Below are 98,382 nucleotides of genomic sequence, written 5' to 3' on the forward strand. Positions count from 1 at the left end.
CCGACTCCACGCCCTTGGTCACGTACAGCGCGCGGCCCAGGTCGTCGATCAGATCGGCCAAGGGCTTGAGCGTGGCCATGGGCTCCTGCTGGCCCTTCAGGCTGCTGGTATTCAGGCGCCAGACCTGATCATAGGGACGCTCGTCCCACAGGTAACGCTTGGGGCTGGACAGGCCGGTCGAGCCTTCGGTGCCCTCGCGCAGCGCGGCCAGCTTGGCGGCCTCGCTGCCCACCCGCGTCATGCTGCCCCAGGCGAAGGCATCATGGCGACCGCTCTGCATCGACCACTGATCCATGCCCAGATTGATCTTGGCGAACTCCACGCGCGACTCGAACGGATGGTCGTAGACCTGTTCGGGCGCGCTCATGTCGCGCAACACCAGATGGGTATTGCCGTGCAGGCCCCGATTGTTCTGCTCCGGATCCTCGACCAGGATGCCGCAGCAACGTGAATTGCCCACGTCCAGCACCAGGTCCACCGCGATGGGCTTGCCCGCGCCGATGGCGTTGCGCAACTTGACCTTGACGGTCGGCACCGCCACGCGCGGCTCCAGGTTCGGATGGGTGGTCGGCGCCGGGCCGCGCAGCAGGCTCAGCAGGTTGAGGTAGTGCGCGAAATGACGCTTCTGATTCAGATCCTGCTGAATGTCCTCGCGTTCGCGCTTGTCGGCCTGGCAGCGGTCGACGAACACTTCCGTCAGCCACTCCTTGACCCACACCTGATCGAGAAACCACTGCATCTCATTCAGATGCACCGCCAGGCGGAAGGCCTGGCCATTGCGCAGGTCCTCGTCGTTGGGCGCCAGATAAGCCACGCCATCGCGCTTGGGCATGATGCGCGTGTCGAAGGCCAACGTCAGGCGATGGGTGTGGCCGTGCTCGTCGGGCGTGTCCAGCTTGACGATGCGCAGGCGCGCCCAGTTGTTCGGGCCCTGGTCATAGCGCGTGGGCGACAGATAGCGGAAAAAGGGCACCGGCAGCCACTGGCCATCCAGATACGTCAGGCTTTCCTTCATGCTGACGTCATCCAGGCCCGGCCCCGGATGTCCCGGACTCTGTTTCTCGGGCTCCGACTCGAAGTAGAGCTTGCCGTCGCGGTCCTCGAACAGACGCGCCAGCATGCCATTACCCAGCAGGGCGAACTGGCCGGCCGGCTCGCGGCGCAGGTCCAGGGTGACGGCCAGATCCAGGAACTGGATGCCGGTGTCGCCAAACAGATCGACAGTCTGGGATTCGGTATAGGTATCGACTTTGGGCAGCATGATCGGTACGCCTTATCAGGGCTGGGGCTGGCGCATGGTCAGCGGAAACTGCTCGGCGCCGTAGTTGCCGGTGCAGGCAGCGACCTGCGCACCGTTGGGCTGGCATCGGATCGCCGGCATGTCATAGGTGGAGCCATCACTGCAGGCGGCGGCCGCGCCATTGCTGATCATCAGCGCCCCGCCGTTCATGGCCGCGCTGACCGGCGCGCGGCATTGCACGCCGTTGTGGCGGTCTAGGGTCACGTGGCCTTCGCCCTGCTTGAATTGATACTGCAGGCGCAACGGCTCGCCCGTATTGCGATCCTGGATGCCGGCGCGCACGCGCCAGTCGCCATTGAGAAAATCGGCTTTGCCATCGGGCAGTTGAGGCGGAATCGCCAGACCCGGCGCCTCGCCCGCGGGCAAAGCCGGAGGATGCGCGCCGGCGGGCTGGGCCGGGATGGCCGGCGCCGGCCCGGACGGCAAGCCAGGCGTGACCGGGTTGCCGGCCACGGGCGCCGCTGCAGCAGGCATCGCAGCGGCCTGCGACACCGACGGCGCCACCGCCGCGCTGCCGGCCGGGGCCGCCGGAACGACCGTCGCCGCGCCCGGCGCCGTGGCGCCCGGCACGCCAGCCACCGGCGCAGTCACTGCCGGCAACCCGACCTCGGGCAGCTTCACCGACGGCACATCGACCGACGGCAGACTGACCGCAGGCAGCGCCGGCGTCGTTGGCGTGCAGGCACGCAGGCCAAAGAACAGCAAGGCCAGCAGCAACAGCAATGGCAGCAGCCACAGCCACCAGCGCCGCCACCAGGGCTGGCGCACGACCTCGGCGGCCAGCGGCGCGGCGGCAACGGGAGCTGCTGCGGCCGCCACCGGGCGCGCTGCAGCCAGAGGCGCGGCGCCCAAGGCGTGCAGGGGGGCCAGGTTGCGATCGGCGCCGGCGTTCAGAAACCCCCAGAAGGTGACCACCGGCGTGCCGTCGACCAGATAGACATGGCTGCTGTCGGGATGGTGCAGCACCCAGCGCAGCAACTGGGCAAACAGCGAGTCGCTGCCCTCGCCCAGGCTGGCCCGCAAGGCCTCGACCTCCTGGCGCACCTGGTCCAGCCGCGCCGTGGCGGCCGCGCGCTCGCCTTCGGTGGCCGCCGCCCAGGGCACCACCGCGCCGTTCTGCGGCGCGTACCAATCGATGACACGGCCATCGGCGCTGGGCTGGGGGATGGCGAAATGCTGCGCCAGGTCGGCGCGCCGCCGCTTGAGGGTAGAGAGGATCTGCGGCGCCGCCAGGTAGACCGCCTGGCCGCGTTCGCCCAGGGCGTCGTATTGATCTATTTTTTCACTACGAAGCTTGACGCCCGACATCTACGCTTACCCGAAAAAAGATTACGGCCCCTGTAAAAGGGGCCTCACCAAGAATCCGGGCAAATTTACCATGTTTTATTCACACAATTACAAATCATCGATAATGCTTACGAACTCACACAAACTGGCCGGAAGCCCCAGGGGCAGCCCGGCGCGGATAATCCCGCGCCGGGCTGCCCCTGCCCATTACCGATAATTGCGCCGATTAACCCAGATACTCGACGTTGCCGCAAACCGAAATACACTGACCGCTGATGATCGCGCCCTCGGCGGAACACAGATAAGCCACCTGGTTGGCAATATCCTCGGGCTGGGTCATGCGGCGCAGCGAGACTTTCTCGACCAGGCTGGCGCGCACCTGCTCGGGCGGCAAACCGCCGGCCGAAGCCCGCGCCGAGATGACGCGCTCGGCCCGATCGCCGGCCACCAGCCCGGGCAGCACGGCATTGACACGGATATCGGCGGGGCCCAGTTCCATCGCCCAGGTCTGGGTCAGCCCGGTCAGGCCGAATTTGCTGGCGCTGTAAGGAGAGCGCAGCGAAAACCCCAGCCGCCCGGCCACCGAGGAAATATTGACGATGGCCCCGCCGCCAGCGGCGCGCAGCAAAGGCACCGCGCTGCGCGCGCACAGGAAAACACCCGTCAGGTTGACATCCAGAGTGGCCTGCCAGGCCTGCAGCGTCATGTCTTCCAGGCGGCAAGTCGGCCCGGCCACCCCGGCGTTGTTGACCAGCGCGTCCAGCGCCCCCCAGCGTGCCGCCACCTGCTCGAACATCGCCAGCACCTGGGCCTCGTCGGCCACATCGGTGACGCTGGCGCTGGCCTGCGGATGGGCCCGGCGCACGGCCTGGACCGCCTCGGCGTCAATATCGCAGAAATGCACCTCGGCGCCCGCCTGCAGGAAGCGGCGCACCGTGGCCAGGCCGATGCCGCTGGCGCCGGCCGTGATCAGCACCCGCTGACCTCGCAAGGAATCACTCATGATCATGCTCTCCAGTGCGCGGCGCGGCGGATCAGACCGCGAACTCGGGCCGGATGCCGCTCTTGAGCGGCAACCCCAGAATCTCGCGCGCCTCGGCGGGAGTGGCCGGCTCCATGTCCATTTCGCGGATGATGCGCACGATGCGCTCGGTCAGCTGCACGTTGGTGGCCAGTTCGCCCTGACGGTAATAAAGGTTGTCCTCCAGCCCGACGCGGGCATGCCCGCCCAGCAGCAGCGCCCCGATATTGGCCTCCAGCTGCGACGGGCCGATGCCGCTGACGCAGAACACGCTGTTCTTGGGCAGCATATCGACCATCATCTGCAGATTGCGCTGCGAGAACGGCATGGCATTCTGGAAATTGCGATGCACGTTGAGCACCAGGTTGATGAAGTGCGGCCCCTCGTCCAGGCCCTCGTTGATGAGGGTGGTGGTGTCCTGCAGGATATGGGTGGGGCTGAAGACCTCCCACTCGGGCTTGATGCCGCGCGCCTTCATGCCCTCGGCCAGCTGGCGGGCCTTGCTCAGCGGCGTATTCATCAGGTAGTCGCGCCCATCGAACGCCAGGTTCAGGGTGGTGGCGTCCAGGGTGCACATCTCGGCGCCGGCATCCATGCCCTTGATGCGCTCTTCCCAGAGGATTTCCCAGGTGCCGGGCGAGGTTTCCCTGATCATGTCGCCATGCACGCCGCCGCCGGTGGAGTTGTTGAGCACGATGTCGCAGCGGTCGCGGATCAGGCGATTCATTTCGCGATAGACCGAGGCGTCGCAGGTCGCGCCATCGTCGGGGCGGCGCGCATGCAGGGCCGCCACGCTGGCGCCCGCATTGAAGCAACGATAGACATCCTCGGCAATCTCCGCCGGCTGCGTCGGCAGATGCGGGCTTTGGGACTTGAAGGCCACCCCACCGGTCGGGGCAATGGTCACGATCACTTTACGCTTGGCCATGAGCATCCTCGTAATGGCATTCGAACAGTGGGCCCGGCCTGCGGCCGGGCCCTGCACAAACCTCGGCAGGCGCCGCCGGTTTACTTCCAGAGGGCGCAGCGGCTCTCTTCCTTGGTGGTGAAGGCCTCGTTGCCGTCGATCACCTGGACCACGTCGAAATAATCCCAGGGCTCCTTGGACTCTTCCGGCGACTTGACCTTCAGCAGGTACATATCGTGCACCACGCGGCCATCCGGGCGCACGACGCCATCCTTGATATAGGCGTCGTTGAGCTTGTTGCTGCGCAGATAGTTCAGCACGGTATCGGCGTCATCGGTGCCGGTGGCCTTGACCGCGCGCAGGTACTGCAGGGCAGCCGAATAGTCGGCCGCCTGCACCGACGACGGCATGGCGCCGCGGCGCTCATAGAACTTGCGCGCCCAGGCGCGGCTCTCGTCGTTGGTGTTCCAGTACCAGCTGTCGGTCAGGTACATGCCCTTGGCTGCCGGCAACCCGATGGCGTGGATGTCGTTGATGAACATGATCATCCCGGCCAGCTGCATGCCGGGCGTCACGCCGAACTCGTTGGCGGCCTTGATGGCGTTGATGGTGTCGGCGCTGGCATTGGCCAGGGCCAGGATGTCGGCCTTGCTGGCCTGGGCCTGCAGCATGAAGGACGAGAAGTCATTGGCCGACAGCGGATGCTTCACCGACCCCAGCACCTTGCCGCCGCCTTCGGTGACGACCTTGGTGGTGTCAGCCTGCAGGGCGTGCCCGAAGGCATAGTCGGCGGTCAGGAAATACCAGTTCTTGCCGCCGGCCTTGAGCACGGCCGACCCCGTGCCGCGCGCCTGGGCGACGGTGTCATAGGCATAGTTCAGGGTATAGGGCGTGCACTGCTCGTTGGTGAGCGCCGGCGCGCCGGCCCCGACCACGATGATGGGCTTTTTCTTTTCGGCCGCGATCTTGGACATGGCCAGCGCGGTGCTGGAGTTGGTGCCGCCGATCAGCAGGTCCAGGTTCTGCTGGTCGAACCATTCGCGCGCCTTGGCCGAGGCGACGTCGGCCTTGTTCTGGTGGTCGGCCGTCAGCAGCTCGATTTTCTTGCCGTTGATCTCGCCGCCCATTTCATCGATGGCCATTTTGATGGCCTCGATTCCACCGGGGCCGTCCGGGCCGGAATACACGCCCGACATATCCGTGATGAATCCGATCCGGATAACATCATTGGAAATCTGCGCCTGGGCGCTGGCGCCCAGCATGGACATAATCGCGGCGCAGGCGACAGCGGCGCCCGATGCGGCGCGTGACATTGACAACATCCCAGTCTCCTCTTATGGTTTTTTCGCCCCGCGAGGGGCTGCTTTATTCTGGGACGCGCCGGCGGTCAGTTCAGTCATCATGGTGACAATGCCGCCTAGGGTTTACCTGGGCGCATGCAACCCAGTCAGTCGGTCTAAAGGGGGGTATATGCAAGCAGGTCCAGGTCATCAGGGCTCGGGCAACGGCCATGGGCCCGACTCCGGCCGGATGCGGCGCCGCCCTGCGCCCTGCCCGATAGACACGATGCTCAATGTCGTGCCGTGGTACCAGAGCCTGCCCGAGCACGAACGCCGCGTCGTGCGCGGCGAACTGCGCACCGTCAATCTGGCAACCGGGGAATATCTGTTCCGGGTGGGCGTACGCTCCCCCGGCTGGTACGGCGTGGTCGATGGCCTGGTGAAATGGTCGTGCCGGGGCGCCGATGGCAAAACCCTGTCGCTGGCGGGTTTCAGCACCGGCAGCTGGTTTGGCGAAGCCACCATGATCCGGGGCGCGCGCTACGAATATGAAGTCATCGCCCTGCGCCCCAGCCGGCTCGTCATGCTGCCGCGGGAAACCTGCGAGCGGCTCTGGAATCACAATATCGCCTTCACCAAGGCGCTCATGACCCACCTGGCCGAGCGCGTGAACTGGCTGATGGGTTCCTACACCGGCAACGTCCTGCTCGACGTGGACACCACGGTGGCGCGCGCGGTGCTGGCGCAGGCCAATGCGACCCGGCACTCGGTCACGCCGGGCCGCCTCAAGCTCACCCAGGAGGAAATCGCCAGCCTGTGCGGCGTCTCGCGCCAGCGCTGCAACGCGGCACTGGCGCGCCTGGCGCGGGCCGGCGTGCTGCGCACCCATTATGGCGGCATGACCATCCTGGACATGGATACGCTCTATGCCTGCGCCAAGATCAACGGCGAAACCGGCCCGCTCTTTCTGCCCTGACGCGCCTGCCCGCATCTGAGCGGGTTTTCCCGGTCTGCCTGAGGGGATGGGTCCCTGTTATCATTGTATACAAGACTCGTTTCTGTATATAAAGCAGTGCCCAAATCCCAGAATCCGCCAGCAGCGCCCCAGGGCGTCTTCGAAGCCGTCAACGCCCATCTCCAACAATTGCGTGAAGGCCTGACCGAACCCTTGCGGGTGCGCGAAGAAGCGCTGGCCGAACAATTGGGCGTCAGCCGCACGCCGGTGCGCGAGGCCCTGATCCGCCTGCAGGGGGTCGGCATGGTGCAATTGCGCCCGGGACGCGGCGCCCTGCTCATGCCCGTGACCGACGCCGAGTACCTCGAATGGGTGCAGATCCGCGAACAACTGGAAGGCCTGGCCACCTACGAGGCCGCCCTCAACGCCACCAAGCGCGACGTCGAGGAACTGCGCGCCCTGTTCGCGCCCTTTCAGACGGCATCCGAGCCGGCTGACTCCCACGCTGCCTACGCCCAGGCCAATGTGCGATTTCACAGCGCGATCATGCGCCTGAGCGCCAACGGCATGCTGGCCCGGATCTGGGAGTCCTTCGGCCACCTGCAAACCAGCCGCCAGCGCCAGACCATCGCGCGCCTGCACCGCCGCGAGGACTCATTGCGCGAACACCTGGCCATCATCGACGCCATCGACCGGCGCGACGCCGAGCAGGCCGGCGAGCTGGCCCGCGCGCATGTCCGTTCGCTGGCCCGGGCGCTGCGCCAGTCCATGGCGTGCCCGCCGCCTGCTGCCTGAAACCGCCCATCCATGACCGCCCCGCCCTGTTTCAAAGGCCGCCAGCGCGACCCCCTTCCTCCGGGCAGCCGGCAACGCAACACGTATTCTCCGACCCCGTCGCCGGCCTGCCCTGTCCGCCTGCCGCGCAGCGGCGTCGGCTGATTTCCCGGGCCGGGCGGGCAACGTCCGGCCCTGTTCTTTTCCTTCCACTCACAACGACAAGGGAACGACGGTCCGCCCGTCAGTATCCCGCTGGAGACAAGCAGCATGAAACCCCTCATCCGCGTCATCCTGGCCGCCACGGCCAGCACGTTCACCGCCGCCGCCCTGGCCAACGCCCCGGTCGAACTGGTCGTCCCCTTCGCCCCGGGCGGCGCCACCGACAACTATGCCCGCCTGCTGGCCCAGGAGCTGGGTGAGGAACTCAAGACGCCGGTCATCATCGCAAACCGTCCGGGCGCCGGCGGCGGCATCGGCGCAGCCAGCGTGGCCAAGGCCGCGCCCGACGGCAACACGGTGCTGCTGGGCACCATCAGCACCCACGCCATCAATCCGGCCCTGTATCAATCGCTGGGCTATGACCCGGCCAAGGACTTCACCCCCATCGCCCGGGTCGTGGCCCTGCCCAACCTGCTGGTGGTCAGCGCCACTTCCGACATCAAGACGGTCGATGACCTGCGCGCCAAGGCCGGCAAGCAGGATCTGAGCTTCGGTTCGCCCGGCAGCGGCACGACCGCCCATCTCTCCGGCGAACTGATGAAGCAGATCCATCCCGACATGCGCCTGTCGCACGTGCCGTATCGCGGCACCGCCCCGGCCATCACCGATCTGATCGGCGGGCACATCGACTTCCAGTTCGACAACATTTCCACCCTGCTGCCCCAGGTGCAGGCCGGCAAGCTGCGCGCCCTGGCCGTGTCCTCCAAGACCCCCAGCACGCAGCTGCCCGAGACCCCGGCCCTGGCCTCGCAAGGCTTCCCCGACTATGAAGTGCTGTCGTGGTTCGGCCTGTGGCTGCCCAAGGGCGCCTCACCCGCCACGGTGGAGCGCTACACCCAGGCCCTCTCCAAGGTCTACGCCAAGCCGGAATTCCTGAAGAAGCTCCAGGACGTGGGAATCACTCCGTCGTATCTGCCGGGCGAGGCTTTCGAACAGTTTGTGGTGGCCGAGCAGAACAAATGGCGTGACGTGGTGCAGAAAGCCAACCTGAAGCTCTGATCCCCCTGCCGCCTCACAGGAAGCCCTCATGCGCCTCTCCCGTATCCACAATCTGCACGACTTCGAGGCCGGCGCCCGCCGCAAACTGCCCCGGGCCATGTTCAGCTACATCCAGAACGGCGCCGAAGACGAGGTCACGCTGCGGCGCAACCGCAGCGCCTTTGACCGCTACGCCTTCGTGCCGCAGATGCTCAATGACGTGTCGGCCCGTCACCAGCGCATCGAGCTGTTCGGCCACGAGTACGACAGTCCCTTCGGCATCTCGCCGGTGGGGCTGGGCGCCATGTACGCCTATCGCGGCGACGTGGCGCTGGCCCGCAGCGCCACGCAGATGAATGTCCCCTATGTGCTGAGCGGCGCCTCGCTCACGCGCCTGGAGACCGTCGCCCAGGCTGCGCCGCGCGCCTGGTTCCAGGCCTACCTGCCCGGCTCGCGCGAAGAAATCCAGCGCCTGCTGGCGCGCGCCGCGCAGGCCGGCTATCGCCAGCTGGTGCTGACCGTCGACATTCCCGTCTCGGTCAGCCCCGACCGCTATATCCGCAACGGCTTCTCCTCGCCCCTGCGGCCCAGCCTGGACCTGGCCGTCCAGGGCCTGACCCACCCGCGCTGGCTGTTCGGCACGTTTCTGCGCACCCTCGTCGCCCAGGGCATGCCGCATCTGGAGAACTGGCGCGCCGACCGGGGCAACCCGGTACTGTCGAAATCCCTGCAGAAGGACGTCAAGAACCGCGACAACTTCACCTGGGACCACATCCGGCAGGCGCGCGACGCCTGGCAAGGCGACCTGATCATCAAGGGCATCCTGAGCGGAGCGGACGCCGAACGCTGCGCCCAGGTCGGCGCCAACGGCATCATCGTCTCCAACCACGGCGGACGGCAGGTCGATTGCGCCATCTCGCCAATGACCGCCCTGCCCGAGGTGGTGGCCGCCGCGCCGGGCCTGGTGGTCATGATGGACAGCGGCATCCGGCGGGGTTCGGACGTGCTCAAGGCCATCGCCCTGGGCGCGCGCTGCGTGTTCGCAGGCCGGCCGTTCAACTACGCCGTGGCCTGCGCCGGCGCCGATGGCGTGATGCACGCGCTCCATCTGCTGCGCGAGGAAGTCCATCGCAACATGGCCTTGCTGGGCATCGACCACCCCTACGCCATGAATCCCGGCCGCCTGAAGGACCTTTGCGCCGAGATCTGCGAAGGCCGGCTCCCGGGTCTCTAGGCCGGCACACCGGGAGCAGGCCGCCAGGCCTGCCCCCGGTGTCCGCGCCCGCGAGTTGGCACAGGGGGCTGGCAGGAGGTCCATGGCCGGCCCAGCCACAGCGGGGCCTGGGGTCTGTTCTTCGGCTGCAAAACCACTGCCGAGCGGCTCCAGCGCATCGATGACCAGCGTGCGGCGTACGACCCCAAGCACTTCGCCCGTTTCGTCTCGGTTTTCCGGCCGGTCAGGCCGAGCCCGGGCGCTTCGCCGCCCTGATCTTTGGCACGCTGCGCGGCCTGGCGGTGATGCGTTTGGTCCAGGTCGACGAAGCCGCCAGGCGCTGACTCAACCGTCGCGGGCTGCCGCCGCCCGTATGTTCTGCGGCAGGTCCGCCTTGACCCGCCGGGCGAACTCACGCGCCGCCGCCGAGCGGTAGCGCTCGCGCGGCCACAGCAACGCCGCGCTGCGGATCACGCGAGGCGAACCGATGGGAATCGCCCGCAGGCCCGGCTGCGCGATCACGGCCCCCTCGAACAGCATGCAGGCCAGATGGCTGTTGGCCACGATGCTCTGCATGGCCTGCAGGGAATCCAGCTCGATGCGCACCCTGCCGGCGATATCGCGCGCCAGATGGCGCTCGATCAGCTGGCGCGAAATGTACTGGCGCGACTGCAGCACGATATCCAGCGACGGCAGATCCTTGCGGCCGATCACACGGCGCGCGGCCAGCGGATGGTCCTCACGGACCAGCAGCATCAGCCGCTCGGAGAACAGCGGCTCGCTCTCAAGCAGGGATTCGGCGTCGGGATTGATGAAACCCATCCCCAGATCCAGCATGCCGTCCTGCAGCCCGCGCTCGATCTGCGCCATGGGCAGATCCTGGATCGACAGGTGCACGCCCGGATAGTGGGTCGCGAACGCCGCGATCGCGCGCGACAACAAGGAGTTGGTATACGTGGTGATGACCCCCACCCGAAGCTCGCCGCTCTCCAGACTGTTGAGCGACTGCAGCGCCAGACGGCCTTCATCCAGGTCGCGCAGCGCGCGCTGCGCAAAGCGCACCAGCAGACGGCCGGCCTCGGTCAGGCGCACCTGCCGCCCGACCCGGTCGAACAGCGGCGTGCCCAGCTCGGCCTCCAGCTGGCGCAACTGGTGCGACAAGGTCGATTGGGTGATATGCAGCGACTGCGCCGCCTGGGTGATGTGCTCCAGGCGCGCGGCCTCCAGAAAGTATTTGAGCTGACGGATTTCCACGGTCGGTAACTGATCGCTGAAAACGAACGATTTCAGAGATTTATATCATTATTCAGATCGATCTCCTGTCAATAGAATTTCCCTGCCCCTACAACTATCAGGAGACCAACCATGAAATCCCTCCTTCCCGGCCTGGCGCTGCTGTGCGCCGGCCTGACGGCCGCGCTGCCGGCGCAGGCCGCCTTTCCCGACAAGCCGATCACGCTGGTGGTGCATTTCCCGGCGGGCTCCTCGACTGACCTGATCGCCCGCACGCTGGCCAAGGAAGCCGGCCAGACGCTGGGCCAGCCCATCATCATCCAGAACAAACCCGGCGCCGATGGCGCGATCGCAGCCGCCGAGGTCAAGCATGCCGCGCCCGACGGCTACACCCTGCTGATCGCGACCAACAGCCCCATGTCGGGCGTGCCGGTGATGCGCAAGCAATCGCCCTACGATCCGCTGAAGGACTTCACGCCCATCACCGACATCGGCCGCTACGCTTTCTTTCTCTACACCCGCGCCGACGTGCCCGGCGACACCCTGCAAGGCTTCATCGACCACGTCAAACGCCACCCCGGCAAGCTGAGCTATGGCTCGGGCAACGTCACCGGTCTGCTGTCCTTCGCCTATGTGGCGCAGGCCGCCGGCCTGGACATCCTGAACGTGCCCTACAAGGGCGAGCCCCCTGTCATCAACGACATCATGGGCGGGCACCTGGATGCCGCGGTCGCCACCGCCGGCACCGGCATGCCGCAGGTCAAGGCCGGCAAGTTCAAGGCGCTCGCCACCGTGCTGCCGCAACGCAGCCCCAACGCGCCCGATGTCCCCACGATGGCCGAGGCCGGCGTGGGCAACTTCCCCATCGCGCCCTGGCTGGGCCTGTTCGGCCCGGCAGGCATGCCGGCCGACACCGTCGAACGCCTGAACCAGGCCTTCCACACCGCAATGGAAAACCCCCAGGTCCGGCAGACCATGCAGATGCAGGACTTCATGCTGACCCCCTCCACGCCCCAGGCCCTGGGTCAGCTGGTGGACGAACAACTCTCCAGCCACCGCACGCTGCTGCGCGCCACCGGCCTGGAAGGCAGCCTCAACTGAGCGGAACCCTGATGCCCTACTTCATCGAGACCTTCGACAAACCCGATCACCAGGCCTTGCGCCAGCAACTGCGCCCGGCCCACCTGGCCTTCCTGCAGGCCCATGCCGCCGAGTTGCTGGCCTGCGGCGCCAAGCTGCATGACGACGGCAGCGACGCCGGCGGCGGCCTCTACATCATCCGCGCCGACACGCGCGCGCAGGCCCAGGCCTTCATCGACGCCGACCCCTTCAGCCAGGGTGCGCTGTTCGCCGAGGTGCGCATCTCGCGCTGGCGCCAGGCCTATGTCGACGGCGTGTGCTATCTCCCGGAGGCATGATGAAACTACAGACTATCGAAAGCTTCATCGTCGACCTTCCCATCGCCCGGCCGCATAAGCTCGCCATGGCGGTGATCGACCGCCACAGCCAGGTCATCGTGCGCGTGCGCACCGCCTGCGGCGCCGAAGGCCTGGGTGAGATCGCCATCATCCCGCACTATGGCGAAGAAGCGCCGGGCGCCATCAAGGCCATGATCGACGAATGCCTGGCTCCCCACCTGATCGGCTGCGACATCCGCCAGCTGGGTGCGCTGCACCTGCACATGGACAAGATCATCAAGGGCAACGCCTACGCCAAGGGCGGCATCGAAATGGCCTGCGTCGACGCCCTGGGCCGGGCGCTGGGCGTGCCGGCGCACCAGTTGTTCGGCGGCAAGGTGCACGACCGCCTGCCGCTGCTCTGGGTACTGGGCAACGGCGAAATCGGCAAAGACATCGACGAAGCCCTCGCCCGCCTGGACGAAGGCCGCTACCGTCTCTTTCTGGTCAAGATCGGCAAGGGCGACCCGCAAGAGAACGTCGACCGCGCGCTGGCCATCCGCGAGGCGCTGGGCGAACGCGCACGGGTGCGCGTGGACATCAACCAGGGATGGGACGAGGCGACCGCCACCTGGGGCATCGCCCAGCTGGAGGCCGGCGGCATCGAGATCATCGAACAACCCCTGCCGGCCCACAACATCGACGGCATGCGCCGCCTGACCGAGCGCTTTACCGTGCCCATCATGGCCGACGAAGGCGTCATGACGCCGCATGATGCCCTGCGCATCGCCGCCTGCGGCGCGGCTGACGCCTTCTCGATCAAGATCACCAAGCATGGCGGCATGCTGCGCACCCAACAGGTCGGCAACATTGCGCAGGCAGCCGGCATCCAGCTGTTCGGCGGCACCATGATCGAAGGGCAGATCGGCACCTCCGCCTATGCGCAGATCTTCTCCACGCTGCCCAATCTCACCCTGGGCGCGCAGCTTTTCGGCCCCCACCTGCTGACCGACGACATTGCCGCGCCCGCCCTTGCCTTCAGCGACTACGCCCTGGAGGTGCCTGATGCGCCCGGGCTGGGCGTCACCCTGGACGTCGACAAACTGAAGTTCTACCAACGGCGCTGAACCCGCCGGGGCGGCAGGCCGGCGCGTGCCGGCCTGCCCGGCCTAGTTCAGCTTCTGCAGGCCGCCCTTCTCGGCGACTTCGCCCCATCGATCGCGCTCAGAACGATTCCAGGCGGTGAAGTCGGCCGTATCCCTCAGCCGCCGCTCAAAGCCGGCGGAGATGAACTTGCTTTCATAGTCCGGCGTGTCAAAACCCTTGAGCAAGGCCGCCGCCAGCTTGCGCACGATCGGTTCGGGGATGCCGGCGGGCCCATAGAGCCCGAGCCAGCTGGTCACCTCGAAGTCTTCCATGCCTTGCTCCTGCATGGTCGGCACCTGCGGCAACTGCCTTGCCCGATAGGCGCTGGTGACCGCCAGCGGCTTCAGGCGCCCGGACTGGATCATGGGCAGACTGGGCGGCAGGTTCATGAACAGCAGGTCCAGATCCCCCTGCGACACGCCGACCAGGGCATCGCTGGCCGCCTTGTAGGGCACGTGCTGCACCTTCAGGCCCGTGCGCTGCCCGAAAAGCTCGCTGGTCAGGTGCGAGGAACTGCCGACCCCATTGCTGCCATAAAGCAGCACCTTGTCCGCCTTCTTCTGGTAGTCGATGAATTCCTGCAGCGTGTTGGCGGGGTGATCCTGCCCGACCAGCAGCACATTGAGGAACTCGGCCGCCTGCGCGATGGGCATCAGGCTGGTGGAGACATCCAGCGGCATGTCGGCGCGCGTGACGGCGGGAATCACGTTGTGCCCCAGACCACCCAGCTGCAAGGTATAGCCATCCGGCGCGCGGGCGGCCACGGCCTGCATGCAGATCACCCCTCCGGCGCCGGCCTTGTTCTCGACCACCACGCTTTGCCCGAAGGCATCGCGCAGCACCTCGGCAGCCAACCGCGCGGCCAGATCCGTTGCGCTGCCGGGCGTGGAACCCACCATGATGGTGATGGGCCGCGAGGGATAGTCGCCCTGCGCCCGTGCCGGCAACACGCCGCCGACTGCTCCCACCCCCAGCCACTTCAATACATTACGTCGGTCCATGAGTTTTCTCCTGGTCTCGGCGGCGGTGCATCAAGCCTGTCCAAACTGCAAGGAAATGCCGGCCCGCTGGGCGATATCGCGCCAACGGATGAACTCCTGGCGGTTGCGCTCGGCAAAGCCGGCCGCATCGGCCGGCTTGGGTTCAAAACCGGCCACCTCCAGTTTTTCGCGATAGACCGGTTGCGCCAGCCCCTGCGCCAGCACCGTGCCCAGCTCCTGCACCAGGGCGGCGGGCATGGCCGCCGGGCCGTAGATGCCCAGCCAGCTGGCGACGTCGAAATCGGCCACACCCTGCTCCTGCATCGTGGGGACATCCGGCAGGTGGGCTGTGCGATAACTGCTGGTCACGGCTACCGGGCGCACCTTGCCGCTGCGGATCAGGGGCAGGACGGCCGGCAGATTGTTGAAACAGAGCTGCAACCCGCCGTTGACGAGGTCGACCATCATTTCCGAGCCGCCCCGATACGGCACGTGGGTCAGCTTGACCTGCTGGGTCTGGGCGAAGAACTCGGAGGCCAGATGCACCGAGGAGCCCACCCCGGTGGACCCATAGGTGAAATGCCCGGGCGGGGCGGCGCGAATGGCCTGCACCAGCTCGGGCACGCTGGCATAGGGAGCATCCCGGGTCACCACCAGCACGTTCACAAACTCGGCGGCCTGGGCTATCGGCACGAAGGCCTTGACGATATCCAGCGGCAGACCGCGCGTGACCGCCGGGGGAATCACGTTGCTGCCCAGCCCCCCGATCACCAGGGCGTGGCCGTCGGGCTTGGCCGCGGCCACGGCCTGCAGGCCGATCAGGCCGCTGGCGCCGGGCCGGTTCTCGACCACGACCGTATGGTCGTAATGCTTGTTGAGGATTTCGGCCATGACCCGGCCGGCGATGTCGGTCACGCCGCCCGGCGCGTAAGGCACGATGATGGAGACGGGCCGGGGCCCGAAAGTGGTCGGCGCCGCACGCCCCGGCCCTGGCAGGCCCAGGCACGCGAAGGCGCCCAACGTCTTCAATACGGTACGTCGTTTCACAGCTTTCCCCTTGATGGCAGGTCGCCGGTTCTGGCCCGGCGTGGTGCTGCCTTGCTTGCGAATGGACGGTGCGCAGAAGGGGCGCTGCCCCTGGTGGCGCCGCAGTATCGGCCCGTCCCGCTCAGCTTTCGGGCATCAGGCCGGCCCAGTCCGCGCCGCCCATGAAGTGGGCCCAGCGCCGGTAATAGGCCCGCGCGTTCTCCTCGGTGTACTCATTGCTGAGCACCGCGCCGCGCAGCTCGGGAATCGGCGTGCTGTGGCCGAGCCCCATCTGATAGTTGAAGAACATGTCCTGAGCCACCGCGCCCTTGCTGGCCTCGGTCGCCTGGCTCCAGTTCTCGAGGTCATCCGACTCGGTCATGCCGCCAGGGCCGGAATACCTCAGGTAGTAGTGCCGCGCCATCTCCTTGACGGCTTCGGGCGCATCCTCGTCGACCAGATACATGCGCCACATCTCCATCTCCGTGGCGCTGATGGGATGAAACACCGTCAGCGTGCGCGGCTGGATGCCGTGGAAAGACATATTGGGAAAGATGGTGCCCACCCGGTGGCGCACCCGCATGCCATCACCCAGGTTGAGAATCCTGCGCTCATGGATCTGGCGGTAGTACTCGGCGATCTCCGGGTCGCTCTGGTACATCGCGGTGAATTCGGGTTCCTCGAAGTGCGGCAGGTTGCCCAGCAGGCCATGCCCCAGCTGCGGAAAGGCAATCGCCACCCTGCCTTTCATGGGATCGCGGCGCCCTTTCCCGCCGCTGGGCCCGATGCCCACGATATCGACCGAACGATGGCTGATGTCGTGATACAGGTCGCCGATGAAATTCTCGGCGGGCAGTTTCCAGTTGGCCGGGATGCGCCACTTCTGGACCCCGCCAATCACCACCGAGCCGCCCTCGCGGCCATCCCGATGGTCCAGCGCGGCATCCAGGTAAAGGCGCATGTCGCCCAGGTAGGCTTCAAACGGCGGTGCGTTCTCATCCCAGGTGGCCCAGATGGTGCCCTTGTAGTTGCAGACCTGGGCGACCGACTTCAGGCCCCACTGTTTCTTGTCCAGCTCCGACAGATAGTGCGTGGCGAAGCCCGGCACCCCGACCAGTTCGCCGGGCCGCTCCACCAGGTTGCCATCGGTGGAGAAACTCCAGCCGTGATACGGACAGGTGAAAGTGCGGTTGTTGCCATGGTCGTAGCGACAGAGCTTCATGCCCCGATGCGTGCAACTGTTGAGCAACACCTGGATCTGCCCCTGCCGGTCGCGCGTCAGGATGACCGAGTCGGTCCCCATGCGAGACACGAAATAGTCGTCCGGTTTGGGCACCAGGCTTTCATGGCCGACGAACAGCCATGCGCGCGCAAAGATACGCTTGATTTCCTGCTGGAAAATTTCTTCATCGGCAAAGATTGCACGGCTGACCAACCCCTCGTCAGCGCGCACCAACTCATCAATGGCTTTCATTTCTTCCCCTTGGTTCATGCCTCAGGGAACGCTCACGAACTGCCACGCCCCCCATAAACTCCGATAATCATACAAACTAATACTACGATCTAAACTCGCCTGATTTCAATAGTTTGCCTCGTAATCGAATACCCTTACCCAGAAAATATTGATGATGACGAAAGTTTGTCGTATAAACATACAAGCCTTCGACGCAGCCCTTTCCGGTGCTGCAAGGGAACACACATGGCCTTTTTGAAACGACAACGCAATCTGCCCTCCGCCGCCGAACCCAACCTGACAGACCGGGTCGCGGAAATGCTGGTCCGCGAGATCACCAGCGGGCAGTACAAGCTGGGCGAGATCCTGCCGCCCGAACAGATCATTGCCGAACGCCTGGGGGTGTCGCGCACCGTGCTGCGCGAGGCGGTGTCCCGCCTGAAAGCCGACGGCATGGTCAGCAGCAAGCAGGGCCGCGGCCTGACCATCACGGCCACCGAACGCCCTTTCGTGCTGCGCATGCAGGGTGCTGGCCTGGACGATGTCGAGCAGATCCTGGCGATCGTGGAGTTGCGGCGCGGCTTCGAGATCGAGGCCGCCTCCCTGGCCGCGACCCGCCGCACGCTCAATGACCTCGCCGCCATGCGCGCGGCGCTGCGCGGCATGGCCCTGGCCATCGACTCCGATGACATCGTGGCCGGCGTTGAGGCCGACATGCACTTTCACCGCACCATCGCCGAAGCCACCCACAACACCTACTACGTCGAGTTCTTCAACTTTCTGAGTTCGCTGCTGGATCGCAACCTGCGTGTTTCGCGCACCCGGTCCGCGCAGGCGAAACGCGGCATCGACGCCCAGCACGAGCACGAGACGCTCTACCAGGCCATCGCCGACGGCGACGCCGAACTGGCGCGGCGCCACGCGCGCACCCATATCGAGAACACCGAGACCCGCCTGCGCGCGCACAGCCTGCTGCATGGGGCGCAAGGCATGAGCGAGGCCGGCACCATGTCCTGAAGGGGCCGGCTGCCGGGTCCGCCGCCGGCCATGTAGACCAGAACAACCGCATCAGACGGGGGAGACAACCATGCAAAACGAAGGGCCGCCTGTGCTGCAGGCCGACGTCCTCATCATCGGCGCCAGCCACGCCGGCGCCGAATGCGCGCAGGCGCTGCGTGCGGCGGGCTACGCCGGCCGCATCCTGCTGCTGGACGCGCAGGACCGCCATCCCTATCAACGCCCGCCGCTATCCAAGGGCGTGCTGGCCGGGCACACCGATGCCGAGCGCATGACGCTGCTCTCGCCCCAGGCCTGCGCACAGCGGGACATCACCTTCCTGCCCGGCGTGACGGTCAGCGCCCTGCTGCCTCAGGCGCATCGCGCACAAACGCAGGATGGCCGCGACATCCACTATCGGCATTGCGTCATCGCCACTGGCGCGCGCGCCCGCCTGCTGGAGCTGCCCGAGGGCTTGCCCTGCCACGTCATCCGCCAGTTCGACGACGCCCTGGCCTTGCGACAGGCCATGCTGCCCGGCCACCGGCTGATCATCATCGGCGGCGGCTACCTGGGTCTGGAGGCTGCCTCCAGCGCCGCCAAGCTGGGCCTGCAGGTCACCGTGCTGGAGCAATCGACCGGTCTGATGGCCGGAAAGGTCTCGCCCGAAACCGCCGCGCGCCTGCAAGCGCTGCATGAGCAGGCCGGCATCCGGATCCTGCGTCAGGCACGCATCCGGCAATGGCGGCGCGATAGCCAGGGCTGGCAGGTTGTGCTGGACGATGGCGGCGTGTTGCCGACCGACCTGGTGCTGCAGAGCGTGGGCGCCCAAGCCAACGATGCGCTGGCGCGCGCGGCGGGCCTGCGCTGCGACAACGGCATCGTCATTGATGCCGCCTGCCGCAGCAGCGCGCCGGACATCTACGCCATCGGCGACTGCGCCAGCCAGCCGCGCGGCGCCAGCGCTGCGGCGATACGCATCGAAAGCGTGCAGAACGCGCTCGAACAGGCCCGCTCTGCGGCCGCCCACATCGCCGGTGGCGCGCCACCCCCGGCCCGCCCCCCCACCTTCTGGTCCGAACAGCAGGGCTGCCGCCTGCAGATGGCCGGCCTGATCGATCCCGGCCTTGCGGTGCACGACCGCGTGTTCGACACGGCCAAGGGCTGGCTGGTCGAACGTCGCCAGGGCGGCCAGCTGGCCGTGGTCGAGGCCGTGGACAGCCCGGTCGAATTCATGCGCGCCGTCAAGCGCATCGGCACCGCCAGCGACGAGCCGGCCCCCGCACTGCTTCATTGAAAGGAGCCGCAACACCATGCCTCATGTGATTTTTGAACACCCCGACGGCAGCGAACAGACGCTGGAGATCCCCAATGGCTGGTCGCTGATGGAGGCCGCAAGACAACAAGGGCTGCCCGGCATCGTGGCCGAGTGTGGCGGCGGGGCCATCTGCGGCACCTGCCATGTCCTGCTCGATCCCGAGGTCCACGCCCGCCTGCCGCCGGCCGACTTCACCGAGCAGGCCCTGCTGGAAATCGTGCCGCAGGCCGGACCGACCAGCCGCCTGTCCTGTCAGATCATCATCGGCGAAGAGCTCGACGGCATGCGTGTGCGCATCCCCGCCGAACAACTCTGCCTCTGAACCGCAAAGCCCTGCCATGTCCGAATTCAAGAACGTCAACCTTGCCACGCTGACCCCGGGCGCCCGGGTGCGCACCGCCGATGGCGCCATCGCCGAAGTGGCCGACAACCCGCTGGACGGCACCTGGATCATCTGCCGTTACCTCGAACACCCCACCTCGCCCGGGCTGCTCGATGGCAAGGAACACGCCATCTTCGCCACCGACATTGAAAGTGTCCTCTGAAGCCCGGTTTCCGCATCCCGCCTTTCTTGCTGTCCCCAATCTCTTACTGAAGGAGCATTTCCCATGGCCAAGCCCTTAGTCGTCGTCTCCGCGCCGCTGCCCCAGGATCTGCGCGAGCAGCTCGCCGCCCAGACCGAAATCATCGACGTGCCGACCGGCCAGGCGATTGTCCAGACCCTGGGCGCCGAACAGGCCCGGCAGGTGCAAGGCATCCTCTGCACGGTGCGCAGCAAGATCGACCGCGATCTGCTGGCAGCCATGCCCGCGCTGCGCGTGGTTTCCAACTTCGCGGTCGGTTTCGACAACGTCGACATCCCCGCAATGAACGAACACGGCGTGCTGATGTGCAATACCCCCAAGGTGCTCGACGGCGCCGTGGCCGACCTGACCTTCGGCCTGATCCTCTGTCTGGCGCGCAACCTGGTGGCCGGCGATGCCTTTGTGCGCAGCGGCGCCTGGACCAAGGGCGCCTTCCCGCTGGCGCACGACATCCGCGGCAAGACCCTCGGCCTGCTGGGCATGGGCCGGATCGGACGCGAAGTGGCCCGCATCGCGCACGCCTTCGACATGCCGGTCATCTACCACAACCGCCGGCAGGACAGCGAAGCCGAGGCCAGCGGCCTGGCGAGCTACCGCGAACGGGATGCGCTGTTTGCCGAATCCGACGTGCTCAGCATCCACATCCCGCTCGACCCGCAGACGCGCCACAGCATCGGCGCGCGCGAACTGGGGCTGATGAAACCCACCGCCTACCTGATCAACACTGCGCGCGGCGCGGTGGTCGACGAGGCGGCGCTGATCGCCGCGCTGCAGGCGGGCCGTCTGGCCGGCGCCGGCCTGGACGTCATGGAAACCGAACCACTGCCGCCTGAAAGCCTCTTGTGCGCCATGCCCAACGTCGTGTTGCAGGCCCACATCGGCAGCGCCACGGTGGAAACCCGGCGCGCCATGATCGACCTCGCGGCCCACAACCTGATGGACGCGCTGGCGGGGAAAAAACCCGTGGCGATGGTCAACCCGGACATCTGGGAACGCCGCCAGGCCTGAGTGCGGCGCGTGCATCGCTGCCCCGGCGGCGATGCACGCGCCCGCCCGCCGCCCACCCTTTCACCGAGCCTCGCCATGACCGACACCACCACGACCGATACCGTCACGACCGATACCGAATATGTCGCCGCCGGACGCGATCTCTGGTGGGAAATCCAGGACTTCTTCTTCATGGAAGCCGATCTTCTGGACACCCGCCAATTCGACGCCTGGCTGGCGCTGCTTCATCCGCAGATCGAGTACCGCATGCCCCTGGCGCGCAACGTGCGCCGCGACCAGCGCGACCACGAATACACCCGGCCTGGAGAGAGCGCCTGGTTCGACGAGGGCATCGAAACACTCAGTCAACGCGTGGCCCAGATCAATACCGGCATTCACTGGGCCGAAGAGCCTGCCTCGCGCATCTCGCATCTGATCACGAATGTGCGCGTGTTCGTGCCTCGCGGCGCTTGCGCCGAGCCCGAGCGCGTCCAGGCGCACTCGCGGTTTCTGGTCTACCAGAACCGCCTGCAGACCGAAACCAACTTGCTGGTCGGCCGGCGCGAAGATCTGCTGCTGCGCGTCGACGGCCAATGGCGCATCCGCCGCCGCCTGATCCTGTTGAACCAGAACGTGCTCACCGCCAAGGCCCTGACCACCTTCTTCTGAACCGCACCGCCTGCCATGACACAAAGAGACAGCCGCAGCATGCACGAGAACTTTATCGCCGGCCGGTGGACGGCCGGCGAGAGCGCCAGCCCCAACATCAACCCCTCCGACCTGCAGGACATCGTCGGTCTGTACGCCCAGGGCAACGCTGCCCAGGTCGACCTGGCGGTGTGTGCCGCGCAGCAAGCCCAGCCCGCCTGGGCCGCCGCCACCGCGCAGCAACGCGCCGACGCCCTGGACGCCATCGGCATCGAAATCCAGGCGCGCCAGCAGGCGCTGGCCGAACTGCTGGCCCGTGAAGAGGGCAAGACCCTGCCCGAAGCCCGCGGCGAGGTCGAGCGCGCGGCGCGCATCTTCCGCTTCTTCGCCGGAGAAGCCCTGCGCGTGCCAGGCGAGCGGCTGCCCATGGGACGCCCGGGTATCGACGTGGAAGTCACCCGGGAACCGGTGGGCGTGATCGGCATCATCACGCCCTGGAACTTCCCCATCGCCATCCCCGCCTGGAAGATCGCGCCCGCACTGGCCTACGGCAACAGCGTGGTGTTCAAGCCGGCCGACCTGGTGCCGGCCAGCGCCTGGGCCCTGAGCGAGATCATCAGCCGCGCCGGCCTGCCGGCCGGCACGTTCAACCTGGTGATGGGACGCGGGAGCATAGTGGGACAAGCCATGCTGGAGCACCCCGGCATCCAGGCCCTCTCCTTCACCGGCTCGGCGGCCACCGGCCAGCGCGTTGCGCAGGCCGCCGCTGCCCGGCTGGCGAAAGTGCAGCTGGAAATGGGCGGGAAGAACCCGCTCGTCATCCTGGATGACGCCGACCTGGACACGGCCGTGGAGTGCGCCATCAACGGGGCCTTCTACGCCACCGGGCAACGCTGTACCGCCTCCAGCCGGCTGATCGTGCAGCGAGGCATCTATCCCCGCTTCATCGCCGCCATGCAGCAACGCATGCAATCGCTCAGGGTCGACCACGCCCTGGCGCCGGACGCGCAGATCGGGCCGGTCGTCGATGAACGCCAGCTGGAACAGAATCTTCGCTACCTGCAGATCGGCCGAGACGAAGGCGCGCGGCTGCTGTGCGGCGGCGAACGCCTGACGCGCGCCACTCCCGGCCACTACCTGAGCCCGGCGCTGTTCGTCGATTGCGACAACCGCCAGCGCATCTGCCAGGAAGAAATCTTCGGCCCCATCGCCGCGGCCATTCCGGTGGCCGATTACGAGCAGGCCCTGGCCGTCGCCAACGACACCGAGTATGGGCTGTCGGCCGGCATCTGCACTACCTCGCTCAAGCATGCCAGCCACTTCAAGCGCGCCGCCCAGGCAGGCATGGTCATGGTGAACTGCCCGACGGCGGGCGTGGACTTCCACGCCCCCTTCGGCGGACGCAAGGCTTCCAGCTACGGCCCGCGCGAACAAGGCCGCTACGCCGCCGAGTTCTACACCACCGTCAAGACCGCGTACACCTCCTGCTGAGCCCAGCAGCGCCTTTCCGCCACAAGGACCACGCCACATGTCATCCAAGCCGATCTCCCAGCCCGTTCATGCCGGCATGAGCAAAGGGCTCACCAGTTATGGAGACGCGGGTTTTTCGCTGTTTCTGCGCAAGGCGTTCATCAAGGGAGCCGGCCTGAGCGACGACGCGCTGGACCGCCCCATCATCGGCATTTCCAATACTGGCAGCGGCTTCAATCCCTGCCACGGCAACATGCCGCAGCTGATGGAGGCGGTCAAGCGCGGCGTGATGCTGGCCGGCGGCCTGCCGGTGGAGTTTCCGACGATCTCCATCCACGAGAGCTTCGCCGCCCCCACCAGCATGTATCTGCGCAATCTCATGGCGCTGGATACCGAAGAAATGCTCAAGGCCCTGCCCATGGATGCGGTAGTCCTGATCGGTGGCTGCGACAAGACCGTGCCGGCTCAGCTGATGGCGGCTGCCAGCGTCGGCCTGCCGGCCATTCAACTGGTCACCGGCTCGATGCTGACCGGCTCGCACCGGGGCGAGCGCGTCGGCGCCTGCACCGACTGCCGCCGCTTCTGGGGGCGTTATCGCGCCGAGGAGATCGACGCGGCCGAGATCGCCGATGTCAACGACCAGCTGGTGGCCAGCGTCGGCACCTGTTCCGTCATGGGCACGGCCAGCACCATGGCCTGCGTGGTCGAGGCCCTGGGCATCGCGCTGCCCGGCTCCGCCTCGCCGCCGGCCGTCACGGCCGATCGCATGCGCATCGCCGAGCAGACCGGCCGCCAGGCGGTCAACCTGGCAGGCAGCGCACTCACGCCGCAACACATCCTGACGCCCAAGGCATTCGAGAACGCCTTGCGCGTGCTGCTGGCCATCGGCGGCTCGACCAACGGCATCGTTCACCTGACCGCCATCGCCGGGCGCCTGGGCATCGAGGTCGACCTGGACGCCTTCGACCGCATCGGCAAGGAAACCCCGGTGCTGGTCGACCTGAAACCCTCCGGCCAGCATTACATGGAAGACTTCCACAAGGCCGGCGGCATGCGCGCCCTGCTGCGCGAACTGCGCCCCCTGCTGCACCTGGACGTCATGACCATCACCGGCCGCACGCTCGGCCAGGAGCTGGACGCCGCCCCGGCCGCCTTCGGGCAGGACGTCATCCGGCCGCTGGCCCGCCCCATCTATGCACAGGGCGGCATTGCCGTGCTGCGCGGCAACCTCGCCCCCGGCGGGGCCATCATCAAGCAATCCGCCGCCTCGCCGGCCCTGATGGAGCATGAGGGGCGTGCCGTGGTGTTCGAAAACCTGGAGGACATGACGCGCCGTGTCGATGACGAGGCGCTCGATATCGGCCCGGATGACATCATGGTGCTCAAACAGATCGGCCCCAAAGGCGCGCCGGGCATGCCCGAGGCCGGCTACATGCCCATCCCGCGCAAGCTGGCGCGCGCCGGCGTCAAAGACATCCTGCGCATTTCCGATGGCAGGATGAGCGGCACGGCCTGGGGCACCATCGTGCTGCATGTCACCCCCGAAGCCGCGATCGGCGGCCCCCTCGCCCTGGTGCGCACCGGCGACCGCATCCGCCTGAGCGTGGCGCGGCGCGAACTGTCGCTGCTGGTCGATGAGGCCGAACTCCAGCGCCGGGCCGCGGACTGGCGCGCACCCGCCCCCCAGCCTGGCCACGAGCGCGGTTATCGGAAGCTGTATCTGTCCACGGTCACACAGGCCGACCAGGGTTGCGATTTCGATTTTCTGCGCCACCCCGAAAACACCGGCAAAACCCCGCTCTGAGCCGGCAGGCCGGGCGGCGCTAGACGCCCAGCTTCTCGCACAGCCGCACCAGGTCGGCCAGGGACTGGGCCTGCATTTTGCGCATGACGTTGCCGCGCCGCACCTTGACGGTGACCTCGCTGAGGTCCAGCTGTGCGGCGACCTGTTTGTTCAACAGGCCCTGCGCCACCAGCCGCGCCACGTCGCGCTCGCCCTCGCTGAGCGATTGCCAGCGCGATTGCAGCGCGGCGGCGGCGGCCTCCTGGCTGCGACGCTGGCGATCCTGCTCGATGCCCTGCTGAATGGCGTCCAGCAGTTCCTGGTCGCGAAACGGCTTGGTGAGAAACTCGATTGCCCCGCGCTTGATGGCCTTCACGCCCATGGCGATGTCACCATGGCCGGTGATGAAAACCACCGGCAGGCGCAGCCCCAGCTGCGCCATGCGCTGATGGAAATCCATGCCGCTTTGCTCGGGCATGCGCACATCGAGCAACAGACAGCCTGGCGCGTCAGCGCGTTCGTGCTCCAGGAACTCGCGCACCGACGCGAAGGTATGCACCGCCAGGCCGACCGAGGCCAGCAGATCCTCCAGCGCTGCGCGCATGGAGGTGTCGTCGTCGATGACATAGACCACGGCTTCCGTGGCCCCGCACTGAGATGCCGTCATGCCGGCTCCTTGACGTTGGCCGGCAGGCTGAAGCGGAACACCGCGCCGCCGGGCGAATTGGCTTGCGCCCAGATCTGGCCGCCGTTGGCCTCGACAATGCTGCGGCTGATGCTCAGGCCCACGCCGATCCCCTCTTCCTTGGTGGTCCAGAAGGCCTCGAACAGCTGCGGACTGAGCCCTTGCGGCCAGCCCACCCCGGTGTCCGCCACCTCCAGCTCCAGCATGCCGTCGCGCCAGCGCGAGGCGACATGCAGGCTGCGACGCGCCGGCGCCACGTCGAGATTGGCCTCGATCGCGTTGAGCACCAGGTTGCCGATCACCTGCTGGATCTGCACGCGGTCGGCCAGCGCCGCAGGCAGGCCGGCGGCAAGCTCCGCGCTCAGGGCGATACCGGCGCGCGTCATATCCTCCAGCGAGAGCGTCACGATCTCCCGGACGGCCTCATTGAAATCGAACACGGTGCGCTGCAACGGCTCGCCCTTGGTGAGACTGCGCACCCGCGCGATGATGTGGCTGGCGCGCTCGGCATCGTCCTGGATGCGTTGCAGCGCCTGACGCGCCTTCTCCATGTTGGGCGGCTGCTGCGCCATCCAGCGCTGGCAGGCGCTGCCGCTGGTGACGATGGCCGCCAGCGGCTGGTTGACCTCATGGGCGATCGAGGTGGTCAGGCTCTCCAGACTCTTGGCGCGCGCAACCCGCAGCAGCCGGGCCTGGGCCTCGTGGGCGGCAGCCCGGGCAGCTTCCATCTTCAGCACCAGCCCGCAGGTGATGACAATGGAAACGATGCTGATGCCCATGTTCACCAGGCCCACATGGAACTCCCCGTGCGGAGTCATGGCGAAGCTCAGCAGCGTGATGCCGATGCACACGCCGGTCAGGATCACCAGGCCGCGCCGGCTCAGCACCCGCGCCACCATCAGGATCACCACGATATAAAACACCGACACCGCCACCTCATAGCTGGTGGTGGTGTCGCAGATGAAGATGGCCGCCATCGCGGCGACCATGATCGTCAGGCGCATCGCCCGCAAGGAGCGCGAAGGCGTGGGCGGGTTTTCCAGTTTCATACCTATCCGGGGCACAGAACTCGGGGCGCACCGCGCCGCAGAGCCTGCCTGCCAAGACTACCATGGGCAGGCAGGCCCTCCTTGCGGCTAACGCCACAGCAGCGTCAGCAGGGAAAAACCGCCGCCGCCCAGGTCGGCCGGGTGCGACTGATGCAGGCGCTGGCGCGCGGCTTGCGGCAACCAGCGCCGCACGGCGCGTTGCTCGCGCAGCGCCAGCGCAGACAGCGCAGCCCCGATCGCCGGCCCCGGGAGATCTCCCAGGGCGCGGGCAAAGACGCGCGGCCCCTGCTTCAGGTACAGGCGGCGCAACTCCGGCGCGCGTTGCCGGCCGGCCGCCTCGTAAAGTTCGCGGGGCAAGGTGTCATGGACAGAAGACTTGTGCAACCACATGGCAGGCTCCTTGGAAAGCGTGGCCTCAGAAATGATGCGTCAGGCCCAGCGCCACGCGGCTGACGCGCGGCTCATCGGCGCCGACTGCCGTCTCCATCGCGTAATGCCGGCCGTGGGCGGCAAAGGCATACAGACTGGTGCGGGCCGACAACGGGTGCACATAGCCCAGGGACATCACCTGGATGCGCCGCGCCCGTGCGCCGCTGTCCTGCCAGCGCCAGTCCGGCCGCCCCAGCGACCACTGCACCTGCAATTCGCCCGCGCCCAATGGCATCCCGGCCCCCACGTACCAGGCGTCCAGCTTGCCGCCATCGATGAACTCGGCCGGCCCCAGGCCTTCCAGACCACGCGCCTGCAGGCTGGCGGGCCCCTCGTCACCATCGCGCCCGACAAAGCCATTGCGCTGGCGGCTCCACCCCAGGGCCAGGCGCAGCACCTCCAGGTCATAGCTCAGGCCCAGCTGCCAGGCCTGCGGATGACGCCCCTCACTCTGGCCAGCCAGACCGACCCGTCCCATCCTCTCGAAGCTGGCCGCCAGCAGCCAGGGGCCGCTTTCATAGCGCGCCGCCAGGCTGTAGAGGCCGGTGCGCCCCTGACCGGCCGCGCTCTCGCCCGCATTGGGGCTGTAGCTGCCGCCCAGTTGCAGACCTGCCCACAGCGGGCTGCGCCAGCTGATCATGTCGGAGACCTGATAATTGTCGGCCGCCCGCAGCAAGGCGCCCATGCCGAAGTCCTTCCACGATCCGACCTCGATCTCCGATACGAAGGCCTGACCCACGGTGTACTGACGCCCCAGCCTCAACTCGCCCAGCGTCGCATTGCCCAGCCCCAGCCAGGACTGGTAGTTGAACAGCCGTCCGCTGTCCTCGGCCTGCCCGCTCACCAAGTCCAGGCCGCCCTCCAGCGCAAAGCTCGCGTAAGCGCCGCCGCCCAGGTCCTCCTGCCCGCGCAGCCCCCACAGCGAATCGGTCTGCCCGCCGCTGAGCAAGCCGTTGCGCGTGCCCTGGCCGGACACATGGGTCCAGGCCAGCCCGCTATCCAGCGTGCCGTACAGAGACAGCGAGGTTTCGCCCAGGCTGTCGGCCGGAATCGCCCCGGCGGTCAGAATGGCCGCCACGCCGCCGGCCGACAACGTACGCAACCGCCCGACGCCCGCCGCCAGGGCCTCATACAAGCGGGTTCGCCAGGACGGGCCTCGCGCCCGGCCGCGCAGCAGCATGCCCAGTACCGTGGCTTGGCCGGTGGCGACCACCAGCGCCACGGCCGAGCCGGCCGCCACCCGATCGCCCATGGCGCTGGCATCCGGCCAGGGTTGCAGAATGGCGCGCTCCAGCACCAGGCCATCGCTGGACAGCAGACGGACATCGGCCGGCACCCGTTCACCGGCAGACAGACAGATCACGTCGCCGCGCACCAGCTGGTGCGCGGGCACCCGCCGCAAGCCGTCCGGCAGGTCATAGAGCGCGAACCGGCGTCGCACCGTGCACATGGCATCGCCCAGCCGCAGCGCCAGCCCGCGCAGATCGGCCGCGCTGGCCGGCGGCACGCACAGGCGGTTGGGACCATGACGCATCAGGCGGCGCAGCACCTCGTCGAACGCCAGTCCTTGCGGCGTGCTGCCCAGCACGGCGAGGCTGTCGGCCGCAGTGCGGCTGGAAAACTGGCGCAAGGCGCATTGCGCGCGCCGCAGCACCCGCAAAGTGGCTTGCCGGGATACCGGGGCGGAAAACCGCGAGGGGGAGAAAATCGCTTGCATGGGTCTCTCTGCGATGGGCGCGAGAAGGCCTCCCATGCCTGCAGTCAGGATCGGGGAAGGCGGCGTCGTCGCGCCGGGATAAGGAAAGGATCGGAGAATCGATACCTGGCGGGGTCGCCTGCTGACCCGATGGCGGGGCCAGCAGGCGCTATCTCGCTGTCTTCTTCCATGTGGGCTCCTGAAAACGCGGCCGGCCTTAACGCAGGGCGCCGGATTGCTTGACCATCCAGACTGGCACGGCAGTCAGCACCAGCACCGCCACCAGCTGCACCCAGAGCGAACCATCCCAGGACAGCTCGGGCATGACGCGGAAGTTCTGGCCGTACCAGTTGATCAGGGCCGTGCCGGGAATGAAAGCCGCCCACAGCACGCTGAACACCTTGGTCACGTTCAGATCGCTCATGGCCACGGTCTCGCCGGCCGCCCGCCAGTGAAAGCGCTGCCGTTCCAGCATGAAGCGCGCACGGCGCTGGACGCCTTCGATCTCGGTCATCAGCTCCTGCACCCGGGCCAGCGCCGAACGGCGCAGGCGCTGCGTGGCCTGCTCGATATCGTCGAGCGACTGCAGCACATATGACAGCGGGGCGTTCAGGCTGTTCAGATGCCTGTCGACGCTGGACAGATCCTCCACCCCGCGCGTGTTGTTGGTGCCCACGTTGAGCTGGAAGGCGCGGATCGCCTGCAGGGGCGACGACAGGTCCTGGTTGATGCGCTCCAGCACCCGCACCGTCTGAGACAGCAGCTGATGCAGCAGCACCAGGGCGATGGATTGCGGGCAGTCCGCCGCCATGCCCTGCGCCTGCAGCCGCTCCAGGGCCTCGCCCGGACGCAGCAGGGGGTGGCCCGTCTCGACCGTGAACAGCGAGCCGCCCTCGTCGGCCTCGCGCCACAGCAGGTCCGACACCACCAGCTTGCCTGCCTTGAGCCGGGTGCAGCGGATGCGCAGGGTCGCCGCGCCGCCCGCGGCCGCGCGCGGCACCAGGTCGACGTCGTGCAGACGCCCCAGGTCTTCCAGCGCCTGGAGATCGCCGGCGTGCAGGCGCTGCCAGGCGGGCAGTTCCTTGATGGCGTTCATCGCATCCACCCCTTGCGCTTGATGTAGAACAGCGGCATGAGCGAGAAGAATCCCGTCAGCCCCATGACCAGCCACTCGCCCCACACCAGCTCCAGCTCGGGCATGTAGGCAAAGTTCTGCCCGTAGAAAGCCGCCAGCAGCGTGGGCGGCGTAAACACGGCCGTCACCACCGTGAACACCTTGATGACCTGGTTCTGCTTGAGATCCAGCGTGGTCATCAGCGACTGCTGCAGATTGCGGATCTTGTCGTGCTGGAAGCGGGCATAACGGCGCAGGCTATGGATGTCCGACAGCAGCATGTTCAGACTCTGCGACAGCGTAGCGCTGCGCGCAAAGCGCCGCAGCCAGCGTCCGGCGCGCGCCAGCATCAACTGCCCTTCCACCATGCGCGCGACCAGTTCCTCGGCCTCGCCCAGGGCGATCGCGGTGCCGGCGATGTCGGCCACGCCGGCCTGGCGCTTGGACATCTCGAAGCCCCCGCTGGCCACCGCCACGGTTTCGCTGCGCGTGTCGAGCTGCTCGGACAGCTCGCTGACCGCCGCGCGCGCCGAATCATTGAGCACCTCGATGAGGGTGAACAATATCGTGGCCGGATCCAGCCTGCGCCCGGCGCGCTGCGCCTGCAGCAACTGCTCGCCGGCCACGTCCAGGGCCTCCAGGCGCACATCCTGCTCCACGCTGATCAACTGATCCTCGCCCAGCATGAACAGCACGCAGGTTTCCTGGTACTTCTGATGCTGGCGTATGACCATCTCGACCGGCACCAGTACGAAGCCCGCCTCTTCGATGGCGGCGCGCCCGCGCATCAGCGACAGGTCGATGCCATGACGGCGCTGCACTGCCGCCAGCGCATCGGTCTGGCTGGCCGACAGGCGCAACCAGCCTGCCTGCTGCAGCCGCGTATCGCCCTGGCCCTGCGCCAGGGGCAAGGCATTCTGAACTTGCGTCACGGCCTAGTCCCCCTGCGCGCCGCCGGCGGCGCCTTCTTCGACCACCACGACCTCCTCGCCCTGCTCCGGCATCAGATAGACGCCGTACAGGTGCAAGGCCGCGAAACTCCCCAGGATCAGGGCATACAGCACGATCACGGCCATCATGATCTCGCGTTCGATCTGAGCGGTGCGCGGCCGCTCGGCGCGGGCGCGGTCAATGGCCTGGCGGCGCTGCAACGCCGCCGCGTTCTCATCCTGCTGCAGCGTGAGATCGGCATTCCATACCAGACCATGCAGGCCGCCCACGGCCAGGGGCGAGACGGCGCTCGATGAGTTCAGCTTGTTCGACATCGGAATTCCTCGTATCGGTATAACTTGCTCAGGCGTTCGGTCCAGGCGCCTGAGCCGGATGAATGGGCCTAGCGCAGCCAGCCGCGCCGCTTCACGTACAGCAAGGGCAGCAAAGCCAGAACGGCCGTCAGGACAATGATCATGGGCTCGCCGTACTGCCATTCCAGGATCGGCATATTGGCCACGTTCATGCTGTAGTAGGTGGAAATCAGCATCGCCGGCAGGAACACCGCCGTGATCACCGAAAACACCTTGACGATCTGGTTCTGCTTGACGTTGAGCGCCATGTTGTTGGTGGTCTGCAGCAGCCGCACGCGGTCATGCACGAAGCTGACGTGCTCCTCGACCGCCTCGATGTCGTCGATCAGCGTATGGAACAGGGGTTTGAGCTGCGCCTGGGCGGCAGGCAGGCGCGCCAGGGCGTGACGCGCGGCCAGAGCCAGCTGCAACTGGCTCTCGATACAGTCGGACAGCAGTTTTTCCACCTCGCCCAGATCCAGCTGGGCCGCCACCACATCACTCACGCCGAAATCGCGATCGCGCGACTCCAGGCTGTTGAGCACCGAGTTGGTCTGCACCAGGACCTTGCCCAGATCATGGTTGAGCGAATCAAGCAACTCGTCGGTCGCATCGTTGATGGCCTGCAGAATCACGGCAAAGCACTCGAAGGCATCGTTGTCGCGACCGTCCTGAGCGATGCGCAGTTCGGCGGTCTGCAGCGGAGCCGGCGCGGGCGCAGGCTCCAGCGACACCACCGCCTGGCGCCCGACCGCAAAAACCACCCGGCTGATTTTCTTCTGGCCCTGCTCCACGCTCAGGAAAGTGATCGGGAAATAGCTGAATTCGCCGTCCTGGCTGACGTTGCCCTGCACTGCCCGGACAATATCGATACCCAGCGAACGCTGAATCTCATCGAGCCGCTGCGTCTGGGTCGCGTCAACGCGCAACCAGGGGCGGCCCGCATCTCGTTTGTCTATCGTGTTCATGGTTCATCCTGCTCGGACTCTGAAGAAGAATCGGCCTTGATCGCACGCGCGCTTTCATAGAAACCAGCGTGCGAACCGGACGTGGAAGACGTCTTGGTTTCCAGGTCGTAATTGAAGAAATGCAGGGCAGTCACCGCCAGCACCAGGATTCCCCAGGTGTAGCCCAGCATGGAAAACGACAGGCGCTCATAGCGCGACCAGCGCCACGGCCCCCTGGGCGCGGCACCCGAGGGGCGCCTCGTCGGGCGGCTCCAGACACCCGCCTGCACGGCGGCGCACACGCCGGACGGCGCAGCGCGTTGGGGATGCGACATATCGCGACCTCATCAAATAACGCCGACCCGCGAACGCGGTGCGCACGCAGGCGCAGCCGCCACCGCAGCGGCAGACACAAAACAGAAAGGAAAAAACTAGTGGCCCGGCCCGCGCTGATGCGTAGCGGGGCGCGCCGGGCGGCCATGCGCGGCGCAGGCGACAAGCAGGGCGGTGCCTGCGCACAGCGTGCTCAGGCCAGGGCGGCGGCAACAGGCAAACAGAAAAGACAGCATGGCTCGTCCTCGGGGCGCACACGGCCCCGGGCGGCCCGGCGCAATCAACGCGTCGGCTGCTTCAGGGTCCGGGCCCGACAGATGGCTTTCGGAAAGGATGCGGAAACGGGATCAGGCGCGCTGCGGCGCCTCGGCGGCTCGGGATCCATCGCTTGCTCCTGATGACCGGCCCGCAAGGCCGGTGAGAACGGTCGCTGACCTCGCGCTGGCGCAAGGCCCCCCTCCTCGCCCTGGCGCCTTGTCCTCGGACAGGCTGGGGCGGGATCAGGCGATGCCGCAGACAGGCATCGCTGACAGTTCGAAATTCTCACATGGTCGCGCCACGGCGGCCAGCAAGCATTGGGATGTCGGCCCCCGCCACCGGGTCACTCCGGCTATACCTTGGTATATCAGCGCCCCGTTTCGCGGCGCGGCAACGATGCGCTGATCCAGGGCGTCGCCTCGAACAACGAGAACAGTTTCTCGATGGCCCCCACGATGCGGGTCAGCGAATCGAGATCCTCCTGCCCGGCCAGCAGGCCGCGCCAGACGCGGCCCTCGTGCGTGATCACCTGCAGGTGACTATAGATTTCGGCCACCACCACCAGATCCGGATGGTCCAGCGCCGTCGCCTTCTCCACATGGCCGTCGAGCGCGTCAAAGGAGAAACCCGCGCGCGGACCGCGCAGATAGGTCTTCAGGCCGTCCAGGTCCGAACGCGCACAGGCCATGCGCAAAGTCTGCAGATCGCTCCAGGCCGCCAGGATATTGCCCACCAGCATGCGCCGGAACAACTCGGCCACGGCGGCCTGCTTGAGCCTGTCCTTGCGGTCCTGCACGGACGACAGCCACAAGGCCACCACCACTGCGCCCACGGTGCCGCTGGCGGTCATCACTTCCAGCAGCTTGATCTCCTGCAGCAGCCCATCGCGGCTGCCAGCCACCCAGGCCACCAGCATGCCGCCCAGGACAACGGCGAGCACCAACAGCACGACCCAGCTCCGGCCGAGGCCTTCCCGTCGGGGTGTATTCGGTTCTGATTTTTTTTGACTCACCGGCGGCCACCTTGAATATGCGCTAGGTGAATCATACCTAAGCGCGGTGGCGCCGCCCGCAGCGGCGCACAGACCGTCAGCGGATGCTCGCCCGGCGCAAACGGGCCAGTTCGGCCTGGTTCAGGCGACGCGCCTCATCTTCGGCGTACTGCCGCTCGCCGGGCTCATAGGCCCCCTCATACAGGCAAGCCTTGCGATTGCTGACGCAATCATTCTTGGGTGGGGAACTGAACCAACTGCTCACCACATCAGCGGCCTTCGTGGAACACCCCGCCATGACGACAGTGGCAAACAACACTGCGGTGCAACGCAGCAGAGTTTTGGCGGACATGAATCTCCCTGACAATAGCGCTTACGACAACAAGGCAATTTATAGCAGGCTATTCCGGCCTGTCGGGACAGAAGCGCCGACATTGCCGGCAATAGCGTTTCCAATTGCGACAGGCCGCCGGCAAAACCGAAGCCGCTCTCAGTGGCGATACCAGCGCTGCACCGGCGCCAGCAGAATCACCAACGCCGTGCCGACCCACATGGCCCAGGAAAACGCCAGCAGCGCCCCGGCCGCGGCCGCGCCGACAAAATACGCACCCCAGGCCAGCAACAAGGCCGCGCCCGGCCCGCGCTTGCCCGGCGCCGCGCCAAAAAAAGGCACCAGCACCAAGGCCTGCGCGCACAGCTGGGCAAGTTTGGACAGCGTACTGGTCACCACGACCGTGCTGACCGTGGAGCCCCCCACCCCGACGATGACGCTGGCCTGCACCCCCATGGCCGCCGTGGTCACCGCCAGCCACGCGCTGCCGGCCGGATCCAGACAGGCCGCCACCACCAGCAGCGCGCACTCCAGAAACAGGGGAACCTGATACAACCACCTCCTGTCCGGCGGAAAACATCCGCCCACCAGCGCCCCCAGGAAGAACGTCAGCAAGGTAGAAAGCCGGTCGAGCGCCGTGCCCCACTCCTGTTGCGCCAGGGCCATGCCGGCCAGCACCGTATTGCCGGTCATATTGGCCGCGAACACGCCATGGTGGGCATAGCCCAGCGCATCGATATAACCGCAGGCCAGGCACAACAACACCAGAGGCAACGCCGCCGGCGACGCGCCACGCAAATGAATATCCATCACGCCAGCATAACTGAGGCCATGCCCTCATTTGGCACAACCCTGCGCATGCGTTATATCTGAGCGTTGAGGTTAGTGAAACTCAATGTCTCTATTGCCCCCCGTGGTCCGCAAGATCAGATCGTGACAAGGAGAAAGAACAGATGGAAGAACGCAATCTCACCGGGGTGCGCCCCTATCACATGCCTGCGGGCGGCTGGGGGGCCCTGAAGGCCACGGCCATCGCCATCGCCGAACAGATGCACGTTGCCGAAGCGCCCGAGCTGCTGTTGCGCACCAACAAGCCTGACGGCTTCGACTGCCCGGGCTGTGCCTGGCCCGACAAGAAACACACCTCGACCTTCCAGTTCTGTGAGAACGGCGCCAAGGCCGTGACCTGGGAGGCGACCGAGCGCCGTGTGGGCCCGGAGTTCTTCGCCCGCCACACCGTGACCGAACTGCTGGGCTGGAGCGACCATGCCCTGGAAGATGCCGGCCGGCTGACCCACCCCATGGCCTACGACGCGGCCACCGACAAGTACCAGCCCATTGGTTGGGATGACGCCTACGCGCGCATCGCCCAGGCGCTGCAGGCCCAGGCCGATCCCAACGCGGTCGACTTCTATACTTCGGGCCGCGCCTCCAACGAAGCCGCCTTCCTGTTCAATATCTTTGCGCGTGAATACGGCACCAACAACTTCCCCGACTGTTCCAACATGTGCCACGAGCCCACCAGCGTGGGGCTGCCCAAGGCCATCGGCATGGGCAAGGGCTCGGTTTCGCTTGACGACTTCGACCAATGCGAACTGATCATCAGCATCGGCCACAATCCGGGCACCAACCACCCGCGCATGATGGGCACACTGCACGACTGCGCCGAGCGCGGCGTCCCTATCATCGTGTTGAACCCGTTGCGCGAACGCTCACTGGAACGCTTCGCCAATCCGCAAAGCCCCACCGAGATGCTCTCGCTGACGTCGGAGCGGATCGCCTCCAATTACTACCAGGTCAAGGTGGGCGGCGATGCGTCCGCCCTCAAGGGCATCATGAAAGCGCTGCTGGAGCGCGACGCCCGGATCCCCGGCACCCTCGACCATGATTTCATCGCCGAACATACGGGTGGTTTCGAGGCCTTCTGCGACGATCTGCGCGCCACCCCCTGGGAAGATCTCGAACGGCATAGCGGCCTGACGCGCGCCGACATGGAAACCGTGGCCGCCGCCTACGCCAAATCCAAGGCCACCATCGTGACCTACGGCATGGGCATCACCCAGCACAGCACCGGTGCGCACAACGTGCAGCAATGCGCGGCGCTGCTGCTCATGCGTGGCAACATCGGCAAACCTGGCGCCGGGATCTGCCCGCTGCGCGGACACTCGAACGTGCAGGGCAACCGCTCGGTCGGCATCACCGAACTGATCGACCCCGTGATGTTCGACAATATCGAGAAGACCTTCGGCTTCCGCCCGCCCGCCAAACCCGGCCACAATGCCGTCAACACCATGCGCGCCATCAGCGCCGGCGAGACCAAGGTGCTGGTCTGTCTGGGCGGCAACTTTGCCATCGCCATGCCGGATGCCGAACGCTGCGAGGCAGGTATGCGCGGGCTGACCCTGGCGGTGCACCTGAACACCAAACTCAACCGATCGCATCTGCTGATCGGCAAGGACGCTATCGTGCTGCCGGTGCTGGGCCGTACCGAGCGCGACATGCAGGCCACGGGCCCGCAGTCCATCACCGTGGAAGACTCCATGTCCATGGTGCACGCCTCGCGCGGCAAGCTCGAGCCCGCCTCCGAGCACCTGCGCTCCGAGCCGGCCATCATCGCCGGCATCGCCCACGCCACCCTGCCGGCCAGCCGCGTTCCCTGGCTGCACCTGATCGAAGACTACGATCGCATCCGCGACCTGATCGAGAAAATCTACCCCGATTTCCACGACTACAACGCCCGCATCCGCGTGCCGGGAGGCTTTCGCCTCAGCCTGCCCGCCACCGAACGCATCTGGAAGACCGCATCGGGCAAGGCAGAATTCCTGATCTTCCCTGGCCTGGACGAGGACCCCGAGTTTCCTCAGGCCCTCAAGCTCACCACGGTACGCAGCCACGATCAGTACAACACCACCATCTACGGCATGGATGACCGCTATCGCGGCGTCTTCGGCCGCCGCGATGTACTGTTCATGAACGCCGACGACATGCAGCGCCTGGGCCTGGAGCATGGCGACAAAGTGGAGATCAACACGGCCCTCAAGGACCAGACGCACCGGCGCCTGACTCTGACGGCCATCCGCCACGACATCGCGGCAGGCTCGGTGGCGGCCTACTTCCCGGAAGCCAACAACCTCTGCCCGCTGGACTACCAGGACCCCGAAAGCGGCATCCCCTGCTACAAGTCCGTGCCGGTCGAGTTGCGCAAACTTCCCCTGGCGGCATGAAGGGATCGGCCCGGCATGCCGCCAGCGCCGGGCCGATCAACGACGATGCGTGAAAATGAACCGCCCCCGAAGGTTGGATAAACATCCAACTCACGGGGGCAGTTCAAAACGGGCCGTTTTGACAGGCACGGCCGGCTTCAGCTATAAAAAGGCGCGCAGGCGGAAACCGCGGCTCTGCAGGCGAACACCCTTCGCCAACGATCCTGTCACCCGGGGCGGACCGGAGTTAACCCGGCCGCACACATGCAGGCTCAATGGAAGTCACGTTGATCACGCTAAGCCCCCTCAAACGACGCATCGTCTACGTCTCGCTGTTCGAACTCTTCGCCATCCTGCTGTCCACGCTCATCCTCATGGCCCTGAGCGACGGCAGCGCCCAGAATTCCCTGCCGGTCGCCGTCATCGTATCGGCCACCGCCGTCCTCTGGAACTATCTCTACAACCTCGGCTTTGAAGCCTGGGAGCGCCGCAACCACGTCATGCAGCGCACCCTGCGCGTGCGCTGCATCCACGCCGTCGGCTTCGAAGGCGGGCTGCTGCTCTTCTGCCTGCCCGTCTACATGCTGTGGTACGGCGTCGGCCCCCTCGTTGCCCTGGGCATGGAACTGACACTGATGGTGTTCTTCCTGTTCTACACCTTCGTGTTCACGCTGGTCTTCGACAAAATCTTCACCCTGCCGCAGCACTACGCCAAGCTGACCCCTGCCGAGCAGGGCTGAACCGCTGCAATGAACAAGGCGCCGGATTGCGGCGCCTTGCAGTCAAAGGGCTGCCCTCCGGCGCCCGCCTCAAAAACACCTCAGTTCACCGTCACCCCCGCATCGCGCACCACGTCGCGCCAGAGATCGATCTCTTTGATGATCTGTTGCCGAAAGTCATCGGGAGTGCCCGGTGCAGCCTGCTCACCCGTGGCCTGCAAGCGCTTGCTCATGTCGGGCTGCATCACGGCGGCGTTGATCGCCTTGTTGAGCTTGGCCTGGATGGCCGGCTCCACGCCTTTGGGTGCGATGATGCCGTACCACACGGTGACGTCGTAGGGCACGCCCGCCTCGCGCACGGTGGGAATATCCGAGGCGGATGCCACGCGTTGCGGCAACGTGACGGCCAGCACGTTCAGACGCTTGTCTTCCCGGTAGGGCAGCGTGGAGCCCGCCGTCGTCAGCATCGCATCGACCTGCCCGGACACGGTGTCGGTCAGGGCCGGCGCCGACCCTTTGTAGGGCACGTGGGTCATCGAGACGCCGGCTTCCTTCAGCAGGGCCTCCATGGCCAGATGGGAGATCCCCCCGTGCCCGAGGAGGCATAGGTGAGTTCACCGGGTTTCTGCCTGGCCAGCGCGATCAGTTCCTTCAGGTCCTTGACCGGCACTTTCGGATTCACCGACACAAAGAATGGCGCGCTGGCGACCATGGCGATGGGGGTCATGTCGCCCACCGGATCGAAGGGTAGCGCGTACAGGCTGGGGTTGACCGAGTAGCTGTTGGAGACCAGGGTCAGCGTGTAGCCATCCGGTTCGGCGCGCAGACCCTGCTCCACGCCAAGCTTGCCGCCCGCGCCGGGCCGGTTCTCGACCACCACCGGCTGCTTCAGGTTCTCGGACAGCAATTGGCCAAGCAGGCGCGCAATACCGTCATTGCCGCCGCCGGCCGCGAAGGGCACGATCAGCTTGATCGGCCTGGAGGGATAGTCCTGGGCCTGCGCTGCCGACAGGAAACCGACCGCACAGGCCAGGCCGAGCGCAGCGAACAGCAGTTTGCCGATCTGCGCGCGCCGGCCGGCGCGAATGTTCGAAGGAGTGTTCATGCTTGTCTCTTCCTTGGGGATATCTGAACGATATTCTGTCCGCCCGATGCGGGCGGCCTTGCGCAGTATGCATCAGCCGCCTGCCGTCAAACCAGCGCAAGAACGCCCGCAGCGCCTAGCAAGGCGTGGCCGGCGACACCGGGGCCGGCCACGCCCCGGCCAGCGCCAGCATGACGGCCACCAGCGCATAGGGAGCTCCAGGGTCCAGGGCATACACCAGGGTGCCGGCCAGCGGCCCGAGGATCATGCCCAGCCCCTGAGCGGCGGCCACCGTGCCGGCCGTGGCGCCCTGCTCATCGGCCTGGACCGCATTCGCCGCCAAGGCCGTGACGGCCGGAAATACCCAGCCCATGCCGGCAGCGGCCACGAAATACCCGAACCACAACGCCCACTCTCCGGTGGCGAACAGCAGGGAGCCAAAGCCCAGCGCCGACAGGGCGCAACCGGCACGGATCAGGCGCACTGGCGCCCAGCCCAGACGACGCACCAGCAATTGCGCCAGGATCAGGGCGGCGCCAACCACGGTCAGGGCAATGCCGGCAGCCCGCGCAGCCGCAGGCGCATCCAGGTGCAGGCGGTCCAGCGCGAAGAAACCCACCACGACTTGCGCTACCATTACGCTGAACATGGCGACAAAAGCCACCCGCAATGCAGGCCGCAGCCGAGGATCGCCGATCTTCAACATGGCAGGCCGCGCGCCCCGCTGCAGCGCCACGCGCGGCAACCCGCGCCAAAGCACCAGCAGCGCTGCCAGCGGTAGCGCTGCCGTGATGAACAAGGGCAACTCCAGGCTGTACGCCGCCAGCAGGCCGACCAGGCCCGGCCCGGCCACCATGCCCAGCCCGCTGGCGGCGCCCAGCATGGCCAAGGCGCCGGCCCGCTGATGCGGCGGCACATGATCCGCGATCAAGGCTGCTCCGGTAGCGGGCACGGCGGCATAGAAGCCGCCCGCGACCCCGCGCAATACCACCATTCCTGCAAATGCCAGCCAGACTGGCGGCCCCTGGCGCAGCGCCACGGCAATGAATACGCACAGTGCCGCATACGACAGCACGAACCCGCCCAGCCCCTGCAGGATGACGCGGCGACGCCCGCGACGATCGCTGGCTGCGCCCCAGCGGCGTGCCAGCAGCATCCAGGCAACGCCGCCCACGGTTACGGCCACTCCAGCCTGCCAGGCCTCCAGACCCAGTACGCGCGCGATCGGGCCGATCAGGGCAACGAACGACATCATCGCCAGGGTGCAGACGAAAGTCTCGAACATCAAGGGCTTGAGATTCAGGCTTGCGACCACAGGCCGGGGCATGCCGGCCTGACCGGCGCTCGGAGCAGGAGGAGTCATGAGCATCCTTGGGGTTTGCATTTCACGGCGGGCGGCAAGCTTGCCGCAACGCCATGCAATCGATAATAACTCTCATTTAATAAGCCAGGACAGACACGTTTCTCCTTTGCCCCGGGGCGCACGCCCCGGCCTTGCATTCCATCCCCCAACCCGAAACATGCTCTCTACTTTGACCGGATCGCCCATGCACACGCCCGCCTTTGTCATCATTTCCGGTTGTTCCGGCGGCGGGAAATCCACCTTGCTGGCCGAACTCCAGCGCCGTGGCCATCGCGTCATCGAAGAACCCGGACGACGCGTTGTCCAGGAACAGATGGCAAGCGGCGGACAGGCGCTTCCCTGGCGGGACATGCGCGCTTTTCTGGAACGCGTCATCGAGGTGGCGCAGGCCGATCACGCCCAGGCGCGACGCCACGAAGGCTCATGGATTTTCTTCGACCGCAGCCTGATCGACGCGGCCGCCGCCCTGCAGGCACTGACCGGCGAGGAGGTGCTGCAACGCCTGGGGCGCTCGCATCGCTACCATCCCCAGGTCTTCCTCACACCGCCCTGGCCGGATATCTATGTGCAGGACGCCGAGCGCCGCCACGATATCGAAGCCGCCATCGCCGAGTACGAACGCCTGTTGCACAGCTATCCCGCCCAGGGATATCAGGTCTGCGTACTGGAGCGTTGCAGCGTCGCCCAGCGGGCCGACTTCGTGCTGGACACCCTGGCGGGCGGCCCGATGCCGCAGTCGGCCCCGTCCGGGCTACCCTATGCCTCATGACTCCCACCATTCCTTGCGCCATCGCCCCCCAGGTCGCCCAGGCCCGGGCCGTCCTGCAGCACCACCTGGGCGAGTCCCTCGTGGCCCTTTACCTGTACGGCTCGGCCGTCGACGGCGGCCTGCATCCCTACAGTGACATCGATCTGCTGGCCATCACCGATAGCGTCCCCAGCGCCGCCGTGCGCCAGGCGCTGATGACGGCGCTGCTGTCGGTCTCCGCGCCCCCGGGCGCGTCGGCCATGCTGCGGGCCCTGGAGGTCACGGTGCTGGCCCAGGAACACATCGTGCCCTGGCGTCATCCGGCCCGCCGGGAGGCGCAATTCGGAGAGTGGCTGCGCGAAGCGCTGCAGGCCGGCATTGTCGAGGCGCCCATGTCCGACCCGGATCTGGCCATCCTGCTCACCCAGGCCAGAAGCCGCAGCCTGACGATCCTGGGCCGGGACGCGGCCGCTCTGCTTGCCCCGGTGCCGCCTGCCGATCTGAGCACTGCGCTGCAACAGACCGTGGCCCAATGGCGGGACGCGGCAGACTGGGCCGGCGACGAAAGAAACATCATCCTCGCCCTGGCCCGCATCTGGTATACCGCGACCCAAGGCGGGATCGCCTCGAAGGCGAGCGCCGCCGACTGGCTGCTCGCGCGCATCGACGCGCCCTACCGCGCAGTACTGGCTCAGGCCCGCGCGGAATATCTGGGGCTGGCTCCCGAGGAACTCGCCAACCGGCAGGACGCGGTGGCGGCGTTCATCGCCCATGCCCGGGAGCGCATCCAGGCCCTGGATGCCACGTCGGCCTGAGCCGCGCGCCCGGCCGGTTCAGAAGCGCCAGTTCACCGACAGATCCGCCCCGACATCGCGCTGGCCGGCGCTGAAGAGGCGGGTGCTCACACTGGCGCGCACCGCCACGTTGTCCTGCGGATGAAAACTCATGCCTGCCTTGAGGCTCATGGCGTCGCGCTCGCCGATGGCCTGGCGCTGATCGAAGGCAATCTGCGGAGAGGCGCGCAAACGCACGCCTTGCGTCGCATAGCGGTCCAGCCATTCGTGGTCCCAGGTGACCGACAGGTAAGCCTGCAGTTGCTGTTCGGCACGCAACGCCCAGCGCCCCTGGGCCATGACGCCCAGACGGCTTTGCAGGCTGTCCGCGCTCAGCGAGGACAGCGCAAGATTGCTGGCTGGCGCACCCGATTCCTTGACGCCCGGCCGGTGGGCATAGACATAGTCCAGCCCGGCCACGGGGCCGAGTGAGACACTCGGGGCGACGGGCAGCAGATAGGCGCCCATCAGGCCGGCATTGACGCTGCTGCCGCGCCAGTGGCTGTCCTGTTCGCCCTGATAGTCGGCAAACGCCACCGAGCGCTTCATCTTGCCCTCGTCGCGGCCCACGCGGGCATGCGCCGAGAAGAACCAGCGCGGATCCTCAAGCGCCTGATAGCGGGTGTGCAGGCCCAGCTGCAGCGCCGTGCTGCTGCCTTTGCCGCTATGCGGGGAGCGGCTGGTGACGTCCAGATCCGAAACGGCCAGGTTCAGGCCATAGGTCCAGGCGCTGCCGGCCGCGCTGTGCTCCAGGCCCGCCAGCACCCCTGTCTCGCGGCTGCGATGGCTGGCCAGTCCGCGCTGCCCATCCTGGGTGCCGTGATAGCCGAAGGGTTGGACGAAGGTACGCCAACCCGGCGCGCGCAGGCCCGGCGTGCCGGCGTACAACCCTTGCGCGGCCAGCAATGCCCCCACGCGATGGTCACGCTGGATGACACCGGCCATCAAGGCGCCGTATGCCCCCGGACCAAGCTGATCCAGCGCCAGGGCGACATCGCTGCCGTCGACGCGGGAGAAATCCAACGACTGGTACAGCGTCTGAACGGCTTGCTGTTGCGCAGCCGATGCCCGTCCCAGCGCCTGCCCCAGGGCGCGCGCATTGGCCGAGCCGGCATATTGCGCATAGGCATCGGCCTTGCGCGTCACCGACCAGCTGTGCGCCTGCCCCGGGCCCGGCTGCGTGCTGACGGCCAGGGTCGGCGACACCAGCGTCGCGCCCACTTCCCGAAAATCACCCTGCTGCTGCCCGGCCTGGATCAGGGTGCCGGAATGCAGCGTCCAGCCATCGGCGTACCAGTCCGGCTGCAAGGCCAGCTGCAAGCTGCCGTCCCACGAAGCCAGGCCGCTGATCGTCAGGCGATCATGCCCACCGCTTGCATCGGCCTGCATATGCAGGCTGCCCTGGGCACCCTGGACATAATCACCGTCGATCGCAATGGTGCCAAAGGAATTGCCGGGGCTGAGCGTGCCGTCATTGCGAAACACCCCCTCGGCGTTCAGGGTGTAGCGACTGTTGCCGGCCAGCGTGGCGCCGGAAGCCACCTCCACCCCATGCACCTCATGTTCGCCATTGAGCGAGCTGTAGCCGCCGGCCAGCTTGAGATCGAGGTTGTTCAGCCCACGGATATCGCCGTCATGCCGCAAGGCGAACTGCCCATCGGCGCCCGCGATGGCCTGCCCCTGGGCGTCGGCCAGCCGCCCCAGGCTGAGTGTGGTCAGGCGCAGACGGCCGTGCTCGTCGCGCTGGTCATAGTGCGACACGATGTCGCCATAGACTCTGGCGCCGCGCAGCAGATTGATCTCGCCGACCAGCGCGTTGTCCGCCATGTAGAGAGCCGCCTGGCGGCCGGCGACCGAACCGCTGATATCCACCCGCCGCAGCAGCGCGCCTTCCAATTCCGGCAACAGCGGCAATGCCCCCTCATCCTCCGATTGCCGGATATAGGAGCCGCGATACTCGTCGGCCGAGCCCATGCTGTTATTGCCGAAGTCAAAAGCCAGGGCGATCCCGTCCTGTCCCAGCGCCTGGACATCGCCGCGCACGTTCAGGGTATGGTCCTTGCCATAGCTGAACATCACCCCGCGCCCATTCCAGCCGTTGGCATGCACGCGCGTGCCCGACGCAATCGTCAGGGCGTTGCCGCTGCCATCGACCCTCACGCCGGCCGCGCCCCCGCCGACGGTCAGAAGATCGGCCTGCTGGTTGATACGGTTGCGCTCGCCATAGACATGCAATCCCAGGCCCAGCGTAGCGGTGTTGTAGGTGCCTGCGATATAGGCGGTGCCGTCCGCGTTGCGTCCCGCGTAGGGGTTGCGGTTATCCAGCACCTGATCATCGCCATAGACCGAATAGCCGTAGAAATTGCGACGATCTATCTGCAGGCCCATGTCCTGCAGCGCCGCCAGCTCGGCCTCCATGAAGTTGACGTAGTTGCGATAGGCCTGATGGCTCATCAGGCTGTTGCGCAACTCGATGTGACTCATGTAGTCATCGTCCAGCTCGCCATCGGACAGCATCCGCACCGGCAAGCCCGGCATGGCCCCGGCCAACACCTCCTGCACGTGGGCCCCGGTGAAGTAACCCTTGTCCTGGCGCACGTCGAAGGCGTCACCGCTATCGGCATTCTGGCAGCCCTGGCACAGCACGGCCTGACCCGGACGGGCCGGATTACCGTTGTCATCGCGCAGATGGGCAGACCATTGGTTGAGGGTGGCGCCGAAATGCGGCGTGGGCACGCCTTCGGTCTTGTCTTCCACATTGTTGGCAATGCCCAGGGCATGACCCAGTTCATGGAAGATCACGGCCGAGAAATCCACTTTCCCGGGATCTCTCGCCAATTGCGACGGGACATAATCCAGCATGTCGAAATCCAGCCGGCCCACGGAGATGAAGGCATGCGCAAAAGCCCCATCGCGCGCGCCGCCGTTCATGGCCGCCTGCAACAAGGTGCTCTCGACCTCTTGCCCGGCCACTTTATAAGGCGGACTGTAGGCGCCCGCGTTCAGGTCTTCGAAGGTGCCCACGTTGATGATCGCCGGGACGTGGTCAGGCGGCAGAGCCAGGATGTCGGCCCACAGCTCCAGCCCGGCCATGATCTTCTGCTGTTGCGCAGCATCCAGCGTGAACGTCGATGTCTCGGGCGTCTCGCCATCCAGCACGAAATAAGGACCATCCCCCGGGCCGAAGAACCGCACCTCGAACGCGGTTCTCCCTTCCTTGTTCCGGGCTTCCCGGACATCCAAGGCCTGGGCCGCCAGGGGCAGCATCGCCAGGGCGGCTGCCGCGGGCGCCAGGAATCGGTGTTTTCGTTTTATTTTCATCGGTATTCCAGAGTCTTGGAAAATGGCGACGCCCGGCCGGAAAGACGGCATCCTCCGCCTGGCCGAAGCCGGCTCCCCCGGCGGCAAATCCAGCCCTGCGCTGGACGTCATAATCCGGGAAAGCACCGGCGCCGACAATCTTTAAAATGACTCCGGCAGTCTAGGCGTGGCGCAAAAGCAGCGGTTAGCACGCCCGTCCCAGGCAAGGGCCATTTTCTTGCCTGGGCGTCCCAAACCGACGCCCATTTTCCGACCCGTCGGATCGCCCGAACATTCGGCGCCGACACCCCCCAGCAAGGTGCCCCGTGGTCATTCCTCATCGACACTTCCAATCCTGCGCCCTGCCCCGGGATGCGCGATTCGATATCTGGCGGGACCGCATGGGCGCCATGTTCGACATCGACACGCTCGACGGCAACCGCGAGCTCCGGATCGATGTGCGCAGCTTCCATCTCGGCAGCATGATTTTCAGCAACATGGACGTCACGCCCTTTGTCTTCGAGCGCTCCGCGCGCAAGGCGCGCTCGGACATGCTTGACCATGTGATGCTGCGTTTCGATCCGCCGGCCGCCGCCGGCAAGCCTCCCCGGATGCTGACCATCGACCTGGCCCAGCCCCTGGAGCGCATGCCCATCTCGGCACGCAACCTGTCCGTGATCCTGCCCCGCGCCAGCGCCAGCGCACTGATTGCGGCCCCGCACAAATGGCATGGCCAATTCGTCGAAGGCGCCGGCATCACCTTGCTTTGCGATTATCTGAAGGCGCTGTCCCGCTCCATCAGCAGCATCGGGCCGGAGCAGGCGCCAGACATCTTCACGGCGACTAGTCACCTCATTTCCGCTTGCGTGGGCACCCTGCAGGGCGATCCCCTGAAAACCCGCAGCCTGGCCAGCGGCACCGCGCTGATGCGCGTGCGGCGTTACATCGAAAGCCGGCTGGCCGACCCCGGGCTGGATCCGGCCGATATCGCAACGCAATGCGCGGTATCGCGCTCCAGCCTGTATCGCCTGTTCTCAAGCCATGGCGGCGTCGCCGGCTACATCCAGGAACGCCGTCTGCTGCGCGCCTTTGCCCGCCTGTCCAGCCTGCAGCCCTCGAGCACCATCGCCATGGTCGCCCATCAATGCGGGTTTTCCAGCGAGGCCCACTTCAGCCGTCGCTTCCGCCACCGCTTCGGCTGCTCGCCCAGTGAGCTCAGGGCCAGCGCCCGGGCAGGCGTAGGGGGCGCAACAGACTCTCCGGTCGCTCAGATCCTGGCCGACAACGCCTTCAAGACCTGGGTGTCGGGGCTATCCGCCTGAGCCGGTTACAAGCGCCAGGCGGCGGCTCGGTTAAAGTGACAGCCATGAGCAGAAACAAACAAAAACCCGCCTCCAAGGGCGGCGGCCGATCGCCCAAGTCCCTCTATGATGCCCAGGCGCTGGAGCACTTCATGGCCCTGCTGGGCCTGCCCTGGCAGCCGGGACGCGCCGAGCGCGCCGAAGTCCGCGCCAGCTATCGTCTCGGGCCGGCGCGCCCCTTGATCATCGAGCAGACTCTGGTCGAATTCCATTGCGACGAACGCCGGGCCAAGGTGTGGGTGCCGGAATTCCAGCGCACCAGTTTTCATCAATGGTTCGAGGTCCCCCTGCAGGAATTCGAGTACACCCCGGGCGGCTCCATGCTCAAGATCAAGGCGCCGGCGCGCGGCAATGCGCCCCCCTATACGGTCGGCCTCAAGCCGATCGAATAAGCCGTACGCCAGGCCCAAAACGGGCGGGCGCCGGAGGGACTCGCATCCCACCGGCGCCCGCCCGTTTTGGCTGCCCCGCCCGGCGCTTGCCTGCGACTCAGGCTTCGCGGGACGGATACCCTGCCTCGCGCAATGCAGCCACGATCTGCGCCGGGGCAAGCGTGCTTTCGACCTTGACCTGGCGGCTGGGCGGATCGGCCACGACCGTCGCCTGCGGGTCCACCGCCTGAATCGCCTTGGTCACGCTGCGCGCGCAGCCGCCGCAGGTCATGCCATCGATATGGAATTGCATCAGATGCTCCTTTCTTGAAGAGGTGGTATCAGTGTGAAGCTTCCCACCATGGGAAGGTCAAGCCGTTTTGCCCGGGCCCGACGCCTCAATGGTTTTCCTTGGCGTGATTGAGGGTGTAGCGCGGGATTTCCAGCGTCAGGTCTTCCTCGGCCACGACCGCCTGGCAACTGAGCCGCGACTGCGGCTGCAGCCCCCAGGCCCGGTCCAGCAGATCCTCCTCGTCGTCGCTGGCAGCCGCCAGCGAATCGAAGCCCTGGCGCACGATGCAATGACAGGTGGTGCAGGCGCGACTCATCTCGCAGGCATGTTCTATCTCGATGCCATGCGCCAGCAGCGCCTCGCACAGGGTGACGCCAGCGGCGACGTCCAGCACGACGCCTTCCGGCGCCAGGTCGGCATGGGGCAATACCGTGATTTTCGGCATGATTTCAGAGTCATCCAGAAGAAGGCGGGCAGGCCCGGTCCAGGGCCCGCCCGAAGATCAGCGGGCCGCCTCGGCCGTGGCCAGTGGCGGTTGAAAGCGCCGCAGGCGCAGGGCATTGGCCAGCACGAACACGCTCGACATCGCCATGGCGCCCGCCGCGAAGATGGGCGACAGCAACACGCCCCAGGCCGGGTACAGCACGCCGGCAGCCACCGGGATCAGCGCCGTGTTGTAGGCAAAGGCCCAGAACAGGTTCTGCCGGATATTGCCGATGGTGGCCTTGGACAGGGCAATGGCATTCGGCACCCCTTGCAGGTTGCCCGACATCAACACCACATCGGCGGACTCGACCGCCACATCAGTGCCGGTGCCGATGGCCAGGCCGACATCGGCCTCGGCCAGCGCCGGCGCGTCATTGATGCCATCGCCCACGAAAGCCACCCGACCATGGGCCGCCTTCAAACGGCGCACCGCATCCACCTTGCCTTGCGGCAACACCTCGGCCACCACCTCGTCGATACCCAGCTGACGAGCGATGGCCTGGGCCGTGCGGGCGTTGTCGCCGGTGATCATGGCCACCTTCAAACCCAGCTGATGCAGCGCCTCGATGGCCGCCGGCGTGCTGGGTTTGATCGGATCGGCCACGGCGATGATGGCCGCCAGGCGTCCATCGACCGCCGCGTACAGCGGCGATTTGCCTTCGCTGCCCAGGCGCTCGGCCGTCTGGGCAAAAACCCCCACATCCAGCCCCAGCTCGCGCATATAGCGATCGGCTCCGACCTCGACCCGCACATCAGCCGCCATGGCGCGCACGCCCATGCCGGTGACCGATTCGAACGCCTCCAGCGTCGGCAAGGCCAAGCCCTCGGCCGACGCCGCATCCACAATCGCGCGCGCAATCGGATGCTCCGAGCGAGACTCGACCGCCGCCACCCTGGCCAGCACGTCGGCGCGCACGAAGCCGTCGGCCACCTCCAGGTCGGTCAGCGTCGGACGCCCCTCGGTCAGGGTGCCGGTCTTGTCCACCGCGACCACCTGGGCATCCTTGAGCAACTGCAGGGCCTCTCCCTTGCGGAACAGCACACCCAACTCGGCCCCTCGGCCGGTACCCACCATGATGGAGGTCGGCGTGGCCAGCCCCATGGCGCAAGGGCAGGCGATGATCAGCACCGCCACCGCATTGACCAGCGCGAAGCTCAGCGCAGGCGACGGTCCCAGCACAAGCCAGGCCAGAAAGGTCAACAAGGCGGCCAGCATCACGGCCGGCACGAACCACAGCGTGACCTTGTCCACCACCGCCTGGATGGGCAGCTTGGAGCCCTGCGCCTGCTCGACGAGGCGGATGATCTGCGCCAGCATCGTCTGTCCGCCCACGGCCGTGGCGCGCAGGGTCAACGCGCCCTTCTGGTTGACCGTGCCGCCCACCACGGCGCTGCCGGCGGTCTTCTCGACCGGCACCGGCTCGCCCGTGATCATCGACTCGTCCACGAAACTGCTGCCCTCGATCACTTCGCCATCGACCGGCACACGCTCGCCGGGACGCAGTTCCACCACGTCCCCCAGCGCCACCTCGCCAATCGGAATATCGACCACCCGACCCTCGCGTCGCACGTGCGCCACCTTGGCCTGCAGGCCGACAAGCCGCTTGATGGCCTCCGAGGTACGCCCCTTGGCGCGCGCCTCCAGGTAGCGGCCCAACAGGATCAAGGCCACGATCACCGCGGCGGCCTCGTAGTACACATTGACCGTGCCGGCCGGCAGCCAGCCGGGTGCAAAGGTCGCCACCACCGAATAGCCGAAGGCCGCCGCCGTCCCCACGGCCACCAGAGAGTTCATGTCGGGCGCCAGCCGGAACAAGGCCGGAAAGCCCTTTTGATAGAAACGCCGTCCTGGCAACGCCAGCACCAGCAGCGTCAACACGAACTGCAGATACCAGCTTTGCTGCAGGCCGATGGTGCGCGCCACCCACTCGTGCATGCCAGGGATCATGTGCGAGCCCATCTCCAGCACGAATACCGGCAGGGCCAGCACCGTCGCCAGGATCAGATCGCGCCTGAGCGCAATGCGCTCGGCATCCTTCTTGGCAGCGGCCTCCTCCTCGGGTTGGCCGCCCAGATCGACGGGCTGCGCCTCGTAGCCTGCGCGCGCCACGGCCTCGATCAGTTCCTGCGTGCCGGCCACGCCGCGGATCGTGGCCCGCTCGGTGGCAAGGTTGACCGTGGCCTCGGCCACGCCCGGCACGGCCTTGAGCGCCTTCTCGACCCGGCCCACGCAACTGGCGCAGGTCATCCCCGCCACAGCCAGCTCCACGGTGGCCGCCGGCACGCTGTAGCCGGCCTTCTCGACCGCCTCGACCAAAGCCTGCTGGGTCAGCGCGCCTGCCGGCCGGATCTCGGCCCGCTCGGTGGCGAGGTTGACCGACACGCTGCCAACCCCCTCGACCTTGCCCAACGCGGCCTCGACCCGGCCCACGCAGCTGGCGCAGGTCATCCCTTCGATAGGCAGGCTGATGGCAGCCAGGGCGGCAGCGCCGCTATTGCCAGGCTTGTTCATGATGGACACCCCATGGTGAATTTCACATGAAGCCAGCTTAGGGCTTACCACCATGGGAAGGTCAAGCCCCGGCAGGGGCACGTCGGGCGAGCTGCGCCGCCCATCCGGGTGCTGGGTCTAGTCCGGCGAAGGCGTCGGCTTGCGCTTTTTCTTGTGCTGTTGCTCGCGCGCCCGTGCCAGCGTTTCGCAGGCATGCGCCGTCAGCCTATCCAGCGCGCGATCGAATACCTCGCGCTCCTCGGAGCTAAGCACCGCCAGCAGGTCCTCGTTGCGTTGCACCGCCGTCGGAAACACCTTGCGATACAAGCGCTTGCCCTTGGCAGTCAGGCTCAGTTGTATGCCCCGCCCGTCAGTTTCATCGGACTCGCGTTGCAGCAGCCCTCTTTCTGTCATCAGCGACACAGCGCGGCTGGCGAGACTTTTGTCGATATTCACTTCCCGGGCCAGACCTTGCAGCGACATGGGCGCGTACGACCCCAACATGCCCAGGATGCGCCACTCGCGCGGATCCAGTTCGAAATCCCGCTGATTGGACTCGGCGGCCAGGCGGCTCCAGTGGCTCGCCAGCATGTTCAGGCGGAACGACGCCAGTTCTTTGAACAGGTGGACGCCCGCGCCCTCAACTACCAGGGAAATGGAAGGATCGTCTTTTTTTTTCATCTGTGCAGTATATAAAACCCTGGCTCGCAACGACGCCCGGAGGCCGAACCACCGGGCACGTCGCGGCGTCAAGACCAAGCCTTATCCGACTACCCGAGCAAGCGCAGCGGGTTCAGACCGCTGCGCGCCACGCGCCCGTGCAACTCCCGACCCAGCGCACGCTCGCACGCCTCGACCCGCTCCAGCAGCGCCTGCATATCAATGCCGGTGTCGACGCCCATGTTCTCGAACAGGTCGACCAGATCCTCGGTGCAGACATTACCCGTATGGCCGCCGCCATATTTCACTTTGGCGGGGTGCCCGCCCACACCGCCCATGGCACAGTCGAAATGACGCACGCCCGCTTCGAGCGCGGCCACATAATTGACCAGGCCCGTGCCCCGGGCATCATGAAAGTGCGCGATCGGCGTGACATCCGGGTACTCGGCAAGCATGCGGCGAAACAGCGCCGCCGTGCTGCCAGGCGTGGCGGTGCCGGTGGTATCGCCCAGCGTGACGTGGCGCACGCCGGCGTCGCGAAAACGGCCCACGTCCTCCAGCACGCCATCCGGGTCCACGCGCCCCTCGAACGGGCAGCCGAAGGCCATGGAAATCGTGCCTATCAGGCGGAAGCGGCCTGCGCCAGCCTGTGCCATGCGGCGGACGTTCTCCCACTGTTCACTGCGGTTGCGGGCCAGGTTCTTGGCGGAGTGCGTCTCCGTGGCCGACACCAACAAACTGATTTCATTGGCGCCAAAGCCCGCCTGCGCGTCGGCCACGGCGCGCTCGACCGCCCGCAGATTGGCGCAGGTCGCTTTGTAGAACACCCCGGCCTGGCGCGGCAGCGCCGCCAGCAGCTCGCTGGCATCGGCAAACTGCGGGATCACCTTGGGATTGGAATAAGAGGTCGCCTCGATCCGCGCGAAGCCGCACTGCGCAAACGCCTGCACCAGCTCGACCTTCAGGGCGGTGGGAAGGAAGTCCGGCTCGTGCTGCAACCCATCGCGTGCGAAGCACTCGCACAACACGACCTCGCGCCCGTCGTTCTCCCGCATCATGTCCGTCTCCTGACTCATGCCGCCACCGTGTCGGCCCGGATATTCCACAGCGCAATCGCATGCTCGCGCAGCTTGTTCTTCTGCACCTTGCTGCTGCCGGTCATCCCGATCTGCTCGAAACTGTCCACCAACGCCAGATAACGCGGCACCTTGAAGTTCGCGCAACGCGCCTTGCACCAGGCCGTGAGCGCTTCTTCGGTGGCCTGCGCCCCGGGCTTGAGCAAGACGAAAGCCCCGGTGACCTCGCCCAGCCTGGCATCCGGCACGCCGATGACCTGCGCCTGCTGCACGGCCGGGTGCGCATGCAGCAGCTCCTCGATCTCGGCCGGCGCGACGTTCTCGCCGCCGACGCGGTACATATCCTTCAAACGCCCCACCATCCTGGTGCGGCCATCAGCGCGCTGCTCGCCCAGATCGCCCGTGCGCAACCAGCCGTCCTCACCGATGGCCTTGGCCGTCGCCTGCGGCATTTTGTAGTAGCCCCGCATGACGTTCCAGCCGCGCACCTGGATTTCGCCCTGGCCCTGGCCGGGCGGCACCAGCCTGCCGGAGTCGGGATCGACGATGCGCACCTGGATGCCGGGATGCGGCAGCATGAAGCCATCACGGCGCAGTTCGAAGGCATCCTCGTGATCGCTCAACAGCACATTGGGCGAGGCCTCGGACTGCCCATAGGCATTGCACATGGCGGCCACGCCCATCCTGTCGTGGATCTGCTGCATGACTTCGGGACCGGCAGCTGCCCAGCCGCCGCGCAGATGCAAGCGGGCCGGATCGAAATCCGGATGGCCCATGAGCATCAGAAAGATGGTGTCGTTGCCGGAGGTCAAGGTGCATCGCTCCTGCGACAAGGTCGCCAGCGCCTGAGCCACATCGAACTTCGGCAGGCTCAGGAGGCAGCAGCCCGACACCAGGGACACCAGGATAGACAGCGTACTGCCTGCCACATGGAAAAATGGCCGGATACTGAAATAACGATCCTGTGGCGTCACGCCCATGCGGCGGGCCACGCACGCCGCGTCGCCCAGCATATTGGCGTGGCTCAACATCACGCCCTTGGGAAACGAAGTCGTGCCGGAGGTGTACTGGATCAACAGCACATCCTCGGGCTGCACGGCCTCGGCCAGCGCATCCAGTGTGGCTGCCGGCGTCGTCTCGCCGGCGCGCAGAAAGTCCGCCAGGCCGGTCACACCGGACGCAGGCGTATGCGCCCCGATGACGACGGCCTGTGTCAGTTGGGGTAGAACCTGTCCGGGCAACGCCTGATCCACGGCCGGTTCGACAGCGCGCAGCAAGGCAGAGAAATCAATGCCCAGGAAGCGGTCGGCATAGATCAGCAGGCGGACATCGGCCTGCTCCAGGCAGAACCGCAACTCCTCGGCCTTGAAACGGGTATTGACCGGCACGGTAACCGCTCCGATCGACGCGCAAGCGAAGAACGTGGCAATCCAGTGGCCGGAGTTTCCCAGCATGACCCCCACATGATCTCCCTTGCGAATGCCGGCCGCATGCAGCGCGGCGCCGATCCGGCGGCTCTGGGCCGCGATCTCGGCCCAACTCCAACGCTCGTTCGGACCGACATAGGCCGGTTCCTGACCACGTGCGTGCAGCTGAGCCTGCAACACCCGGGGCAAGGTGGTGGGGGCCGGCCCCTGTTGCGGATCAATGTGCAGCATCATTGCCTTCCTTTCTGCCAAAGCCGGCGATCGCCTTCTGCCAGTCGCTGCGCCGCAGGTTCTCCTGGATCGCCAGCAACTCCACCGCCATGGCGCCCTCGCGCGTGGTTTCCAGCCCGCCATCGATGCTGTGCTTGGTCAGGCTTACCGTCACCGGATTGGCAGCGGCGATCTGGCTTGCCAACGCCATCACCTGGTTCTCGAACTGGTCGCTGTCGAACACGTGGTTGACCAGCCCCAGCTGCAGCGCCTCTCCGGCCTCGACCATACGGCCGGTGAACAAGAGTTCCTTGGCCATCCGGCGCCCCACAATGCGCGGCAACCGCTGTGTGGCGCCCACCGTGCCCCAGCCCACCTCGGGGTACTTGAATGCGGCCTCGCTGCTGGCCAGCACGAAGTCGCAAGCCGCCGCGATTTCGCAGCCGGAACCGAAAGCCGGGCCGTGCACGGCGGCGATCACCGGTTTGGACAGCGCTTCGATCGCCGCATAGGCCGTGAAGCCCGCGACCCGTCGCGCCACCATTTCGGCCTGGCTCATACCCTGGCGCTCCTTGAGATCCGCGCCGGCGCAGAATGCCACGCCCTGCCCGCGCACCACGATGACGTGCACATCGCCGCACTGCTCCAGCCACTGGCAGGCCTCGACCAGCTCCGCGCACATGGCCGCGTTCAAGGCATTGCGGCTTTCCGGGCGCGCCAGCCACAGCGTGGCGATGCCGGACTCGATCTCAAGACGCAACGTGTTGTATTCCGGAATATCAGACATGCTTGTTTCCTCAGTCTTGCAGTTTCATGCCGGTTGCCCGAACCAGTTCGGCCAGGCGCTTGCCGTCGTCGGAGATGTATTGCGCGGCCTGCTCTTTCAATTGGGGCATGGGCTCGGCGTTCTGCGTGGCCAGCACGGCCTGAAACGACGGCTTGGCCAGCACGGTCTGCAAGGCCTGCGCCAGCGTATCGACCACAGCCGGCGGAGTCTTGGCGGGCACCGCGAGGGAATACCAGCTGCCCATCTGGCTGTCTGGCACGCCGGCCTCGGCGAACAGCGGCACATCCGGCAGGTCCGGCGAACGATGCTCACCGCCGTAAGCCAGCGCCCGCAAGCGCTGCGACTTGATGAAAGGCAATACCGCCGAGACATTCAGAAAGCCCACCGGCACCACGCCGGCAACCAGATCATTGGTCGCCGGCGCTGCCCCCTTGTACGGCACATGCACCAGATCCACGCCAGCCGCGTGCTTGAATGTCTCGGCCCCGATGTGCGGTGAACTCCCGATGCCAGCCGAGGCGTAATTCAGCTCGCCTGGCTGGCTCTTGGCCAGCGCCAGGAACTCCGCCAGCGTCTCGGCCTTCACATCAGGATGAACAGTCAGCACATTGGGGACATTGGCCACCATGCCGATGAAGGCAAAATCCTTGATGCCGTCGTACGTGACTTTCGTGGCCAGCGGCGTGACCGTGTGCGCGGCCGCCGTGCCCAGCAGCAGGGTATAGCCATCGGCCGACGCCTTGGCCACATGGGCCGTGCCGATAGAGGCCCCGCCGCCAGCCCGGTTCTCGACAATGATGGATTGGCCCAGCTCCTCACCCAACTCCTTGGCCAACGCGCGCCCGAGCAGATCGGCCGGGCCGCCCACGGCGTAGGGGTTGACCAGCGTTATCGGCCGGGAGGGATAGTTGTCCTGGGCGGCGGCCGTGGCAGCGGTTGCCGTCAGCACGGAAAACGTGACGCCGCCAAGCATCACACGAACAGTAGTCAGCATGGTTGTCTCCTTGTTTATTAAAATAGTGCGGGGTCGGTTTCGCTTACACGGCCCCTTCGGCCCGCAAGCGCTCGATCTCCGTTTGACTCAATGACAGCTTCTCGCGCAGCACCGCTTCGGTGTGCTCGCCAAGCAGGGGCGGGCGCCCGACGCAGGGGTCGTCCAGGCCGCTGAAACGCAGCGGCACCCGCATGCCGCGAAAGCTGCCGATGTGGGGATGCTCGTACTCAACCACCATCTCGCGCTGCGCGACGTGCTCATTGCCGAGCACTTCGCCGACATCCAGGATCGGCCCGGCCGGCACCCCGGCCACATCACAACGCCGGCACAGCTCCTCGCGCGACAAGCTGGCGATGGCGGTCTGCAGGCCCGCCATGACCTCCTCGCGCCGTGCCAGGCGGCCGGCGTTCTTCTGCAGACCCGGATCCTCGGCCCAGTCTTCCAGACCCAGCAGCAAACACAGGGGCCGCCAGTGCTGATCACTGCCCGTGATCTGCACCCATTTGCCATCCCCGCACACGAAAGCCGCAGAGGGGATGCGGCCGGGGTGCTCCGTGCCCATGCGCTGAGGTACCTCGCCCAGCGCAAACCAGCGCGCCGCGGCAAGAGACAGCAGCCCCACCTGTCCGTCGAACATTGAAAAATCCACGTGGCTGCCCTGCCCGCTGCTGGCGCGCCCAACCAGCGCAGTCAGTATGGCGATGGCCACCCACAGCCCCGAGCTCAAATCGGCGATGGGCAGCCCGGGTTTGACCGGACCGCCGCCCCGCTCCCCGGTCAGGCTCATGATTCCGGCCATAGCCTGGAACACGGTGTCGTAGCCCTTGCGATGCGCATAGGGGCCCGTCATGCCGAAGCCTGTGCAGCTCACATGGATGAGCTGATCATTGCGCGCACGCAACGACGCATAATCAAGCCCGTACTTCTTCAGGGTGCCGACCGGAAAGTTGTCCAGCACCACATCGGCGTGGGCGGCCAGGCCGCGCACGACCTCCTGGCCGGCAGGGCTGCGCAGGTTGACCGTAATGGAGCGCTTGCTGCGATTGAACGCCAGGTAATAGGCCGACACGGCCTCGCCGTCGCCCTGGACCATGGGCTCGAACGAGCGCGTTTCATCGCCCGCTCCCGGCTGTTCGACCTTGATGACTTCCGCGCCGAGCTCGGCCAGGATCATGGAGGCGAACGGGCACGCCAGCACGCGCGACAGATCGAGAATGCAGATTCCTTCCAGCGGCCTCATGCGGCGCCTCCCTTCTCCTGGCGAAAGCCTCGCATCATGACGTTGGCATCACGCCCGACCTGCAAGGCCGGGCCCAGCGCCAGATCGGCGGCGCGATGGAAGCTGCGCTTGGTCGCAGCCATCGCCAGGGGGCTCCATGAAGCCAGGGTGCGGGCCAGCTCAAGCGCCTGCTCCAGAACCTGATCGTCAGGCACGACCCGGTTGCACAAACCCAGCGCCCGGGCACCCGCGCCATCCAGCGGCTCGGCCAGCGCCACCAGCTCGAACGCCTGCTTGCGCCCGACCTGGCGCACCAGATTTGCCATGACCACCGCGGCCACGATGCCATGCTTGAGCTCGGGATATCCGAAGCGCACGGTCTCGGACATCACGGCCAGGTCGCAGGCAATCGCCAGGCCCGCCCCGCCGCCCAGCGCATTGCCGCGCACGGCCGAGATCACGGGCTTGCTCATCTGGGAGAACACCAGATGCAGCTCGGTCGTCAGATCGGCCCGGGCCAGCACCGCCTGCGGGTCCTGTGGCGTGAGGGCGGAGAACTCGCCGATGTCCGCTCCCGCGCAGAACGACTTGCCCGCGCCGGTGAGCACCACCGCGTGGATGCCGGGCTGACCGTCCGCCTCGCGCAGGGCCGACAACAAGCCCTGGGTCAGGGCCGTATTCAACGCATTGTGTTTTTCGGGACGGTTCATGGTCAGGACGCGCACGGTCCCTTGGTCTTCGATAAGCAGGGGTGACATGGATTCGAAACTCATAAGAATGGATCAGGCGCCCAGCGCGCCCGGCTGAACGGAAGACAGGGTCTGCATGCGTCGCATGGCCTCGGCCAGCTCGGCGGCCAACTGCTGCACGACCTGGGCGGCCGGCTCGATCCGGGACACGAGCCCGGCAGACTGGCCAAGCTCGACCTTGCCCCATTCGACATCGCCGTCCAGCGCGGCCTGTTTCAAGGTGCTGCGCTGGAACAGCGCTTCATACTCTGGCTGGCTGATCTGATCACGCTCGGCGTCCAGCACCGCCTGCGCGAAAGCATTGCGTATGCCCCGAACCGGCAGGCTACGGCGTCCGACCAGCACCGTGTCATGTACATCGGCAGCCAGCACGGCCGCCTTGTAATTGGGATGAACGCCCGCCTCTTCCGTGAGCAGGAAGCGGGTGCCCAGCTGTACCGCGTCGGCGCCCAGCGCCAGCAACGCGGCAATGCCCCAGCCGTCGGCGACACCGCCCCCGGCGATCACTGGAATCGACACCTCCTGCAGCACACGACGCACCGTCACCAGGGTGCTGACTTCGTTGGCTGGCGGATGCCCGCCCGCCTCCGCACCCACCACCACCAGGGCATCGACACCCGCCTGCGCCGCCTTCCTGGCGTGTTCCAGTGTGGACACCACCTGTATCCACACCGCGCCGTAGTCATGAAAGCGCGCCAGATGCGCCTTGGGCCCGCCCTGCGAGGCCATGATCACGGGCACCTTGCGCGCGGCCATCGCATCGAGCAACTGCGCAGACTGGGGTCGATACAAGGGAATATTGACGGCATAAGGCTGATCGGTCGCCGCCGCCAGCTGGTCCAGCGTGCGGCAGAAGTCGGCCTCGCGCATCGGCCCGGCCGCAAGCACGCCCAGCGCCCCTGCATTCGACACCGCCGCCGGCAGCGCGACGTTGGACGAAGCCCAACTCATGCCGGCCTGGACGATCGGCAGCCTGGTTCCCAACAAACGGGTCACCCTTGTCTGCATTGTCGCCTCCTCAAATTAGTTTAAATTATCAACTATATAGTTGACATCATAAACTAATAAAATGCAATGAAGACCTTGCAGGATTTCTGCGACGAACGACCAGTTGATAAAATCAAACTACTTTCCTGCCGCTTTTCCAGGGCAAGCCATGGCAGATTGCGGGCACAAAAAAAGCGGCTCGCGCCGCTGCCGCTCCATCGATCCCTGCCGCTTCCCGCCTCATCGCCGACACCCTCATGACCGACACGATGTACTTCTATGACCCGCAAGGCCCGCATGGCCTGGCCCATGACCCCTTCAAGGCGATCATCGCGCCACGGGTGATCGCCTGGGTCTCCAGCCGCAGCGCCGCCGGCCAGTTCAATCTGGCCCCTTACAGCTTCTGCGGCGCCTTCTCCAACCAGCCCAAACTGATCGGCTTTTCCAGCGATGGCTGCAAGGACACCGTGCGCAATATCGAAGAAACCGGCGAGTTCACCTGGAACATGGTGTCGCGCGACATGCTCGATGCCATGAACGCGAGTTCGGCGCCGGTGGCGCACGGCGTCGATGAATTCACGCTCAGCGGCCTGCGGCATGCGCCCGGCCGCAGCATCAAGACGCCCTACGTGGCGGACACGCCGGTCGCCCTGGAGTGCCGGCTGGTGCAGATCATCCATCTGCATGACATGGATGGGCAGCCGACCGCCAACCGCCTGGTGCTGGGCCAGGTGGTCGGCGTGCTGATCCAGCCGCGCTGCCTGCGTGATGGCCGCTTCGATCTGCAGGCCGCGCAACCGGTCATGCGCGCGGGTTATCGCGGCGACTACGCTGCCCTGGGCGAGATGTTCGAACTGCTGCGTCCCGCCTGAGACGTCAGAGGCGGGCCGGCGGCGAACGCGCCGGCCCGCACTCGCATAACAGCCAGGCTTAGAGTAGCTCGGCGCGCAGTTGCTCGGCGCTCTTGGGCGACAGCAGGCCCGGCGGCACATCGAAGACCGTCTTGCAACCGACCTGACCCGCCTGGTGCAGGCGGTGCACGGCGCGGGCGTAGGCCACCAGCACGCTGGAGGTGAACTCGGGATTGCTTTCCAGCTGCAGGCTGTACTCGATGACCTGCTTGTTGCCATCAGTGGTATTGCCGCTGCGGATGACAAAGCCGCCGTGAGGCATGGCGGCGTGGTCGCGCGCCAGCGCTTCGGCGCTGATGAAGTTCACCGTCGTGTCGTACTGGTCGAAGTAGTGCGGCATGTTGACGATGGTCTCGCGCACCGTGTCGGCGTCGGCGCCGGCCTCCAGCACGACATAGCAATCGCGGCGGTGTTTCTCGCGCGTGCTCAGTTCCGGACGCACGCCGCTGCGCACGCGCTCGACCGCCTCGGGAACCGGAATCGTGTATTGGGCAGCGCCCGCCACGCCCGGAATGCGGCGGATGGCATCCGAGTGGCCCTGGCTCAGCCCCTTGCCCCAGAAGGTATAGGTGGCCCCGTCAGGCAGCAGCGCCTCGCCCATGACGCGGTTCAGCGAGAACATGCCCGGATCCCAGCCTGCCGAGATCAGGGCGGTCGTCTTGCCGGCCTGGGCGGCGGCATCCACCGCGGCGAAATGCTCGGGGATGCGGGCGTGCGTATCGAAGCTGTCCACCAGGTTGAAACGCGCAGCCAGTTCCGGGCTCTGGCGCGGCAGGTCATCCTTGGAACCACCGCAGAGGATCAGCACGTCGATGCGGTCTGCGTGATCCGCCAGGCTGTCCATGCGATGCACCGGCACCGCTGCGCTCAGGGGTTTGAGCTGCGCCGGGTCGCGACGCGTATAGATGCCGGCCACCGTCAGGTCCGGATTGCGGGCGATTGCCGCCTCCACGCCCCGGCCCAGGTTGCCGTAGCCGACGATACCGATGCGGATGCTGCCGTTGTGCTTGCGCTCCATGCTGTAGATGCCTTTCTTCTCTGAGTTGAAAACATGAAAAATGCCAGCGCTTGATCGACAAGCGCTGGCATCGTATTCCGTGGCCTGGCGCGTTCGGGACGCGACGCCTGCGCGGCGTGGCCGGCGCTGCGGCCATCCGGGCCGACCCCAAAGAGTAACGCAGACCGGCCCCGCCTGTCGTGCCCGGCAAGGCCGGCTTGCCTCAGGGCTGGCGCGCCACCTCAAGGGCACGGGCAAGCGACGCCCCCAGCATCTCGCCATGCCCGAATTGCGGAAAAACTTCATATGTGGCGTCGGCGCCGGCTGCCTTCAGGCCTTCGCCCATTTCCCGCACCGCCGCACGCGGATCGTCGGCGCCTGCGCCAGGCACCCCGCCGGGCGCGGGCCGGCCGGGCTCGCGCGGCTTGGTGCCCACCAGGATCGCCACCCGCTTGCCGGCGGCCTGGCGGGGATCGAAACGACGCCACTCCTGCACCAGCACGCCGTCATGCCACCAGGCCGACGGATCGCCCACGATATAGCGCGCGAACGACTGCGGCTGCGTAAACAGCACGTGCAGCGCGAACAACCCGCCATACGAATGCCCCCACAGATACTCCCGTGACGGGTCGATGTCCGCACGCTCGCGCGCCAGCGGCCTGACCCGGGCATTGAGCAGATCCAGAAACTCATCCGCCCCGCCCCCGACCCGCTCGCGCACCACCGGCGCGGCCACGCGCTGGCCGTTCTGATAGACCGGCGGCGTGTAGTCATAGGCACGCGCCACCACATCGTTGCGTGTCTGGACGTTGTAGCCCACCGCCACCAGCACCGGCGCCTCGCCCTGCCCCAGGCCGTTCAGGTCCTGATCGGTCAGGGTGGCCAGGGCGGCATTGCCATCCAGCATGTACAGCGCCGCCCGCCCCCCGGCCGGCGCCGCCTGCCGGGGAATGGCAAGCTGGATGCGGTACTGGCGCTTGCCATCGGCAGAGTCCAGCCGGTGGGTCTCGAACCGATAGACAGCCGAAGGCCGGTCAGCCACGGTTTCGCCCAGCGGCTGCATGCCGGGGCGCAGCGGCGCGGCGGGCGTCTGGGCCTGGACGAGGCCGCTCATCGCGCACGCCGCCAGGGCAAGGGGAAACCATCGGGAAAATAAGCGTGTCATGAGATTCACCACGTGGAGTTCATGTTGACTGAAACCAGGCGCCGCGCGCCGAAGCAGCAGCTGGCGCTGCCCGAGCAACTCGCGACATATTCCTTGCCCGTCAGGTTGCTCGCGTTCAGGGAGAGCTTCAGACCCTTGAGGGCCGGATTGAGATAGCTCATGTCATATCGAATCGCGGCATCGATCAGGTTGATCGACGGACTGCGATAAGCGTTGGCGGTGTCGCCATAGCTGCTGCCGATATGACGCAGCCCGGCGCCCAGGCTCAAGCCGGGCAGCACGCTTTGCGGCAGGCGATAGTCCACCCAGAGATTGTAGGTACGGCGCGGCACGCGCAGCAGTTCCTTGCCCAGGTCGGTGCTGTTGCTCTTGGTGACCTTGCTGTCCATCCAGGTCGCAGAGGCCACCACGGTGACGTGTTCGCTGAGCGCCATATTGCCTTCCAGCTCCAGCCCGCGCACCCTTGCGGCGCCGGTCTGCACCGGGCACTGCCGGCCGTCGCACAAGTGCGTCGGATCCGGGTCCGGCGTCGTGATGTTCTTCTGTTTGATCTCATAGGCCGAGAGCGTCACCATGCTGCGCGAGCCGGCCGGCTGGTACTCGATGCCGATCTCCGCCTGCCTGCCTTCGGTCGGCTTGAAAGGCGTGTTGTAGTAATCCACGCCATTGACCGGCTCAAACGACGTGGCATAGCTGACATAGGGTGCCAGGCCGCTGTCGAACAGGTACACCGCGCCGGCACGCCCGGTTGTCGCCTCGTCGCTGTAGCGCGTGCTGAGGCCAGTGGTGCGCAGCCGCGAATCGTCGTGCGACCAGTCGCGGCGCAGGCCCAGCGTCGCGGCCACCCGGTTCCGATCGGCAGGCGCCGGGCTGGGTTGCGGTTTCATCATGGATATTCTGTTTTGCAAATAGGAATCAGAATCAATTTTAGCTTCTGCGTAAGACAGTAAGCAAAAGTCCCATCCGGTCTTTGCCATCAATTAGTCAATTTGCTAATCTTCATCTTATGAATCCGATCCTAGCCAAGGCCATGGCCCTGGCCAACCCCAATCGCCTGCATATCCTGACGATCCTGGCCCATCCCGGGCGTCACTTCGGGCCTGGCCAGTTCGATGAGAGCGAGGGTGTCTGCGGGCTTTACATCGCCGACAAACTGGGAATCTCCGCGGCCACCGCCTCGGCGCACCTGAAGCAGCTGGTGCAGGCGGGCTTCCTGAGTTCGGTACGCATCGGGAAGTTCACCTACTTCAAACGCCTTCCCTCGGCCATGGACGACTTCGCCGACGCCATACGCAAACTTTGAGAGGTGTCGACCAGGCCTCATATCCTGCTTTTTTTCAGCCAAACAATTCGTTATTTAGCTAATCGTCTAACAACCCGAGCGCCAGCGGAGACGCCGTCCACGGCCACCCGCAGCCTGCCCACCATGCGCAACCCGACAAGCATTTTCCTGCTCTCTTTCATCAGCTTTCTCATCGGCGTGGCCGAGTACGTCGTCGCCGGCATCCTCGACCAGATCTCGCGCGACCTGCAATTGCCCATCCCCATCGTCGGGCAACTGATCACGGTCTTTTCCATCGCCTTTGCCATCGGTACGCCCATCGTCATCACCCTGACCGCGCGCATGGACCGCAAGCGCCTGCTGGCAGGCTCGATGCTGGTGTTCGCCTTCGCCAATCTGATCATGCTGGCCCTCGGCGGCTATGGCCCCCTGAACTTCGCGCGCGCGCTTTCCGGCCTGAGCGGCGGCGTGATGGAAGTATTGCTGCTGACGCTGGCGGCCCGCCTGGCGCCTGAGGGCAAGAAGGCGGGCGCGATCGCCATGGTCGTCATGGGTTTCAGCGCCGCGCTCGTGATCGGCGTGCCGCTGGGCCGGGTAGTGGCCGCCTGGATGAACTGGCGCCTGGTCTTTGCCGGGCTGGGGCTGCTGACGCTTGCCGCCCTCATCCCGGTGGCGCGGCTGCTCCCGCACACGCAGGGCGAGGCGGGCATGCCACTGCACCAACAGCTCGGCCTGATCCTGCGCCCGCACATCATGACGGTGTACGCAATGACCTTCTTCTGGATCAGCGCCTTCTCCATCATGTATTCCTACATCTCGCCCTACCTCGCCACCGTGACCGGCATGACCGTCGGCCAGATCAGCCTGATGCTGCTGGCCTGCGGCCTGGCCAGCATCGCCGGCTCCCAGCTGGGCGGCCGTTATACCGACAGGGCCGGCGATGCCCGCACGCTTTTCGTCGGCTTCACCGCGCATGGCCTGACCCTGGCGCTTTGCTTCCTGGCGGGCCACGTGGCCTGGGCCATGTATGCCCTGCTGCTTGCCTGGTCGATCACTGCCTGGTCATCCGGCCCGGCGCTGCAGTTCCGCCTCATCAGCCTGACTCCGCGCTCGACCAGCATCATCTTCAGCTTCTATACGTCGATGATTCAACTGGGCATGGCCGCCGGCGCCATTGCGGGGGCCATGGTGATTCAGGCCGGATCGCTTGCGCTACTGCCGGCGGTCGGCGCCGCGAGCCTGCTGGTCTCGTTGCTGCTGCTGCCTCTCGTGGGCGGCGTCGGCCGTTGCGCGCCCTGCACGCCCCGGTTGTAGATCACGCGGCCGACTGCCTGCCGGGATACAGCCGGCAGCGTCCCCAGCCCTGGCCTTCAACGCCTGTTCCTGTCGTCCCCAACCATCACTCTGGTCTCTTCAGCCCAATCTCGACATAGGACATCCCATCTGAAAGTTCATTGATACCGGTAGCAAAAAAGCCGATTCTTGCCCACAGAATCCGGGAAATCACCTAGAACAACCTCACTTGCTGCCGCCAGCTGAATTCTCTTAGACTTCCATACATAGGACATCCTACAAGCTAGAGATCGAGATAACCGTAAAAGAGAGACAAGCACGTCCGACGCGCCTTCACTGGCACGAACAAGGCCGATGCAGGCGCTCTCCGCACCAGGCCGCCATGCAGGATCATCACGTGCAACGCCGCTTTGCCGACATCCGCCACGACTTCGAGCGTGGTCATCTGACGCCGCGCGCCTATCTCGAAGAACAGATCGCGCGCATCGCCAGCTCTTCGTTGCGGGCCTTCTGCGCCACAGCCTTCGATGAGGCGCGGCAAGCCGCGGATGCTTCCACCCAGCGGTACCGGCACGGGCAAGCGCTGGGGCCCTGCGATGGCATGCCGGTGGGCATCAAGGACGTGATCGACACCGCCGACATGGCCACCGAATACCACAGCCGCTTGTTCAAAGGCCATCGCCCCCGCATCGACGCCCTGTGCGTTTCGGCGCTGCGGCGCGGCGGCGCGCTCGTTGTCGGCAAGACGGCCACGACCGAGTTCGCCATCGGCGCGGCCACCGAGACCGTCAACCCGCATGACGCCGCCCACACGCCGGGAGGCTCCTCGTCCGGCGCCGGCGCGGCCGTCGCCGCAGGCCTGGTTCCCGCCAGTCTGGCCACCCAGACCCAGGGCTCGATTCTCAGGCCGGCCAGCTACTGCGGCGCGGTCGGGTTCAAGCCGACCTGGGGCGCGCTATCGCTGGCGGGCGTGCATCCGGCCGCTGCGTCGCAGGATCATCTGGGGGTCATCGCCGATTCCGTGCAGACCGCCTGGGACATCCTGAACGAAATCGGCTGCGATCGCGCCAACGCCACCCACGGCGCCCATTGGCCTGCGCTGCCCGCGCTGATGGCCGTGCCGCCAAGCAGCATCCGGGCCGGCATCCTGCGCACCCCGCATCTGGCCGAGCTTCCGGATGGCGCGTTGCAGGCCTTCGACGATGCCCTGCGACGCCTGTCCGGCCGGGGAGTCGCGCTGATCGAACTCAGCGGCACCCCCACCGGCATGGCCATTGCGCCCAGTTTCAAGGCGATTCCGGAACTGTCGCGCCGTGTCCTGGCCTTTGAGCTGGCGCACCCGTTTCAACAATACGGCCAACGCTATCCCGACAGGATCGGCCACCGTGTCAAATCCTGGATCCAGGAGTCATACACCGTCAGCGCAGCCGACTACGACAAGGCCAAACGTCAACGCGCCCACGCGCTACGCCTGATCGAAGACCTGAAAGCCCACGTGGACGTGCTCCTGCTGCCGGCGTCTTCCGGCTGCGCGCCGCGCGGCCTGGCCGATACCGGCTCGCGATCGCTGCAAACCTATGCCTCCTTCCTGGGGCTGCCGGCCTGCTCGCTGCCCCTCATGCGGGTTGATGGCCTGCCCTTCGGCCTGCAGCTCATCGGCTTCAGCGGGGAGGACCACCGGCTTGCCTCGATGGCGCAGGCCCTGATGGGCGGGAGCCCCCCTTGATGGCCCGATGACCGGCGCCCGCGCCACGCGCCGCGCCCCGTGCGGGCGCATGACACCCAACCATGAATCAGGCGGGGCCCCAGCCGGCCTTGCACAGCAGGAGAGACAAACCATGAGTTCCGGCCCTTTGAGCAGATTTACCGTGCTGGATCTGACCCTGGTGCGTTCCGGCCCGGCGGCAGTGCGTCAGCTGTCTGATTGGGGCGCGTCCGTGATCAAGATCGAGCAGCCCTCGAATGAGCCGGACGACAAACCGGGCGGATCGGCCCAGTTTGCGGATTACCAGAACACCCATCGCAACAAACAATCCATCTCGCTGAACCTGAAACACCCGCAGGGCCTGGCGCTCTTCTATGACCTGGTCCGCGATGCCGATGTCGTCATCGAGAACTACCGTCCCGACGTCAAGCAAAAGCTGAAGATCGATTACGAGACGCTGGCGGCGATCAACCCGCGCATCGTCCTGGCCAGCGTATCGGGCTTCGGCCAGACCGGCCCTTACCGGGAGCGCCCCGGCCTGGACCAGATTGCCCAAGGGCTGGCCGGCCTGATGTCCGTCACGGGCGAACCCGGGCGGGGCCCGATGCGCGCCGGCATCCCCGTCGCTGACCTCACTGCCGGCCTGTTCTGCGCCATCGGCACCCTGGTGGCCCTGCTGGATCGCGAACGCACCGGCCGCGGACAATGGGTCCATACGTCGCTGCTGCAGGCGCAGCTGTGGATGATGGACTTCCAGGCCATCCGCTGGCTCATCAACGGCGAAGTCCCCGGGCAGAGCGGCAACGACCATCCGACCAGCAGCCCGACCGGCGTCTTCAGCACCCAGGATGGCCATATCAACATCGCGGCCATGGGCAACGCCATCTTCGCCCGCCTGTGCGATGTGCTGGACCTGACCGAGCTGAAGACAGACGAGCGCTTCATCTCGGTGATTTCCCGCGCCAGGCACCGCGCTGCCCTGAACCAGGCCATCAACGAAAAGACCCGCTGCCGCCCGACGCAAGCCTGGATCGACCGGCTCAATGAGGCCGGCGTTCCCTGTGGCCCCATCCTCGACATGGAGCATGTGTTCGAGGATCCGCAGGTCCAGGCGCTGGGCGTGACCCGAACGGTGACCCATCCCGACGAGGGCGAGATCCAGGTGCTCGGTCCGGCCTTCGCACTCAGCGCGCACGAAAGCAAGGACTACACGGTCGCGCCGCGGCGCGGCGACGACAACGAGGCGATCTACCAGGGACGCCTTGGCCTCAGCTCGGATACATTGCGCAGGTTGAAAAGCGACGGTGTTATCTGACCCAAAGGAGCCAATCGTGAGCCTGAACGACGCTGGAGAATTTCTGCTGGGAGGCCGTGAGAACCTGCCTCAACGTGTATCCGAAGAGATGCTGCGCATGATACGCAGCGCGACCTTCAAGCCGGGCGAGCGGCTGCCCACCGAGCCCCAGCTTGCCGCCACCTTCGGCGTCAGCCGCAACGTTGTCCGCGAAGCGGTGGCCACCTTGCGTTCCAAGGGCATTCTCATGACCCGGCGCGGCATCGGCACCTTCGTGAGCGAAACCGCGCTATATCCGGCCTTCGAGATCCACCCCGACGATCTGCTGGAGCCGGCCGCGCTGATGCAGATCTTCCAGCTCAGGCTGGAAGTGGAATCGGGAGCCGCAGCCATCGCCGCGCGCGAGCGCAGCGCCGAACAGCTGGAACAGATCGGTTCGGCGCTGATACGCGTGAACGAGTCGGCGCCGAACTGGGAGCAAGGCGCGCAGAAGGCCGTCGACTTCCACCTGGCCATAGCCCAGGCCACCAACAACGCCTACTTCGAGCAGTTGATGGCGCACCTGCGGGTGGCCATCCACCAGGCCGTGCGGACCCTGCGATACCTCGATGACGGCAAGGGCCGCACCCAGCAGATAGAGAGCGAGCATCGCGCCATCTACGAGGCGATCCGCCAGAGCGACGCCGATGCCGCCCGAACCGCCATGCGGGCGCACCTGCAATCCGGCATGTACAACTACCAACGCATTTTCAGAGAAAGGAAGGCGCAATGAACGCAGACAGGCTGCTGCAAGGCGAGATCACCGACCACCTGATCGTGCGCCGCTCGGGCCAGACCGGCGAGATCATCTTCAATGATCCGGCGCATCACAACGCCATGACGCAGGACATGTGGCGGGGATTGTCGCGCGCGCTGGCCGCCTTCGAGGCCGATGACTCCATCCGCAGTCTGGTGCTCAGCGGCGCCGGAGAGCGGGCCTTCATCAGCGGCGCGAACATCTCCCAGTTCGACCAACTGCGCTCTCGCGACGCGGATGTCCAGGCCTACGAGGAGATCACCGAGTCCGCACAGATGGCGCTCTATCACTTCCCCAAACCGACGCTCGCCAAGATCAACGGTTATTGCCTCGGCGGCGGCATGGGGGTCGCGCTGTGCTGCGACGTGCGCATCAGCGCCGATAGCGGCGTCTTCGGCATCCCGGCCGGCAGACTGGGGCTGGGCTATCGCCTGTCGGCGATGAACAGCCTGGTGCGCGCCGTCGGTTCTGCCACGGCGCTCGACCTGTTCCTGTCTGCGCGCCGTTTCGACGCCGATGAGGCGCACGCGGCAGGCCTGGTGCAGCACGTGGTGCCCGCCGCGCAGCTGGATGACTTCGTCGGCAAGTATGTGGAGCAGATCAACGCCAATGCGCCGATGACGCTCAGGCTGGGCAAGGAAATGATACGTGCGCTGGATCGCGTGCCCGCAGACATCGACCAGGCTGCGATGGCCTTGCGGGTACGCGAGTGCTACCAGAGCGATGACTACAAGGAGGGGAAAGCCGCTTTCAAGGAAAAACGCAAGCCGATATTCCAGGGACGTTGACGCCCCTGCTCAAAAAAATAATCACACCAACGGTGGAGACCACAATGACAAAGACCATCCTGCAGTGCGCCCTGGTGGCCCTGGGCGTCGGCACCGCCGGCGCCCTGCATGCCCAACCCTATCCGCAAGGCCCCATCACCCTGATCGTCCCCTTCGCGGCGGGCGGCCCCACCGACGTGATCGCCCGGGTGATCGCCAAGGGCATGTCCGACCAGCTCAAAGAGTCCATCGTCGTCGAGAACAAGGGCGGCGCCGGCGGGCGGCTGGGCATCGGCCTGCTCAAGACCGCCAGGCCCGACGGCTACACCATCGGCATGGCCACCGGCAGTACGCAGGCGGTCGCGCCGGCGCTCTACGCCAAGCTGCCCTACGACCCGCTGAAAGACTTCAAGCCCATCGGCCAGATCGTTGACGCGCCCGGCGTGCTGATCGCAAGCAAGGCTTTTGTGCCCGACTGCAAGCTGTCCACCTTCGTGGCCAAGCTCAAGCAGGAACCGGGCAAGTACACCTTCGGGTCGGCCGGCATCGGCGCGCTGTCGCATATGTCGGGCGAAGAGTTCCAGGTCGCCACCAAGACGGATCTGCTCCACGTGCCGTACAAAGGCCTTGGCGCCGCCATCAACGATCTGTATGGCGGCATCATCGTCGCGATGTTCGACAATGTGAGCTCGTCCATGCCGCACATCCAGGCAGGCAAGGTCTGCGGGCTGGCGGTGCAGTCCGCCCAGCGCCTGCCTGCCCTGCCCGACGTCCCGACCTATGCAGAGCTTGGCCTGCCCGAACTCAACCGACCAGCCTGGTATGGCCTGCTCGCGCCGGGCAACACACCCGATGCGGTCATCGACTCGCTCAACACCGCCCTGAACGCCGCGCTGCGCGCGCCGGACGTCAAGGAATCCCTTGAGCGCCTCGGCATCCAGGCCGCGCCCGGCACTCCCGCCGCGTTCAACGCAGTGCAGGAAAAGGAAATCGGCATCTGGAAGCATGTGGCGCGCCAGGCCGGCATCAAGAACCTCGACGACTGACGTCGCCGCCCACGGCAGCAAGGGGAGCCGGACATGAGCAAGCACGACGCGCTGATCCGTCTCACCGCCTCCGAGGCGGTGAGACTGCTCAAACGCAAGGAGATTTCTCCGCTGGACCTGATCGACGCCTCGCAGGCGCGGGTATCCGAGGTCGAGGCGCAACTGAACGCATTGCCCACGGCGTGTTTCGACCGTGCGCGCGAACGCGCCCGCCAATGGATGGCCGCCCCCGCCGACCCGCACACGCCCGGGTGGCTGGGCGGGCTGCCGGTGTCGATCAAGGACATGACGGAAGTCGCCGGCGTACGCACCACTTACGGCTCCCCGCTCTATCAGGACTTCATCCCGAACGAGTCCCACCCCCTGGTCACGCGCATCGAGGCCAAAGGGGCCCTGGTGGTGGCCAAGTCCAACACGCCGGAGTTCGCCGCTGGCGGGTCCACCTTCAACCCGGTTTTCGGCGCGACGCGCAATCCCTGGAACACCGCACTGACCTGCGGCGGCAGCTCCGGCGGCGCGGCTGTCTCGGTCGCCACCGGACAGGTGTGGCTCGCCCACGGCAGCGATCACGGTGGCAGCCTGCGCCGCCCGGCCAGCTATTGCGGCGTCGTCGGCCTGCGCCCGTCCCCCGGCAGAGTCACGCGCGGCACCGTCGACACCCTGTTCTCGCCGTTGCAGGTCGAAGGGCCGATGGCGCGCAACATCCCCGACCTCGCGCTGTTCCTGGATGCGATGGCCGGGCGCTGTGTGCACGACCCCATGACCTACGACAGCCCGGCGCGCAGCTATGTGCAGGCCGTCGAGGCCGCCCCCGCTCAAGGCCCGCGGCGCATCGCCTATTGCGGCGACTTCGACGGCGCCGTCCCCGTGGACCGCGAAACACTCGCCTTGTGCGAACAGGCCGTGCGCCGCTTCGAGGAGGCCGGCTGCATCGTCGAGGCCGTCAGCCCCGACATCGCCGCACTGGCCGATGCCTTTCTCATCCTGCGCAGCCAAGTCTTCGTGGTCGAGCGGGAACACGACCTTGCCGCCCACCGGGAACGCATCAAGGCGGATGTGGTCTGGAACACCGAACTGGGCCTGACATCCACGGCAAGCGCGATCGCCTGGGCCGAACGCGAGCGCGCGGCCTTCTACCGCAGGATGGCGGCCATTTTCTCCCGCTACGATGTCTTCGTGACCCCCGCCGCGCCCACACCGGCCTTCGACGTCAATCTGCGCAATCCCGCGACCATCGCCGGGCGGCCGCTGCAGCACTATCTGGCCGGCTCCATGCTGTGCGGGGCGATCTCCATGACAGGCTGCCCGGCGGTTTCCCTGCCTTGCGGGTTTGATCAGTACGGCCGTCCGTTGGGGCTGCAGATCGTGGCTCCCCCAAGGCGCGACGATCTCGCCCTGCAGGTCGCGGCGCTCTATGAACAGATCTGCCAATACGACCGGCTCCTGCCGATTTCCCCGCGAACCGGCACCGTCCCGCCCGCCGAAGCCCCCTTGCCTGCCTGAGCCCGCCGCCCGGCCAGCCGGCCGAGCAGGCCCGGGCACCAGCCGCTGACCTACGCGGTAGACAGCGCCACTCTGTTCTTGCCTTGGGCCTTGGCGCGATACAAGGCCTCGTCCGCACGATGCAGCGCCTGCTCGAAGGTTTCGTGCCGCCGCTGAACGGCAACCCCCAAAGACAGGCTGATCGCCGGCTCGCCCACGGCCCGCACGGCCTTGCGGATACGCTCTGCCATTGCGGCTGCCTCAGGCAAGGCACAAACGGGAGCAAGTACCAGAAACTCCTCCCCTCCCCATCTGATCACACTATCGCCAGCACGCACATGCCGGCCGATTTCCTTGGCGCAGTGCTTGAGCACGGCATCGCCCACCGGATGACCGAACCCATCATTGATGCACTTGAAGTCATCGACATCCGCCAGGATCACGGCTAGCGGTTGCCCGCCGCCATCCGGCGCCTGGCGGATCCTGCGCAGGGCTTCATCAGCACCGCGACGGCTCAGCACCCCGGTAAGGGCATCCTGCCTGGCAAGCGCACTCAGGAAAGCCTCCCGTTCGACGAAATGCGTGATGTCACGCAACACGCTGACATAGTGCCGGCGCGGACCGCTGCCGCTCGCCTCCATGACCCACACCGTCTGCTCCAGATGGCGGGCGCCGCCATCCGCGGCCTGCAGGCTGAACGTGAACCGGCCCGGCCTTGCGCCCTGGATCACCATCAGCAGATTGCGGTAGAACGGCGGGCAATCCGGATCGGAGAGCCTGACGAGCGGTCCTGAGCCGGCCTGCTCCGCCCACCGTTGGAATGCCGCATTCTCGAATTGAATCCTGCCGTCGCCGTCTGCGATGAACACGGCATCATGGGTCACGTTCAAGGCCTGGGCCAACAGCGCCTGCTGCTGTTCGGCAAGGGCTCTTTCCGTAATGTCTCTCTGCACGGAAACGAAGTGGGTAACCGCCCCCTCGCTGCAGCGAACCGGCGAGACGTTCCACTCCACCAGGTAGCAGCTGCCGTCCTTGCGATAGTTGAAGGTGGCGCCATGGAAGTCCGCTGCAGCATCCAGCGCCTCGCGCAGACGCCCGATGACCCCGCGATCGCTCAGGGGCCCTTGAAGGATTTTCGGGGAACGTCCGATCCACTCATCGCGGCAATACCCGGTCATGGCGCTGAACGCGGGATTGCAGTAGACCACCAGCGGCCCTTGAGCACCACGGCCGGCATCAGTGATCACCACTGCATTGAAGGATTGCTCGATTGCCTGCTGCAACAGAGCGCCTGGCAGGTCCGCAAGACCTCGCTCCGGGGAAAGAACTTTCATGAAACTTAACAACAATGCCACCGAGACCGGACAGCACGAAGCGCCATGCCGTGTCTATTCACATCTTTGGATGGGTGGCTAAGATACCCGACAAATGCATGACTGGGCAGGCGTCCACCCCAGGCGCGGCCCATGCAATGGACAGCAAACCCGCTGCGTCGCCCGTGGCCTCGATAACCTTGCGAAGTCGAAACAACCAGGGGCGCGCCGCCCGTCCCGAACCATCCTTGCACGGCAGGAATGCAGGGATGTCAGCCACACGAGGCAGCGCGCCCATACCGCCATTTACTGCGGGATCAGCACCATATCGATGACATGGATCACGCCGTTGTCGGCGCCGACATCGGTCTTGATCACATTCGCATCATTGACCTTCACTTTGCCATCGGCGGCGGTCAGGCTCACGGGGCTGCCCTGAACCGTCTTGACCTGACCGGGCTTGACATCCTTGGCCATCACCTTGCCCGGCACCACGTGATAGGTCAGCACGGCAGTCAAGGCCTGCTTATCCTTCAGCAGGGCATCCAGCTTGTCCTTCGGCACCTTGGAGAATGCCTCGTCGGTCGGCGCAAACACCGTGAAAGGCCCGTCCGACTTCAGCGTGTCGGTCAAGCCGGCCGCCTGAATGGCGGTAGCCAGGGTATTGAACTGCCCTGCGGACTTGGCGGTGTCCACGATGTCCGCCGCACTCGCCAGACCGCACACCAAAGCCATCGCGGCACCCATTGCAAATCGCTTCATGATGAACTCCAAAAAAAGTGAAGGCGCTCAAGCACCTGTACACGTAGGGAACGCTACGATCGCCACGCCATCGATTTCTGCGTTGCGTAGACCCAGCGTAGAGCGCTGCCCCGACCAAGTCCACCAAATGAACCGGATTTTTAATACAATATCGGTTCAACTACGGTTCAATCATGAAAAAACTTCCCCTCGACTCCCAGGCCGACAGCAACACGTCCGCCGTGTTTCGCACCGGTGTGGCAGCGCGCATGGCTGGGCTGCCTGTTGAGACATTACGGGTCTGGGAACGGCGCTATCAGCTGTCCTGCGCTGCGCGATCCCCGCAAGGGCAGCGCCTGTATTCAGCCGAACAAGTCCGCCGCCTCAGCCTGTTGAAACAACTGTCTGACCAAGGCCACGCCATCGGCACGCTGGCAGAGCTGTCGATCGCACAACTGCAGGCCATGATCCAGGCGCCACAGCATCAGGCCAACCGGCCCTTGAGCGTGGTCGTGATCGGCGCGACGATCGCTGCACGCCTGACCGACAATGGCCACGACGCCTCCCCGCCCGGCAGCTTCTATGGCGACGCCTCCATCAAACTGAGCGGCGCATGCCAGCGCCCGCAGGATGTGGCTTCGTTGCCGCGCCATGCCGACGTGCTGATCATGGAAATCTCGGAGCTCGATGTCGATGCTTTGGCGCGCATCCAGCAGGCACGGAACGAAACCCAGGCGAAGGCTGCTCTGGTGCTGTATCGCTTCTGCGCCAGCAGCACGATCCGCCAGCTGCGCGCGCAGGGCTGCGCCGTCGCGCGTGTGCCCGCCGACCTGCAGGAGCTGCTGCCCCTGATCCGATTGGCAAGCGCGCATGCGCCCCGCCCCCACCTCGTGGCCCCCGACATGCCGCCCATCGAGTTCAATGACGAGACCTTGGCGAAAATCATGGCCTTGCGCAATCCCGTGGCTTGCGAATGCCCCCGGCATCTCGCGGAACTGCTCATGATGGTCGGCAGCTTCGAGCGCTACAGCGCACAATGCGCGTGGCGCAACGACGCGGATGCGGCCCTGCACGTCTCGTTGCAGCAGGCTGCCAGCCAGGCGCGTCTGATCCTGGAAACGGCCATGGACGATCTGCTGCGCAGCGAGGGCATGTGGCCCGTGCCTGACTGATCGCCGCAGGCCGGCATCAAGGCACGGGCGTCAGGCCCGCCATGGCGGCAGACATGTCTGCCGCCACCGGCCGCTCAGTGCCGGATATCCGACAGGAACTTCCTGGCCCGCTCCGTTTCCGGCCGGGTAAAGAAGGCCTCGGGCCGGGCACGTTCGACAATGCGTCCGGCATCCATGAACCACACGGTATCGGCGACCTCTCGTGCGAAGCCCATTTCGTGGGTTACGCAGACCATGGTCATCCCATCCTTGGCCAGCCCCTTCATCACCTGCAGCACCTCGCCCACCATCTCCGGATCCAGCGCGCTGGTGGGCTCGTCGAACAACATCACCGGCGGACTCATTGCCAGGGCCCGGGCGATGGCCACCCGTTGCTGCTGTCCGCCGGACAACTGCGCGGGATAGGCGCCGGCCTTGTGGGCCAGGCCGACACGCTCGAGCAGCTGCATGGCGCGCGCCTGCGCCTCGGGCTTGCGCGCGCGCTTGAGCTGCAGGGGCGCCAGCATCAGATTCTCCAGCACCGACAGGTGCGGAAACAGGTTGAACTGCTGGAACACGAACCCGATGTGGCTGCGCAGGGTGTCCAGCTGCACCTTGGGCCCGTAGATGTCCTGGCCATCGACCTCGATGGTCCCCTGCTGGATCGGCTCCAGCCGGTTGATGGTGCGTATCAGGGTCGACTTGCCCGACCCGGAGGGGCCGCAGACCACCACCACCTCGCCGCGCTCGACCTGCGCGGTGACGTCGGCCAGGGCCTGATACTCGCCATACCACTTCTGTACTTCGGAAAAACGGATCATGTCGCAGCTACCTCTGGGGCCGGCGCGAGCCCGGCGCGCCGCTTGCCTATGCGTTTCTCGGTCAGGTGCACCAAGGCACTCAGCCCGAAATTCAAGATGAAATACGTCAACGCCAGCAGGCCGAAGACTTCGAACGGACGGGTCAGCAAAACGCTGTTGATCTGGTTGGCCGCATACGTCAGCTCCTGCACGCCGATCACGTAGGCCAGCGAAGTCTCCTTCACGGTCGACACGAACTGGCTCAGCATGCTGGGCAGCATGTTGTAGAGCGCCTGCGGCAGGATGATCCGCCGCATGGTCTGCATGTACGACAGGCCCAACGCACGACCGGCCTCTTGCTGCCCCGGCGGCAGCGCCTGGATGCCGGCGCGGATGATCTCGGCCAGATAGGCGCTTTCATAGCAGACCAGCGCCACGACCATGGTCGTCACGCCTGCCACCGGCCGGCCGATCAGCACCGGCACGAAAAAGTAGGCCCAGAAAATGAACATCAGCAACGGCAGGCCGCGCACCACGTACACGATGGTCGAAGCCGGCCAGCGGAAGATGCGGTAGGGACTGATTCGGCCCAGCGCCAGCAGCACGCCGCAAGGCAGCGCCAGCGTCAGGCTGATGGCCGCCAGGCCGAGCGTGGCGACCAGGCCGCCGATGGGGCCGTGCGGATACTGGCCGATCAGCAGCAGCAGCCAGTTATCTTTGAGGATATCCCACATTCAATGGCCTCCCAGCGGGCGATAGCGCCGTTGCAGCAAGGCGCCGCCGGCCATGATCAGGAAGGACAGCAGCAGATAGATCACCGTCACCATCGCATAGGCCTCGAACGTACGGAACGTATTGTTCTCGATCTCGAGCGCGACGGCGGTCAGCTCGGTCACGCCCACGGCCATCGCCAGGCTGGTGTTCTTGAGCAGCAGCAGCGTCTGGTTCAGCAGCGGCGGGATGGCGATACGAAAGGCCTGCGGCAGCACCACGCAACGCATGGTGCGCAGAAAGCTCAACCCCAGCGCGCGCGAGGCCTCGACCTGGCCGGCGGGAATGGCTCGCACCGCGCTGCGCAAGTCCTCGCAGACATAAGCCGACATCACCAGCCCGATAGCGATACAGGAAAGGATGAACTCGCTGCCATGCTCGTTGAGCCAGTCGGCAATCCCCTGCGGCAACAGCGCGGGCACGCCGAAATACCAGAACAGGATCAGCACCAACATGGGCACGTTGCGATGAAAGGCCACGTACACCGAGATCAGCGCGTTGGCGGTCGGCGAGCCTGTCAGGCGGATAACCGCCAGCAGGCTGCCCACGACAAAGGCCAGAATCCAGGCAAGCCCAGCCAGCGCCAGGGTGGTGACAAGCCCCCTGAGCAGCCAGACCGGGTACTCCCCCTGGAAAATGGCGGAAAAATCGAAGACGTAATGCATCTATGAAGATTCCGGCGCGAGACGCGTCAGCCCTTGATCGCTTCGATACGGAAGTCCCGCTTCATGTTGAACTGGGTATCGGGACCGAACCATTTGTCGAAGATCTGGGTCGCCTTGCCCGAAGCTTCCAACCCGTCGAGCACCTGGTTGACCTGCTTGAGCAGGGCCTCATCGCCGCGACGCACGCCCACGCCCCACGGTTCCACGAACAGCGCCGGCTCCAGGATCTTGACCGGCACGGCGCTGCCGGCGGCCTGCTGGCGCAGCTTGGCCAGCATCAGCTCGGAGCCGACAAAGCCGCGCACCTTGCCCTGCTGCAGGGCCAGGAAGGCGCCGCTGGGGTCCTTGAAGGTCACCGGGTCGACATCGGGAATGAACTTGCGCGCGCCCTGTTCCGAGGACGAGCCACGCACCGCGCTCACGCGCTTGCCGGCCAGATCGGCCGGCGTCGACAGGTCTTGGTCGTTGTCGCGCGCCAGCACCTTCTGCAGGCTCACGAAATGCTGGTGCGAGTAATCGATCTGCTGGGCGCGCTCCGGGCTCCAGCCCAGGTTGGCCGCCACCACGTCCACCCGGCCGGCGATCAGCTCGGGAATGCGCGCCTCGACGGCGATCAGCTTGATCTCCAGCGGCACGCCCAGGCTATCTGCGATCTCCTTGCACATGTCGACCTCATAGCCGACGATGGCGCGCGTCTTGGGGTCCTGGAAGCTGAACGGCTCGGCCGTGCCCATCGTGCCGCAGATGAACTTGCCGCGCGCCTTGATCTCCTCGGGCGTAGCGGCCTGTGCGACGGGCGCCAGCGCGGCTGCCAGGCCGATGGAGGCGACGCAGGTGACGATCCATTTTTTCATGATGTTTCCCTTGAAATATTGGTATGGCTGACTTGCCAACGACGATGGCCCCGTAAAGGGGCCACCGGATTTAAACCAGCCTGCCGCAAGCCTGGGCAATGCGGCGGCATCCCTCCTCGATGTTCTCCATCGAGGTTGCGAAACTCAGGCGCACATACGGCGACAGCCCATAAGCCGTGCCGTCGAGCACCGCCACGCCAGCCTCATCGAGCAGGAACATGACGACGTCCAGATCGGTGCGCAGCTCCTTGCCCGCCGGCGTGCGCCGGCCCAGCAGTCCGCCCACGCAAGGATAGACGTAGAACGCCCCCTGGGGCTGCGGGCAACGAATGCCCGGCACCGCGTTCAGCAAGGCCACGATGCGATCACGACGTGCATGGAACACCCGCGCAGCCTCGCTCACGCACGCCTGGTCGGCCGACAGCGCCACGCATGCGGCCGCCTGGCTGATGGCGCTCACGCAGCTGGTGCTCTGTGAAATCAAGGCCGCCATGGCCTTGATCAGCACCTTCGGCCCGCCCGCGTATCCGAGACGCCAACCGGTCATGGCATAGGCCTTGGAGACGCCATTGATCGTCAATGTGCGGCTGGCCAGCTCGGGCGCGGCCACCGCCGGCGACACGTGGCGCTGCTCGCCATAGGCGAGATGCTCGTAAATCTCGTCGGTCATCAGCCAAACATGCGGATGACGCGCCAGCACCCCGGCCAACGCCTGCAACTCCTGGGGACTGTACATGGCGCCGGTGGGATTGCTCGGCGTATTCAGCAGCAGCCACTTGGTGCGCGGCGTGATGGCCTGCTCCAGCGCCTGCGGCGTCAGCTTGAAGCCGGCCTCTTCCGGGCAAGCCACCACGACCGGCGTACCTTCGTTGACCAGCACCATGTCCGGATACGACACCCAGTACGGCGCAGGAATGATCACCTCGTCGCCCGCCTGCACCGTGGCGGCCAGAGCCGTGTAGAGCAGCTGCTTGGCGCCAACGCCCACGATCAGCTCGTCCAGCGCATAGTCCAGGCCGTTCTCGTTCAGGAACTTGGCGCGCACGGCCTGCAGCAAGGACTTCATGCCCACCGACGCCGTATAGCGGATATCGCCGCTGTTGAGCGCCTCGATGCCCGCCAGCACGATGTGCGCCGGCGTCGGCAGATCCGGCTCGCCCACGGTGAAATCGACGATATCGCGCCCTTCGGCCCGCAACTGATCCACCCGAGTCTTGGCCGCCATGCTGGGAGAAGGCTTGATGGCGCGGGCGCGCGCAGCCAGCAACCCCGTATCCACGCCGCTCATGCCAGCCCCTTGGCGGCAAACGCGGCCTGCATCCAGCTTTGCGTCTTCGAGCCGCCGGCGATTTCTTCCATGATGCGCGCCTCCTTGTCGGCGTGCGCCCGGGCGGCCGCGATCAGCGCCTCGGCCTCCTCGGCCGGGAAGCTCACCAGGCCGTCTTCGTCGCCCACCAGAAGGTCGCCCGGCTGAATCACCTGCCCGCCGATCGACACCGGCACGTTCACCTCGCCGGGGCCATCCTTGTAGGGCCCGCGATGGCTATGACCGCGCGCATAGCACGGAAAGCTATCGGCTTCGAACGCGCCCACGTCGCGAATCGCACCATCGACCACCACGCCGGCGCAGCCATGCACCTGCAGATAACGCTTCATGATTTCGCCCAGCACCGCATTGGACAGATCGCCGCCGGCGTCGATGACCAGTACATGACCCGGCTGCACCATCATCATGGCCTTGTAGATCATGAGGTTGTCACCCGGGCGGGTCTTGACCGTCAGCGCGGTCCCGACCAGCTTGCCGCTGCGGTTGTAGCGATGCAGGCCGGCGACGCCCTCGCGGCGGGCCAGGTTGTCGCTCAGATGCGGCGTGACGATACCGGCCAGCGCCTGCAGGACGGAAGAAGAAGCAACAGGGGCGGCAGGCAAGATGCGCGTGCCGGTGATGGGGGTGGCCATGGAGTCTGCGTAATCCTGAAAATCGAATGAGACAGGCAGCATGGTCGGCCCTTTCCCCGCGCGAACAAAGGGATTAAATTTCACCCCACTCCATCTCTTTTAGGAATATAAGGGTTATCACCTAATAGAATTTTAGGAATGAACTCCCTAAGCCATGCTGACCTTCAAACAGATCGAGGCCCTTTACTGGACCGTACGCCTGGGCACGCTTTCCGCTGCCGCCCAAAAGCTGCACACCACCCAATCGGCCATCACCAAGCGCATCCAGGAGCTGGAAGCCGACTTCGACGTGGCCCTGTTCGACCGCTCGGGCCATCGTGCCGAACTCACGGCGCGCGGCCACGAAGCCTTCACGCTTGCCGAAGAGATGCTGGGGCACCGGGACCGGCTGCTGGTGCGCCTGAAAGGACAGCACACCCTCACCGGAACCTTCCGTTTCGGCATCACCGAGATCACCGCCATGACCTGGCTGCCCTCGCTCATCCGCCTGCTGCGCACGCACTACCCGCGCATCACCCTGGAGCCGCATATCGATCTGGGCGCCGACCTGCAGAAACGGCTGCAGGCCGGCCAGCTCGACATGGCATTTCTGCACAGCGAGTTCGCCGAGCCGGGCCTGGAGGTTGCCCCGTTGCAGCGGCTGGAGTTCGCCTGGATGGGCAGCCCTGACATGATCGACCCCAGCAGGGTCTACACCCCCGCCGATATCGCCGCGCTGCCGCTGCTGCGCCAGAGCCGGGAATCGGGCCTGAACATGATCTACGACGGCTGGCTCAAGCCACACACTCCCGCGCACAACATGTTCACCATCAACAGCCTGATCGCCATGGCCGGCCTGACCGCCGCCGGCTTCGGCGTCAGCTGCCTGCCACGGGATTACTTCACCGAAATGCTCAGCAGCCGCAAGCTCGTGATAGCCCGCACCAGCATCGCGGCGCCGCAATCCATGTACTGCGCCATGTACCGCAACGGCGCCGACGACGCCTTCTGCGAAAGCGTCGTCGAACTGGCCCGCAGCTGCTGCGAGTTCTCCTTCAACGGCCGGCACTGAGCCGGCAAGCGGGGCAGGCCGCCCCGCGCCCTGCGGTCCGGCCCCGCCTCACCACCGTGCAACACCGGCGAGGCTGCGCGCAGCGCCTCGCCGGGCGTGACATTTGCCTGTCGTCTGCAATCGCCCCTCAGGGCCCGATCCGGGCGCCCCGATGAGGAAAAATGTTTCTCTGCATGGCCACGCCCTGCCTCGTTTTTCCTCTTCATCCCCGTTCCCATGCAAGCGCTCCCGGATCCCACCTGTCCTCGCCCTGCGGGTCAACGCGACCTGCCCCCGCACGCGGCCACCGGCCAGCCAGCCCACGCCCTGACGGCAAAGGCCCGTCCGCGGCCTGCCCCCCGCCCCGACTCCATGCAACGCTCAGTGCCGGCCGCGTCGCGCCCGGCCGCCGCGCATCGTCGCCCCGCGCTCGCCAGCGGCCCGCCCCGGTAACGCAGCCCCATGCAGGCCCGCGCTGCGCCCGCCAGGGCCAACGCCGCACCAGCCGTCTACCCCGAAACACGTTCACCCATCCAGCCGCCGCCCAGGAGGCATCATGCGCATCTCCGAGCACATCCACTTCTACAAAGAACTCCTGCGCGACCCGCTCGCCGTTTCCGCCATCGCACCCTCCGCGCCCGGGCTGGCCACCCTGATGACCGCAGGCGTCTCGCCCGGCAACGGTCTGGTCATGGAACTGGGCGCCGGCACCGGCACGCTCACCCGGGCGCTGCTCGCCAAAGGTGTGGCCGAATCCGAAATCGTGCTGGTCGAATCCAACCCCCGCTTCGCCGCCCTCCTCAGAAAGCAATACGCGCAAAGCCGTATCGTCGAAGGCGACGCCAGCAAGCTGCCCACCCTGCTGCACGACGTCCCCCGCCAGATCGCCACCGTCGTCAGCGGCCTGCCCCTGCGTTCCATGCCCCGGCGCGTGATACACAACATCCTCGACGGCGCCTTCCGCCACCTCCGTCCGGACGGCTCTTTCTATCAATTCACCTACGGCTTCAAATGCCCCGTGCCCGCCGACACCCTCCACCATCTCGGCCTGCGCGCCGAACGCGTCGGCCGCGTCATCCTCAACGCCCCGCCCGCCACCGTCTACCGGATCGAGCTACGGCGATAACATCCACGAAAGCGACTCAAGAAGGATTCTTGCCCAAAGATCTCCCCCCGGCCATCGCCCCAGGGTCCCGCCTCGTTGGCGTGTGCTGCGAGGCGCGCTCATCGCTACCGCGACCGGCCGCGCGCCGCAGGTTGACTCACCACAAGCGCATCTTGTCGTTGAACCGGGAGTGACCGAGCCCCGCCGGGGCCAGGTGGAAACACGAAAAACCGGCCTCCAGACAGACGATGCCTACGCCGACCAGGCAGTCGTCGGTCCTGGCGTGAGATCTTAAAGGAGGGATATCAAGTGAGCGGCCGCCAAATCACTTTCGCAGCTTGCGGACGGACCCGTCCCGCTCATCGGCCGAGCATCCTGAGACGTCAGGAGTCGACATAAACACGTGGCCGCGCCGGCACAAAAGAGCCCAGCATACTGGACGCCACCGGGCCTGCACGCACGCCCCGGGGTCAGTATCGCCACCAGGCCGGCAGAAGCAAGCCCGTGGCGAACTGCCCCAAGGAATTAACCCGAGTGCGCGCGCTTGCCGGGGTTCTTCTTGTGGTGGGTATGCGCGCCACGCTCACGGCTAACGCGCTGGCCACGACCTTGCGTCGTAAAGGTCACGCCCTTGGGTGCGACGGGAGCGGGAGTGCGCCGACGATCGGCTTCGGTAACGATTTTGGTGCCCATGGACATCTCTCCAGTTTGGTTAAGCCCGCTATTGTTCCACATTCGCCCGGTTTATTCTCGGGAACAAGGGGCTGGCGGAGACGATGCGCCGGCCAAGGCGACGCGCCCTCGCCCTTGATGCCCTAAAGCGCATGGCTGCAGGCCTAAGCATTCCTGGGGTAATCCCCCCCCATCCATTGCTAAGCCTGGGATGCTTAGCGGGTCTGATATTGATAAGCTAATCGATCGTTGATACCGGCAACGCGGTGCCGCCATTGGGTCGATGTCATGCGAGACTGCTCTACAGGCCGACAAAGAACACCACACGGGCTACGACCACAATGACGACCGTGAGTTCCTGCAGAACGACTTTCGACATATGGTCTTTGAAGCCTGCGCCATTCGCCATACCTCATTATGAGTATGCGCTTTCCAGTGGTTTGGTATAGCGGCCATCTTTTAGATTGAAAGAGATGCTGGACGCATCGATTGTGCGAATCTGAGCCGCCTTGCTGCGCCGGACTTCGCAAAGGCCAGAATAGACCTGATGCGGCGATATTTGGGGCGTCTGATCAATCAACCGTTTAATTAGAACGAAGGCACTTGAGTTAGATTCTTATCCGTGCCATGTCGTTATTTTGATCGAATGGGACAGTGTACGCAAAATTTTGAGTCCGCGCTCGCTAGGAGAATCGCCCGCCCACCGTGCCTGCCTAATAAAACTGTTGGGACCTCGGAACAGCGAGACACCGGAAGGATCGTCGGCTATCGATGGTAAGGCACTAACGGTCAAGAATGATTGGTTCTAACGGACTGCTTCGGCCAGAAGCGGACTTCCGATAAGCGATGTGGCGTACCACGAGACGGGATGCGATTCCGACTTAAACATTGAAGCTAGGCGCCAAAAAGCAGAGAAGCTTATATTGTTCACTTGTTGCAATTTCTATACATCTAAGGTAATATAAAATCGGGCGAATGGTGTAATGGAAACACACCCGCAAGGGAGTATTTGGAGGGTTCGATTCCCTCTCCGCCAAAGGGCATGACACGTTTCGTGCCCTTTGGCGGAGCCCATATGACATATGGACATGACCAATAAAAAAGCTACCGTTGCAGAGCTTTACAGGTATCACACAGCGAACCTTCGTGCGCTCAAAGCAGCGAAGGGTCAGATCGCTCCTCTGGCTAAAGCGGCAATTTCGACAAATAGGACCGCAGAGCTGACGTCGCTTCTAAAGCTCTATGCGTTTCTAATTGGTGCATGGGCTGAAGTTCGTCTGCAGAAAGTACTTCATGAGCCAAGTGCATTCTCGGCAATAGAACGCGCTTCGGTCTCAAATGAAAGAACTCAACTTGATCAATGGAAGAGACTCGCAGAGGTCGCCTTCCGTAAGCATTACCACATCGAGCCCGCTACGCCCGTGCGTACGTTTCCGTTTACGGCCAGGTCAAGATTTGAGGCAATTTTAAAGCTGTTTGATAATGAACTAAGCGTCGTCATCACCGTCAGAAATAAGCTCGCACACGGTCAATGGGCATACGCTCTCAACGGTGCTAATGACGCGGTCGAACAAGGCATAATGAAGGAGCTGAGAAGAGAGAATTTTCTTTCCTTACAGTTCAAAGATGCTCTGATTTCTTGCATTGCCGACATCGCAAATATCTTGGTTGTATCGCAGCAAACATTCGAAAGAGATTTTGACCGACTGTTCGCCAAGCTCGAACAGCTTCAAGCGAACCTAGAAAATCGACAATACGCTAAATATGAGGCGATGCTGATTGCCCGCCATCAGCGTGCGAAACAAGCTCGGAGTGGCGGCGGCTAGGTCGCCGTGATAACGCGCTGATCGATGCATAGCACGCCACAGTCGCTGGCCGGCTGACGAAACTCTCTTTCCGGCCACCAACGGACGTTTGATCGCACGTCACGACTCAGAGGATTTTGAAACCATCCGGCCAGCTTGTAAAATTTGCAAAGCTCACCGAACAACTGATCAATACGGCTTGACGGGTTGCGCGCTTTCAGCTTTGAAGCCGAATTGTCCCGCTAGTGTCCCAGGGCGCAGGACGGGCCTCCAGATCGCAGATTGCTAGGCTCTTGAGCGTGTGATGAATGTATGCGTCTTCGAAAGGCTCGGGGGATCGGGTTCCGTGCCGGTTCCAAAAAGGCCTCTATGCCAACACCCAAATTCAAACCACGCCCACAGATGGGCACACAATCTCGCAAAGATTGGAAGGATCACCCACTTGCAATAGCGGTTGTCGTTGCAGTGGGGACGGCCGTGTTCTTCATGACAGTGGTCGTTCCCTTGCGCGTTGACCTTCTTACTGCGAAGGTGGAGCGCCTTGCCGAATTGAGCGCGAACTCGGCCTCGATCGCAAAGGAGCTTGAGCGCACTAAGCGGGAGTTAGCTGAGGTGCGTGCGGCCCTGCAGACGAGTTTGCTGAAGTCTCCGTTCCAAGATAGAAGTGTTTATCCGCTCGGATTTGACGAGGTGGTTATCGGCACCCCAGTGGCTGAACTTATAAGCCGTTACCCGGACGGCACATGGGATGAAGAACGAGCGTACTACTATGTCAACGCAAAATTTGACGCAGTTGTGACGGGGGGGACCTACTACTTCACAGAGAGGGGCGGCAAGGGCAAAGTTTCACAGATACTCTTTCACCTCGCCAGCGGTGAGAAGGCTGGAACTGATCTCGCTCGAAAGCACTTCTTGGCGAACTTTGGTGAGCCTGACGCCACGCGGAGAAGAAGCATGTTTTGGAGAGCCACCGATCGCGAGTGGGTGACGCTGGATGCACCACACGATCCCCTTCCTGGAGCTTATCGCGTGTACGCCGTTAACGCCGCGGCTCCAACGTACGAGTTCGAGCTATTGAAGCGGTAGCGAACTTGAAGGGCTACCTACGAAATACCTTGACGTCCACGTCGAGTCGAGAACGGTCGGCCATCAAGGGCGGCTCCCGGCCGAGACTGTGTGAAAACTCGTGATGGACTTGTTTTCGAGGGTGTTCAAACCCTTCCCTTAACTCCGATCGTCGATCCTGAGTTGATCTGAGAGGCCAACTTCCGACATGACCCTCAGCACGGTGAGTTTTCACACAACCGCGGCCATAAGCAGTCGGCAGCGAGCGGCGTATCGGATCGGAAATGGCTGGCCGAATGATCCATGAGACAAAACGGACGCCATCACCATGGTCATCACCTAGAAGGCCCCATCGGTCGTTACAAGAGCCTTCGTCTTTGCGACCGCAGCGTTGCGACGTTGATCCGGAGAGAAGTCGTGCCACCAGAGCTTGGTCAAAGTTGGGTCGTAAACCCATGGATGGTCAAGCACCTCAGATGACTTCAGGCGGCGACCCCGCAGAAAGATGCCCTGCTCTTCCTCGGGAACATTCGGGGGCCAGTAGACGCCAAAATTCCGTAGATTCATGTGCTCATAGACCTTGGTCACTTGAGGCGCTCCGCCAATGTCTCTGAACTTTCCGGATGTGAGTACTTCGAAAAACGCCGCCGCCGGAGCCATATCGAGTCTTGGGCGTTCTACCTTTCTTTGCCTGAGAATTTCGGACATCCGCCGGACAGTCGCTTTGACCGGTTCCACGTCGCCCACGTACGCTATCGACTCTCGCCCGTAAGATTTGGGGTGAGTCGGTACAAACCGTCTGCTTTTTGACTGGAACTCAATCCGTCGCAGAAAGAAGTCTTTCCTGCGCGCTGAGTAGCCTGCAAAGACAAACGAACATTCCGGGAGTGCCATGGAAGGATGGGCGGGATCTGTCACGAAGGAGAGTGAGTCATTCAGCATCTCGAGGATCTGATTGCATAGGTCCGCTACGTCAACGACTCGTTCCCGCAAGTTGATGAACGATTCTACGTAAGAGGAAATCTGGGCAATTAATGGGTACGTCCAGGATGTGTCTCCCGCGAACGCAATGACAGCGTCACTCCGGCCAATACCGAATATCTTGGGACCATAGTCCCAGAGCCTTCCACCGCTAAGCCTGCTGTCAGACAGCAGCCAGAGTTCACGACCAGTCTGGGTCGTTCTAGTCCAAGCGACTACGAGTGTCATGCGTGGTTCCAGTCAAGAAGATCGTTAGCGTCCGATGCTTTTTCGAACGAGTCCAAAAGAGCGTTCAATGAAGGTGGCGTATTGGCGATCAGCCAACGAAAGGAGCCCGATCAAGGCCTTTAGCCGCCGTCGGCCGAATGCGGCGCAGCGGTCGGCTTACTGCAAGTTGATCTACGATTGCCGAAGGCTGCAAGGGAAAGAAAGCAGCCGGTTCCGAAAAGGCACCTTCCGGCCAAACACGGCCATTGGCTCTTGCCTGTTTTTGGTTGGCTCAGACGGTAATGCTACGGAGCCGAAGGAGCTTGAATGGCTGGCGATCAACAAAGCTTGATCGTGAATTCTCAGCGCGACCCGATACGTCCTTAAGTGCTGCGGTTAGGAGTCGAGCCATGACATTGCAACTATCAACGAAGCACCCCAGGTCATCAGTCACCTTGCCAATCTCGTATCCATCTGCAGCGTTGGGGATCCAGCGCTGCATTTTCCCGGTTAACGCGATCGCCACCTTACTGGACACCTTATATGGGTACCACACTCCGTGATCATGCCGATAGTTCAAATCGTTCCGTATAGACGATAGCCACGCTCCATTGCTCTTTCCGCGTCGACAAAGTTGCGCCCTAAGGTTGGTAAGAACTTGTACGGCGTACAAGGCCTCTTGTGACTGTCCTTGCGTTAGGATCAGTTGCCCTTCCAGTTCCACGACGAGTGCCAGAAAGAGCTTCCACATTTCTTCATGTGATCCCCCGTTACTTCCGCCAATTTTGCTCATCAATACGTGAGGATGGCTCGAAGAATCTACTTGCACCAGATGTAATCCCGTACTGATGTTTGGTGACATGCCAAGGTATTGCCCCCCGACCACATTCAACGTGGATGCGGTCTGAGGAGAAATCATGGTGACGGATCTACCCGAAATGCGAAGCAGTGCATGTGCTGCATAGAACGTAGCGTAGTAGTAGCGAACTAGCGCCCAACCTAGTGCACGATCTGCATGACCGCGCGGGACAGCATCGAGCAGTGACTCGTAACAAGCGCACGAAAACCGTGCAACCTCACTCGCCATCGCCTCTGCCAATTCATCTATGCCAATAGAGACGTCCAGTTTTACCGTGCCGGCGGGGCTAGGAAGCCAAGAATATGTGCCGGACTTTAGCCAAGACTCAACACCTAAGACAGTTGGTGTCTTGACCTTGTTCAAACCGGCGACCCACCGCGGGCGCAGCAGGTCAGCGAAGAACTCTCCAACATCAGCCATGTCAACTGATAAAGAATCCAGCACGCAAGGCTTTTTGCATCTCGCTCGCAAGCTCCTTAGGCGACTTTGGCGGTCCTTTAAAGCGAGCCGGCTTTACTCGGTCAAAAAGCGTTGCCAAAACCTCACTGAAATCGGCTTCATCGAATGCTGTACCTGAACGGTCTACAACACGTTGAGCGACATCCGGAAATATTTCGCAGATCGCACGAAACACGGTCGGACTTACCAAAGCGGTCCTCGCATCGATTGCCACTAATCCCCGGTAGAACGCGTTGAGGTAGTTTTTCAGCGTTGGGTAGATCACAGATGTGGTCGTAGTCGCGAATGTCGACAATACTGGCCGAACGGCTGCATTGAACGACACCCTTGTAAGTTTACCTACGGCCTTTGACGCAGGGCTCGTCAGTCCAACTAGCGGGCTATCCGGGTCATCGCTGAATGCATCGAAAAGCTCACGCAGCATCGCTTCGTCATCATTCTCGGCGTCTGCGAGCTTTTTAATGTCTAGCAGCAACTCATTTGGCACGGGTCGCTGTTTGGTGTTGATGTCCATGAAAAGGCGGGACTCTTGCTGCTTCGTGAGACCGTTATAAATCACCACTGGCACACGGAGCTTCGTCTTTGCCTTAGAGAAACCAAAAACTCGGTGCTGACCGTCGATGATCAGGAATGAATGCGGAGCGATCGTGAACTCAAGAGTCTTGCCTCGGCCAATCAAGCGGAGGTCTGCGTCAGGCTGTGCTGAAAGGACAATGGAGGTTGGGATTGTCCCGAATCCGAGATCCATATAGTCAGCGATATCCTGCGCCCGTTTCTCGTCAAGAACTCGCTGAAAACCCGTCAGTGGATCTTCCTCACGGCTTGAAACAAAACAACAGGCGGCGAGCACATCGGTATGCATTGTCAGGGTAAAAAACCGATGCGCCCCTTGCGTCACCAAGCTAGTGGAATATCGAAGGCGCTCGCCAATTGTGGCGCTGCTCTCCGCGTCGTCGTGATCTGTTGCCATAGCCCTATCTCGATCTGGTGGTCCCGACATGTTACCGTTAATTACGCCAGGATGCCTGTTGCTTGGAGTTGACCCATGCGGAATGTCAGCAATGGGTCGAGGCTGTGTGAAAACGTCGTTCTATGATGCTTCAGAGGGTCTTCGACCCCTTGCCACATTCAAGAAAACGCGACGTGAGCCGTTCTGAGAGGTCGATTGTGTTGATGACTCCAATGCGTTCGCGTTTTCACACAGCCTCGGTCGGAAGCGGTCGGCCGGCTCGAGTTAGTTTCCGCCAAGATTCCAGCCAACTTCAGTGAACCAAATTTCAAGTTGAATGAACCTCGACGATTGGCTTGTTAGAGCGGCGCATAGGCGCCATCGTCCAATGGCTTGGCATCGCAAATCTCGCTGAAGGTTTCCTCAATATGTCGGCCCATGTCCTCCAAGTCCATTGAGAACTCCGCGAACTCTAGGCGACGGCCCTTAAGCAGAATACCGCGCTTCGAGGGCGCCATCGCGGCATGCTGCGTCTGGAGCACGGACTTGGCTTCTAGGTAGTCGAGCAGGTCGGCCACCTCAAAGTCTTCGCCGCGCCAGAATCGTCGGTTTGGACCGTCTGGACCTCTTCCAACGTAGCCGCGGACCAGGACGTTGATCAATTCGTGCGCCTGTCGCACTGGGTGGGCGCCACAGCGGTACCCACTGAAAGCGCGGTTCGCCGTGACGACGCACGTGCGAACGCGCGCTGGAGCAGTGACGTTCCACCTCATCGCCTTGAAGAGCCGCATCTGATTGCTGGGATCGTCAAGCCATTGGGCACGGATGTCCAATTGCTCCTCTGCCTTCAACACCAAATCGTAGCTGTTGCGAAGCTCATGCGGCGAGCACGGGTGGTAAGCGTTCTTGCATTCGATGACAAAAAGCACCCCACTGCCGAAACAAAAGATGTCGGTTTCTCGCCTGCCGTTGATATTGAAGACGAAGCTCTCGCGCACGAGAAGGCCAGCCTTCCGCAACGCTGCCGCAACCGCTACCTGCATCGGATCATCGGCGGCAGCAGTTGCCTCCTTAATCCGGCTAGCGTGCATGATGCTACGCACGAGGTTGGACTTAGCCACGACTGCTGGTGGAATGGCGATGAAATCGCCTTTTGTGCTCAATGAACGGAGGAACGGCCTGTATTGCAGGTCGACGTACTCATTGGAGCTCGGCATGGAACTCGTGGTCGGTAGCGACAGCAGCGAGATCAGTTCCAGTGCCTTCTCATGCGACATTACGAGCTGCAGCATTCCCTGCAGATGGGCGCGTGTTGCAACGATCACTGTAGACCGAAGCCTTAGAATCCTGCGTTTCATCAAGTCGTCCAACGTCTCCAGCTTCTTGACGAACATCGCGTCAATAAGTTTGAACACCCGCTTCGCCTTGATCAGGTCCATAATGGAGAGCTGCTCGCTGACCTGCAGCATCGTCCCGGGCGGCTGAAAATTATCGATATGGGCACCAACGAAAAAGGGCATTTCATCGAGAAACGGGCCGCCGAAATTCAAAACCTCAATCAATTGGGGAAAGGATGGCAACCGGATCACGAGCCGTTCGCCCGGGACTGTTTCAAGAGATACGCACTCCAGAAGAACGGTATCGAAGAAGGGCGACAGCGCATCGTCGAACGAACCCAACGTCGGCTGCTCTCCATTCAGATGTTGCTGGGTCGACGCCGCGCGGATCCACAACTGCAGGTCGGATTGGATATAGCCCAGCCGGACGGACCGTTCGAACGCGGGATCGATTGCGGAAACCAGCACCCCCTTCGGGGTGGCTTCTGCCTTGTAAGGGAGGCCATCGAGCAAAACCTCCGCGTCGATCAGCTCGTTGATCCTTAGAGCGTCCATTATTAGGCTGGAGTAGATCGCTTCGTGTGCCGACGCGGCGTGGTCATCGGTTCTGTTCCACGTCTGGGCATCAATGCCAAGGTCGTCCCGTGCGATCATATAAAGCCGAGAGAAGGCTGATGCAAGGTGGGTTGCACTCCAACGAAGTGGCTGGCTCTCATCAGCTTGCTCGTCACCCATCCAGTTAGCGGAAAACATGGCGTTGACGAACGCAAGCAGAGTCTTCAGCGCCGTGCTTTTGCGCGCCCTCAGGCGGCTGACGATACTCAGATGGATCTGCTTCGCTGGCCTGGCGAGCTCCAGTAGCGCCTGCAGAGATTTGAGGTACCCAATCTGCTCAACCTGCAGTGAGGCGGACGCAGACAGTTCTAACGCCGCCGCCACGATCTTCATCAGACAACGGCTGTCGTACCCGTAGCGCGATGCGCGGAAAAGCCCATCTTTGCGCATGCGCGCGAGCCAAACGCTGCCCTCAAGCCGCAGAAGAGCAAGTGTGCAGGCCACCGCATTGCGGTGATCATTTGCGCTGATGTACCCCGGCAGGCGCTGGTACAGAGCCTTCGCCTCGTCAACGGTAGCGACAGGAGCCGGTATAACCTTTGCTGCAGCCCCCATAGCGTGCAGGTTCGGCGTCTTCAAAAGTTTGTCAACGCAATTAGCTAGGTCCAACAGCATCTCCATTGTTCTCAGGGTTAACTGGGCTGGCGCTACATCCAGCCAAGCAAGCCGAATCAGAATGCTTTTATCGAGCGTTTCAACCGAGCGTACCGAACCAAAGCGCTCGACGTAGATCTGTTTGCCAACCTGGAGCAGGTCCAGGCCATCACCGACCAATGGCGGTCGACTCCAACGAATACCGCCCGCACGAAACGCTGGGCGGCGTCCCGCCGGTGCAGTACATGCCCCGGTTAACCCACACTCCGAATCTCTATCGACCACCGTCACTTGACAGAGGGACTTACGAGTCCTCCGGGTCGGAAACCGGCGTTTGAGATAGTCAATTTTCGATCAGGAGCGGCTGTCAAAAGACTCGCAACGAGGGACCGTTGTAGATGAGTTCCGCACACTGAGTACGGCAAAAATCCCGCTAGCTGGAAGGTGACGATACATGTTGGAATTGCCACCCGAAGCCTGGGCTGATTAAATCAGTTAGCACTGATATTGCGGAAAAACAGCGTTAGGCCCGTAATTCTCCAAGCCCTTGTTCAACGTCGCAATTAACGCATACCGGCGAGCGTTATATTCTGAAGCTCGCGAAGGATTAAGCTGACCCGCATTATTGTCCGCAATAGCCTCGGCTCGAAGGTTCTTAACCTCTTTCAAAAGCTTCGTTCGCAGCTTTCTAAATTCGCCTGCAGGCAACATTTCGAGCGGGTACGAGCCACGCAGAAGCTGTCCGGAAATTCGATCCCGTAGGTAGCCAGTCTGCAAGAAAAGCACCGTATCAGCGAGAGCACTCAAGAAATCAGAGATGCTAAGTTCGTGGTGGAAATCGTCGACAAAGGCAGGGCGATCAAAAGCTTCTCGGAGGGCACCCACCTCCAACAGTTCTGTACCTTCGCCGAACGCTTGGGCGTACGCTGCGTAGCTCTCCTCCACCAATCGGCTCGACCGATTGAGACTGTCGTTGAAGCGCGTCCAGCTCCAGTAGGTAATCTTGAACGGGTACGTCTGAAGTTCATTCAGTTCGGTCACAGCCTTATGAAGCGCTGTGTCTTCTGCCAGCGTTGTAGCAACAACAAAGGTTTTCAGCGCGGGCAAAAATGCTCGCGCATCGTCAGCCTCGTCCTTGATTAATTTTAAAGTGAGCTGCTTCCCGGGCTGCATCTGCTTGCACTGAACGCCAAGATGGCCTTCGCCAAACATCTCACCGTATACATCCACGCCGTTCTGACGTTGACCTTGACGCCCATAGTCACGGACCGTGGTCGGTTCACACAGCTGCTCGACGAGGCGCAAGGTAAGTAATTGGAAATCTTGCCAGTTGGAGGGTGGGGGAAAGTTGAGAATCATGGCCATCCGTGTAACCATCAGCTGTGAACCACGCAACTGTACTCTACCGATAGCCAAGTAGGCTAATCGTGCAGAATTAAGGCTATGTGCAGCATTCTGCTTAGTTTGATAGACGGGTAACGGCAGCAGTCACCGCGCAACAGTCAACCGAATTTTTTCGGTGAACGGCCGCTATGGGTCGCATAGCGACCCTCCGTAGGAGCACACTGAATCTCCCTTTACGCGAAAGGAGATTGTCATGGAATCCACGAATGTCACCGTGGGCCATCGTGTGCCATGGAACAAAGGCAAACTCACCGGGCAGAAGCCACCTCTAAAGCTAGGAGAAATTTGGGCAATCCGAACGAGACTGCAGATAGCGTCGAACGTCCGGGAACTCGCAATGTTCAATCTCGCAATCGATAGCAAGCTTCGAGCGTGTGATCTCACGCGATTGCAGGTGCAGGACATCCGTCACGGAAGCCACGTGGCCGCCAGAGCCACCGTCATGCAACAAAAGACCCTGCGTCCGGTGCAATTCGAGATCACGGGGCAAACCCGTGAGAGCGTTGAAGCATGGATCGAGGCGCGAGGGCTAAAGGCGGCGGATTTTCTGTTTCCGAGCCGTTTGCATACGTCCCCGCATCTGTCGACGCGGCAGTACGCCCGTATTGTGCATCGCTGGATCGCATCGATTGGCCTAGACGATACCGCATATGGAACCCACACTATGCGCCGTACAAAAGCCTCGCTGATCTACCGCCGGACGAAGAATCTTCGGGCTGTACAACTGCTGCTCGGGCATACAAAGCTGGAAAGCACAGTCCGCTACCTTGGCATCGAAGTCGACGATGCGCTTGAGATGGCTGAACAAACAGAGGTTTGATGGATACCGGCCGGCGAGCGGACGCTTGCCGGTCAGAAGCAGCCGCTCGCCGCCACCGTAGTACCGAACTAACCCATCAGCCGAATCCCTTGTCCTCCATCGGTGAAATCACCAGCTATAGCTCAATGTCCCCACCACGGCGCGCCTGTTGCCGTAAAACACGGACTGATCGTAGAAGCCCGGGGTGAAATAGCGTTTATCAAAGAGGTTGGTCGCACTAATCGAAGCGCGCAAGCCCTTAAGATCTTGGCTCAACTGACCCAGGTCATATCGCACCACCGCATCAACCAGGGTGTACCCGCCGATCTTGATCGTATTAGCCGCGTTGTAGGAAGACCCAACATACCGGACGCCGCTGCCCAAGCCCAGCCCGGCGAGCGGCCCGGTGCGCACGGTGTAGTCGACGAACAGGCCCGCCATGTGACGCGGCACCGACGCTGGGCGTAGGCCCTTCTTGCTAACGCCGGTGACGAGATTGGCATTGTCCTTGGTGATCTCGGCATCCAGATAGGTGTAAGACGCCGCCACGTTCAGGCCAGCGGCCAGCGAGGTCTTCGCTTCCAACTCCAGCCCGCGCGAGCGCACCTCGCCGTCCTGCACCGAGTAGCCGGAATACAAAGGGTCCGCGGTGGTGACGTTTTGCTGCGTCAACTGGAACAGGGACGCCGTGATCATGCTGTCGGAACCCGGAGGCTGGTACTTGATGCCGACTTCGTACTGTTTGCCCTTGGTCGGATCGAAATTGCCGCCACCCCGTGCCGGCGCCAGCGTGCCCGAGGCGGGCTGGAACGACGTGGAGTAGCTGACGTACGGTGCGACGCCGTTGTCGAAAAGATAGGTTAGTCCGCTACGGCCAGTGAAGGCCTCAGAATTGACCTTGCTGGACGCATCGGACAGATAGTCGGATTCCTTGTTGGTGGCCCAGTCGTAGCGGCCGCCCAGCGTCAGGATCCAGCGCTCATAGCGCAGTTGGTCCTGCGCATACAACCCGGTCTGATAGACCTGGCTCTTGCCGTCCACCGATTTGAAGCTGTTCCACGTGGTGGTATTGGTGTAGACGGGATTGAAGATGTCCACCGTGCCATTGGTGCCCCCGGTGCGGGACTCGCGGCCGGAATAGTACCCGTAGTCCAGGCCTGCCAAAACGGTGTGCTGCACGGCACCCGTTGAAACGCGGCCTTCGACATTGGTGTCGACCAGGAAGGTGTCAGTGCTTTTCGGGCGGTCCTGCATGCCGAACGTGTAGTAGCGTCCGTCGGTCAGTTGCGCGCTGTTGCGTGCACCGCTGGACACGTAATCCACGTCGGCATGCGTGTAGCGGGCTTTTTGACGCACGGTCCAGTTTTCCGTGGCGGCATGTTCGACTTCATAGCCGACCGAGGTGTTCTCGACCGTGTAGTGCGTCAGGTCGGGTTGCCCTAGAAAGACGTCCGACGGGAAGCGGCCGGCCGGGTTGTCAATGACTGTGCCGGTCAGTGGCAGACTTTGTTCCGAACCGCCGCGCTTGGATTTCTGGTAGCTCGCGTAGACGGTGACGTTGGTCCGGTCGGTAGGACGCCATGTCAGCGACGGGGCCAGATAGAACCGGTCGTCGGGCGAATGGTCGACTTGGGTGCCACTGTCGCGCGCCACGCCGGTGATGCGGTAAAGCCACTTGCCCTCCTGGTCCATCGGACCTGCGAAGTCGAACGCAGCCTGGCGGCGGTCAAAATTCCCGCCCTGCAATTCGATTTCATGCAGCGGCGTTTCGGTCGGGCGCTTAGTCGTCATGTCGACCAGCCCGCCCGGGGCGATTTGCCCGTACAGCACGGACGACGGCCCCTTGATAACGTCGATCCGTTCCAGCCCGTAGGTCTCGATATCGATGTCGTACTGGTTAAACCCCGCGCGCAGGCCGTCCCGGAACGTCGAAAACAGGTTGAAGGCGCGGAAACCTCGAAGGTAGATGTCGGGCGCGCCTTGCCCGCCGGGGTAGTCGATGGCGCGAATGCCGGGTGTGTACGCCACTGCGGAATTGAAATTCTGCACGCCACGCTGATCCATCTCTTCGCGACTGACGACGCTGATAGCTTGGGGAATCTCGATTAGGGGCGTATTGGTCTTGGTGCCTGCCGACGAACGCAGCGCTACGAAGCCGTCGTCGGCAGGCCGCTCGGAAGAGGCGGTCACGGCGATGCTGGGGAGGGTGACCACGGATCCCGCTGCGGGCAAAGCCTGCAGCGTGTAAGCGCCCTGCGCGCCGCGGACGGCCTGCAATCCACTACCCGCCAGTGCAACCGCGAAGCCCGCATCCCCCCCATACGCGCCATGCACGCCGGCAGAGGTCAAGCCGCGCGTTTGCGCGGCATCGAACGAGATGGCCACGCCGGCTGCGCTTGCATACTGGCTGATCACTTGGGCCAGCGGCCCGCCAGGGATGTCGAAGCGGCGGACGGTGGACTCGGAGGCCATGACGGCGCCTTGCGCATGCAGCATCGGCGAGGCAAGCAGGGCCGACGCCATGAACAATAGCGCCAAATGGGAAGGCAAGGCGCGCAGGCGCATGCCGCGGACGGAAATCGAGTGAACAGAGGGGTTGTACGACATGAAGTCTCTCAGGAAGGCGTGAAATAAAGGTTCTGCCTGAGAGGACGAACGAAACGGCCCGAAGACGCAAATTCTTCAAAAATAAATTTGGACGGTTCCTGAGCTCGGCGTCCGCACGCTTCAACGCGCGACAAGCCGGGTCCAATAGCCCAGCACCCGCTCGGTCTTGACCGGAAAGCCCTGCGTCAACGCGGCCAGGGCCTGATCGGTGTTGTCCAGCGGAAAAGAGCCCGACACCAGCAGTTGGGCAACATCGGCGTCGCACCCAAGACCGCCGCGCCGATATCTGCCCAGCTCGGCCGCCAGTTGGCCCAGCGGCATGTCCAACGCGACGAGGTTGCCACTAGTCCATGACGCAGTAGTGATGTCGTTTGGCTTGGCGGGTTCGACGGTGTCTCGGCTGAACCGCGCTTGCTGGCCAGCTTGCAGGACGACGGCCCCCTGCCCCTGTACGGGTTCAATGCGAACCGACTTTTCCAGGACGGCCACGCGCGTCCAGCCACCTTCGGTCTTGACCATGAAACGCGTGCCGAGCGCGGTGGCCGTGCCCTGGCGCGTTCGCACGAGGAAGGGGCGCGGCTTGGCGGCGGGGTCGGGATGCGTGGAGACCAGAATGGCGCCCGATCGCAGGTCCAGGATGCGCGCCTGGGCGTCGAACGTGACGTCGACGGCGGTATTGGTGTCCATCAGCATGGACGAGCCGTCCGCAAGCTTGATGTTGCGCCGTTCGCCGACGGCGCTGCGGTAGTCGGCAGCCCAGCCTTCCCACGGCAGGGTGCGCCATCCCAGCCAGGAGGCGGCGCCGGCGCCTGCCACGAGGCCGATGGTACGCAACACTGCGCGGCGCGACGCCTTGGCCGGCGCCAGCGTGGGGCGGGCGATGCTGCCTGGCAGGCGGCCCATCTGGCGGCAGACCTGCTCGACCTTGCCCCACGCGGCGCGGTGGGCGGCGTCGCTGGCGAGCCAGAGGCTCCAGGCGTGGCGATCGTTGGCGGTAGTGGCTTCCGAACTAAGGCGCGCGTACCACGTGGCGGCCTCCTTGATGGCGCGCAGATCCCGCGCGCTGAGCGGTGTCTCCGTAGACATCGGCGTGCCGCTCACGGCAAGAGCAGGCAGCAATGCGCCATGGCGCGCGCCAGATAATTGTCCACGCTGCGACGCGATATCCCCAGACGGCGGGCAATCTCAGCATAGGGAAGGTCTTCGCACTGCGCCATCAAGAAGGCCTGCTTGACCTTTAAGCCGAGTCCGTCGAGCATGGCGTCAATCTCGATCAAGGCGCTACGCAACACGGCCTGCGTTTCGAGCGAAGGCACCTCCTGCGGTGGGAGTGCGGCCAAAACCTCGAGATAGGTCCGCTCCAGCGTTTGGCGCCGGAAGAAATCGATCATCAGGCTTTTGGCAATGGTCGCCAGATAGGCGCGCGGTTCCCGAATCTCAGCGGCCGGGTCGGCGTTGGCCGCGCCGCATCGCCCTGTATGCGTCTTCAACACCCTGACGAAGGTGTCCTGCATTAAATCAGCCGCGTCGAAAGGATCGCCCACACGACGGCGCAACCACCCCAGCAGCCACCCATGGTTGTCGCTGTAAAGCGTATGCATCGCTGATACGGCAGCGGGAGGAATGGTGGACACCAGGCGCTCCGGATTGAAAATTTAGTAATGAGAATTACTATCAATTTTCCATCAAACCTGCCGATCTTGGCAAGCCGCGCTTGAGTGCCCGTAATGGGTCGAAATCGGCCTGTCGCCAACGCAGTCCAAGCCCGGCGAGGCCATGCAGCCAAGCGTATTGGGCGTGGCCGCATGGCCGATACCAGACCACGCCAGCAGTGTGCCGGACAAGCTCAGGTCGCCTGCCACGAGCAAGGGCTCCATGCCGAACAAATAGCGGCCCCTTTTGGGGTTGAGATACAAAATCAAACCTCCACAGGCAGAACGCCTGCGATAGGCCACGCGGGGAATGACGCAAGTCACCCGACAGCGGATCGAGGCCGGTTTTACGTGCTCTCACCCGCCTGAAGTTCCGAAATTCTCCCAGAAAATCAACTACATACGCGGACTGTTGCCATCGCAAGCTGTGATCCCTCCATACCGTACCTACATGAAGGAATGTACGGTACGCAACTTTCCCAGGTACGACCGTACCTCGCTCGGAGCCGAGGCCACCGACATCAGGTGAAAGTTCGGGCTGGTGAATTCCGCCTGGCAAGAGATAAGGTAGTCCCTGCCAAAGCCGAGATTGCTCCTCCCCTCTACTGCGCGCTAACCTCGTCGCGCCCCTATATCTCATGCGAGCGCCCCCGTGAAAAGTCCTGCCGACCATAAAGCCGATTTTGCAGAAAATGACGAACGATTTTTTCGGCTCGTTCCTCCAACAGCGGACGAACTCACAGTAATACTGAAAGGGGGTAATGCCCCCGTTTTGCACGGGTTTCAAAAGTAGAAACTATGCGGCCATGGCCAGCC

At 64.6% G+C, this 98,382-nt stretch carries 90 protein-coding genes, 1 tRNA gene and 1 pseudogene (1 of these 92 cut by a window edge); 38 read left to right on the forward strand and 54 right to left on the reverse strand.

Annotation, left to right across the window (positions count from 1 at the left end):
* From A7V84_RS07190 to A7V84_RS07210, 5 genes are all read right to left on the reverse strand, one after another.
* Positions 1–1,261, reverse strand: partial view of a virulence factor SrfB gene (locus tag A7V84_RS07190; protein ID WP_025518150.1) — the 5' end (the start) only. The gene continues 1,841 nt to the left of window position 1, outside the view; 1,261 of the gene's 3,102 nt are visible here — the first part of the coding sequence; its start codon is at positions 1,259–1,261; the stop codon falls past the left edge of the window.
* A 15-nt stretch (positions 1,262–1,276) separates the two neighbouring features.
* Positions 1,277–2,608 carry an SrfA family protein gene (locus A7V84_RS07195; RefSeq protein ID WP_033534167.1) on the reverse strand — a complete coding sequence of 444 codons (1,332 nt, stop codon included), beginning with the start codon at positions 2,606–2,608 and terminating at the stop codon, positions 1,277–1,279.
* 205 nt (positions 2,609–2,813) lie between these two features.
* Positions 2,814–3,590 carry an SDR family oxidoreductase gene (locus A7V84_RS07200; protein ID WP_025518153.1) on the reverse strand — a complete coding sequence of 259 codons (777 nt, stop codon included), beginning with the start codon at positions 3,588–3,590 and terminating at the stop codon, positions 2,814–2,816.
* Positions 3,591–3,621: 31 nt separating this feature from the next.
* The gene (locus A7V84_RS07205) at positions 3,622–4,536 is read right to left on the reverse strand and encodes a beta-keto acid cleavage family enzyme (protein ID WP_025518155.1); all 915 of its coding nucleotides are present in this window, start codon (positions 4,534–4,536) and stop codon (positions 3,622–3,624) included.
* Positions 4,537–4,616: 80 nt separating this feature from the next.
* The gene (locus tag A7V84_RS07210; RefSeq protein WP_025518156.1) at positions 4,617–5,828 is read right to left on the reverse strand and encodes an ABC transporter substrate-binding protein; all 1,212 of its coding nucleotides are present in this window, start codon (positions 5,826–5,828) and stop codon (positions 4,617–4,619) included.
* A gap of 253 nt (positions 5,829–6,081) precedes the next feature.
* On the opposite strand from A7V84_RS07210, the gene A7V84_RS07215 reads away from it, so the two are divergent.
* The 4 genes from A7V84_RS07215 to A7V84_RS07230 all read left to right on the forward strand — a co-directional run bounded on the left by A7V84_RS07215 (position 6,082) and on the right by A7V84_RS07230 (position 9,958).
* Complete coding sequence (locus tag A7V84_RS07215) at positions 6,082–6,771, forward strand: Crp/Fnr family transcriptional regulator (RefSeq protein ID WP_025518157.1); 690 nt, start codon at positions 6,082–6,084, stop codon at positions 6,769–6,771.
* A gap of 96 nt (positions 6,772–6,867) precedes the next feature.
* Complete coding sequence (locus tag A7V84_RS07220; RefSeq protein WP_025518158.1) at positions 6,868–7,545, forward strand: GntR family transcriptional regulator; 678 nt, start codon at positions 6,868–6,870, stop codon at positions 7,543–7,545.
* 249 nt (positions 7,546–7,794) lie between these two features.
* Positions 7,795–8,745, forward strand: coding sequence for a Bug family tripartite tricarboxylate transporter substrate binding protein (locus A7V84_RS07225; protein ID WP_033534166.1), 951 nt, complete (start codon positions 7,795–7,797; stop codon positions 8,743–8,745).
* A 28-nt stretch (positions 8,746–8,773) separates the two neighbouring features.
* Positions 8,774–9,958, forward strand: coding sequence for an alpha-hydroxy acid oxidase (locus A7V84_RS07230; RefSeq protein ID WP_063492009.1), 1,185 nt, complete (start codon positions 8,774–8,776; stop codon positions 9,956–9,958).
* Positions 9,959–10,282: 324 nt separating this feature from the next.
* Here the strand turns inward: A7V84_RS07230 and A7V84_RS07235 are convergent, their stop codons facing one another.
* Positions 10,283–11,191, reverse strand: coding sequence for a LysR substrate-binding domain-containing protein (locus A7V84_RS07235; protein ID WP_025518161.1), 909 nt, complete (start codon positions 11,189–11,191; stop codon positions 10,283–10,285).
* Positions 11,192–11,302: 111 nt separating this feature from the next.
* Between A7V84_RS07235 and A7V84_RS07240 the strand changes: the two genes are divergently transcribed.
* From A7V84_RS07240 to A7V84_RS07250, 3 genes are read left to right on the forward strand one after another with little or no spacing between them, the layout of a single operon-like run.
* The gene (locus A7V84_RS07240; protein WP_025518163.1) at positions 11,303–12,271 is read left to right on the forward strand and encodes a Bug family tripartite tricarboxylate transporter substrate binding protein; all 969 of its coding nucleotides are present in this window, start codon (positions 11,303–11,305) and stop codon (positions 12,269–12,271) included.
* Positions 12,272–12,282: 11 nt separating this feature from the next.
* Positions 12,283–12,588, forward strand: coding sequence for a YciI family protein (locus A7V84_RS07245; protein WP_025518164.1), 306 nt, complete (start codon positions 12,283–12,285; stop codon positions 12,586–12,588).
* Positions 12,585–13,694 carry a muconate/chloromuconate family cycloisomerase gene (locus tag A7V84_RS07250; RefSeq protein ID WP_033534165.1) on the forward strand — a complete coding sequence of 370 codons (1,110 nt, stop codon included), beginning with the start codon at positions 12,585–12,587 and terminating at the stop codon, positions 13,692–13,694. The genes A7V84_RS07245 and A7V84_RS07250 overlap by 4 nt, the downstream gene beginning before the upstream one ends.
* Before the next feature lie 42 nt (positions 13,695–13,736).
* On the opposite strand, the gene A7V84_RS07255 is transcribed toward A7V84_RS07250, so the two are convergent.
* From A7V84_RS07255 to A7V84_RS07265, 3 genes are all read right to left on the reverse strand, one after another.
* Positions 13,737–14,714 (reverse strand): Bug family tripartite tricarboxylate transporter substrate binding protein, encoded by a 978-nt coding sequence (locus A7V84_RS07255; RefSeq protein WP_025518167.1) that lies wholly within the window; start codon positions 14,712–14,714, stop codon positions 13,737–13,739.
* Positions 14,715–14,744: 30 nt separating this feature from the next.
* The gene (locus tag A7V84_RS07260) at positions 14,745–15,740 is read right to left on the reverse strand and encodes a Bug family tripartite tricarboxylate transporter substrate binding protein (RefSeq protein WP_025518168.1); all 996 of its coding nucleotides are present in this window, start codon (positions 15,738–15,740) and stop codon (positions 14,745–14,747) included.
* Between the two features lie 121 nt (positions 15,741–15,861).
* The gene (locus A7V84_RS07265; RefSeq protein WP_025518170.1) at positions 15,862–17,193 is read right to left on the reverse strand and encodes a Rieske 2Fe-2S domain-containing protein; all 1,332 of its coding nucleotides are present in this window, start codon (positions 17,191–17,193) and stop codon (positions 15,862–15,864) included.
* Positions 17,194–17,418: 225 nt separating this feature from the next.
* Between A7V84_RS07265 and A7V84_RS07270 the strand changes: the two genes are divergently transcribed.
* The 8 genes from A7V84_RS07270 (at position 17,419) to A7V84_RS07305 (ending at position 24,979) form a co-directional block, all read left to right on the forward strand.
* Positions 17,419–18,189, forward strand: a complete 771-nt coding sequence (locus A7V84_RS07270; protein WP_025518171.1) for a FadR/GntR family transcriptional regulator — start codon at positions 17,419–17,421, stop codon at positions 18,187–18,189.
* Between the two features lie 70 nt (positions 18,190–18,259).
* Positions 18,260–19,465, forward strand: coding sequence for an NAD(P)/FAD-dependent oxidoreductase (locus A7V84_RS07275; protein WP_082871949.1), 1,206 nt, complete (start codon positions 18,260–18,262; stop codon positions 19,463–19,465).
* A 16-nt stretch (positions 19,466–19,481) separates the two neighbouring features.
* Positions 19,482–19,808: a 2Fe-2S iron-sulfur cluster-binding protein gene (locus A7V84_RS07280; protein WP_025518174.1), complete on the forward strand. Its 327-nt coding sequence runs from the start codon at positions 19,482–19,484 to the stop codon at positions 19,806–19,808.
* A gap of 16 nt (positions 19,809–19,824) precedes the next feature.
* Positions 19,825–20,031, forward strand: coding sequence for a hypothetical protein (locus A7V84_RS07285; RefSeq protein ID WP_025518175.1), 207 nt, complete (start codon positions 19,825–19,827; stop codon positions 20,029–20,031).
* Positions 20,032–20,094: 63 nt separating this feature from the next.
* On the forward strand, positions 20,095–21,078 hold the full coding sequence (locus A7V84_RS07290; RefSeq protein ID WP_063492005.1) for a 2-hydroxyacid dehydrogenase: 984 nt from the start codon (positions 20,095–20,097) through the stop codon (positions 21,076–21,078).
* 75 nt (positions 21,079–21,153) lie between these two features.
* Entirely contained in the window at positions 21,154–21,726 is a 573-nt protein-coding gene (locus A7V84_RS07295; protein WP_033534163.1) for a 3-phenylpropionate/cinnamic acid dioxygenase subunit beta, read from the forward strand.
* A 39-nt stretch (positions 21,727–21,765) separates the two neighbouring features.
* The gene (locus tag A7V84_RS07300) at positions 21,766–23,196 is read left to right on the forward strand and encodes an aldehyde dehydrogenase family protein (protein ID WP_033534162.1); all 1,431 of its coding nucleotides are present in this window, start codon (positions 21,766–21,768) and stop codon (positions 23,194–23,196) included.
* 37 nt (positions 23,197–23,233) lie between these two features.
* A complete protein-coding gene (locus A7V84_RS07305) occupies positions 23,234–24,979 on the forward strand; it encodes an IlvD/Edd family dehydratase (protein WP_025518182.1) in 1,746 nt (581 codons plus the stop codon).
* A 19-nt stretch (positions 24,980–24,998) separates the two neighbouring features.
* Here the strand turns inward: A7V84_RS07305 and A7V84_RS07310 are convergent, their stop codons facing one another.
* The 12 genes from A7V84_RS07310 to A7V84_RS07365 form a co-directional block, all read right to left on the reverse strand.
* Positions 24,999–25,625 (reverse strand): response regulator transcription factor, encoded by a 627-nt coding sequence (locus tag A7V84_RS07310; RefSeq protein WP_063492004.1) that lies wholly within the window; start codon positions 25,623–25,625, stop codon positions 24,999–25,001.
* Positions 25,622–26,692 carry a sensor histidine kinase gene (locus tag A7V84_RS07315; RefSeq protein ID WP_025518186.1) on the reverse strand — a complete coding sequence of 357 codons (1,071 nt, stop codon included), beginning with the start codon at positions 26,690–26,692 and terminating at the stop codon, positions 25,622–25,624. Before A7V84_RS07315 ends, A7V84_RS07310 begins: the two co-directional genes overlap by 4 nt.
* Positions 26,693–26,779: 87 nt before the next feature.
* On the reverse strand, positions 26,780–27,082 hold the full coding sequence (locus A7V84_RS07320) for a hypothetical protein (protein ID WP_033534161.1): 303 nt from the start codon (positions 27,080–27,082) through the stop codon (positions 26,780–26,782).
* 25 nt (positions 27,083–27,107) lie between these two features.
* Positions 27,108–28,838, reverse strand: a complete 1,731-nt coding sequence (locus A7V84_RS07325) for a porin (RefSeq protein ID WP_157988187.1) — start codon at positions 28,836–28,838, stop codon at positions 27,108–27,110.
* A gap of 196 nt (positions 28,839–29,034) precedes the next feature.
* Positions 29,035–29,913 carry a CorA family divalent cation transporter gene (locus tag A7V84_RS07330; protein ID WP_063492003.1) on the reverse strand — a complete coding sequence of 293 codons (879 nt, stop codon included), beginning with the start codon at positions 29,911–29,913 and terminating at the stop codon, positions 29,035–29,037.
* Positions 29,910–30,863 carry a magnesium transporter CorA family protein gene (locus A7V84_RS07335; protein WP_165720417.1) on the reverse strand — a complete coding sequence of 318 codons (954 nt, stop codon included), beginning with the start codon at positions 30,861–30,863 and terminating at the stop codon, positions 29,910–29,912. Before A7V84_RS07335 ends, A7V84_RS07330 begins: the two co-directional genes overlap by 4 nt.
* Positions 30,864–30,866: 3 nt before the next feature.
* Positions 30,867–31,196, reverse strand: a complete 330-nt coding sequence (locus tag A7V84_RS07340) for a hypothetical protein (RefSeq protein WP_025518197.1) — start codon at positions 31,194–31,196, stop codon at positions 30,867–30,869.
* A 68-nt stretch (positions 31,197–31,264) separates the two neighbouring features.
* The gene (locus A7V84_RS07345; protein ID WP_025518198.1) at positions 31,265–32,182 is read right to left on the reverse strand and encodes a magnesium transporter CorA family protein; all 918 of its coding nucleotides are present in this window, start codon (positions 32,180–32,182) and stop codon (positions 31,265–31,267) included.
* Positions 32,179–32,496: a hypothetical protein gene (locus tag A7V84_RS07350; RefSeq protein ID WP_025518200.1), complete on the reverse strand. Its 318-nt coding sequence runs from the start codon at positions 32,494–32,496 to the stop codon at positions 32,179–32,181. Before A7V84_RS07350 ends, A7V84_RS07345 begins: the two co-directional genes overlap by 4 nt.
* Before the next feature lie 623 nt (positions 32,497–33,119).
* Positions 33,120–33,701, reverse strand: coding sequence for a hypothetical protein (locus A7V84_RS07355; RefSeq protein WP_231886762.1), 582 nt, complete (start codon positions 33,699–33,701; stop codon positions 33,120–33,122).
* A 139-nt stretch (positions 33,702–33,840) separates the two neighbouring features.
* Entirely contained in the window at positions 33,841–34,095 is a 255-nt protein-coding gene (locus A7V84_RS07360; protein WP_025518204.1) for a hypothetical protein, read from the reverse strand.
* A 138-nt stretch (positions 34,096–34,233) separates the two neighbouring features.
* Positions 34,234–34,884, reverse strand: a complete 651-nt coding sequence (locus A7V84_RS07365) for a DUF1275 family protein (protein ID WP_025518205.1) — start codon at positions 34,882–34,884, stop codon at positions 34,234–34,236.
* A gap of 143 nt (positions 34,885–35,027) precedes the next feature.
* Here A7V84_RS07365 and A7V84_RS07370 point away from each other — a divergent pair, with 143 nt between their 5' ends.
* Together A7V84_RS07370 and A7V84_RS07375 are read left to right on the forward strand one after the other, a co-directional pair.
* Entirely contained in the window at positions 35,028–37,298 is a 2,271-nt protein-coding gene (locus tag A7V84_RS07370; RefSeq protein ID WP_025518206.1) for an FdhF/YdeP family oxidoreductase, read from the forward strand.
* A gap of 254 nt (positions 37,299–37,552) precedes the next feature.
* Positions 37,553–38,017: a PACE efflux transporter gene (locus tag A7V84_RS07375; protein ID WP_051348338.1), complete on the forward strand. Its 465-nt coding sequence runs from the start codon at positions 37,553–37,555 to the stop codon at positions 38,015–38,017.
* Positions 38,018–38,097: 80 nt separating this feature from the next.
* Here the strand turns inward: A7V84_RS07375 and A7V84_RS21795 are convergent.
* Positions 38,098–39,101, reverse strand: a pseudogene (locus tag A7V84_RS21795) (Bug family tripartite tricarboxylate transporter substrate binding protein).
* A 115-nt stretch (positions 39,102–39,216) separates the two neighbouring features.
* On the reverse strand, positions 39,217–40,443 hold the full coding sequence (locus A7V84_RS07385) for an MFS transporter (protein ID WP_082832983.1): 1,227 nt from the start codon (positions 40,441–40,443) through the stop codon (positions 39,217–39,219).
* Positions 40,444–40,627: 184 nt separating this feature from the next.
* On the opposite strand from A7V84_RS07385, the gene A7V84_RS07390 reads away from it, so the two are divergent.
* On the forward strand, positions 40,628–41,212 hold the full coding sequence (locus A7V84_RS07390) for an AAA family ATPase (RefSeq protein ID WP_051348345.1): 585 nt from the start codon (positions 40,628–40,630) through the stop codon (positions 41,210–41,212).
* Entirely contained in the window at positions 41,209–42,006 is a 798-nt protein-coding gene (locus A7V84_RS07395) for an aminoglycoside adenylyltransferase family protein (protein WP_063492000.1), read from the forward strand. The genes A7V84_RS07390 and A7V84_RS07395 overlap by 4 nt, the downstream gene beginning before the upstream one ends.
* Positions 42,007–42,024: 18 nt before the next feature.
* Here the strand turns inward: A7V84_RS07395 and A7V84_RS07400 are convergent, their stop codons facing one another.
* On the reverse strand, positions 42,025–45,345 hold the full coding sequence (locus A7V84_RS07400; protein ID WP_157988186.1) for an autotransporter outer membrane beta-barrel domain-containing protein: 3,321 nt from the start codon (positions 45,343–45,345) through the stop codon (positions 42,025–42,027).
* Positions 45,346–45,650: 305 nt separating this feature from the next.
* Between A7V84_RS07400 and A7V84_RS07405 the strand changes: the two genes are divergently transcribed.
* Both A7V84_RS07405 and A7V84_RS07410 read left to right on the forward strand, forming a co-directional pair.
* Positions 45,651–46,646, forward strand: coding sequence for an AraC family transcriptional regulator (locus A7V84_RS07405; RefSeq protein ID WP_127070791.1), 996 nt, complete (start codon positions 45,651–45,653; stop codon positions 46,644–46,646).
* Positions 46,647–46,690: 44 nt separating this feature from the next.
* Positions 46,691–47,077, forward strand: coding sequence for a hypothetical protein (locus A7V84_RS07410; RefSeq protein ID WP_025518235.1), 387 nt, complete (start codon positions 46,691–46,693; stop codon positions 47,075–47,077).
* 97 nt (positions 47,078–47,174) lie between these two features.
* Here A7V84_RS07410 and A7V84_RS07415 read toward each other — a convergent pair whose 3' ends face one another.
* From A7V84_RS07415 to A7V84_RS07465, 11 genes are all read right to left on the reverse strand, one after another.
* On the reverse strand, positions 47,175–47,369 hold the full coding sequence (locus A7V84_RS07415; RefSeq protein WP_063491997.1) for a heavy-metal-associated domain-containing protein: 195 nt from the start codon (positions 47,367–47,369) through the stop codon (positions 47,175–47,177).
* 85 nt (positions 47,370–47,454) lie between these two features.
* Positions 47,455–47,793, reverse strand: coding sequence for an ISC system 2Fe-2S type ferredoxin (gene fdx, locus A7V84_RS07420; protein WP_063491996.1), 339 nt, complete (start codon positions 47,791–47,793; stop codon positions 47,455–47,457).
* Positions 47,794–47,850: 57 nt separating this feature from the next.
* Positions 47,851–50,346, reverse strand: a complete 2,496-nt coding sequence (locus tag A7V84_RS07425) for a heavy metal translocating P-type ATPase (RefSeq protein WP_063491995.1) — start codon at positions 50,344–50,346, stop codon at positions 47,851–47,853.
* A 117-nt stretch (positions 50,347–50,463) separates the two neighbouring features.
* Entirely contained in the window at positions 50,464–51,006 is a 543-nt protein-coding gene (locus A7V84_RS07430; RefSeq protein WP_025518241.1) for a MarR family winged helix-turn-helix transcriptional regulator, read from the reverse strand.
* A gap of 89 nt (positions 51,007–51,095) precedes the next feature.
* Positions 51,096–52,043 carry a hydroxymethylglutaryl-CoA lyase gene (locus A7V84_RS07435; protein ID WP_231939995.1) on the reverse strand — a complete coding sequence of 316 codons (948 nt, stop codon included), beginning with the start codon at positions 52,041–52,043 and terminating at the stop codon, positions 51,096–51,098.
* A 14-nt stretch (positions 52,044–52,057) separates the two neighbouring features.
* Positions 52,058–53,722: an AMP-binding protein gene (locus tag A7V84_RS07440; protein ID WP_063491994.1), complete on the reverse strand. Its 1,665-nt coding sequence runs from the start codon at positions 53,720–53,722 to the stop codon at positions 52,058–52,060.
* Positions 53,706–54,485, reverse strand: coding sequence for an enoyl-CoA hydratase/isomerase family protein (locus A7V84_RS07445; protein WP_025518244.1), 780 nt, complete (start codon positions 54,483–54,485; stop codon positions 53,706–53,708). Before A7V84_RS07445 ends, A7V84_RS07440 begins: the two co-directional genes overlap by 17 nt.
* Before the next feature lie 10 nt (positions 54,486–54,495).
* A complete protein-coding gene (locus tag A7V84_RS07450; RefSeq protein WP_025518246.1) occupies positions 54,496–55,479 on the reverse strand; it encodes a Bug family tripartite tricarboxylate transporter substrate binding protein in 984 nt (327 codons plus the stop codon).
* Positions 55,480–55,522: 43 nt separating this feature from the next.
* Entirely contained in the window at positions 55,523–56,719 is a 1,197-nt protein-coding gene (locus A7V84_RS07455; protein WP_063491993.1) for a CaiB/BaiF CoA transferase family protein, read from the reverse strand.
* Positions 56,716–57,456, reverse strand: coding sequence for an enoyl-CoA hydratase/isomerase family protein (locus tag A7V84_RS07460; protein WP_025518248.1), 741 nt, complete (start codon positions 57,454–57,456; stop codon positions 56,716–56,718). The genes A7V84_RS07455 and A7V84_RS07460 overlap by 4 nt, the downstream gene beginning before the upstream one ends.
* A 24-nt stretch (positions 57,457–57,480) precedes the next feature.
* Positions 57,481–58,455, reverse strand: a complete 975-nt coding sequence (locus tag A7V84_RS07465) for an NAD(P)H-dependent flavin oxidoreductase (RefSeq protein WP_025518249.1) — start codon at positions 58,453–58,455, stop codon at positions 57,481–57,483.
* A gap of 236 nt (positions 58,456–58,691) precedes the next feature.
* Here A7V84_RS07465 and A7V84_RS07470 point away from each other — a divergent pair, with 236 nt between their 5' ends.
* A complete protein-coding gene (locus tag A7V84_RS07470) occupies positions 58,692–59,306 on the forward strand; it encodes a flavin reductase family protein (protein ID WP_025518250.1) in 615 nt (204 codons plus the stop codon).
* A 58-nt stretch (positions 59,307–59,364) separates the two neighbouring features.
* On the opposite strand, the gene A7V84_RS07475 is transcribed toward A7V84_RS07470, so the two are convergent.
* From A7V84_RS07475 to A7V84_RS07485, 3 genes are all read right to left on the reverse strand, one after another.
* Positions 59,365–60,363, reverse strand: coding sequence for a diaminopimelate dehydrogenase (locus tag A7V84_RS07475; RefSeq protein WP_025518251.1), 999 nt, complete (start codon positions 60,361–60,363; stop codon positions 59,365–59,367).
* Positions 60,364–60,565: 202 nt separating this feature from the next.
* Entirely contained in the window at positions 60,566–61,456 is an 891-nt protein-coding gene (locus A7V84_RS07480) for an alpha/beta hydrolase (protein WP_025518253.1), read from the reverse strand.
* A gap of 56 nt (positions 61,457–61,512) precedes the next feature.
* The gene (locus A7V84_RS07485) at positions 61,513–62,484 is read right to left on the reverse strand and encodes a TonB-dependent siderophore receptor (RefSeq protein ID WP_082832981.1); all 972 of its coding nucleotides are present in this window, start codon (positions 62,482–62,484) and stop codon (positions 61,513–61,515) included.
* Between the two features lie 29 nt (positions 62,485–62,513).
* Here A7V84_RS07485 and A7V84_RS07490 point away from each other — a divergent pair, with 29 nt between their 5' ends.
* The 8 genes from A7V84_RS07490 (at position 62,514) to A7V84_RS07525 (ending at position 71,193) form a co-directional block, all read left to right on the forward strand.
* On the forward strand, positions 62,514–62,810 hold the full coding sequence (locus A7V84_RS07490) for an ArsR/SmtB family transcription factor (RefSeq protein WP_025518256.1): 297 nt from the start codon (positions 62,514–62,516) through the stop codon (positions 62,808–62,810).
* A gap of 123 nt (positions 62,811–62,933) precedes the next feature.
* Entirely contained in the window at positions 62,934–64,103 is a 1,170-nt protein-coding gene (locus A7V84_RS07495; RefSeq protein WP_063491991.1) for an MFS transporter, read from the forward strand.
* A 361-nt stretch (positions 64,104–64,464) separates the two neighbouring features.
* On the forward strand, positions 64,465–65,808 hold the full coding sequence (locus tag A7V84_RS07500) for an amidase (protein WP_063491990.1): 1,344 nt from the start codon (positions 64,465–64,467) through the stop codon (positions 65,806–65,808).
* Positions 65,809–65,920: 112 nt separating this feature from the next.
* Positions 65,921–67,102 (forward strand): CaiB/BaiF CoA transferase family protein, encoded by a 1,182-nt coding sequence (locus A7V84_RS07505; RefSeq protein WP_063491989.1) that lies wholly within the window; start codon positions 65,921–65,923, stop codon positions 67,100–67,102.
* Between the two features lie 16 nt (positions 67,103–67,118).
* Positions 67,119–67,853 (forward strand): FadR/GntR family transcriptional regulator, encoded by a 735-nt coding sequence (locus A7V84_RS07510; protein WP_025518262.1) that lies wholly within the window; start codon positions 67,119–67,121, stop codon positions 67,851–67,853.
* On the forward strand, positions 67,850–68,665 hold the full coding sequence (locus tag A7V84_RS07515) for an enoyl-CoA hydratase (RefSeq protein ID WP_025518264.1): 816 nt from the start codon (positions 67,850–67,852) through the stop codon (positions 68,663–68,665). The genes A7V84_RS07510 and A7V84_RS07515 overlap by 4 nt, the downstream gene beginning before the upstream one ends.
* Before the next feature lie 44 nt (positions 68,666–68,709).
* Positions 68,710–69,690: a Bug family tripartite tricarboxylate transporter substrate binding protein gene (locus A7V84_RS07520; protein ID WP_025518266.1), complete on the forward strand. Its 981-nt coding sequence runs from the start codon at positions 68,710–68,712 to the stop codon at positions 69,688–69,690.
* A 33-nt stretch (positions 69,691–69,723) separates the two neighbouring features.
* Positions 69,724–71,193: an amidase gene (locus A7V84_RS07525; protein WP_033534145.1), complete on the forward strand. Its 1,470-nt coding sequence runs from the start codon at positions 69,724–69,726 to the stop codon at positions 71,191–71,193.
* Between the two features lie 50 nt (positions 71,194–71,243).
* Here the strand turns inward: A7V84_RS07525 and A7V84_RS07530 are convergent, their stop codons facing one another.
* Together A7V84_RS07530 and A7V84_RS07535 are read right to left on the reverse strand one after the other, a co-directional pair.
* Positions 71,244–72,506 (reverse strand): sensor domain-containing diguanylate cyclase, encoded by a 1,263-nt coding sequence (locus tag A7V84_RS07530; protein ID WP_063491988.1) that lies wholly within the window; start codon positions 72,504–72,506, stop codon positions 71,244–71,246.
* Between the two features lie 285 nt (positions 72,507–72,791).
* The gene (locus A7V84_RS07535; RefSeq protein ID WP_025518271.1) at positions 72,792–73,247 is read right to left on the reverse strand and encodes a fasciclin domain-containing protein; all 456 of its coding nucleotides are present in this window, start codon (positions 73,245–73,247) and stop codon (positions 72,792–72,794) included.
* 173 nt (positions 73,248–73,420) lie between these two features.
* Here A7V84_RS07535 and A7V84_RS07540 point away from each other — a divergent pair, with 173 nt between their 5' ends.
* Positions 73,421–74,398 carry a MerR family transcriptional regulator gene (locus tag A7V84_RS07540; RefSeq protein ID WP_063491987.1) on the forward strand — a complete coding sequence of 326 codons (978 nt, stop codon included), beginning with the start codon at positions 73,421–73,423 and terminating at the stop codon, positions 74,396–74,398.
* A gap of 74 nt (positions 74,399–74,472) precedes the next feature.
* On the opposite strand, the gene A7V84_RS07545 is transcribed toward A7V84_RS07540, so the two are convergent.
* The 6 genes from A7V84_RS07545 to A7V84_RS07570 form a co-directional block, all read right to left on the reverse strand.
* Complete coding sequence (locus tag A7V84_RS07545; protein WP_025518274.1) at positions 74,473–75,198, reverse strand: amino acid ABC transporter ATP-binding protein; 726 nt, start codon at positions 75,196–75,198, stop codon at positions 74,473–74,475.
* The gene (locus tag A7V84_RS21435) at positions 75,195–75,911 is read right to left on the reverse strand and encodes an amino acid ABC transporter permease (protein ID WP_025518276.1); all 717 of its coding nucleotides are present in this window, start codon (positions 75,909–75,911) and stop codon (positions 75,195–75,197) included. Before A7V84_RS21435 ends, A7V84_RS07545 begins: the two co-directional genes overlap by 4 nt.
* Entirely contained in the window at positions 75,912–76,613 is a 702-nt protein-coding gene (locus tag A7V84_RS21440) for an amino acid ABC transporter permease (RefSeq protein WP_025518278.1), read from the reverse strand. It abuts the gene before it with no gap.
* A 26-nt stretch (positions 76,614–76,639) separates the two neighbouring features.
* Entirely contained in the window at positions 76,640–77,467 is an 828-nt protein-coding gene (locus tag A7V84_RS07560; RefSeq protein WP_025518279.1) for an ABC transporter substrate-binding protein, read from the reverse strand.
* Between the two features lie 70 nt (positions 77,468–77,537).
* A complete protein-coding gene (locus A7V84_RS07565) occupies positions 77,538–78,755 on the reverse strand; it encodes an aminotransferase class I/II-fold pyridoxal phosphate-dependent enzyme (protein ID WP_025518280.1) in 1,218 nt (405 codons plus the stop codon).
* A complete protein-coding gene (locus A7V84_RS07570) occupies positions 78,752–79,426 on the reverse strand; it encodes an RraA family protein (protein ID WP_025518281.1) in 675 nt (224 codons plus the stop codon). The genes A7V84_RS07565 and A7V84_RS07570 overlap by 4 nt, the downstream gene beginning before the upstream one ends.
* 154 nt (positions 79,427–79,580) lie before the next feature.
* Between A7V84_RS07570 and A7V84_RS07575 the strand changes: the two genes are divergently transcribed.
* Both A7V84_RS07575 and A7V84_RS07580 read left to right on the forward strand, forming a co-directional pair.
* On the forward strand, positions 79,581–80,477 hold the full coding sequence (locus A7V84_RS07575; protein ID WP_025518282.1) for a LysR family transcriptional regulator: 897 nt from the start codon (positions 79,581–79,583) through the stop codon (positions 80,475–80,477).
* A 535-nt stretch (positions 80,478–81,012) separates the two neighbouring features.
* Entirely contained in the window at positions 81,013–81,582 is a 570-nt protein-coding gene (locus A7V84_RS07580) for a class I SAM-dependent methyltransferase (RefSeq protein ID WP_063491986.1), read from the forward strand.
* Positions 81,583–82,086: 504 nt separating this feature from the next.
* Here A7V84_RS07580 and A7V84_RS21445 read toward each other — a convergent pair.
* The gene (locus A7V84_RS21445) at positions 82,087–82,254 is read right to left on the reverse strand and encodes a hypothetical protein (protein WP_167350347.1); all 168 of its coding nucleotides are present in this window, start codon (positions 82,252–82,254) and stop codon (positions 82,087–82,089) included.
* A gap of 949 nt (positions 82,255–83,203) precedes the next feature.
* Here A7V84_RS21445 and A7V84_RS07585 point away from each other — a divergent pair.
* The 3 genes from A7V84_RS07585 (at position 83,204) to A7V84_RS07590 (ending at position 85,124) form a co-directional block, all read left to right on the forward strand.
* Positions 83,204–83,269, forward strand: a tRNA-OTHER gene (locus tag A7V84_RS07585).
* A gap of 52 nt (positions 83,270–83,321) precedes the next feature.
* Positions 83,322–84,059 (forward strand): hypothetical protein, encoded by a 738-nt coding sequence (locus tag A7V84_RS21030; RefSeq protein ID WP_127070789.1) that lies wholly within the window; start codon positions 83,322–83,324, stop codon positions 84,057–84,059.
* Between the two features lie 456 nt (positions 84,060–84,515).
* On the forward strand, positions 84,516–85,124 hold the full coding sequence (locus A7V84_RS07590) for a hypothetical protein (protein WP_147297409.1): 609 nt from the start codon (positions 84,516–84,518) through the stop codon (positions 85,122–85,124).
* 318 nt (positions 85,125–85,442) lie between these two features.
* Here the strand turns inward: A7V84_RS07590 and A7V84_RS07595 are convergent, their stop codons facing one another.
* From A7V84_RS07595 to A7V84_RS07600, 3 genes are all read right to left on the reverse strand, one after another.
* Positions 85,443–86,312 carry a hypothetical protein gene (locus A7V84_RS07595; protein ID WP_063491984.1) on the reverse strand — a complete coding sequence of 290 codons (870 nt, stop codon included), beginning with the start codon at positions 86,310–86,312 and terminating at the stop codon, positions 85,443–85,445.
* A gap of 271 nt (positions 86,313–86,583) precedes the next feature.
* Positions 86,584–87,594, reverse strand: coding sequence for a hypothetical protein (locus A7V84_RS21035; RefSeq protein WP_127070785.1), 1,011 nt, complete (start codon positions 87,592–87,594; stop codon positions 86,584–86,586).
* Positions 87,572–88,579, reverse strand: coding sequence for a DGQHR domain-containing protein (locus tag A7V84_RS07600; protein ID WP_063491983.1), 1,008 nt, complete (start codon positions 88,577–88,579; stop codon positions 87,572–87,574). Before A7V84_RS07600 ends, A7V84_RS21035 begins: the two co-directional genes overlap by 23 nt.
* Positions 88,580–91,194: 2,615 nt before the next feature.
* Between A7V84_RS07600 and A7V84_RS21800 the strand changes: the two genes are divergently transcribed.
* The gene (locus A7V84_RS21800; RefSeq protein ID WP_412778649.1) at positions 91,195–91,362 is read left to right on the forward strand and encodes an integrase core domain-containing protein; all 168 of its coding nucleotides are present in this window, start codon (positions 91,195–91,197) and stop codon (positions 91,360–91,362) included.
* A 237-nt stretch (positions 91,363–91,599) separates the two neighbouring features.
* Here the strand turns inward: A7V84_RS21800 and A7V84_RS07610 are convergent, their stop codons facing one another.
* Positions 91,600–92,463, reverse strand: a complete 864-nt coding sequence (locus A7V84_RS07610; protein WP_127070783.1) for a hypothetical protein — start codon at positions 92,461–92,463, stop codon at positions 91,600–91,602.
* A gap of 238 nt (positions 92,464–92,701) precedes the next feature.
* Between A7V84_RS07610 and A7V84_RS07615 the strand changes: the two genes are divergently transcribed.
* The gene (locus A7V84_RS07615; RefSeq protein ID WP_063491980.1) at positions 92,702–93,328 is read left to right on the forward strand and encodes a tyrosine-type recombinase/integrase; all 627 of its coding nucleotides are present in this window, start codon (positions 92,702–92,704) and stop codon (positions 93,326–93,328) included.
* A gap of 108 nt (positions 93,329–93,436) precedes the next feature.
* Here the strand turns inward: A7V84_RS07615 and A7V84_RS07620 are convergent, their stop codons facing one another.
* The 3 genes from A7V84_RS07620 to A7V84_RS07630 all read right to left on the reverse strand — a co-directional run bounded on the left by A7V84_RS07620 (position 93,437) and on the right by A7V84_RS07630 (position 97,515).
* Positions 93,437–95,914, reverse strand: a complete 2,478-nt coding sequence (locus tag A7V84_RS07620; RefSeq protein WP_231939991.1) for a TonB-dependent siderophore receptor — start codon at positions 95,912–95,914, stop codon at positions 93,437–93,439.
* A 120-nt stretch (positions 95,915–96,034) separates the two neighbouring features.
* Positions 96,035–97,000, reverse strand: coding sequence for a FecR domain-containing protein (locus A7V84_RS07625; RefSeq protein ID WP_063492581.1), 966 nt, complete (start codon positions 96,998–97,000; stop codon positions 96,035–96,037).
* Between the two features lie 11 nt (positions 97,001–97,011).
* Entirely contained in the window at positions 97,012–97,515 is a 504-nt protein-coding gene (locus A7V84_RS07630; protein ID WP_054428411.1) for a sigma-70 family RNA polymerase sigma factor, read from the reverse strand.
* Positions 97,516–98,382 lie beyond the last annotated feature (867 nt).

Source organism: Bordetella trematum, from assembly GCF_900078335.1.
GTDB lineage: Bacteria > Pseudomonadota > Gammaproteobacteria > Burkholderiales > Burkholderiaceae_B > Bordetella > Bordetella trematum.

Coding starts and splice junctions, on each gene's coding strand:
- A7V84_RS07195 (WP_033534167.1), bottom strand. CDS start 2,608: ATGTCGGGCGTCAAGCTTCGTAGTGAAAAAATAGATCAATACGACGCC.
- A7V84_RS07200 (WP_025518153.1), bottom strand. CDS start 3,590: ATGAGTGATTCCTTGCGAGGTCAGCGGGTGCTGATCACGGCCGGCGCC.
- A7V84_RS07205 (WP_025518155.1), bottom strand. CDS start 4,536: ATGGCCAAGCGTAAAGTGATCGTGACCATTGCCCCGACCGGTGGGGTG.
- A7V84_RS07210 (WP_025518156.1), bottom strand. CDS start 5,828: ATGTCACGCGCCGCATCGGGCGCCGCTGTCGCCTGCGCCGCGATTATG.
- A7V84_RS07215 (WP_025518157.1), top strand. CDS start 6,082: ATGCTCAATGTCGTGCCGTGGTACCAGAGCCTGCCCGAGCACGAACGC.
- A7V84_RS07225 (WP_033534166.1), top strand. CDS start 7,795: ATGAAACCCCTCATCCGCGTCATCCTGGCCGCCACGGCCAGCACGTTC.
- A7V84_RS07230 (WP_063492009.1), top strand. CDS start 8,774: ATGCGCCTCTCCCGTATCCACAATCTGCACGACTTCGAGGCCGGCGCC.
- A7V84_RS07240 (WP_025518163.1), top strand. CDS start 11,303: ATGAAATCCCTCCTTCCCGGCCTGGCGCTGCTGTGCGCCGGCCTGACG.
- A7V84_RS07245 (WP_025518164.1), top strand. CDS start 12,283: ATGCCCTACTTCATCGAGACCTTCGACAAACCCGATCACCAGGCCTTG.
- A7V84_RS07250 (WP_033534165.1), top strand. CDS start 12,585: ATGATGAAACTACAGACTATCGAAAGCTTCATCGTCGACCTTCCCATC.
- A7V84_RS07255 (WP_025518167.1), bottom strand. CDS start 14,714: ATGGACCGACGTAATGTATTGAAGTGGCTGGGGGTGGGAGCAGTCGGC.
- A7V84_RS07265 (WP_025518170.1), bottom strand. CDS start 17,193: ATGAAAGCCATTGATGAGTTGGTGCGCGCTGACGAGGGGTTGGTCAGC.
- A7V84_RS07270 (WP_025518171.1), top strand. CDS start 17,419: ATGGCCTTTTTGAAACGACAACGCAATCTGCCCTCCGCCGCCGAACCC.
- A7V84_RS07275 (WP_082871949.1), top strand. CDS start 18,260: ATGCAAAACGAAGGGCCGCCTGTGCTGCAGGCCGACGTCCTCATCATC.
- A7V84_RS07280 (WP_025518174.1), top strand. CDS start 19,482: ATGCCTCATGTGATTTTTGAACACCCCGACGGCAGCGAACAGACGCTG.
- A7V84_RS07285 (WP_025518175.1), top strand. CDS start 19,825: ATGTCCGAATTCAAGAACGTCAACCTTGCCACGCTGACCCCGGGCGCC.
- A7V84_RS07290 (WP_063492005.1), top strand. CDS start 20,095: ATGGCCAAGCCCTTAGTCGTCGTCTCCGCGCCGCTGCCCCAGGATCTG.
- A7V84_RS07295 (WP_033534163.1), top strand. CDS start 21,154: ATGACCGACACCACCACGACCGATACCGTCACGACCGATACCGAATAT.
- A7V84_RS07300 (WP_033534162.1), top strand. CDS start 21,766: ATGCACGAGAACTTTATCGCCGGCCGGTGGACGGCCGGCGAGAGCGCC.
- A7V84_RS07305 (WP_025518182.1), top strand. CDS start 23,234: ATGTCATCCAAGCCGATCTCCCAGCCCGTTCATGCCGGCATGAGCAAA.
- A7V84_RS07310 (WP_063492004.1), bottom strand. CDS start 25,625: ATGACGGCATCTCAGTGCGGGGCCACGGAAGCCGTGGTCTATGTCATC.
- A7V84_RS07315 (WP_025518186.1), bottom strand. CDS start 26,692: ATGAAACTGGAAAACCCGCCCACGCCTTCGCGCTCCTTGCGGGCGATG.
- A7V84_RS07320 (WP_033534161.1), bottom strand. CDS start 27,082: ATGTGGTTGCACAAGTCTTCTGTCCATGACACCTTGCCCCGCGAACTT.
- A7V84_RS07325 (WP_157988187.1), bottom strand. CDS start 28,838: ATGCAAGCGATTTTCTCCCCCTCGCGGTTTTCCGCCCCGGTATCCCGG.
- A7V84_RS07330 (WP_063492003.1), bottom strand. CDS start 29,913: ATGAACGCCATCAAGGAACTGCCCGCCTGGCAGCGCCTGCACGCCGGC.
- A7V84_RS07340 (WP_025518197.1), bottom strand. CDS start 31,196: ATGTCGAACAAGCTGAACTCATCGAGCGCCGTCTCGCCCCTGGCCGTG.
- A7V84_RS07345 (WP_025518198.1), bottom strand. CDS start 32,182: ATGAACACGATAGACAAACGAGATGCGGGCCGCCCCTGGTTGCGCGTT.
- A7V84_RS07350 (WP_025518200.1), bottom strand. CDS start 32,496: ATGTCGCATCCCCAACGCGCTGCGCCGTCCGGCGTGTGCGCCGCCGTG.
- A7V84_RS07360 (WP_025518204.1), bottom strand. CDS start 34,095: ATGTCCGCCAAAACTCTGCTGCGTTGCACCGCAGTGTTGTTTGCCACT.
- A7V84_RS07365 (WP_025518205.1), bottom strand. CDS start 34,884: ATGGATATTCATTTGCGTGGCGCGTCGCCGGCGGCGTTGCCTCTGGTG.
- A7V84_RS07370 (WP_025518206.1), top strand. CDS start 35,028: ATGGAAGAACGCAATCTCACCGGGGTGCGCCCCTATCACATGCCTGCG.
- A7V84_RS07375 (WP_051348338.1), top strand. CDS start 37,553: ATGGAAGTCACGTTGATCACGCTAAGCCCCCTCAAACGACGCATCGTC.
- A7V84_RS07385 (WP_082832983.1), bottom strand. CDS start 40,443: ATGACTCCTCCTGCTCCGAGCGCCGGTCAGGCCGGCATGCCCCGGCCT.
- A7V84_RS07390 (WP_051348345.1), top strand. CDS start 40,628: ATGCACACGCCCGCCTTTGTCATCATTTCCGGTTGTTCCGGCGGCGGG.
- A7V84_RS07395 (WP_063492000.1), top strand. CDS start 41,209: ATGACTCCCACCATTCCTTGCGCCATCGCCCCCCAGGTCGCCCAGGCC.
- A7V84_RS07400 (WP_157988186.1), bottom strand. CDS start 45,345: ATGAAAATAAAACGAAAACACCGATTCCTGGCGCCCGCGGCAGCCGCC.
- A7V84_RS07410 (WP_025518235.1), top strand. CDS start 46,691: ATGAGCAGAAACAAACAAAAACCCGCCTCCAAGGGCGGCGGCCGATCG.
- A7V84_RS07415 (WP_063491997.1), bottom strand. CDS start 47,369: ATGCAATTCCATATCGATGGCATGACCTGCGGCGGCTGCGCGCGCAGC.
- fdx (WP_063491996.1), bottom strand. CDS start 47,793: ATGCCGAAAATCACGGTATTGCCCCATGCCGACCTGGCGCCGGAAGGC.
- A7V84_RS07425 (WP_063491995.1), bottom strand. CDS start 50,346: ATGAACAAGCCTGGCAATAGCGGCGCTGCCGCCCTGGCTGCCATCAGC.
- A7V84_RS07430 (WP_025518241.1), bottom strand. CDS start 51,006: ATGAAAAAAAAAGACGATCCTTCCATTTCCCTGGTAGTTGAGGGCGCG.
- A7V84_RS07435 (WP_231939995.1), bottom strand. CDS start 52,043: ATGATGCGGGAGAACGACGGGCGCGAGGTCGTGTTGTGCGAGTGCTTC.
- A7V84_RS07440 (WP_063491994.1), bottom strand. CDS start 53,722: ATGATGCTGCACATTGATCCGCAACAGGGGCCGGCCCCCACCACCTTG.
- A7V84_RS07445 (WP_025518244.1), bottom strand. CDS start 54,485: ATGTCTGATATTCCGGAATACAACACGTTGCGTCTTGAGATCGAGTCC.
- A7V84_RS07450 (WP_025518246.1), bottom strand. CDS start 55,479: ATGCTGACTACTGTTCGTGTGATGCTTGGCGGCGTCACGTTTTCCGTG.
- A7V84_RS07455 (WP_063491993.1), bottom strand. CDS start 56,719: ATGAGGCCGCTGGAAGGAATCTGCATTCTCGATCTGTCGCGCGTGCTG.
- A7V84_RS07460 (WP_025518248.1), bottom strand. CDS start 57,456: ATGTCACCCCTGCTTATCGAAGACCAAGGGACCGTGCGCGTCCTGACC.
- A7V84_RS07465 (WP_025518249.1), bottom strand. CDS start 58,455: ATGCAGACAAGGGTGACCCGTTTGTTGGGAACCAGGCTGCCGATCGTC.
- A7V84_RS07470 (WP_025518250.1), top strand. CDS start 58,692: ATGACCGACACGATGTACTTCTATGACCCGCAAGGCCCGCATGGCCTG.
- A7V84_RS07475 (WP_025518251.1), bottom strand. CDS start 60,363: ATGGAGCGCAAGCACAACGGCAGCATCCGCATCGGTATCGTCGGCTAC.
- A7V84_RS07480 (WP_025518253.1), bottom strand. CDS start 61,456: ATGAGCGGCCTCGTCCAGGCCCAGACGCCCGCCGCGCCGCTGCGCCCC.
- A7V84_RS07485 (WP_082832981.1), bottom strand. CDS start 62,484: ATGGCAAAGACCGGATGGGACTTTTGCTTACTGTCTTACGCAGAAGCT.
- A7V84_RS07490 (WP_025518256.1), top strand. CDS start 62,514: ATGAATCCGATCCTAGCCAAGGCCATGGCCCTGGCCAACCCCAATCGC.
- A7V84_RS07495 (WP_063491991.1), top strand. CDS start 62,934: ATGCGCAACCCGACAAGCATTTTCCTGCTCTCTTTCATCAGCTTTCTC.
- A7V84_RS07500 (WP_063491990.1), top strand. CDS start 64,465: ATGCAGGATCATCACGTGCAACGCCGCTTTGCCGACATCCGCCACGAC.
- A7V84_RS07505 (WP_063491989.1), top strand. CDS start 65,921: ATGAGTTCCGGCCCTTTGAGCAGATTTACCGTGCTGGATCTGACCCTG.
- A7V84_RS07515 (WP_025518264.1), top strand. CDS start 67,850: ATGAACGCAGACAGGCTGCTGCAAGGCGAGATCACCGACCACCTGATC.
- A7V84_RS07520 (WP_025518266.1), top strand. CDS start 68,710: ATGACAAAGACCATCCTGCAGTGCGCCCTGGTGGCCCTGGGCGTCGGC.
- A7V84_RS07525 (WP_033534145.1), top strand. CDS start 69,724: ATGAGCAAGCACGACGCGCTGATCCGTCTCACCGCCTCCGAGGCGGTG.
- A7V84_RS07530 (WP_063491988.1), bottom strand. CDS start 72,506: ATGAAAGTTCTTTCCCCGGAGCGAGGTCTTGCGGACCTGCCAGGCGCT.
- A7V84_RS07535 (WP_025518271.1), bottom strand. CDS start 73,247: ATGAAGCGATTTGCAATGGGTGCCGCGATGGCTTTGGTGTGCGGTCTG.
- A7V84_RS07540 (WP_063491987.1), top strand. CDS start 73,421: ATGAAAAAACTTCCCCTCGACTCCCAGGCCGACAGCAACACGTCCGCC.
- A7V84_RS07545 (WP_025518274.1), bottom strand. CDS start 75,198: ATGATCCGTTTTTCCGAAGTACAGAAGTGGTATGGCGAGTATCAGGCC.
- A7V84_RS21435 (WP_025518276.1), bottom strand. CDS start 75,911: ATGTGGGATATCCTCAAAGATAACTGGCTGCTGCTGCTGATCGGCCAG.
- A7V84_RS21440 (WP_025518278.1), bottom strand. CDS start 76,613: ATGCATTACGTCTTCGATTTTTCCGCCATTTTCCAGGGGGAGTACCCG.
- A7V84_RS07560 (WP_025518279.1), bottom strand. CDS start 77,467: ATGAAAAAATGGATCGTCACCTGCGTCGCCTCCATCGGCCTGGCAGCC.
- A7V84_RS07565 (WP_025518280.1), bottom strand. CDS start 78,755: ATGAGCGGCGTGGATACGGGGTTGCTGGCTGCGCGCGCCCGCGCCATC.
- A7V84_RS07570 (WP_025518281.1), bottom strand. CDS start 79,426: ATGGCCACCCCCATCACCGGCACGCGCATCTTGCCTGCCGCCCCTGTT.
- A7V84_RS07575 (WP_025518282.1), top strand. CDS start 79,581: ATGCTGACCTTCAAACAGATCGAGGCCCTTTACTGGACCGTACGCCTG.
- A7V84_RS07580 (WP_063491986.1), top strand. CDS start 81,013: ATGCGCATCTCCGAGCACATCCACTTCTACAAAGAACTCCTGCGCGAC.
- A7V84_RS21445 (WP_167350347.1), bottom strand. CDS start 82,254: ATGGGCACCAAAATCGTTACCGAAGCCGATCGTCGGCGCACTCCCGCT.
- A7V84_RS21030 (WP_127070789.1), top strand. CDS start 83,322: ATGACCAATAAAAAAGCTACCGTTGCAGAGCTTTACAGGTATCACACA.
- A7V84_RS07595 (WP_063491984.1), bottom strand. CDS start 86,312: ATGACACTCGTAGTCGCTTGGACTAGAACGACCCAGACTGGTCGTGAA.
- A7V84_RS07600 (WP_063491983.1), bottom strand. CDS start 88,579: ATGGCAACAGATCACGACGACGCGGAGAGCAGCGCCACAATTGGCGAG.
- A7V84_RS07610 (WP_127070783.1), bottom strand. CDS start 92,463: ATGATTCTCAACTTTCCCCCACCCTCCAACTGGCAAGATTTCCAATTA.
- A7V84_RS07615 (WP_063491980.1), top strand. CDS start 92,702: ATGGAATCCACGAATGTCACCGTGGGCCATCGTGTGCCATGGAACAAA.
- A7V84_RS07620 (WP_231939991.1), bottom strand. CDS start 95,914: ATGTCGTACAACCCCTCTGTTCACTCGATTTCCGTCCGCGGCATGCGC.
- A7V84_RS07625 (WP_063492581.1), bottom strand. CDS start 97,000: ATGTCTACGGAGACACCGCTCAGCGCGCGGGATCTGCGCGCCATCAAG.
- A7V84_RS07630 (WP_054428411.1), bottom strand. CDS start 97,515: ATGCATACGCTTTACAGCGACAACCATGGGTGGCTGCTGGGGTGGTTG.